The organism is Mycobacterium sp. 852002-51057_SCH5723018, assembly GCF_001667035.1.
Lineage (GTDB): Bacteria > Actinomycetota > Actinomycetes > Mycobacteriales > Mycobacteriaceae > Mycobacterium.
The window spans coordinates 1-94,970 of record NZ_LZIR01000006.1; the positions used below are offsets into that span (position 1 = coordinate 1).

Genomic DNA, 94,970 nt, shown 5'->3' on the forward strand with positions numbered 1-94,970 from the left:
ACGAATTGCGCACCCCGCTCGCCGCGATCCGCGGCTACACCGAACTCACCCAGCGGATGGGCGACGACCGCGAGGCGGTGGCGCACGCGATGAGCCGGGTGGCGTCGGAGACCCAGCGGATCACGCGCCTCGTCGAAGACCTGCTGCTGCTGGCCCGCCTGGACTCCGGCCGGCCGCTGGAACGCGAACCGGTGGACCTGTCTCGCCTCGCGGTCGTCGCCCATCCGCTGGGTGAGTTCGGTGTAGCCGCGGATCGCGGCGAGCGGGGTGCGCAATTCGTGGCTGGCGTCGGCGACGAACTGGCGGACGCGGGTCTCGCTGGCCTGCCGCGCCGACAGCGCGGCCGCGATGTGATCGAGCATCCGGTTGAGCGCCGACCCGAGCTGGCCGACCTCGGTGGACGGGTTCGCGTCGGTTTCGGGCACCCGCACCGGCAGCTCGACCTCTCCGCGGTCCAGCGGCAATCCGACTACCTGGCTCGCGGTTTGGGCGACGCGGCGCAGGGGCGCCAGCGCGCGCCTGATGATGACGATGCCGGCGCTGGTCGCGGCACCCAGCGCGATCACGGTGACGACCCCGAGGATGACCAGCATCCGGATCATCGTGGCGTCGACGTTGGCCATCGACAGGCCGGTGACGATGACGTCGCCACCGCTGCGGCTGGGGGCGGCGACCACCCGGTAGCGACCCAGGCCGTCGAGGTTCACCGTCTGCGGCGTGCGGCTGCCGGCGATCCGTTCCAGTTGATCCTGGGCGGTCGGCGTCAACGTCGCCCGGGAACCGGCGCTGGTGAGGTAGCCGGCGTCGACGGCCTTGCCATTGCTGATCACCGCGGCCACCATGCCCGCGGGCTGACCCGGTGCATCGAGGAAACGGGGACCGGGTCCCGGCCTGGGGTAGAAGTGCCCCTCGCGGTGCCAGCCCGGGCGTTTCGGCTCGGGGTACATCAGCGCCGAGCGATACGACGTGCCCGCGAGTTGCCCGTCGAGCTGCGCCACCAGGTGATGCAGCAGAGCCAGCTCGGTGGCCGCGGTTATCCCCACACACACGGCGGCCAGAACGACGATCTGCCCGACCAGCAGCCGCAGCCGAAGAGACCAGACTCGCCGTTTCTTAGCGGGCTGGCTTGAGGACATAGCCCGCGCCGCGCAGCGTATGAATCATGGGTTCCCGACCGTTGTCGATCTTCTTGCGCAGGTAGGAAATGTAGAGCTCGACGATGTTGGATCGGCCGCCGAAGTCATAGCTCCACACCCGGTCCAGGATCTGGGCCTTGCTCAGCACCCGCTTGGAGTTGCGCATCATGAACCGCAGCAGCTCAAACTCGGTGGAGGTCAACGAGATCGGTTCGCCGGCACGCGTCACCTCGTGGCTGTCCTCGTCGAGCACCAGGTCCCCGACCACCAGCTGCGCCCCGCTGTCCACCGTCGTCACCCCGGTGCGACGCAGCAACGCCCGCAACCGCAGCACCACCTCTTCGATGCTGAACGGCTTGGTCACATAGTCATCGCCACCGGCAGTCAACCCGGCGATGCGGTCTTCCACCGCATCCTTGGCCGTCAGCAGCAGCACCGGCAGCTGCGGGTTCTCCTCGCGCAACTTGTGCAGCACATCGAGGCCACTCATGTCGGGCAACATCACATCTAGAACGACCACGTCCGGGCGCTGGGCGCGGGCCGTAGCGATCGCGGCCGCTCCGTCGCCGGCGGTCGAGATGTTCCAGCCCTCGTACCTCAGTGCCATGGACACCATTTCGGCCAACACGGCTTCGTCATCGACGACGAGCACGTTGATCGGGTTGCCGTCGGCACGGCACATCACAACGCGCTCGACCGAGGCTCGGGACTGCGTCACAGATTCCAGTATCGCCAGCCGACTGAGCCGACGCTATGCCATTGCTTTGCGTGTCCTGTGAAAAGATCGCGTGACTGCTCGGCAGTCACGCGATCCCGTTTCGGCTGCTGCCTAATACCAGTACCGCCTGCCCGCTACCGGACGGCCCACCGAGCCCATGATCCACAGCACCGCGCCGATGACGAGCAAGATGATGCCGAGCACCCACAACAAGTGAATGCCGAAGATAAATCCAAGAACAAGTAGGACAATTCCTAAGATGATCATTTCGATTTCCTTTGTGTGAGGGGTTAGAGGTTGATCGCCTGCATTGAGCTGGGCTGCGGAACGTGGCAATCCCCGACTTTGGGATTAACCCCCGCATAGTTCAACGGTCCCGCGATCACTGTCAACGCAATGTTTCCCGCGGTGACACAACTTTGTGACCCACCCTTGAAGTAGTCGCGCTGGTAGGCCGCGAAAACTCCGATGAGCAACCACACCAGGACAACCGCGCCGATCACTCCGCGACCACGCATGGTGACCTCCATTGTGTTCGAGAAAATTTCCCGTGCGCCTAGCGTTACCCCTTCGACTCGTGTCTAAACACTCTAAACACGTTGATGCCCGCCAACGCGTGCCCGTTTGAATAGCGCACGACGCTAGGAATGGTCGGCGAGCCACTTCTCGGCGCGCCTCTTCGACGCGCGCGACAACCACGCGTCCTGGATCAGCTCGGTCAATTCCGTGGTGGTGATCTCCGACAGTCGGCTGGCCCGCACCAACACCGAAGGATGCCCGTCGAAGTGGCTCGTGGTGAAGAACGGTGACCCGGGATCCTGGATGAGCGCCAGCTTGTCGCTTTCCGATTCCACCCAGAGCATGATCACGTCCGCGTAGCGCTCGCCGGTGTCCGGATCGGTTGCGTCGGGCTGCGGAGTGCGGAAGAACACGAAGGACTTTCCGCCCACCTGATAAATCGCGTTGCCCTTCGGACCTTCCAGACGCGTGACGTGCGGCATGGACGCTGCGATCCGATGCACGTCAGTTACCCGGGCCGGCCGATCAGCCATGATCGCGACCTTACCGCGTTGCCGATGCCCTGGGGCTGTCAGCCCGAATGGGTAGCATGGCGAGTGACGTTGCGGTAAAGGGGGATTGAAGCGGTGACCGACACCCTGTTCGCCGACGTCTCCGAATTCCAAGTGCCCGTGGATGATTCGTACCCGTACCAGGTGCTTTCCATCCGAGTCTGCGACGGGACCTATCAAGATCACAACTTTGCGGCCAACTACGCGTGGATGCGCCGCGCCTTGGGCAGCGGACGATTGGCGTTCGGCATCGTGTACACCTACGTACGTCCGAACTGGTTGGCGAACGCCAATACCGTGCGCTCGATGATCGACGCCGGTGGCGGACTCCACCCGCGGGTGGCGCTGATGCTCGACGTCGAATCGGGCGGCAACCCGCCCGGCGACGGGTCGAGCTGGATCAACAGCCTGTACTGGAACCTGGCCGACTACGCCGGCTCGCCCGCGCGAATCATCGGATATGCCAACGCCTATGACTTCTTCACCGTGTGGCGGACGCGGCCGGACGGCTTACGGGTCATCGGGGCGGGGTACGGATGCAATCCGAATCTTCCCGGCCAGGTCGCGCACCAGTACACCGACGGGACGGGTTACAGCTCTAGCCTGCCGCAGGGGTGTCCACCGTTCGGCAGGTGCGACATGAATTCGGCCGACGGGCTGACACCGCAAGAATTCGCCGCCGCCTGCGGCATCACGACGAACGGGGGATGGTTGATGGCGCTCACCGACGACGAGCAAGCCGAACTGCTGAGCAAGGTCCGCGACATCTGGGACCAGCTGCGCGGGCCGGACGGTGCCGGCTGGCCGCAACTCGGCCAGAACAGCCAGGGGCAAAACCTCACCCCCGTCGACGCGATGGCGGCGATCAAGAACGACGTCGAAAGCCTGCGAGCGCCGGCCGGAAGCTAGTCGACCGCCCGCCGCAGGGTCGAAATCCCGAGCGGCGGTTGCCCGTTGGCTTAATCGCCCCGACGCTGCGCGGACACGTACAGGGTGGGCGGCATCGCGGCGTCGGCGCCGTGCGGAATGCGGCGGTCGTAGCGGGTCATCAGCTCCGTAAACGTCGCCGTCGACACCTCCCAGCCGTGGTCGCGCAGCCAGTCGTCGACCGCCCTGCGTTCCTCCGGATACCAGAGGTCCTCGAAGTCGGTGATCTCCGCGTCGACCAGCTTGGCGGCGGCGGCCCGCATCCGCTGCATGTCCTCACGCTGGCGCCGCACCAGGTCGGGATCGGTGAAGCCCTCGCCGGGCACGTTGGAGGCCACCCAACTACCCGGCGCGCTGAGCGCGTGGATGCGCTCGAACAGCAGGTCTTGGGCCTGCGCAGGCAGGTAACGCACCAGCCCCTCGGCCGACCAGACCGCCGGTTGTGATGCGTCAAACCCCGCTTCCTGCAGCGCCTTCGGCCAATCCTGGCGCAGATCGATCGGCACGTTCACCAGCCGCGCCCGGGGTTCGGCGCCGTGCTGGCGCAAGGTGTCAGATTTGAATTCCAGCACCTTGGGCTGGTCCAGCTCGTAGACGACCGTGCCTTCGGGCCATGGCAGCCGCCAGGTGCGCGCGTCCAGCCCGGCGGCCAGGATCACCACCTGGCGAACGCCGGCCTCGGCGGCGCCGAGGAAGAACTCGTCGAAAAACGCTGTGCGCGTCGCCATGAAGTCGATCATCAGCTGCAAACGGTCCCGCACGCCCGGTTCCAGCTCGACTACCTTGGCCAGCAACTCGGGGTCGGCGTAGATGCTCCACATCCCCTCGCCGGCGGCGTCGACGAACACCCGGGCGAAGGGGTCGTTGATGAGCGGATTCGCGCTCTCGGTCTCAGCGGCGCGCGCCGCGGCGACACCCAACGCGGTGGCTCCCACGCTTTGGGTGATCTCCCAGGAATCGTTGTCGGTACGCGGCATCGCCATTTCCTCCCAGCCCGATAGTCAGTTAGTTACGCACACTATTGTTCCACCCTCCCGACGGCCCCGGCAGCTCGCCGTCGGTGACTACGCTTTTTCCCAGAACGCCCACAGGGGTTCCGAAGGAGTGCCATGACACGTACACCGCAGGAAGTATTCGCCCAGCACGTGAAGGCCGTGGTCGAGGGCGACCTCGACGCGATCGTTGCCGACTACACCGATGATTCCGTGGTGATCACTCCGGCCGGCGCCTTTCATGGCAGGGACGCCATACGCGCGGCCTTCGTCGCGTTGCTCGACGACCTGCCCAACGCGGCCTGGGACATCAAAACGCAGATCTTCGACGGTGACCTGCTGCTCCTCGAGTGGGCCGCGGAGGCGGCGGTCAACCGGGCTGACGACGGTGTGGACACGTTCGTGTTTCGTGACGGCATGATCTGGGCGCAAACGTTCCGGTACACCCTGAAACCCAAGCGATGACCGTGGAACCCGTCACCCTCGAGGCCGTCGCGGAATGGATGTCTGGCCGAGGCCTGGGCGAAGGGCCGCTGGAGGACATATCCGCCGTCACCGGCGGAACGCAGAACGTCATGCTGCGCTTCACCCGGTCCGGCCGACCGTATGTGCTGCGGCGCGGGCCCCGGCATCTGCGACCGCGCAGCAACAACGTGATCCTGCGGGAGACCAAAGTCCTTGCGGCCCTGGCCGGCTCGGATGTGCCACACCCGCACCTGATCGCGACCTGCGATGACCCCGGTGTGCTCGGCGACGCCGTGTTCTACCTGATGGAGCCGGTCGACGGGTTCAACGCCGGCGAGGGGCTGCCGCCCTTGCACGCCGGCGACGCGGGCGTGCGGTTCCAGATGGGGCTGTCGATGGCGGACGCGCTCGCCAAGCTGGGCGCGGTCGACCACGTCGCCGTGGGCCTGGCCGACTTCGGCAAGCCGGACGGCTTCCTGGAACGCCAAGTGCCGCGCTGGCTTTCCGAGCTGGATTCCTACCGGCAGTACGAGAACTACCCCGGTCCCGACATCCCCGGAATCGACAAGGTCGCGGCCTGGCTGGAGCGCCGCCGGCCGAGGATGTGGAAGCCGGGCATCATGCACGGTGACTACCACGCCGCCAACGTCATGTTCTCCCGCACCGGGCCCGAAGTGGTCGCGATCGTCGACTGGGAGATGTGCACGATCGGGGACCCGCTGCTGGACCTGGGCTGGCTGCTCGCCACGTGGCGCCAGCCCGACGGGTCCGCTGTTTTCAGCCACGCCCTGGGCGGCCAGGACGGACTGGCCAGCACCGACGACCTGTTCCAGCGGTACGCCGCCAACACCACCCGCGACCTGTCGCACATCACCTGGTACACCGTGCTGGCCTGCTTCAAGCTCGGCATCGTGATCGAGGGCACGCTGGCAAGGGCGTGCGCGGGCAAGGCCGAGAGAGCGGTCGGCGACCTGCTGCACGCGGCCACGGTGCACCTGTTCGAGCGGGCGCTCGGACTGATCTGTGCGCAGCCATGACCGGCCCAATTAGCTTGGCACCTCGGCAAATCCCGGTTGTCCCGCGTCGACCACGGAGTTGAATCGGTAGCGGGTTTCCAGGCGCTCGTTGATCTCCTGGATTGCGCTGTCGGGCAACGCGGTGATGTCGAAGTTCTCGCTGATGCGAGCCGGCTTCACCGACGAGGTCAGGACCGCGGTGCCGCGCTGGATGCCCCAGGCCAACAGCACCTGAGCGGGGGTCTTTTCAAAGCGGCGCGCCAACGAGACAACCAGTGGGTCGTCGAGCAGGCGCGGTTCGAGCGCGTGGCCCAGCGACGCGAATGCCAGCAGGACGATGCCTTCCTTTTCGCACAATTCGTGCAGGTCCCATTGCGGGTGATAGGGGTGGGCCTCGACCTCGACGACCGACGGCTTGATGCGGGCAGTGTCGACGACCTGACGGGTGCCTTCGGCATCGATGTCGGACAGGCCGATCGACCGGGTGAGTCCCGCGTCGACCAGGGCCTCCATCGCGGCCCACGTTTCGGTCAGGGTGACGCCGTCGTCGTAGATGACGGCGCCGTGCGGGTCGCGGGGATCCTGGTCGTCGCCGGGCCGGAACGCGAACGGCGTGTGCACGAGATACAGATCCACCGCCTCCAGCCCGAGTCTGTCCAGGCTGGCCTGCAGCGCGGGCCCGACCCGTTCGGGTCGATGGTTGTTGTTCCAGAGCTTGGTGGTGACGAATAGGTCCTCGCGCCGGACCGCGCCCTCGGCGAACAACTCTTTGAGCGCCGCGCCTACCTCGGCTTCGTTGCGGTAACGCTCGGCGGCGTCGAGGTGGCGGAACCCGACCTCCACCGCGGCCTTGACGGCAGTGCTCGTCTTGAGGCGATCCGACAACGACGTCCCGAACCCCAGCGCCGGAATGTCACCGCTGCCGTCGTTCAAGGCAAACCTGTGCTGATACAGCTTCTCGTTCGACGTCATGATGTTCGGCCTCCCTACTCGTGGATCTACTTGTCAGCCACCCTGTTTGAGCAGGGCGACGGCCTCGGCGGTGGTCCACACCGCACTGGCGAGGAACCGGAAGTTGACCAGCGCGGCCAGGTAGCCATCGCCTTCGGGCAGGCGCGGGCCCGCCGTGGCGTCCTGGACATCGGCGACCTCGAAGCCCTGCTCGATGAGTTCGCGCAGGTGGCCCACGACGCACAGGTTGGCGGCCATCCCTGCGAGGACGACCTGGTTCACACCCCGCTTGCGCAACTGCAGCACGAGGTCGTTGGACTCGGGGCCGACGATCTTGTGCGGCGACGCTGCCCGTCGCGGATTCTCGTTGGTTCGGTAATAGATGACCGGTCGTCTGTTTAACGAGTCTGCGGCGTGCCGCATTCCTTACCCACCAGAATTCAGCGGAGAAGCGCCGGGACGGTGACCGCTTCGAATCGGTCGTAGGGGAAGCGATCGCGGGTCACTTTCCCGCGCAGGGCCGCGCCCTCCCACGCTTCGATCAGCAGCGAAGCGAGCTCCCCGGCATCGAGGTCCGTCCGGATACCCCCGTCGGCGTCCTGGCCGGAACGCACGCACGCGGTGAGGGCGGCGTTCCAGATGTCGAGGATGCGGACCAGTTCGGCGCGCACCGGTTCACTCGAACCGCCGAGCTCGAGTGACAGTTTTCCGATCAAGCAGCCGAGCAGGAAGTCGCCGGCCTCGTGTTCGTTGGCGAGCGCATGGAAGAAGCGGGTGATTCGGTCCTGCGGCGATCCCTGCGCGTCGAGGAGGGGCAGAAGTCGCGTCTCGATGTCGGACCAATAGTGTTCGAGAATCGCCGCGGCGAGGGCCTCTTTGCTGGGGAAATACGCGTAGAAGGACCCTTTGGGCACGCCGGCCGCGTCGGTGATGTCTTTGACGCCACTGGCGGCGAACCCGCGGGCGTGCACGAGTTGAAGCCCGGCTTCGAGCAGGCGGCGGCGCACGTCCGGATTCGGGGGGCGGGGCATGTGTCGATAATAGTCGACCGGTCGCTTATCGAAGAGGGCCAGCCCTATACGGCCGCCCCATAGAAACCACAACTAACATCTGCCCTCGTGCCGCCCTACCCCGAGAACCCCGACTTCTACTCCGAGCCCACCCAGGCCGCATACGGCGGATATGGGTATGAGTCGTATGAGGCTGCGCCGGAGCCGCCGGAACCACCGGAACCACCGGAACCACCGACGCCGTGGTACCGCCGGCCGGTCGCGCTCGTTGCGGCCGGCGCGCTCGGAGTGATCCTGCTCGCTCTCGCGGCCTACGCGGTGGTCAAGCTGGTCTCGGGTTCGCCGTCGCCGGCCCCCACACCCACCACCACAACGACGACCACGCCCGCTCCGACCACCACGGTGACGACCACGGCAGCGGCGCCGCCCCGGCACCACGGCGGCGGAGGTGGCGGGCAGCCGACCCAGACGGTGACTGAAACGGTCCCGCCGCCAAGCACCGACACTCCCACGACGACGGTCCCGCCGAGCACCGACACTCCCACGACGACCGTCCCGCCGAGCACCGAAACCAGCACGGTCACCCAGACCGTGACGATTCCCCCACGCCGGCCCTTCGAACCACGCCCGTAGCAACGCGTGGGCGGATAGCCTTCCTGCGTGGATGTCGGGGATTCGGTCAGGCGCTCACTCGATCTGTGGGAACGGCGTGAGTGGGACTCGGCCATGGTGCACGCCTGCAACGCCGTGGAGGGGACCGCCCGAAAGCGGTATCCGCAGCTCGGGGTCGCGACTCGGTTCAAACGCACGATCCGAGACTCGCTGGACATCTTCCGTGTGATGGCAGCCCCCGGCATCGACTTTGAGCAGAGCCGCTTCCCCGTCGCGGTCAGGTCGGACTCGCCCGACAGCCGTCCGGACATCGCCGACGTCCTCTACGGCATACACCGGTGGAGCCACGGCCACGACGACGAGCTGCCCGTGGGATTCGAGCTCACTCCGCACAGCGATCGCCCCGCCGGGGTGCACATCTGGCGAAGCGGCAAGATTCAGCTTCCCGCCTCGGTGGTGATCGGCCTGCTGGCCGTGGCGGTGTTTTCTCCGGAGAACAAGGGCGAAGTCATACCGGACGGCTATCAGCTCAGCTGGTACCAGCACGTCTTTCACATCTGCATGTGGTGGGGCTGGCAGGATCACTTTCGCGAGATCATCGGCACCGCCCAAATCCCGCAAGTGACCCTCGATTTCGCCGAGACCTGGGACGACTGGACGCCGGTTTAACCGAACCACGCGCCCACGGCGTCACTCGGGCGCTGCGGGGCTTTGGCGGCGGCGCGGCCCGACCGGATAGCCACCCCGTTCGGCCAGCGACCGCAACTGCCGCAACGCGAACCTGCGCCGGCGCCCCGACTCCGGGATCACCACGCCGGCCCACAGCCCCTGAGCGGCCGGCGTTTGGCAGGCCTCGCGCGCGCACTGCCAGCGCCGAGGACAGGCCCGGCACAGCGCGACGGCCTCCGCGTCGGGCTCGGTGGTCGTCCACCGATCCGGTTCGCCAGTGCAGGCCGGGGCATGCTCCTGCTCCGCTTCCGAGCGCCGCACCGCCCATGCAGTCATCGCTTTCCTCCCACCTCAGGCACAGAGCGTCACGAATGCAACGACTGTAACCGCAGCGGTAGGCATAGCGCAACGATTAACTCGTCGCGCTATGCATGAGCTAGGCGTTCTTCGCTGGTATGCGACGCCTTGACGGCGCGGGAAAGATGTAGCATCTGGACGGAAGGCGCTCGCGGAATGCTGTAGCAGAGAACAGGTCAGAGCCCGGAGGAGGGTCCGAGGTGACACCCGAACAAGCCGGATCGGCGCCCCGCCTGGCGGTCCGGGTCGGGCAGCGCTCCTACACCCTGGACCCGGCGGCCGGCGTGGCCGTCATCGGTAGGGATACCGCGGCCGCCGTGCATCTCACCGACGACCGCATCTCGCGCTGGCACGTCCGCCTCGAGCCGCGTCACGACGGCTGGCAGGCCATCGATACCAGCACCAACGGCGTGTTCGTCGACGGTGTGCGCCGCAGCTCGGTATTGATCACCGGCGCGACCCCACTTCACCTCGGGGCCCCCGACGGGATTCCGGTCCACCTCACCCCGGTGGATCCGATCGAAACGACAGGGCACGTCAGCGGTGTCGGCCACCTGGCCGAACCCGACGCGGAGCAATGGTGGGACGGCGAGATGGATCCCGGCGTCGTGCGGGCGGGACGTGCGGTGGCCGCCCGTCGCAATCAATTGGATCTCACCCAGCGCAGCCTGGCCCGCGACAAGATCATCAATGCCGGCACCCTGATCGCCTTCGAGAAGGGCCGCAGTTGGCCGCGCCGTGCCACGCTGACCAAGCTGGAAAGGGCGCTGAACTGGCCGCCGGGCACCATCACCCGCATCCGCAACGGGGCCCCCGGCACCCCAGGGATGACCGACGGTGTGACCGGGGGGGCCGCCGCCGTCGCCGCCGGCCCCACCGAGGAAGCCACCGAGGTGCTCACCGACACCGTCCAGGCGCCGCTGATGGCCGAGGCGGTCGAACTAGCCATGCACGCCATCACCACAGCCATGACCGACCTGCCCGATCCGACCAACCCCGACTTCACACCCAAGGCCAGCGGCATCCTGGCCGACCTGCGCAAACTCGAAAGGCTGGCGGCCAGCGCCGCCCGCAACGCCAAGGGCAGCCCCTCGGTCGTCCTGGCGTTGAGCACCGTGCGCCGCACCTACAACGACTTGATGATGCGTGCCGCGCGCTCGCCGGCGGCCACCCTGGGTCAGCGACTCCATGCGGCGCGCCACCGCGCCGAACTGAGCCTCGAGGAGGCCGCCAACGGCGCTGGGCTACCGATTGCCGTCCTCGAAGACGCCGAGGCCGAGCGGCCCATTGCGCCCGACGCCGTGGCGGCCGTCGAAAACCTCATCGCGCAGCTGGCGATGACCCCGACCAACTAGCTGCGCGCTAGTCATAGCGCTACGGATTACTTGTTGCGTCCGCCGCAGCGGTGTGCTTTTATTGCAGCACCTGCAGCTCGATCACCCGGAGGACCCGCAGCATGTCCGTTCAACCGCACGCCCGAATCGGCTACCCGTCCGCCCCGCCGGTTCCGCCTGGGCCGTCACAGCCCTGGGCGGCACCGCCGCCCCTCGCACCCGACGCGGCCACCATCGCGGCGCCCACTCCAGCGCCGTTTGGTCTGCCTCCGGTTCCGCACCAGCCGCCGAGGCCCGGCCTGTATTACCCGCCGGTCGGGTGGGTCCCCGCGCCGTACCCGCCGGCCCCGCGGCGCACCGCGCGCACCTGGGCGCTAGTGGGTGCCGCCACGGCGGCGGTGCTGGCCATCACCGCCACCGGCGCGGCACTTGCGTCAGATGATGCGCCACATCCCTCGGCCGGCAGCTCCACCACCGACGCGACCCAAATGGCTATCACCGCACCACCCCCGCCGCTGCCCACCACGACGGCCCCGGCTCCGGTCGTGCCCGTCAGCGCCCTGCCCGGAATGCTGGCCGACCCCGCCGCCGTCGCCGCGGCCGTGGGCACCCCGGCGATGGTCGTCCTGCCCGACTCGCACCCCGATGCGATGTGGAACGCCCACGTCGACAATCCGAACTGCCTTGGCGTTTACCACCCGGCAGAACAGGCCGTCTACCAGGGGAGCGGCTGGACGGCCGTCCAAGCGCAGGTTCTGCGCGAGCCTGGGGACAGGCCCCGCAACAGCGTCATCCAGGCGGTCGTCAGTTTCCCCACCGCCGAGGCCGCGACCGACTTCGCGTCCGAACAACGGCGTGGCTGGGCCAGATGCGTCGGGAAGTCCATCATCGCCACGTATAACGACGGTTCGGAAACCTTCGGTGTCAGCACCGTCAGCAACGGCAGCGGCGTCCTCAAAGCGCGGCTCATTCAGCAAGACGGCAGTGGATGGAGCTGCCAACGCGCCTTGAACACGCGCAACAACGTGGTCATCGATGTCGCGGCGTGCAGCTTCGTTCCCGGCGACCAGGCAGTAACGATCGCCACCGAAATCGCCGGTCGCGGAACATGACAGCGCTGCCGGGGGCGCCCAGTACTGTGATCCGCATGCCCTCATCCCCGGCGCGACGGTGAGCCCGCGATGCCGCTTCCCGCTGGAACCGTCGTGGCCGGCTACCGCATCGAGCGCACCCTGGGCGCCGGTGGCATGGGCACCGTCTACCTCGCGCATCACCCGTCGTTGCCGCGCTTCGATGCCCTGAAAATCCTGTCCAGCGAGCTGTCCCACGACCCGCAATTCCGCACCCGATTCCTACGCGAAGCCGACCTGGCCGCGACCCTGGATCACCCCAACATCGTCACGGTCTATGACCGCGGCGAAACGCCCGACGGGCAGCTGTGGATCGCCATGCAGTTCGTCGACGGCACCGACGCCGGCGCGGAGCTCGACGACGGCAGGATGAACGTCCCGCGGGCGCTGCACATCGTCACCGAGGTCGCCAAGGCGCTCGACTACGCCCACTCCCGCAAACTGCTGCACCGCGACGTCAAGCCGGCCAACTTCTTGCTGGCCGGGCCCGTCGGCTACCAGGAGCGGGTCTTGCTGGCCGACTTCGGCATCGCCCGCGCCCTCGACGATGCCGCGCACTTGACCGCGACCGGCCTCGTGGTCGCCACCGCGAGCTATGCCGCCCCGGAGACGATCGAAGGGAACCGGGTGGACCACCGCGCCGACGTGTACTCGTTGGGTTGCACGCTGTTTCGGCTGCTCACCGGCCGCACACCGTACGCGGAGTTCAGCGGGATGTCGGCGACCTTGATGGCCCACATGCTGCAGCCGATCCCCCGGGCCACCCAGACAGCGCCGTGGCTGCCGCCGAGCGTCGACGAGCTTTTCTTCCACGCCCTGGCCAAGGATCCCGACCGGCGCTTTCAAAGCGCCGGCGCGCTGGCGGCCGCCGCCGGTGCCGTGCTCGCCGGCCAGCAACCGGCGCCGGTCCCGGGCCGCGCCATCGCCACCAGGAGTTGGCAGATTCAGTCGCCGGCTCACTCAACTCCCCCGCCGCGGCACCCGTCGCTCGCCGGGCCTCCAGCGACGACACCCCCACCGTTGCCGCCGCCAGGGTGGGCGGGCCCGCCGCCCCGGCGCCGAAACCGGCGGCTGCGCTGGGGCGTGATCGCGGGCATCACCGCGGTCGCCGTGGTGGTGGCGGCGGCCATCGCGGTCCGGTTTGCCACCACCAGCGCCGAGAACCACCGCGCCGCCGCCCCGACCACCAGCACCACCACCGCGGCGGCCCCGGTGGCTGCGATGAGCGCCAACGACACCGGCGCCGTCGGCATCGTCACCGAAGATCCCACCTGCGTCGCGTGGCGGTCGGCGTCAGAACCGTGGTCCGAAAAGGGGCCGCTCAGCAAGTGGGACCCGAACAGCCCAGACAGCCCCATCAACATTCCGGCCAGCGCCTGGACCCCGGAACAACGGGATGCGATGGAAAAAAGCGGAACCACCCTGCGCGACATCGCCACCAAGACCGTGCCGTTGGCCCGGGCCACCCCGCACCGGGTGATGCGAGAGCTCTACGAGCAGTTCATCGCCTACGCCCGCGCGTACTCCGACAGCCTAAGCAACTATTTCCCCCAGCTGGACGTCAAACTCGGCGTGGCCGCCGAAGGCTCGCTCAACGCGCTGATCTCGACGTGTAACGCCGTCGTCGACGGTGCGGCGGTAGCCCGGTCGGTGCTGGTGGCGCCCGAACCCGCGCCATCGCAACTCGCGCCTCCGCAGGACCCCGCCAACCCACACCGTTTCATCAGCACCTCCGACAAGACCACGTGCGGCGAATGGTCGGCGGTCAACCAAAAGTTCGACGACAACCCCGCCGTCAAGGACTGGAAGAAATTCGACGGCAAGGTCCCCATCGGCCAGTGGAGCCCCCAGCAAAAGGCGGTCGCCGACGCCGTCGCACCGCTGGCACTGACTAACGCCGACGATGTCGTGCGCACCGCCGGGCGCAGCAGCAACCCGACCATTCAAGACTTCGCCGCCTTCGCCGCCGTTTACGAGCGAGCCTTCGGCAAAGCGCTGCCCACATACGGCGCCCACGACGGGCAGCTGGGCACGGTCGCCGGTTCGGTGCGCTCGATGATCACCGCCGCGTGCGGGGCGGTGGGTGTCTAGCGGCCGACTCACGCTGCGCCCGACTTGTACGATCCGTGACATGCCGCTGCGCGACGGCGCAAGTTTCGCCGGATTTGCCATCGTTCGCCTGCTGGGGGCGGGCGGCACGGGGGAAGTGTATTTGGTGCGACATCCCCGGCTGCCGCGACTGCAGGCGCTGCGGATACTGTCCGCCCCGCTGTCGGCGGACCCTGACTTCCGCGACCGCTTCCACCGCGAAGCCGATCTGGCCGCCTCGCTGTCGCACCCGAACATCGTCGGGGTGCACGACCGAGGGGAACACGAGGGGCGGCTATGGGTCTTGATGGGGTACGTCGACGGCATCACCGCCGCGCGTCTCGTGCATGACCACTATCCGCGCGGGCTTCCCCGTGCTGAGGCCCTGCCTATCATCGGCGCAGTGGCCGAAGCCCTCGACTTCGCCCACGAACGCGGCCTGATGCACCGCAACGTCAAACCGGCCAACATCATGCTCGCCAACGCGGGCACCGCCCATCGCCGAGTCTTGCTGGCGGACTTGGGGATTCCTCGGCGCAGCATAGACATCAACGGCGTGGCCGCGGCCAACCTGTGCTGCACCGCGCCAGAACAACTGCTGGACGGGGCTTTTGAGGGTCGGGCCGACCAATACGCACTCGCCGCCACCGCCTACCACCTGCTCAGCGGTGCCGCGCCCTTTGACCACCCGAATCCCGCGGTGGTCATCAGCCGCCACCTCAACGCTCCGCCGCCCAGGCTCGCCGACACCCGGCCGGAGCTGGCCGACCTGGACGCCCCGCTGATCCGCGCGCTGGCCAAAGACCCCGGTGCGCGGTTCAATCGCTGCCAAGACTTCGCCGCCGCCCTGGGCGTCGATACCCACACGCGGCCGGTGGCCGCGTCGGCGCCGCCCGCACCCCCGCCTCCGCCACGGCCTCCAGGCATAGCATCCGGCCCGTATCCCGGACCGTGGCCGCAACCCGGTCCCTGGGCCCCGCCGCCCGGCTGGGTGCCGCCACGGGCGCGTCGCACGCGGCGCTGGTGGGCCCTGGGCGCCGCCGCGCTGGTGGTGGTAGCGGCCACCGTTGCGGGTGTGGCGCTGTGGGCGGCGCACCCCAGCGGCCGGTCGGACACCTCGCCAAGCACCACCAGCACCGGTCCCTCGGCCGCGCCGGTGGCCAGCGCCAATGACACCGGGCCCGCCGGCATCATCACCGAGGAGCCGACCTGCTCGACGTGGGAACCGATCGGCCACACCTGGCTGGTTAGCTCGCCCGTCGAGCACTGGGACACAACGCATCCCGGACAGCAAATTCCGCTGACGATCGCCGGCGCCGCGTGGAACCCGGACCAACGCGCCGCCATGCAAACCACCGCCAGCGCCACCCGCCTGGCCGCCACGAAGACGCTGGCGCTGGCCAAGACCACTCCCCACCGGGTGACCCGTGAGCTCTACGAGCAATTCATCATCTACGGACGCGCCTTCGCCGACAGCATCGACAGCAACAACTACCTCCCGGCCCAAGGCTCCTTGGGGGCCACCGCGGAAAGCTCGTTCAACGCATTGGTCTCGCTGTGCCAGACCATCGACAACGGGGTCGCCGCGGCCCGGGCGCCCCTGGTAAGCGCCCTCGACGCGCCGCCGCATCCCGGCCCGCCACAAGACCTCGCCCATCCGCGGCGCTTCCTCACCACCTCCGACCTCACCGCCTGCGGCGAATTCGTGTCCACCAGCCGCAAGTACACCGACGACCCCGCCGTCAAAGACTGGGACAAAGGCGACCACCTGACGCCCGCCAACATGTGGACTCCCGACCAAAAAGCGCTCAATGATGCCGTGGCGCCACTTATGGTCAACCTCGCCGACGACATGCAGCGCGTCGTTGCGCGCGGCAACAACCCGGTCATGCAAGATCTCGGCAACATGGCGGCGCAATACCAGCGCGTCTTCGCCAAGGCGCTGCCCGGCCACACCATCTTCGACAACGAGCTCAACGGCGTCGCCGAATATGTGCGCTACGTCGTCAGAGACGCGTGCGACGCGATCGGCGTGTGAGCCAAGATGGCGCGCCCGAAGGGATTCGAACCCCCAACCTTCTGATCCGTAGTCAGATGCTCTATCCGTTGAGCTACGGGCGCCTGTCTTTAATTGTCGTGCCAAAACTACTCAGCGGAGGCGAGAGGATTTGAACCTCCGGTCCCCTTTGAGGGGGACAACTCATTAGCAGTGAGCCCCATTCGGCCGCTCTGGCACGCCTCCATTGGACTTTCTGAGGGTACCCGAACCCGTCTAACTGTCCCGGAACCGCCGGAGGCATAGCGTACACAGCCCCGACATATGCTGTCGAAGTGACCGCCCGCCTGCGCCCCGAGCTGGACGGGCTTCCGGTTTACGTTCCCGGCAAGACGGTTCCGGGCGCGATCAAACTGGCCAGCAACGAGACGGTGTTCGGGCCGCTGCCCAGCGTGCGCGCGGTCATCGAGCGGGCCACCGACACGATCAACCGCTACCCCGACAGCGCCTGCGTGCAACTCAAGGCGGCGCTGGCCAAGCACCTCAGTTCGGTGAGCTCCGCGGACTTCGCTCCCGAGCAGGTCGCGGTCGGTTGCGGCTCGGTCACCCTGTGCCAGCAGCTGGTGCAGATCACCGCGGCGGCGGGCGACGAGGTGATCTTCGGGTGGCGCAGCTTCGAGCTTTATCCGCCGCAGGTCCAGATCGCCGGCGCGGTCGCCGTCAAGGTGCCGCTGGCCGACCACACCTTCGATCTCTACGCGATGCTCGCCGCGATCACCGACCGCACGCGGCTGATCTTCGTCTGCAACCCCAACAATCCGACCTCCACGGTCGTCGACCCCGAGGCGCTGGCCCGCTTCGTCGAGGCGGTGCCGCCGCACATCCTGATCGCCATCGACGAGGCCTACGTCGAATACATCCGCGACGGCATGTTGCCCGACAGCTTGGAGATGGCCCGCGCCCGCACCAATGTCGTTGTGCTGCGGACCTTTTCGAAGGCATACGGGCTGGCGGGGCTGCGCGTCGGTTACGCCGTCGGCCACCCCGACCTGATCACCGCGCTGGAGAAGGTCTACGTGCCGTTTTCGGTGACGAGCGTGTCGCAGGCCGCCGCCATCGCCTCGCTGAACGCCGCCGACGAGTTACTGGCCCGCACCGACGCCGTAGTCGCCGAGCGCTCCCGGGTGGTCGCCGGTTTGCGGGAAGCCGGGTTCGCGCTGCCGCCGACGCAAGCCAACTTCGTCTGGCTGCCGCTGGGCCCTCGCACGCTCGACTTCGTGGCACAGGCCGCCGGCGCGCGCATCGTCGTCCGCCCGTACGGCAACGACGGTGTGCGGGTCACCATCGGGGCCCCGGAGGAAAACGACGCCCTGCTGCGGTTTGCCCGCGGCTGGATCGCCCGCAGCGACCGCAAGGAGAGCCAATGAGCTTGGCCCGCAAGAAGTTCACCGAGTTCAAGGAGCAGCAGCCGGCGACCATCCAGGGCATGCTCGGTGAGTGGAGGGGTGCGAGTTTTTCACTCGCCACAAGATGAGCGGCCGGTATTTCTACTTCTACCTCGAGCGGGTAATCGACGCGCGGCGTTGAGCCGTCGAGTGTGAATTGACGGCTTCCAGTGTGCATCCAGGGAGGCGACACGCCCCGCGAGCCCGCCGAGGCTTCACACCCAACGCCAAGGCTTCACACCCAATGCCGGGGCTCGCACTCGACGGCCGAGGCCTAACGGCGCGGGTTGCGGCCGGTGAACGCGACCAGCCGCTCCAAGGCGCCCGCGTCCTGGGGCACGTCGACGGGGTCGTCGAACCTGCCGCCGCCACGTAGCTCCGGCCTGATGACCTGGTGCGCAAGCCCCAGCACGTATTCCGACAGCGGCTCCGGCGCATCGATCTCATGTCCGACGGCGGCGGCGTAATCCCAAGCGTGGACCAGGAATTCGAGCGACAGGATGGCGCACGCGTTCTTGGCAGGCACCTCGCCGTTGCCGAACGGCACGGTGCCGTCCAGGCCGTGGCGGTGCCAGGCGTCCAACGCCGGCCTCGCCGCGGCGACGACTTGCCGTTCCACCGAATCGCTGTCGTCGCGCTCCGGAATTTCCGCGCCGACCATGCCGCCGAGCGCGGTGATCGAGTTCAGCAGGTGCCCGGTCAGCTGCGTCACGTCGAACTCCCTGCACGGCGTCTGCCGGGACAGGTCGTCGGCAGCGATGGGGTGCAGCACCCGCTGCAACACCCCCAGCGTGTCCTCGGCGCTGTGCAGTTCATCGGTCGGTGTGGAATGCGGGCCGGGGCGCAGATCAGGAGCCATATTTGCCACGCTACGGTCTGCACATGGGCGAAACATACGAATCCGTCACGATCGACACGAAAGATCACGTTGCGCAGGTGACGCTGATCGGGCCGGGCAAGGGCAACGCGATGGGGCCCGCGTTCTGGTCGGAGATGCCGGACGTGTTCGCGACGCTGGACGCCGACCGCGACGTGCGGGCCATCGTGATCACCGGATCGGGCAAGAACTTCAGCTACGGCCTCGACGTGCCCGCGATGGGCGGCATGTTCGCGCCGCTGATGGCCGAGGGTGCGCTGGCCCGCGCGCGCACCGACTTTCACGCCGAGCTGCTGCGGATGCAGAAGGCGATCAACGCCGTCGCCGACTGCCGCACCCCGACCATCGCGTCGGTGCAGGGCTGGTGCATCGGCGGCGCCGTCGACCTGATCTCTGCGGTCGACATCCGCTACGCCAGCGCCGACGCCAAGTTCTCGGTCCGCGAAGTCAGGCTGGCCATCGTCGCCGACATGGGCAGCCTGGCCCGGCTGCCGCTGATCCTCAATGACGGGCACCTGCGCGAGCTGGCGCTGACGGGAAAAGATATCGACGCGGCGCGGGCGGAGAAGATCGGGTTGGTCAACGACGTGTTCGAAGACGCCGACAAGACGCTGGCGGCGGCCCATGCCACGGCCGCCGAGATCGCGGCCAATCCCCCGCTGGCGGTCTACGGCGTCAAGGACGTCCTGGACCAGCAACGCACCTCGGCCGTCTCGGAGAACCTGCGCTACGTCGCCGCCTGGAACGCCGCCTTCGCGCCGTCGAAGGACCTGACCGAAGGAATCTCGGCGACGTTCGCCAAGCGCCCGCCGCAGTTCACCGGCGAGTAGCGCGGAGCCACGTACCCTCGCTGACGTGACGACACCAGACGGCAGAATCCGCGTGCCGGCCGACCTGGACTCGGTGACGGCGATCGGCGACGAGGACCACTCCGAGATCGACAGCGCCACCGTCGAACGGATCTGGCAGGCCGCGCGGCACTGGTACCGGGCCGGGTTCCACCCCGCGATCCAGCTGTGCATCCGGCATCGCGGCCGGGTGGTGCTCAATCGCGCGATCGGCCACGGCTGGGGCAACGCCCCCACCGATGAGCCCGACGCCGAGAAGGTCCCCGTCACGACCGACACGCCGTTCTGCGTGTACTCGGCGGCCAAGGGCATCACCGCGACCGTGGTGCACATGCTCGTCGAGCAGGGACACTTCTCACTCGACGATCGAGTCTGCGAATACATCCCCAGCTACACCAGCCACGGCAAACACCGCACCACCATCCGGCACGTCCTGACCCACAGCGCGGGTGTCCCCTTCCCCACCGGGCCCAAGCCGGACCTGCGCCGCGCGGACGACCACGAGTACGCGCAGGAGCAGCTCGGCAAGCTGAGGCCGCTGTACCGGCCGGGATTGATACACATCTATCACGCGCTGACGTGGGGTCCGCTGATGCGCGAAATCGTTTACGCCGCCACCGGCAAGGACATTCGCGAAATCCTGGCCGCCGAGATCCTCGACCCGCTGGGCTTCCGGTGGACCAACTTCGGCGTCGCCAAGCAAGACATCCCGCTGGTTGCTCCCAGCCACGCCACCGGCCGGCCGCTTCCGGCGGTCGTGGCCGCGATCTTCCGCAAGGCGATCGGCGGCACGGTGCACGAGATCATCCCCTACACGAACACCCCCGCATTCCTGTCCACCGTTGTTCCCTCGTCGAACACGATCTCGACCGCCAACGAGTTGTCGCGCTTCGCCGAAATCTGGCGGCGCGGAGGCGAACTCGACGGCGTACGGATCATCAGCCCGGAACGGATGTATGGCGCCGTGCAGGAATGCCGGCGGCTGCGCCCGGACTTCGCGGTGGGCCTGCAGCCGGCCCGCTGGGGTACCGGATACATGCTGGGGACGAAGCGCTTCGGGCCGTTCGGGCGCAACGCTCCAGCGGCATTCGGTAACCTCGGCCTGGCCAACATCGCGATCTGGGCCGACCCGGCGCGCGGGCTGGCCGCCGGCGTGATCAGCAGCGGCAAGCCCGGCCGCGATCCCGAAATTCGCCGCTACACCGCCCTGATGGACACGATCGCCGCCGAGATTCCGATCGGTTGACAACGTAGGGCGGTGGGAACACTGCGGGCATGGCTACATACCGAGTGCTCAACCCGAAGGGCGAGGTCGTCGCGACCAAGGACATCGAAAGCGCCGACGACGCACACGCGTGGTTCGTCGACAACAAGGCCGACAACAGCGAGCTCGGCTGGCGCATGGAGGTCGAGCACGACGGCGAATGGCACTTTTTCGACGACACCGAGGGCGATCGAAGCTGACAGGGTTTGTGTCCCGGCAGCCCTGGCAACCAGAAAGACATGGAATCTGAACGCTTCCGAAAGCTGCTACACGCACCGGGCCCGTTCGCCTCGGTGTACTTCGACGACTCGCATGACACGCACGACGCCGAGACTCAGCTCGAACTCAAGGCGCGCGCGGTCAAAGAAGAGCTCGAAAAGCGGGGCGCTGACCGTGCCGTCGTCGACGCGGTCGGCAACGCGATCACCGACCTGCGCGCGCCGATCGGCCGCAGCGGCCGCGCCGTGGTGGCCAGCGCCGACGGAGTCGTGCTCAACGAGCACCTGACGACACCCACCGCCGAGACGGTTGTGCGCGTCTCCGAGCTGCCCTACTTGCTGCCCATCGTCCGGTACGGCTTCGACCATCAGGACTATGTGCTGGTGGAGGTCGATCACACCGGCGCCGATATCACCACCCACATCAACGGCGCGCTGCACACGGAAACAGTCCACGGGGGCGGCTACCCCGTGCACAAGGCGGCGGGCGCCGAGACGGCCGGCTACGGCGACCCGCAGCCGCGCACCGACGAAGCCGCCCGCAAGAACGTGCGAGCCGTCGCCGACCGCGTCGCAGAGCTCGCCGACGATAAGGCGGTCGAGGTGATTTTCGTGGTGGGCGAGGTGCGGTCCCGGTCGGATCTGCTCACCGCGCTGCCGGAACGGCTGCGCGAGCGGGCGATCCCGCTCGAGGTCGGCGCGCGCCACAGCGGACACGACGACAACGAGGTTCAGCGCGCCATCGAAGCCGAGTTCGGCAAGCGGCGGATGCAAGTGATCGACAATGCGGCACAGCGCTTTTCCGCCGAGGTCGGACGGCACTCGGGGCTGGCCGCCGAGGGGCTCGGCGCGGTCTGCTCGGCCCTGCGCCAGGGCGCGGTCGAGACGCTGATCGTCACCGACGACATCGGTGAGGCCACCGTGGTTGCCGACGCAGGCCTGACGACCGTGGCCCCGAATGCCGAGGTGCTGTCCGAGCAGGGCGCCTCGCCCGACAGGACGCTGCGGGCCGACGAGGCGCTGCCACAGTTCGCGATCTCGGTCGGGGCGTCCCTGCTGCACGCCGAGGAGCGAATCGCCCCGGCCGACGGGGTTGCCGCTCTGCTTCGCTACGCGCCGACGCTGCACTGAGCGCGCGGTGGCGGAGGTGTGTGGTTTCAGGACATACGAATAGCGTGTCTCACGACATCGGAATGGGTTGATGGGCCGACGTTGGGCGGGTGTCGAAGGCTCGCCTGGTTATCACCGCTGTCATTGTCGAGGGCCGTAGCCAATCCGAGGTCGCCCGGCAGTACGGGGTTTCTCAGGGTTGGATCTCGCGTCTGGTCACGCGCTTCCGACTCGAGGGGGACGCCGCTTTCGAGCCACGCTCGCGTCGCCCACACACCAATCCCACCCGGCTTGCGCAGTCCAGCATCGACTTGGTCGTCGAACTACGCGAGAAACTCGCCGGCAACGGGCTCGACCACGGCCCCCACACCATCGCCTGGCACCTGCAACACCATCACGGGCTGACCGTGTCGCCGGTGTCAATTCACCGGCACCTGCGTGCGGCCGGGCTGATCATTCCCACCCCGCAAAAGCGCCCCAAATCCTCATACCTGCGCTTTGCCGCTGAGCAGCCCAACGAACGCTGGCAAGCCGACTTCACCCACTGGTGGCTAGCCAAGGGCGCCCATGTGGAGATCCTCAACTGGATCGACGACCACGCCCGCTACGCCATCTCGGTCACCGCCCACCAGCGCGTCACCGGCCCCATCGTGGTGTCCACCTTCCGCAAAGCCTGTGCTATCCACGGGATTCCGGCATCCACCCTGACCGACAACGGCATGGTGTTCACCACCCGCCTGTCTGGCGGCAAAGGCGGACGCAACCACATCGAGCACGAACTACACCGCCTCGGGGTCACCCAGATCAACTCCACCCCCGGGCATCCGACCACCTGCGGCAAGGTCGAGCGCTTCCACCAGACCCTCAAAAAATGGCTCACCGGCCAACCCCGCGCCACCACCATCACCGACCTGCAGACCCAACTCGACGCCTTCGTCGAGATCTACAACTGCCACCGCCCACACCGCGAACTACCCCAGCGCGCCACCCCGGCCACCGCCTACACCGCCCGCCCCAAAGCCGCCCCCGGCAAACGCCTCGACACCCACGACCGGGTCCGCACCGACCGCATCGACCAATTCGGAAAACTCACCCTGCGCCACGCCGGGCGCCTCCACCACATCGGCATCGGCCGAACCCACGCCCGCACCCGCGTCCTGCTACTCGTCCAAGACCTCAACATCCAGATCATCCACGCGGCCACCGGCGAGCTCCTCCGCCAACTAACCCTCGACCCCACCAGCGACTACCAACCCCGCGGCACCCCCACCGGCCGCCCAAAAAAGAAGCCCGAACCCTAAACGAGGGTTCGGACCTATTCCGATGTCTTGAGACATCACACGCGCGGTGGCGGAGGGATTTGAACCCCCGGACGGTGTTAGCCGTCTCTCGCTTTCAAGGCGAGTGCATTAGGCCGCTCTGCCACGCCACCGCTGATAAGGGTAACGGGGGTCGGTAGCGTTGGCCCCATGCGCGCCATCGTCGCCGAATCCCCCGACCAACTCTCCTGGCAGGAAGTACCCGACGCGACCGCCGGCCCCGGCGAGGTGCTGATCAGGGTCGCCGCGGCCGGCGTCAACCGCGCCGACCTGCTGCAGGCCGCCGGGAAATATCCGCCCCCGCCGGGAGCGAGCGAGATCATCGGCATGGAAGTGTCCGGCGTCGTCGCCGACACGGGCGAAGGTGTCGCCGAATGGGCTGCGGGACAACAGGTTTGCGCGCTGCTGGCTGGCGGTGGATACGCCGAATATGTCGCCGTTCCCGCCGGCCAGGTGATGCCGATTCCGGACGGTGTCGATCTCGTCGACGCTGCCGGGTTGCCGGAAGTGGCGTGCACGGTGTGGTCGAACCTGGTGCTGACCGCTCAACTGAGCGAGGGACAGCTGCTGCTGATGCACGGCGGGGCCAGCGGCATCGGCACCCACGCCATCCAGATCGCGCGAGCGCTGGGCGCGCGGGTGGCCGTCACCGCCGGGTCGGCGGACAAGCTGGACTTCTGCCGCGAGTTGGGCGCCGAGATCACCATCAACTACCGCGACGAGGACTTCGTGGCGCGACTGCGCGACGAGACCGACGGCGCCGACGTGATTTTCGACATCATGGGTGCCTCGTATCTGGACCGCAATATCGACGCCCTGGCCTCAGACGGGCAGCTGGTCATCATCGGGATGCAGGGCGGGGTGAAGGGCGAGCTCAACATCGGCAAGCTCTTGGTCAAGCGGGCGCGCGTCATCGGCACCACGCTGCGGGGCCGCCCCACGAGCGGGCCGCACAGCAAGAGCGAGATCGTGCAGGCGGTGAGCGCGTCGGTGTGGCCGATGATCACCGACGGCCGGGTGCGGCCGATCATCGGGGCGCGCATGCCGATTCAGCAGGCCGCTGATGCGCACCAGCAGCTGGCGGCGGGCAAGGTCACCGGGAAGATCGTGCTGACGGTCTAGTGGCGCGCTCGCGGCCGTAACGCTGTGGCGGATTTTCGGCGAGATTTACACCGTGGCGTTACGCCCGCGGCCTGACCCATCAGCCCAAGGACGCCAGGGCGCGCACCAACTGGTCGACCTCGGCGGTCGTCGAGTAGTGCGCCAGGCCGACGGTCACGGCGCCGCCGACGTCGTTGACGCCCAGCACGTCGAGCGCGCGCGAGGTCTCGTTGGCGATGGCCAGGATTCCGTTGTCGGCGAGCCGCTGCACCACCCGCTCGGCGGGCACCTCGTGCAGGGCGAAACTCACCACCGGGATCCGCGCCTCCGGGCGGCCGATCACCATGACCAACGGCAGCGACCGCAGGGACACCATCAGGTAGTCGAACACGCGGTTCATATACGAAGTCGCGGATTGCATTGACACCGATAGCCGTTCGCGCCGGCCGCCGCGCGCGGTTTCGTCCAGCGCCGCAAGGTACTCGATGCTGGCCACGACGCCGGCCAGCAGGCCGAACTGATGCGCCCCGACCTCCAGGCGCGCCGGGCCGGCGGCGTGCGGGTCGGTCGCGATCGAGCTGAACGTGCTGATCAACGCCGGGTCGCGAAACACCAGCGCCCCGATCGGCGGGCCACCCCAGGCGAGCGCGTTCACCGCGACCACGTCCGCGTCGGTCTCTTTGATGTCGAGCAATCGGTACGGCGCGGCCGCGGAGTGGTCGACCACCACCAACCCGCCGACGTCGTGCACGAGCTTGGTCGCCGCCCGCAGGTCCGTGACGGTGCCCAGCGTCGCCGACGCCGACGCGACGGCCACCAGGCGGCTCGACTTGCCGATCAGGTTCTCCCACTGCCACGTCGGCAGCTCACCGGTCTCGATGTCGATCTCGGCCCACTTCACCTTGGCGCCGTAGCGGTGCGCCGCCCGCAGCCACGGAGCGATGTTGGCCTCGTCGTCGAGGCGGCTGACGATCACCTCGTAGCCCAGACCCGCCCGCGAGGACGACGCCTCGGCCAGCGACGACAGCAGGATGGCACGATCTGCGCCCAGCACGACCCCCGCCGGGTCGGCGTTGAAGAGGTCGGCCACGGCGGCGCGCGCGGCGTCGAGCACGGCGGCGCTGCGCCGCGCCGACGGGTGCGCGCCCCCCGTGGTGGCGGCGGACCGGCGGAAGGCCGTCGACACCGTCGTGGCCACCGAATCGGGGATCAGCATGCCTGCCGGCGCATCGAAGTGGACCCACCCGTCGCCCAGCGACGGATGCAGTCCGCGCACCCGGGCGACGTCGAAAGCCATGCCAGCCACCTTAAAGCTTCCGCAATTCCGCCAAATCGTGGCGGTAGCGGGTGCCCTATCGGCGTTCCCCCCGCACGGAGGCTTCGCGAGCCAGGTCACCCGGCCAGCCATACTAGTCCAGTGGGGCTCTGGATCGGAACGCTCATCGCACTGTTCTTGCTGATAGCCCCCGGGGCCATCGTCGCGCGAATTACCCAGCTAACCTGGCCGCTCGCTGTCGCGGTCGGCCCGGCGCTAACCTACGGCGTGGTGGCGCTGGCCATCATCCCGTTCGGTGCGCTCGGAATCCCTTGGAACGGTTGGACTGCGCTGGCGACGCTCGCTGTGGTGTGCGCGGTCGCGACGGGTCTGCAGCTGCTGCTCGCCCGCTACCGCGACACCGAGGCCGAAGCCCGCGGCATCGGTCGCGGGCCGGGGGTGGTGGTGGCGGCCGGCGTGCTGCTGGGCGCCGCGCTGATCATGTGGGCGGGCTATCGCGGCCTGACGCATTGGCAGTCGATTCCCAGCACCTGGGACGCGGTCTGGCATGCCAACACCGTGCGCTACATCCTCGACACGGGTCAGGCGTCGTCCACGCACATGGGCGAACTCCGCAACGTCGAGACCCACCAGCCGCTGTATTACCCGTCGGTGTTCCATGCCCTGACTTCCATCTTCTGCCAGGTCACCGACGCCGCACCCACCACCGGCTACACGCTGTGTTCGCTGGCCGCGTCGGTGTGGTTGTTTCCGTCCAGCGCCGCGACCCTCACCTGGTTCCTGTTGCGCCCGATCAGCACCCCGTGGCGCGCCGCCGGCGTGTCAGCCACCGCCGCCGCGCTGTCGGCGTCGTTCACCTCGGTGCCCTACGTCGAGTTCGGCGTCGCCGCCATGCCCAACCTGGCCGCCTACGGCGTCGCGATCCCGACGTTCGTCCTGATCGCGTCGACGTTGCGGCACCGCGACCGCATCCCGGTCGCCGTGCTGGCGTTGGTCGGTGTCCTGTCGATGCACCTCACCGGCGGATTCATCGTCATCCTGTTCCTGCTGGGCTGGTGGTTTTTGGACGCGGCGTGGCGTCCTGTGCACGGTCGCCTTGCCGACGCGCTGACGCTGGCCGCGGTGGCGGTGCCCACGGCTGCGATCCTGGCGCCGCAGTTCATCGGGGTGCTCAGGCAGGCCGACATCATCGCTGGGCACGCATTCCCCAGCTTCAAGAGCGTCAAGCAGGGGATCATCGATGCGCTCCTGCTGCACACCCGCCACCTCAACGACTTCCCGACGCAGTACGGCCTGCTCGTGCTGCTGTACATCGGCATGGCGATCCTGCTGTACAAGAGGATCTGGTGGCCACCGGCCGTCTGGCTGGTGCTGACCATCGCGACCATCTATTCCGGGGCGCCGTTTCGCAACCCCCTCGGCCGCGCCATCGAAGGATTCAGCCAGTTCTTCTACAACGATCCCCGGCGGCTCAGCGCGGTGGTGACGATGCTGGCGACGCCGATGGCAGCCATCGCCTTGTTCGCGTTGGTCACGGTCGCGGTCGCGGCGGCCAAAAGACTCGCCGACCGGTTCACCCGGCTGCCGGCCCCGGTCTGGCCCGCGGCCACGGCGGTCCTGCTGGTAGTGGCCCTCGTGTTTTCCGGCCGGCACTACCTGTACCGGCACCTGGTGTTGTTCGGCGACAAGTACGACTCGGTGATGATCGACCAGCGGGACCTGATGGCGATGGCCTACCTGGCCAAGCTGCCCGGTGCCCGCGACACCGTGATCGGCGACTCCAACATCGACGGGACCGCGTGGATGTACGCGGTGGCCGACCTGCACCCGCTGTGGACCCACTACGACTACCCGCAGCAGACCGGACCGGGTTACTACCGCTACATCTTCTGGACCTCGGCACGCAAAGGCGATTCCGATCCGAAGGTGGTCGAGGCGATCAAGGCGCTCAATATCAGGTACATCCTGACCAGCGCGCCCAACGTGAGAGGGTTTGCTACACCCGACGGACTAATGTCGCTGGAGAAATCGAAGTCGTGGGCGCTGGTCTACGACAACGGTGGGGCCAAGATCTACGAGTGGCGCGGCAACGCCCCGGCGACCCACCCCTAGACACACGAGGATGGTGAATGGATTGAGCAACGGCAGTGACAGCCCAGACGGCCCAGACGACGAGGGCATCGAGGTCATCGGCGGCGTCGATCCGCGGATCATGGCGCTCCGCGGCTCGGACGAGGGCGACGATTCGGACGGGCGTTCCCTGACAGATCTGGTCGAACAGCCCGCCAAGGTGATGCGGATCGGCACCATGATCAAGCAACTGCTCGAGGAGGTGCGCGCCGCGCCGCTCGACGAGGCCAGCCGCAACCGGCTGCGCGAAATTCACGCCACCAGCATCCGCGAGCTCGAAGAAGGCCTGGCGCCGGAGCTGCGGGAGGAGCTCGACCGCCTCACCCTGCCGTTCAACGAGGGCGTGGCGCCGTCCGACGCCGAGCTGCGCATCGCCCAGGCCCAGCTGGTCGGCTGGCTGGAGGGGTTGTTCCACGGCATCCAGACCGCGCTGTTCGCGCAGCAGATGGCGGCACGGGCGCAGCTGGAGCAGATGCGCCATGGCGCGCTGCCTCCGGGGATCAGCCGGTCGGGGCACGGCTCGGGCACCGGGCAGTACCTCTAAGCGACGTACGGTGCCAGGTCCTCACATTGAGACGCGTGACGCGTGGGTGGAGTTTCCCATCTTCGACGCCAAGGCGCGGTCCCTGAAAAAGGCCGTCCTGGGCAGGGCGGGCGGGACGATCGGTCGCAACAACTCCAATGTCGTCGTCGTCGAGGCGTTGCGCGATATCACCATGTCGCTCGAGTTGGGCGATCGGGTGGGCCTGGTCGGCCACAACGGGGCCGGGAAATCGACTCTGCTGCGCCTACTTTCGGGCATCTACGAGCCCACCCGTGGCTGGGCGAAAGTCACCGGCCGGGTGGCGCCCATCTTCGATCTGGGGATCGGGATGGACCCCGAGATCTCGGGCTACGAAAACATCATCATTCGCGGGCTGTTCTTGGGGCAGACCCGAAAGCAGATGATGGCCAAGGTCGACGAGATCGCCGAGTTCACCGAGCTGGGCGACTACCTGTCGATGCCGCTGCGCACCTACTCCACCGGGATGCGGGTGCGGCTGGCCATGGGCGTGGTCACCAGCATCGACCCCGAGATCCTGTTGCTCGACGAGGGTCTCGGCGCGGTGGACGCCGACTTTATGAAGAAGGCGCAGTCACGTTTGCAGGGCCTGGTGGAGCGGTCCGGAATCCTGGTGTTCGCCAGCCATTCCAACGAATTCCTGGCGCGGCTGTGCAAGACCGCGATGTGGATCGACCACGGAGTGATCCGGATGTCGGGAAGCATCGAGGATGTGGTGCGCAGCTACGAGGGCGAGGACGCGGCCCGGCACGTGCGCGAGGTGCTGGCCGAAACTGCGGCCGAAACGCCGCTGGCACAAAGCGCTTCCGGGGATGAGTGAAACGATCTTCGCCGTCGTGGTCACCCACCGGCGTCCCGACCAGCTCGCCAAGTCGCTGGACGTGCTGAGCACACAAACCCGGTTGCTGGACCATCTGATCGTAGTCGACAACGACGACGACAGCCGGGTGCGGGATCTCGTTGCCGGCCAGCCGATTTCGACCACGTACTTGGGATCGCGCCGAAACCTCGGTGGCGCAGGTGGTTTCGCGATCGGCATGTTGCACGCCCTGACGCAGGGCGCCGACTGGGTGTGGCTGGCCGACGACGACGGGCGCCCCCAGGACTCTCACGTCCTGGCGACGCTGCTGGCCTGCGCCGAAAAGTACGGCCTGGCAGAAGTATCGCCGATGGTCTGCAACATGGACGACCCCGAGCGGCTGGCGTTTCCGTTGCGGCGCGGCCTGGTTTGGCGCAGGCGCACAAGCGAACTGCGCACCGCGGATAGGCAGGACCTGCTGCCCGGCATAGCGTCGCTGTTCAACGGCGCGCTGTTCCGGGCGTCCACGCTGGAGGCGATCGGCGTCCCCGATCTGCGGCTGTTCATCCGCGGCGACGAGGTGGAAATGCACCGCCGGCTGGTGCGCTCCGGCCTGCCCTTTGGCACCTGCCTGGACACGATTTACCTGCATCCCTGCGGATCCGACGAGTTCAAGCCGATCCTTGGCGGCCGGATGCACACCCAGTATCCCGACGACCCCACCAAGCGGTTCTTCACTTATCGCAACCGCGGCTATGTGTTGTCGCAGCCGGGCCTGCGCAAGCTGTTGTTCCAGGAGTGGGTGCGGTTCGGCTGGTTCTTCCTGGTGACGCGGCGCGACCCCAAGGGCCTGCGGGAGTGGATTCGGTTGCGCCGGTTGGGGCGTCGCGAGCAGTTCGGCAAGCCGGGCCCGGGAGGATCTTCATGACGTTTATTGACGCGGCGGCACAGTCGCGGACGTTCACCCGCGCCAGGGGCGACCTGGTCGACGGCTTCCGCCGTCACGAGCTGTGGCTGCACCTGGGTTGGCAGGACATCAAGCAGCGCTACCGCCGCTCGGTGCTGGGACCCTTCTGGATCACCATCGCGACCGGGACGACGGCAGTCGCTATGGGCGGTTTGTATTCCAAGCTGTTCCACCTCGATCTGGCCGTGCACCTGCCCTACGTCACGCTCGGGCTGATCATCTGGAACCTGATCAACGCCGCCATCCTCGAGGGCGCCGACGTGTTCGTCGCCAACGAGGGGCTGATCAAGCAGTTGCCGACGCCGCTGTCCGTGCACGTCTACCGGCTGGTGTGGCGGCAGATGATCTTGTTCGCGCACAACATCGTCATCTATGTCGTCGTGGCGATCATCTTCCCCAAGCCGTGGTCGTGGGCCGACCTCTCGGTCATTCCCGCGCTGATGCTGATCGTGCTCAATTGCATATGGGTGTCACTGTGTTTCGGCATCCTGGCGACCCGCTACCGCGACATCGGCCCGTTGCTGTTTTCGGTGGTGCAGCTGCTGTTCTTCATGACGCCGATCATCTGGAACGACGACACGCTGCGGCAGCAGGGCGCCGGCCGCTGGTCGAAGATCGTCGAGCTCAACCCGCTGCTGCACTATCTCGACATCGTGCGGGCGCCGCTGCTGGGCGCACATCAGGAACTGCGGCATTGGGTCGTCGTGGTGGTGCTGACGGTCATCGGCTGGACGCTGGCAGCGTTCGGGATGCGGCAGTACCGGGCGCGGGTTCCGTACTGGGTATGAGCCGGTGCGTGGACTTTTCGGGCAAGCTGCCAACTATATTTCGCAGAGTTTCCAGTATGCCTCGGACGCGGAGGTTCGCAATTCTTCATCATCCAAACCGCCTGCCCTTCGGCGCAAGTCCGGCTCGGAGGTGTATTCATCGACATCGGTGAACAGCTGATCAAGTACATCAAACTCTCGGCTATGAACTTGATCTTTGTCGCTCTTGAATAACTCGAGATACCTGGATTCGAACTCCTGAGCTGAAGCCGGCGGCCGACGAAGCTAGAAATCAGTGGCAGATACTTGGCGCACATTCTCTCCACCGCAGCACGATGACGACGTCAGCCACATACCAATCCGGTGCGCTTCGGAGTACCTCACCGGCTGATCGGCCACACCTCAAGGAGGGACTCGATCGCCCGTTCAACCGCCAATCCGTGTTCGTTCGGGGTGTAATCGGACCCCAAGCTCTTAATCACCGCGGTGGCAAGCACATGCTCGACGGCCTGAAGCTGCGTTGCCGTCGGCTCTTGGACCTCGCCGACTTCAGCGAGAAGCCCAGCATCCCGGTGTGCGAGCTCCTCCACAATCACCGCGCGGTGTTGTGGCGGGATGGCGTCGAGAAATTTACCCACTAGTGTCTCCATCCATCACGGCCTCGTGCCCAGGCGGTGACCACTTGACCGTCCTTGTTCAAAATCACTGTTGCGTCTTTGCCGTAGTACAGCCAAGCCCCGCGTCCTGCTTCGTCTGTCTCGTATAGGGGCGCCATAGTTGGGTGATCAACGGCATCCTGTAGGGCTCGGTCGTTGACGCCATGACCATCCCGATTGTTTATCTGCTCTCTTCCATGGTCTGTAAATCCGTTGATTCCCTGCGGTGGGGATGGTTCCGGCGCAGGAGATGGTGGTTCGGCCGGTTCACCCTTCGGCGGTTCGGTTCCGGCCCTGGGTGGTTCAGGGCCGCCGCCTTTGAGTCCCCCGCCCGGAGTGCCGCCACCTGTTGTCGAGCCGCCGCCCCCGCGACCGGGATTGCCGCCCCCGCCGAAGCCTCCTCCACCACCGCTGAAAGCTCCGCCAGGCGGACCGCCCTCAAATTGTTCGATCCCGCCTTCTCCGCCTTCGCCGGTGCCGGTTGGGTCTCGCATTTCGTTCAGCGGTGTGGCGGGCACGTCAGTCACGCCGCTTGGCGGTAGAGCTGGTGGCGACGCCGGCGGTGGCGATGTCGGTGAACGTGGCGGCGGCGGCGGGAGGTTCAGAGTGTGGGCGGTGTCGCCGAGGTCTAGCTGGCGTGGTGGCGATGGCGTGGAGGAGACGGTGGGACGTGGTGGTTCGGGGTGGACGTAGGCCAGCGGCTGAGCAGCCGTCGAGCCGGTAGTAGTCAGAGGGGCGGTAGTGACCGGGCCACGCAGCTCGGCGGCGTTGAGCATGCCGGGGCGCGCGCTGCTGGCCTGCTCGGCGGGTGGCGGAGTGAAACCGTCGCCGGTCGGCCGAACATAGCTGGTGAATCCCGCGCCCGGATAACCGCTGGCGACACCACCTGGCCCCGGTGCCGATCCGGTTGGCGGGGTTAGGGTTTCGGCCCGCGAGATCAATGCCTGGTCAACCTGGGATGAGGCTAACCCCTGGCCGCCGGGTGTGGCCGCTGTCGGCGCGGCAACCGCCCCGGCCTGCGGGAGCCTGGTGAACATTCCGGTTGGCGCTTGCGAGGCGCCGGTCACCGTCCGGGCAGGGGTTTGTGTAGCCGCCAACGGGGCCGCCTCCCGCATCGCGGCTGCACCCGTCTGCGTTGCTGCTGCGGCCGGCGTTATCGCCGCTTGCAGGGCTTGCTCGCTGGCCTGCATCGTCGCCCCGGCCGCGCTCATGGCCGCGTTTTCGGCCAACGCCGCCGCAGCAACAGCCGGCGCTACTGGCGACGCCCCAGCCACTGCTGGCGGAAACGGAAGCATGATCGCCGCGGTACTCGCGCGCAACGCCACCCCATAGGCTGCGCCCGCGGCGGCATTGCGCGGCCACATATGGCCGTAGTACTGCAGGTTCAACGCCGCGATCCGCGGGGTCAACGCACCCAACGTGATCAGGTTGATCTGCTCCGCAGCGTGCTCCCCTATCCGATTAGCCAGCGCCTGCTCGGCAGTCACCATCGACGCTAACGCCGTCTGGTGCGCAGCGGCCGCCGCCGCCACATGCGGCGCCTTCTCCAACAACGCCGCGATCAGCAGTTCATGCTGGGTGTCCAGCGCAGTCTGCGTGGTGGCCGAGGCCGCGGCAGAAGCCCCCTGCCAATTGGCGCCATAGGTTGCCGTGCCGGTCGCTGCGGAGGCCGCTACCACCGTTTGCAAGTTCGCGGCGTGGGCACCCAACGTCTCGGCATAGGCCAACGTTGAAGCCGGACCAGCCCCCGACATCAACGCCGTGTAGTTGGCCTCCGGACTAAACGTCGGCCACGGATGCGCCACGAGGTCCCCTCAACTGCTACAGCGACATGGCCGCCGCGCGCATCGCCTCACTGGCCACCGTGATCGCTCCAGCTGACGACTGGGCGTCAGAAAACAATTCCCGCGCCGCCGCATGCTCGCCCGCAGTCACCATATACGCCGCACCCACCGCCGCCAGCGCCGCGGCGAAGGCCGCCGAATCAGCGTCCGCGCCCATCGGCATGGCTCCCATCAACGTCGCCGCGCCCGCGGCCGCACCCGCACCCGTCTGCGCGGCCAATGCCGCCTGGTCAGCCGCGGAAGCCGCCACCGCAGCTGGCTCCATCGCAAATACCATCGCCAATTACCTTCCTAAAGCACCCACCCGCATTACGCCCCGCCGACCACTGAGTGATCGTAGGCTCGCGACCACCAGCGCCGCACTTCAATAAATGGATTTCAATGAGGCGCATCTCCGCCAAATGTCAGCAGTATTCCCCGTTCGGGATATGCCAATGCAGGGCGCCTTTTCGTAGCCGGTTATCCCGCCTCGAGCGGTCGTCGCGTGTCGGCGGGCGCCATTAGAATCGAACACATGTTCGATGGATTGGCCGATGCGCTCGTGGTGGACGCCATCACCGATGCCGGCCGCGCACAAAACATGTCGTGCGCCCGCGAGCTGGCGGCCATCGGTGAGCTGTATGCACGCCGAGCGCCGGACGATGATGCCGAGCGGTTCAGTTGGGCCGTCGACGGGCATGAGAACGTCGTCGCCGAGGTCGCCGCGGCGCTACGAATCAGCCGTGGTCGAGCCCGCGGGCGGTTGCGGCACGCGATCGCCTTACGTGAGCGGCTGCCGCGCGTGGCGGAGGTGTTTGCCCGCGGCGATATTGACTTCCGCCTTGTGGCGGCACTGGTGACTCGCACCGAAAACGTCGACGATGACGAGTTAATCGCCAGGATCGATGCCGCGGTGGCTCGCCATGCCGCGAAGTGGATGCGGTTGTCGGGACCCAAGGCCGCCGAGCGTATTGACATGTGGGTCGCGCGCTTCGACCCAACTGGTGTGCGGGTACCGGGCCCCCGCAACGAGAATCGGTACGTCGAAATCGGGTGCACCGATGCGGGACTGGCCGGGGTGTGGGCGCAGCTGCATGCCACCGACGGGGCCGCCCTCGAGCACAAGCTCGATGCGCTGGCCGCCACGGTGTGCCAGGAGGATCCGCGTACCAAAGCCCAGCGTCGCGCGGATGCCCTGGGTGCGCTGGCTTTCGGGGCCGAGGTGCTGGGGTGCCAGTGCACCAGATCGGAATGTGCTGCGCCACAACGCCCGCAGAGCACTAACTTCGTGATCCACGTGCTCGCCGAGCAGGCCGCCGTCAACGGCGATTCACAAGCTCCCGGCTATCTATCCGGATATGGCCCATTGCCCGCAGCATTAGTCCGTGAGCTGACCGCGCTGGCCAAGACCAAGCCCCTGTGGATCCCACCGGGCGTAGCGGAATCTGGCTACCGGCCGTCGACGCCGCTGACCGAATTCGTCCGGTTTCGCGATCTGACGTGCCGCTTCCCCGGGTGCGACGAGCCGGCCGAGCACTGCGACATCGACCACACCGTGCCGTTTCCGCTGGGCCCCACCCATCCGTCGAATCTCAAACTGCTCTGCCGCTACCACCATCTGCTCAAGACCTTCTACGTCGGCTCAGATGGGTGGCGGGATCGTCAGGAACCCGACGGCACCGTGTTGTGGACGTCACCCTCGGGACGTCAATACGTTACGAAACCTGGTGGGTGCCTGTTGTTTCCAGTACTAGCCGCCCCTACGGGAGCACTGGTGCTGCCCACCGACCCGCCGCCGGGAGAAAACCGCGGACTCATGATGCCGGTCCGTCGACGAACTCGAGCCCAAGAGCGCGCCGCCCGGATCAGCTGGGAGCGCGGCATCAACGAAGAGCGCATCGCCGCAGAGGCGGCACGGCGTGCCGAGCGCATCGCCGCCAGCTACGAGCCACCGCCCTTCTAGCGGCGCCAAGAATCCTTCAAGGATCCGTCAAGGCGCCGCCGCGACGCTGCACTCATGAATGACACAGCTTTCGACGACGACGTCTACTTCGCCACCATGCACCGCGCGGACGCACCGAGCGGCCGCACGGCAAGGTTCCACGCGCGCAAGCTCTTCGAGAACCTGCCATGCTGCCATCGCTCCTGGTCCAATCCCGGCAAGCGCTTCTTCCTGCACGGCTGCGAGCGCACGTTCGAGATCGAATTCGCTTGCGCGGACGCCGAACCCGACTCCGGCTCGGTGGTGGACAGCGCCGCGCTCGACGAGGTCCGGGCGGCGCTGCGCTACCAGTTCGACCACACCACGCTGATCGCCGAAGACGACCCGCAGCGTGACCTGTTCGAACTGCTGGCCGAGCGCGGGGTCGTCGACCTGCGGATCATGGACAGCACCAGCATGGACGGGTCGGCGGCCTGGGTGTTCGAGACCGCCGAGCACATCGTTGCGCTGGCCACCGGCGGCCGGGTGTGGGTGTCGCGGATCGAGGCAAGCGAGAGCCGCAACAACGTGGTCACCCTCACCGCGGGACCGGTAACGGCCACGGGCTGGGCATAGCGCACAAACCTCCGATGGAGGAGTATGCGATCGTGAGCGACGCCTCGGCCATCGGCTGCGTTGGAACCCTGACCGTGGCAACCCGCGGGGACCGAGGGGCCGGCGAGGTATTGGTGACGGTGCGGGGGTCGAAGGAGGCCTTCCTGGCTTGGTCCGACGAACCCTTGCCGAAGGGCGCCCAGGTGCTGGTTGTCGAGGTTCGGAGCGCCCGGACGGTGGTGGTCGAGCCGTGGTAGGGCCTCGTTCGACCTGAATTGACGACCGAATTCCCCCGGTATAGAACCGGCGAAACCCTAAGGAGTCCAACATGCTCGGTTATAAGGTGCCTGCCCCGGATGAAGCGATGCTGATCTCCGGCGCCCGGGCCAAAGGAAGTGCCCCGTTCCGCGTCGTGACCGGGCATGGCGCCTTCATCATGCCGTTTTTCCGCAAGGTTCGGTTCCTGACGCTCGCCATGTGCGAGGCCGAGGTCGCCGAAAAGTGCGTCACCCAGCAGGGCATCACCCTCAACGTGCGCGCGGTGATCGCGTTCAAGGTCGGCAACGACACCGAAAGCATCATCAGTGCCGGGCAACGGTTCCTGTCCGAGCAGGACCAGATGTCGGTGCTGACCGGACGAATCTTCGCCGGCCACCTGCGCTCGATCATCGGCTCGATGACCGTCGAGCAGATCATCCGGGAACGCCAGAAGCTGGCGACCGAGGTCCTCGACGGTTCCAAGGAGGAGATGGCCCGGATCGGGCTCAACGTCGACGCCCTGCAAATCCAGTCCATCGACGACGACGGGCTCGGCTACATCAACGCGATGTCGGCACCGCACAACGCGGCCATCCAGCAGCAAGCGCAGATCGCCCAGGCGAGGGCGAACCAGGCCGCCGCCGAAGCCGAGCAGGAATCACAGCGCAAGCAAGCCGAATTCGCCCGTGAGACCGCGATTGTCAAGGCGCAATACAAGGCCGAGGTCGACAAGGCTCAGGCGCAAGCCGCTCAGTCCGGACCGCTGGCGGAGGCACAGTCCCAGCGCGAGGTGCTGCAGATGAGGACCGAACTAGCCCAGCGCGCAGCCGAGCTGCGCCAGCAGGAGCTGGTCGCCGAGGTGGTCAAGCCCTCCGAGGCCGAGGCCGAACGCGTCCGGATCATGGCCGTCGCCGACGCCGAGAAGATGAAGATCCAGGCCGAGGCGGCAGCGTCGCACAATCGGGTGGCCTTGGACAAGATGCTCATCGACCAGCTGCCGCAAATCGTCGAGAAGGCCGCGCGGGGCCTCTCCGGCTCCAACCTGACCATCCTCAACGGCGCCGAGGGGCTCAGCCAGGTGGCCACCGGGCTGGTCGCGCAGGGCAAGGCCATCTTCGACGCGCTGCGAAGCGACGACGCGTATTACGACGACGAAGAAGCCGCCGGCCCGCTCGCCACCAACTCCAACTCGGGCCAGCACGGCCGCTGACCGCGCCAGCAAACGAGGATAAAATCGCCGCCCTCGGGGTATGCACGTGTACAACAACGAGGCTGGCCGCGGATATGGTGGCGGCTGCCTCGCCGTGGTGCAACACTGAAGCGCTACAAAGCACAGTTGCGGCAGACAGGGTCGAAGGACGTGAGCAAAAAAGCCCAATCACCGGTAGACGCGGCGCGGGAGAACCTCGCCGCGGAGCTGGACCGGCTACGGCAGCGACGGGATCGCCTGGAGGTCGAGGTCAAAAACGACCGCGGCATGATCGGCGATCACGGCGACGCCGCCGAGGCCATCCAGCGCGCTGACGAACTGGCCGTCCTCGCCGACCGGATCAACGAACTGGACCGGCGGTTGCGGTCCGGCCCGTCGCCCGACGAGGACTCCGAAGCGCTGCCGGGCGGCACCGAGGTGACCCTGCGATTCCCCGACGGCGAAGTCGTCACGATGCACGTCATCTCCATCGTCGAAGAAACTCCCGCCGGCCGGGAGGCCGAGACGCTGACCGCACGCAGCCCGCTGGCGCAGGCGCTTGCCGGCCACAAGGCTGGCGACACGGTGACCTACTCGACGCCCCAAGGCGAGAACCAGGTCGAGCTGATCTCGGTGAAGCCGCCCCGCTGACGCACCCGGGGCCCCGTCGACCCCGTTAGAATGGCCCCGCCATGTCTCAAGCCGCGTCGTCGCGCCCCCCACTGAGTCTGACGACGCAGGTGTGGCGTTTCGTCGTCACCGGCGGCATGGCCGGCATCGTCGACTTCGGCCTATATGTGGTGCTCTACAAATTGGTGGGCGTGCAGGTCGACCTGTCGAAGGCGACCAGCTTCGTGGTCGGCACGATCACGGCCTACTTGATCAATCGCCGATGGACGTTTCAGGCGCCACCGAGCACCGCCCGGTTCATCGCGGTCATGGTTCTCTACGGCGTGACATTCGCCGTGCAGGTCGGCCTCAACCACCTGTGCCTCGCGCTTTTGCACTACCGCGGGTGGGCGATACCGGTCGCGTTCGTGATCGCGCAGGGCACCGCGACGGTAATCAACTTCATCGTGCAGCGAGCGGTAATCTTCCGCATCCGCTAAGCCCACCCGGGCAGGCGGTACCCTCGTCACGATGTTCACCACCAAACGGCTCACCGGCTGGGGCCGCACCGCGCCCTCCGTGGCGACGGTGCTTTCCACCCCGGACCCCGACCAAATCGCCAAGGCAGTGGCCAACGCCGGCGGGCGGGGCGTGATCGCGCGCGGGCTGGGCCGTTCGTATGGGGACAACGCGCAAAACGGCGGCGGCCTGGTGATCGACATGACGCCGCTCAACCGCATCCACTCCATCAGCGCCGAGACCAAGCTGGCCGACCTCGACGCGGGAGTCAACCTCGACCAGCTGATGAAGGCGGCGTTGCCGTTCGGGCTGTGGGTGCCGGTGCTGCCGGGCACCCGCCAGGTCACCATCGGCGGCGCGATCGCGTGCGACATACACGGCAAAAACCATCACAGCGCGGGCAGCTTCGGAAACCACGTGCGCAGCATGGATCTGCTGACCGCCGACGGCCAGATCCACCACCTCACCCCGGCCGGCGAGGACTCCGAGCTGTTTTGGGCCACGGTCGGCGGCAACGGCCTGACCGGGATCATCCTGCGCGCCACCATCGAGATGACGCCTACGGAGACGGCGTATTTCATCGCCGACGGCGACGTCACCGCAAGCCTCGACGAAACCATCGCCTTTCACAGCGACGGCAGCGAAGCCGACTACACCTATTCCAGCGCCTGGTTCGATGCGATCAGCGCGCCGCCCAAACTGGGCCGCGCGGCGATATCGCGCGGCTCGCTGGCGACCGTCGACCAGCTGCCGAAGAAGCTGCAGCGCAATCCCCTGAAATTCGAGGCGCCGCAAGTGCTTACGCTTCCCGACATCTTTCCGAACGGGCTGGCCAACAAGTACACCTTCGCGCCCATCGGGGAGCTCTGGTACCGCAAATCCGGAACGTATCGCGGCAAGGTCCAGAACCTGACGCAGTTCTACCACCCGCTGGACATGCTCGGCGAGTGGAACCGCGCCTACGGCTCGGCCGGTTTCGGCCAGTACCAATTCGTCGTGCCTACCACCGCCGTCGAGGAGTTCAAAGGCATCATCCGCGACATCCAGAAATCCGGGCACTACTCGTTTCTCAACGTGTTCAAGCTGTTCGGGCCGGGCAACCAGGCGCCGCTGAGCTTTCCGATTCCGGGCTGGAACGTCTGTGTGGACTTCCCCGTCAAGCCGGGACTCAACGAGTTCCTCAACGAACTCGACCGCCGGGTACTGGAATTCGGGGGGCGGGTCTACACCGCCAAGGACTCGCGCACCAGCGCCGAGACCTTCCACGCCATGTACCCGCGCATCGACGAGTGGATCGCCGTGCGCCGCAACGTCGACCCTTTGGGGGTGTTCGTCTCCGACATGGCCCGACGACTGGAGCTGCTCTAAATGGTGCTCGACGCCGTGGGAAACCCGCAGACCATCCTGCTGCTCGGCGGCACGTCCGAGATCGGGCTGGCCATCTGCGAGCGCTATCTGCAAAACGCGCACGCGCGGATCCTGTTGGCCGCCATGCCCGATGACCCGGGTCGCGACGACGCCGTAGCCCAGATGAAGGCCGCCGGCGCACGCTCGGTTGAGCTGATCGACTTCGAAGCCCTCGACACCGACAGCCACCCGAAGATGATCGACGAGGCGTTCAATGCCGGGGGTGCCAGCAACGACATTGACGTGGCCATCGTCGCCTTCGGCATCCTCGGGGACGCCGAAGAGCTGTGGCAAAACCAGCGCAAAGCCGTGATGGCCGCCGAAATCAATTACACCGCAGCGGTTTCAGTGGGAGTGCTCTTGGCGGAGAAGATGCGAGCGCAGGGCTTTGGTCAGATCATCGCGATGAGCACGGTGGCCGGTGAGCGGGTGCGGCGGTCCAACTTCGTCTACGGCTCCACTAAAGCCGGCCTGGACGGGTTCTACCTCGGTTTGGGAGAAGCGTTGCGCGAGTCCGGAGTTCGCGTCCTGGTCATCCGGCCCGGCCAGGTGCGTACCCGGATGAGCGCGCACATCAAGGAGGCTCCCCTCACCGTCGACAAGGAGTACGTCGCCAACCTCGCGGTGACCGCGTCCGCAAAAGGTAAGGAATTGGTTTGGGCGCCAGCAGCATTCCGTTATGTGATGATGGTGTTGCGACACATCCCGCGGAGCATCTTCCGCAAGCTGCCAATCTGAACATGCGTAACGCACTGGCCACACTGGGCCAGATGGTCGCGGCGGTGGCGGTGGCCATCGTCGTCGCGGCGGTGTCGCTGATCGCGATCGCCGGCGTGCAATGGCCGGCCTTCCCGTCGTCCAACCAGCTGCACGCACTGACCACCGTCGGGCAGGTCGCCTGCCTGGCCGGGCTGGTGGCCGTTGGGTGGCTGTGGCGCAGGAGCCGGGAACGGGGCCGCCGCCGGATCCTGGCGCAGCTGGGCGGGCTGGTCTTCGTCTCCGCCTTCGCCGTCGTGACGCTGGGCATGCCGCTGGGTGCCACCAAGCTCTACCTGTTCGGCATCTCCGTCGACCAACAGTTCCGCACCGAATACGTGACCCGGCTCGCCGACAGCCCGGCCCTGCACGACATGACCTACCTCGGGCTGCCATCGTTCTACCCGCCCGGCTGGTTTTGGATCGGCGGTCGCGTCGCGGCGCTGACCGGAACACCGGCCTGGGAGATCTACAAGCCGTGGGCCATCACCTCGATCACCATCGCGGTCGCCGTCGCGCTGGTGCTGTGGTGGCGGATGATCCGCTTCGAGTACGCGCTGATCGTCACCACCGCGACGGCCGCCGCGATGCTGGCCTACAGCTCACCCGAGCCCTACTCCGCGATGATCACCGTGCTGTTGCCGCCGGTGCTCGTGCTGACCTGGTCGGGACTGCGCGGGGGCGAACGTCGCGGTTGGGCCGCGGTGATCGGTGGCGGGCTGTTCCTCGGCTTCGCGGCCACCTGGTACACGCTGCTGTTCGGCTTCACCGCGTTCACCATGGCAGTGATGGCGCTGCTGTTAGCCGGTTCACGGTGGCGGCGCGACGGGTTCAAGGCCGCTTTGGATCCGCTGCGCCGGCTGGCCGTCATCGCCGTCATCGCCGCGGCCATCGCGAGCACCACCTGGCTGCCGTTCGTGTTGCGTGTGGCGAGCAGTCCGGTCAGCAACAGTGGTAGCGCCTTTCACTACCTGCCCGCGGACGGCGCCGAGCTGACGTTCCCGATGCTGCAGTTCTCCCTGCTGGGCGCGATCTGCCTGCTGGGCACCCTGTGGCTGGTGCTCCGCGCGACGTCGTCGGTGCGAGCCGGCGCCCTGGCCATCGGCGTGCTGTCCGTCTACCTGTGGTCGCTGCTGTCGATGCTGACCACGCTGGCACGCACCACGCTGCTGTCGTTCCGGCTGCAGCCGACGCTGACCGTGCTGCTGGTGACCGCCGGCGCGTTCGGCTTCATCGAGGCCACCCAAGCGCTGGCCGCGCGTGGCCGCGCAATAGCCCCGGTGGCCGGCGCCCTCGGGCTGGCCGCGGCGATCGCGTTCAGCCAAGACATTCCCGACGTGCTGCGGCCGGATCTCACCATCGCCTACACCGACACCGACGGCCATGGCCAGCGCGGCGACCGCCGGCCGCCCAGCTCGGAGAAGTTCTACCCCGTCATCGACGCCGCCATCCTGCACGTGACCGGCAAGCCGCGCGATCAGATCGTGGTGATGACCGCCGACTACAGCTTCCTGTCCTACTACCCCTACTGGGGATTTCAGGGGCTGACGTCGCACTACGCCAACCCGCTGGCCCAGTTCGACCTGCGCGCCGCCCAGATCGAGAAGTGGTCCAAGCTCAAGACCGCCGACGAGCTCATCCATGCGCTGGACGCCTCGCCCTGGCCGCCGCCGACCGTATTTCTCATGCGCCGCGGCGCGAACAGCAACTACACGCTGCGATTGGCCCAGGACGTCTACCCCAATCAGCCCAACGTTCGCCGCTACACCGTGGAGCTGCCGGCCGCGCTGTTCGACGATCCCCGTTTCGCCGTCGACACCATCGGCCCCTTCGTGCTGGCCATCCGCAAGCCGGGGGGCGCCCGCTGATGGCCACCGAAACCTCGGCTGACTTGGTCGAAGAACTACCATCTACCCCCGTGAACGACGCGGGAGGCAACTACCGGATCGCTCGGGTGGTTGCTATCGTCGCCGGTCTGCTCGGCGCCCTGCTGGCGATCGCCACGCCGGTGCTACCGGTCAACCAGAGCACGGCCCAATTGAACTGGCCGCAGAACGCCACGTTCGGCAGCGTCGACGCGCCGCTGATCGGGTATGTGGCCACCGATCTGAACATCAGCGTGCCTTGCCAGGCTGCCGCCGGGCTGGCCGGACCGCAGAACTCCGGCAAGACAGTCCTGCTGTCGACGGTGCCCAAGCAGGCCCCGAAGGCCGTCGACCGCGGGCTGCTCATCCAGCGCGCCAACGACTACCTGGTCCTGGTCGTGCGCAATGTCGCGGTGGTGACCGCCCCGCTGAGCGAGGTGCTCAGCCCGGCATGTCAGCGGTTGACCTTCACCGCGCACGCCGACCGCGTGACCGCAGAATTCGTCGGACTGACACAGGGACCCAACGCCGAGCATCCCGGCGCGCCGCTGCGCGGCGAGAAGAGCGGCTACGATTTCCGGCCACAGATCGTCGGCGTGTTCACGGACCTGTCGGGTCCTGCGCCGCCGGGGTTGAGCTTCTCGGCGACCGTCGACACTCGCTACAGCAGCAGCCCCACGCCGCTGAAGATGGCCGCGATGATCCTCGGGGTGGTGCTGACCGCCGCCGCCCTGGTCGCGCTGCACATCCTCGACACCGCCGACCGCACCCGGCACCGCCGCTTCCTGCCGTCGCGGTGGTGGTCGGTCGGAGCCCTGGACGCCCTCGTCATCGCGGTGCTGGTGTGGTGGCATTTCGTCGGCGCCAACACCTCCGACGACGGCTACATCCTGACCATGGCGCGGGTGTCCGAGCACGCCGGCTACATGGCCAACTACTACCGCTGGTTCGGCACGCCCGAGGCCCCGTTCGGCTGGTACTACGACCTGCTGGCGGTGTGGGCGCACGTCAGCACCACCAGCATCTGGATGCGGCTGCCCACCCTGGTGATGGCGCTGACGTGCTGGTGGGTGATCAGCCGGGAAGTCATGCCGCGCCTGGGTCACGCCGTCAAGCGCAGCCGCGCCGCGGCCTGGACCGCGGCGGGCATGTTCCTGGCCGTGTGGCTGCCGCTGGACAACGGCCTGCGGCCCGAGCCGATCATCGCGCTGGGCATCCTGCTCACCTGGTGTTCGGTGGAACGCGCGGTAGCCACCAGCCGGCTGCTGCCGGTGGCGATCGCCTGCATCATCGGCGCGCTGACGCTGTTCTCCGGGCCGACGGGCATCGCCTCGATCGGTGCGCTGCTGGTCGCGGTCGGGCCGTTGCGGACCATCCTGCACCGCCGCTCCAAACAGTTCGGCGCGCTGCCACTGGTCGCGCCCATGTTGGCCGCGGCCACCGTCACAGCCATCCTGATCTTCCGCGACCAGACCCTGGCCGGTGAGGCCCAAGCCAGCATGCTCAAGCGCGCCGTCGGGCCCAGCCTGAGCTGGTTCGACGAACACACCCGCTACGAGCGGCTGTTCATGGCCAGCCCCGACGGGTCGGTCGCCCGCCGCTTCGCCGTGCTGGCGCTGCTGCTGGCTCTCGGGATAACGGTCGCAATGTCGTTGCGCAAGGGCCGGATTCCGGGCACGGCAGCCGGACCCAGCCGCCGCATCGTCGGGATCACCATCATCTCGTTCCTCGCGATGATGTGGACTCCCACCAAGTGGACCCACCACTTCGGGGTGTTCGCCGGGCTGGCCGGATCACTCGGCGCGCTGGCCGCGGTCGCGGTGACCTCCGTGGCGATGCGGTCGAGACGCAACCGAACCATGTTCGCCGCGGTGGTGCTGTTCCTGGTGGCGTTGTCGTTCGCCAGCGTCAACGGCTGGTGGTACGTGTCGAATTTCGGTGTGCCATGGTCGAATTCATTCCCACAGTGGCACTACGGCTTCGCCACCGCGCTGCTGGGGCTGACCGTGGTGGTGCTGCTGCTGGCGGCGTGGTTCCACTTCGTCTCGACGGATAACGGGCCGCCCAGGACCCTCTATGGCGCGCGGGCTGCCGGAATAGTGCAGTCCCCCTTGGCGATTGCGGCGTGGGCGCTGGTCGTTTTCGAGGTGGCATCGTTGACCCTGGCGATGACGGACCAGTACCCGGCGTGGTCGGTGGGCCGGTCCAACCTCGAGGCTATGCCCCTTTTGGGGACCGGGAAGACCTGCGGGCTCGCCGAGGACGTGCTCGTGGAGCCAGACCCCAATGCCGGCCTGCTGTCGCCGGTCAGCGGTTCGGTGGGCGACGCGCTGGGGGCGGGATTGTCGGAAGCCTTCACGCCCAACGGGATTCCCGCCGACGTCCGCGCCGACCCGGTGATGGAACGTCCGGGCGACCGAAGCTTCGTCAATGAAGATAGGTTGACCACCGGCGCCGAGGCCGGCACCGAGGGAGGCACCACCCCGGCTCCGGGAATCAACGGTTCGGCCGCCCAGCTGCCCTACAACCTCGATCCGGCCCGCACACCAGTGCTCGGCAGCTGGCGATCCGGCATCCAGGTGCCCGCCCATCTGCGGTCGGGCTGGTACCGATTGCCGTCGCGAGACAAGGCGAAGCCGCTGCTGGTCGTGAGCGCCGCAGGGCGCTTCGACCCCCGCGAGGTTCAGGTGCAGTGGGCCACCGACGACGAGGCGGCCGCCGGACACCCCGGCGGGTCGTTCCAGCTGGCCGATGTCGGCGCCTCGCCGGCGTGGCGCAACCTGCGGTTGCCGCTGTCGGCCATCCCCAGCTCCGCCACCCAGATCCGCTTGGTCGCCGACGACGAGGATCTGGCGCCGCAGCACTGGATCGCGTTGACACCCCCCCGAATTCCGCAGCTGCGCACCCTGCAGGACTTGGTCGGCTCCAGGGACCCGGTGTTCCTGGACTGGCTGGTCGGCTTGGCGTTCCCGTGCCAGCGCCCGTTCGGGCATCAGAACGGCGTCGACGAGACACCGAAGTGGCGCATCCTGCCCGACCGATTCGGCGCCGAAGCGAACTCACCGGTGATGGACAACAATGGCGGCGGCCCACTGGGTGTCACCGAGTTGCTGGTGAAGGCGACCACCATGGCGACGTATCTGAAGGACGACTGGTCCCGCGACTGGGGCTCGCTGCAACGCTTGACCCCGTACTACGCCGACGCGCAGCCCGCCCGCCTGCAGTTGGGAACCGCAAGACGCAGCGGTCTTTGGAACCCGGCGCCGCTGCGTAAGGGTTAGCACGCCCTCAGCCAGCTGTACGGGCGCTCCGCCGAGCGCTCCGTCGGTCGACGACCTTGACGTAGTGAGCGGATCTGTTTACATACACCTTCGATTCAATATAGGGTCCACATAATAATTAACAGGGGTATCGTCTTAATCTGAAAGGTTGTCTCCATGCCGTCAGCACAGGGCCCGTCCGGCCTCTTCGCCCGCCTGGCCGAAACCACCGGAAGCGAGATACTCGAGGTCTTCGGGCCCACCTTCGAGTTCCTGACCAACGCCGACGAGGATGGCGACGTATGCGTGATGCGGGCGGTGGTGCCGCCGGGGGTGGCGGTGCCGCTGCACAGCCACGACGATTACGAAGGTTTTTTCATCCTGTCGGGCACTCAGCAGGTTCTTTTGCAGGATGCGCAAGGGCCGACATGGGTCGATGTCTGCGCCGGGGACTACGTGCAGATACCGGGCGGGATGCCACACGCACACCGCAACGTCGCCGCCGAGCCTGCCGTCGACCTCATCGTCACCACGGCTCGACTGGGGCAGTTTTTTCGGGAGGTTGGGCGCCCCGTCGCCGATGCGGTCAATCCACCGAGCGCGCAGGAACTGGCACGGTTCGTCGAGATTGCCGCGAGGTATGGCTACTGGCTCGGCAGCCCCGAGGAAAACGCGGCCGTCGGGATCGACTTGCCCGTGTTCGCCGGCTAGCGATAACGCGATGCCCGGAAACCGCAGTGGCGCAACGAATCAACCACGGCCGTATCGCTCGAGCGTGCGGGCTCAGGCGGCGGCCGACACGCGCCGAACGATCCTCGACACCGCCATGCGGTTATTCGTTGAGCGTGGCTACGGCCAGGTCACCGTCGCCGATATCGCCGACGGGGCATCGGTGGCGTTGCCTACCGTCTATGCCAGCACGGGCGGCAAGGCCGCGATCCTCTCCACGTTGATCGACGAGGCGATGGGCGACCCCGTCGTCGAACAAACGCTAAACGCGATGGCCGCGAGCCGCTCCGGCGAAGAGGTCATCGAGTTGACGGCTCAAGGCGTGCGCACCGACAACGAGCGGTACCACGCCATCGTGCAGATTATGAAAACCGCTGCCGCAGTGGATGCAACCGCCACCCAGATTCTTGTGCGGTCCGACGACGTGTACAGGGAAGCGCTGGGACAGGTCACCCGCCGGCTGGGATCGCTAGGCCGGCTCAAAGCCGGCGTGACCGAATGGCAGGCGACCGACATTCTCTGGTTCTACCTCGGTCGTGAGGCATGGCACATCCTTGTCGCGGACCGCCGATGGTCCTGGGACGACGCCGCACAATGGCTGACCCAGCAGGTTTCCGCCGCGCTGCTCGACCCGCCGGAACCTCCGACGGCAGACGCGCCGCCGCGAAGCTAGATTCGGGCGTTGATTAGCGCGCTCGAGACCTGTCAAAGCCGGGCGGCGTCGTGCTGATCGAGTGCGTGGGGGCGCACAGCGGCCGCAGCGCTGCCGCTCTCGAGGTAGCGCTGCACGACGAAGCCGCCAACGGTGCAGAGCTGCAGAAAAGTCGACGAAGTTGTTCAACACCACGCGCCACACCATGCGCCGTGGACGAAAACTATTGGTACGGGGTGCGCGCGGCTGCATGACCCCTTGTCGATCACCTCGATCATCGGCTCATCGCCTGTTTCCATGACAGCAGTCAAAGTCAGTCTTTCAACGCCTGCTGTGTTTGGATGGCACGGCTGGACCTGGCGGAGGCGGCTCCGCTCACTAAATGATCGGATGCTACGGTCCGCGGGCGGACTTCTCGCGTCCTGCGGTTTCTGCTCTCGACGAGTGCGCCTGACCGGCAATCATCAATCACCTATTGGATTCGGATTCGGCACTCCCGTGAAGATCGTTTGCAGTGAATTGGCGATGGCTATGAGTTCGAAACCGCCTCCGATCGTGGCCAATCCAACGTCTGCTGCGATTGGATTGCCGATCGCATTGATCAGTCCTTGAATCGGTTGGCCGTTGACCGCTTGGGTGATGCCGCTCAAAAACAGGTTTACGTCATAAGACGGGATTGACACCGCGACAGCAGTCGCGATATCCGCGGTCGGGAGCAACGTCGAGTAGGCGGTCGCGACTGTGTTGACCAGCCCCCCGGCGATGGTGCTGTTCGCCGCCTGGATGCCCGAGATGATTCCGGTGACCGTGGACGGAATGGAAGCGGGACTCGGCAGGGTCAGCGGGCCGGATGACCCCCCACCGGTCAGCGCGTCGATGATGCTCGATAGCGACACCGCGGGTGGCGACGGAAGTCCTTGACTGAACATGTCGCTGGCGAAGGCACTGATGCCTTGCTGGGCCCCGCTGATCAAATCAGGTCCCAACGCGGTGGTCGCGCTCAGCGGCGGCAAGAAGCCAAACGGGGTCGTCACATCGGCCGGCCCGGTCGAATAGCCGAAGGCGGGGTTGCCGTAGCCCCAGTTGACCAGATACCTCAGGTCCGGCTGGACCAGGTCTGCGAGCGGGTTGCCGATGAACGGGATCGCCCGCAGCGGTTCCAGCAGCGGCAGGTTCTGGGTGGGAATTAGTTCGTAGGTCGTCATCGACGGCGCTCCCGACTGCGGCAACGTTATTGCTGAAGCTAGCTGTCCGGCAGTGAGAAAGGGATAGTTTCCGTGGACGAATAGGATGCCGGCGAGCGCGTTCAGATCAGAGAACACATCGATCGGATACTGCGGGAAGTCGGCGAAGCCGTCGTATTCCAGGGTGAAAATGGTGGTCGCGAAGTCATTGCTTGGAGTCGCGATGCCGGCCGTTAAGCCCAGACTCGGCAGGCTCAGGCCGGGGAAACGCGCGAGCAGGCCGCCGTTGGGGTTGCTCGGGTCGCCGAGCAGAGTGAAGAAGACTTGCCCTGGGTTGTAGCCCTCGACAAGGAGTTTCGGCATTTCCAGCGATGCGATGATCGCGCTCTGCGAGTAGCCCAACACCGCGATCGAACCAGTGCCCCCGGGGGAGATGGCCTGCATGATGGCGTTATTCAGTTGCGTGACACCGCGGGCCAGCGATATGTCCAGCGTCAGGTCTTTGACACCGGTGAACGGGTAAAGGCCCTCGGGCGTCGACACCGGAGTCAACCCGGTAGCGCTGACGAAGTTCGACAAATAGCGGCTGAAGACATCCTGCAGGTAGGCCTGCTGCGGCGTCGGGAAGCCGCTTGAGCTCATGATCAAAATGGCGTCGACAGCCTGACCGGCCGCTTTCGTTCCTGCCGAGTTCACTGCGGTGCTCACCGCACCGCCGGTCACCGCGCTCCCGGCCGGGGTGGTCAGCCCTAGCGCGGCTGCAGCATCGGCCTCGGCGTGCGAGTAGGTGCTGCCGGCCGCGGCCATCAGCTGAGCGAATTCCTGATGAAATGCGCCGGCGTGCTGCAGGAGCAGCTGAAAGTCCTGGGCGTAGGAGCTGAACAGCGCCGCGGTCATCGCCGACACTTCGTCTTGGGCCGCGGCCGCCAGACCGGTAGTTGCCCGCGCCGCGCTGGTGCTGGCCGAGCTGATCGTCGAACCAATTTCTGCTACCTGCCCGGCCGCAGCGGTCGTCGCCTCGGGCAGCGTCAGCACATGCGTCATCAACTCAGCCTTCCGATTACCACCGCTCCGTTCGGCGAGAGCGTCGCGCGCTTGAGCTGGTTTTCGATATTGCGCTCGACGCCCGGGGACTATGTCCTCTTGCCCGGCAGGACGCGACTTCGACTACAGTACAGGATATTTCGCCGACCCGGCATGGTGAACTGCCCCACAGTCATAGCTTGTGGGCATGCGGAGGCGGGCGCGGAGATACTGGCCAAAGGGTGGACTCGCAGTCGCGGGTTAGCGATCGATGCAAGGCCTTATAGCAAATGCGTCCGCACTCAACGGCGTCGGCAGAAGCGACGGCCCGAACCCTAACTTCAAGAATTTGACCCGCCACGTGGTCCAAAGTACCCAACTCAGCGCAACTACGGAACCTGCGTCAACTCGTGTGCCGCTCGAAATACTCTTGGCAACAACCGATGTCAACACGCCCCAGCGGCGGGAGGCCAGCGAGCGGTACCTCGCGGAGTTCGACACGCTGCTCTCCGTGTGGGATTGTGGTGCGTCGCCGCGCAAAGAGCGAGGAGCCATCGGTCGATGATCCTGGCCGCGTCGCTACCAGGAGGCGTGGGGCTGTTTTGACCGGTTCGCCTCAAGCAATGTTGTTGGTAGGCAACGCTAGAAATGACCGTCAAGAGGATCCTTGTGCAGATCGCCATCGCCACTCTCACTGTCTTGTTGGCGTTGATGTTCCTAGGCGCCGGCGCCGTCAAGCTCGTCGCCGCCCCTCGGTCATTGCACATGCGAGAGCAATTGCGCTCGACGGGCGGTTATGGTCTTCGATCGGATTGCTCGAAGTGACCGCGTGCCTCGGGCTTGCCGCCGGACTAGCGGTGCCAGCCCTCGGACTTGCGGTGTCAATCGGTCTGGTGCTGTTGATGATTGGCTCAATCGTCGCCCACATTCGAGTTGGTGACGTTGGCGGCGCCGCCCCGGCTGCGCTGCTCGTCGTGTTGGTCGTGACCCTGATCATCCTGCGAGCCACAACTGGCCACTAGGCACAGACGCGATGCAGCAATAGTCCATTAATGGAGTCAACTTAGCGGCCTCGGTCGCCAGTCGGAAGGAGTCCGTGTGATCCGTACAAACGACGACAGCTGGGACCTCAGCAGGAGCGTCGGCGCAACCGCCACAATGGTAGCCACCGCGCGCGCCATCGCTAGCCGCGGGCCCGACCCGCTGATCAACGACACACTTGCGGAAGAGTTGGTCCGGGCGGTCGGGCTGAAGCTATTCACGCAAATAGTCGACGGTGTAACCAGTTTCGCCGACCTCGGAGCTGATTGGGTTCCGAGGTATTTCGGTATTCGCGGAAAAGCGTTCGATGAGTTCACCGGCGAAGCATGCCGGCTAGGCATTCGACAAGCTGTGATCCCGGCCTCGGGACTGGATTGCCGTGCGTACCGCCTCGAGTGGCCTCCCTCCATGACGATCTACGAAGTAGATCAACCCGCAGTAATCGAATGGAAGCAGCGCACCTTGGCTGACCGTGGTTGTAGCTCTACGGCTCGCCACCGCTGCGTAGGCATTGATCTCCGCCACGATTGGCCCACTGCGCTCCGGGATGCGGGGTTTGACGAGACTGAGCCGACGGTGTGGATTGTGGAGGGTCTCCTCGTCGGCTATCTATCGGCAAAAGTGCAAGACGCAATCCTCGACGAAATCTCAGAACTCAGCGCGCCCGGCAGCCGGATCGTGGCCGATCATGTCGACATCCGGCTGCCCGGCGCAGTTGGTGGAGTGCTTAACGACTTTCATGACTCGTGGTCCAAGCACGATCCCGACCTCGATCTGCGCGGCCTGACATTTGACGACTTACGCCACGATCCGGCGGTGTATCTGGCGGAGCGTGGATGGATAACGCGGAACAACACCATCGCTGATCTTTTCCGCATCGTCGGCCGGCCCACGCCAGCCGCAGATGATTTCCCGGATGACGTGCGATACATGCTGTACCTGAACGGGATTCGCAACTAGGCAGGCTAGAAATGCCTGGGCATGCGTCCGACAGGCAAGGGGTTCCTCGTTCTAACGTCGCAGAAGCGGCCAGCTAACGTCGAACACCAACAACGTGCTTGACACCGTCGCAACCGGTTCACCACTGCCATCGATCACCACGCCGGTGGTGAAACCAATGCGCGAACCTGCCTTGACCACAGTGCCTTCCGCACGCAGGAGGCCTCTGCCGGGATGGATCGCCTTGAGCGAATTGACTTTTATCTCCACCGACATCAGGCCTTTGCGCTGTGGCAGCACGCAAGCAGCGCAAAACTAGCCGCGGCATCAAGCAGAGCGCAGACGATACCGCCGAGCACCACACCGATCGCGTTGTACATCGATCGGGTTGGACCGACGAACAGGCTATTGAGTTCAAGTCCGCCGGCAATGCCGATGTCTTGTGCCGTAATGTATCCGGCGCTCTCGCTGACGGGGAAAGGCGACCAAGCTTGCAACTTCGCCGGGTTCACCAAATCGTCGGGTGGGTATTGCTTCTCGGATGCGGTCCTGATCGTGCTCGGCCAGCGTCAGTACCTTAGGCGTGGCGATCATGCCGGGTGAGCCGGTCCGCCCCCGCGTGCTCGCGATCGCGACCACGCGTCCGAAGCGACGCTCCCGCATGCCCGGCAAGCATGCCTGGATGGCGTGAAATGAGCCGGTGAGATTGATGTCGATGTCACGGGACCACTTCTCGGACGACATGGAATGCGCCGGGGCGAAGGTATCGACGACTCCCGCCACACAGACACATATGTCGGCATCGGCGACGGCGTCCGGCGGAATGGGGTCGGCCGCCAGGTCCACGGCAAAGTCGGGCGAACCGACCACGTCAATAGCGCGCACTAACAACCCATCTGCGAGGAGGCGATTGCAAATCACCGATCCGATTCCGCCGGTGGCGCCGGTCACCAACGCCGTCCGGTTCGTCAAAGCGACCTCTGCGGTCACCGACTGAGCACCGATCCGTGCCGGCCCGAATGGTCGGCGGTGATCATTTGTGCGGCGCGTTCACCGATGATCACGCTGGGAGCCATGGTGTTGCCGGTTGTAATACGCGGCATGATCGACGCGTCGGCGACGCGGAGGTTCTCTGTCCCATAGACGCGCAGTGATGCGTCGACGACCGAGGCCGCGTCTCGTCCCATCTTGGCGGTTCCGCTTTGGTGCCAGTAGCTGGTGGCTGCGTCGCGGACATAGTTCTCGAGGTCGGGGCCTTTCAGGTCGCCGGGCATCACCTCGCGGCTCACGAATGGTCGAAGCGCTGGTGCGTTGCCGATTTCGCGGCAGAGCTCCACCGCGGCGATCGCCGTCTTGAGGTCGGCGGGATCGGCGAAGGTGTTGGCGTCGATGTGAATCGGGTCGTTGGGGTTGGGCCCGGTCAAACGCAGACTGCCGCGGCTATTGGGGCGGGCGATGGCGGCATTGAGTGTCCATCCGGTTGGCGGTAGTCCGAATCGGGTGATGGTCTCCTCGGTGCCGATGGGGACCTCGGCTTGGCAGATGAACACGTCGGGGGTGTCGCAGTCAGATGTCGTCCAGTACATGGTGGATTCGGCCATGTTGTTGCGCGGCGGCAACGGCACCCGGTCCTGCCACACGCAGTACAGCGACACGTGGTCCTGAAAGTTGCGACCCACCCCGGGAAGGTGCTCGCGTACCGGTATTCCCACGCTCCGCAGCTCCGCCTCGTCCCCGATGCCCGAATGCATCAGCACCTTGGGTGTGTGGATCGCTCCCAAGGAAAGCACGACCTCGGCCCCGGCGCCGATGACCAGAGTGGAGCCGCGGTAGGAGATTTCCACGCCGGTGGCGCGGTTGGCGGCGAAGTTGACCCGCGTCACCAGCGCGCCGGTGAGCACCGTGAGGTTGGGTCGGTCCATGAGGGGATAGGTGTATGAGCGAAATATCGTTTGCCGCTTGCCGTTTCGCACGCGGAGATCGGCGATCGCTGCTCCGCCCGGCCCTTCCATCATCCGCCCGTTCTGATTTTCGAATGTCGGTATTCCGATGGAACGCGCCGCCGTTACGGTGGCCGGTGCCAACGGGCTGGGTTCGGGAGCCGGTTGGACGAAGACCGGTCCGCCGGTTCCCCGATAGGCGGGGTCGGCGGGACCGTGCCAGTCTTCGATGCGGCGGTAGATGTCCAGCACCGCGTCGTAACCCCAGTTCGGGTCTCCGGCTTCGTCGGCCCAAAACTGCCAGTCGGCGCGGTGGCCACGAGCCCAGCACATGACGTTGATGGCCGATCCACCGCCGAGCACTTTGCCCATCGACATGGGTATGGATCGCCCGTTGACCAGCGGGTTCGGTGCCGCACGAAAACACCAGTCACGTTCGCTGCCAAGGTTGATCGGCCACTGGTCGGCCTCGGTGACCGCCGGCAGGTCGTCGCAGCCGCCGGCCTCCAGCAACAGCACGCTGGCGTCCGGGTCCTCGGCCAGCCGCGCGGCGACCACGGAGCCGGACGAGCCGGCGCCGCAGACGATGAAGTCGTAGCGCGGCCGCAGGGCGGACCTGAGGCGGTCTTGGTTGTCGCGGACACGTTCAGAAAATTCCTGTGTGACTGACGAAAAGCTGGTCATTGTCCAAAGGCTCCTTTGAGCGTCGGTATCTGACACCCAGCGTCTCGTGTGTGAGAGCTAGCATCCAGGCCGACGTTTTACTGGTACCAGCGCAGTCAGTCAGCACGAGCACCGGAAGCGAAGGTAGTGCAGTGCCGTAATTTAACGGGCGACTGCTTATGCGGGCGGCTGGGCGAGGCTGGAAAGCAAACGCAGCCGCTCCTCCGACGGTGTGCCGGGCTCCGCGTAGTAGGTGACCAGTGCCTGAGACGTTTCGGGAAGCCGAAATACGCGGTAGCGCAAGTCAAGCCGGCCCACCTGGGGGTGGTTGAACAGGGCCGGTCCGCTGGTCTTCTGCTTGACGCCCTGGCGCGCCCACAAGGTGCTAAATCGTTGGCTCGCGATGCTGAGCTCACCGATCAGCGACTGCAGTTCGGGGTCATCAGGGCTCTGTTCGGCGATGTTGTACCGCAGCCATGACACCAAGACGTCGGTGACCTGGTCCCAGTTGGGCACCCACGCGCGCAACTCGGGCTCCAAAAACACGAACCGCAGCTGGTTGAGCCCGGGGGCGAAGTACGGCATGAGCGCGCGAGCCATCGCGTTGGCGACCAGGATCGTCATACGCCGGCCCGCCACGTACGCCGGGGTCAGGTGCCAAGTGTCGATCAGTGTCTGCAGACCGGGATCGGCTTTCTCGACCGAGGCCGCGCCGCGTCGACGGCGGCGCGGAGCGGGGCGGGCCAGGTTGCGCATGTATTCGGTGGCGTCGTCGTTGAGATGTAGCGCGCCGGCAAGGGCCTCGAGTACCTGATCAGAAGGCTGCCGTTCGCGGCCTTGCTCGAGCCGCAGGTAGTACTCGGAGCTGATACCGGCCAGCAGCGCGACTTCCTCGCGGCGCAGGCCGGCCACCCGTCGGCGCTCGCCCTCGGCAAGCCCCACATCGGCGGGCTTCAGCAGATCGCGACGGGCCCGAAGAAACGTCGCCAGCGATTGCTGATCAGGCATTACACGACCATAACGCCGTCGCGCCCGGCGCGGGTGGCCCTGGCACTACCTGGAACAGGTCGGTCAGGACGCGCGACTTGATGCCCGCAGGTGTAAGGCGCCGACCGTCGGTTCAAGCAGGTTGCCGCGCAAGGCTATTTGGCGAGCATCCGCGCAAGCACCTGACCTGGCGGTGGTAGCGAACGCGTACTGATGTGTCGATTAGAGTCCGGGCAGGCAGTTCACGAACGGGATGCACGGCGGCGACGGCGGCCGCGGCGGCGGAAACCCTTCGATGATCGTCGAGTTCGTCACGGGACTGTTCTTGTCGAAATACCAAGGGTGACAGACGCTTTTGTCCCAGTCGGGCATGTTCTTCAAGACCGGCGAGCCCGGACACCATTGATAGGTGCAGCTGTTCGTCGGGCTTGGCGGCGAGCTCGGGTCCTGGCACACCATCGGGGCGGGCTGGGCCCGGGCTATTCCGCCGGCCTGCCCCACGCCGGCGCCGGCGACGGCGCCACAGAGCACCGCCCCAGACAGGATCCGCTTCAGCTGGCTATTCATGATTCCTCCTAAGTCCTCGGCGGGTTGCCGACAACGGAATAGTGGCGCGGAGGGCTTGCCGCGGCTTTGCGAGACGCTTGCGAATTCCTTGCGTGCGCCGGCGGCTTAGCCGACGGCCTGGTCGCGTGGCTCGGGCCGCATCTCGCGGGCCGACCTGGGTGTGGGGTGGGGACGCCGCGGTTCGCGAACCCCCGCGCCGCCGTCGCCCTTGAGCCACAGCCGGACCGCCGATCCCGACCTCACCCGCGCGCCGGACTCGGGGCTTTGGTCGGTCACGATCCAGCCCCGCTCGCCCGGCGTGGTCGGGACGTCGGGTTCCGCGCTGATGGCGACCAGTCCCTCGGCGGTGAGCGCGTCGCGGGCGGCAATCCATTCGAGCCCAACGACATTCGGCACCGTCACTCTCGCGCTCCAGGGCGCCTCCCGGAAGCGGATCTGCACGAGCTCGGCGGCGGCGTCACCAACCGTGGCCGATTCGGCGCCGGGGGAATGGTCCAGGTCTCGCCACCGTTCCCACGCGGATTGCCGCGTGACGCCCAGGTGGGTGGCGATCTCGGCCCAAGACTTGCCGAGCTGTCGGGCGGCCCGCACCGCCTCCAACTCCGCCTGGTCCAGCATCCGGCGCACGGTGCCGATGTCGGACAGTGCGTCAAGCCCGTCCTCGCTGGGACGTCCGGCGCGGGCGGCGAGCCGTCGCCATGCCTCTTGCGCCTGCTCCCAGGCCCCGGAAAGACCCACGATGTCAGGGTAGCCTGACGCGCCGGCGTCACCAAGGGGATTGTGGCTCGCCAACGGTAAGCCTAGACTTACGGTTCGTGGTCACTTACCAAGACCGCCGACCCGGCGATGCCTGGCTGGCCCTGGCGGACGGGACGCGCCGGGCCATCGTCGAGCGTCTCGCGCACGGTCCGGCGGCCGTCGGTGAACTGGCCCGCGGGCTGCCGGTCAGCAGGCCGGCGGTTTCGCAGCACCTCAAAGTTCTCAAGTCCGCCGGGCTGGTTCGGGATCGCGCCGCCGGAACGCGTCGCGTCTATCAGCTCGACCCGACCGGGCTCGAAACGTTGCGCGCCGACCTCGACCGGTTCTGGACCCAAGCGCTGGCCGGCTACGCGCAGACCGTTGAACAGTTGAGCAGAGATGGAACAGACGAGCAGAGATGACAGGAGAACCCTCATGACCGAGCAACGAAGAGTCGCGCATCAGGTCGTGGTCGACGCCCCGATCGAGCGCGCGTTCGCCGTCTTCACCGAGCGGTTCGGCGACTTCAAGCCTCGCGAGCACAACCTGCTTGGCGTCCCGATCGCCGAGACCGTGTTCGAGCCCCGGGTCGGAGGGCACATCTACGACCGCGGCGTCGACGGCAGCGAATGCCGGTGGGCGCGCATTCTCGCCTACGACCCGCCCCACCGCGTTGTGTTCAGCTGGGACATCGGTCCGACCTGGCAGGTTGAGGCCGACAAAGGCAAGACCAGCGAGGTCGAAGTCCGCTTCACCGCAGAGTCCGGCGACCGCACGCGCGTCGACCTCGAACACCGCCACATCGACCGCCACGGTGCCGGCTGGGAGTCGGTGGCCGAGGGCGTCGACGGCGATGCGGGCTGGCCGCTTTATCTGGATCGCTACGCCCGCCTGTTCGGCGTGGAGACGGGCACGTGACGGACACCCTGATGGCCATGGCCCGCGCCGAGCGGGCCGACCTCGCGGAATTCCTGGCCACGTTGGCGCCGCAGGACTGGGAGGCGCCCAGCCTCTGTGCCAAGTGGAGCGTCAAAGACGTTGTGGCGCATGTGATCAGTTACGAAGAGCTCGGCGCGGCCGGATTGCTGAGGCGCTTCGCCAAGGGCTGGATCGTGCGGGCCAACCAGGTGGGCGTCGACGAGTTCGCGGCCCTGACACCCCCGCAGCTGCTCGAATTCCTCCGCAGCCACCTCGCACCCCAGGGGCTGACCGCTCGGTTCGGCGGCATGATCGCGCTCGTCGACGGCACCGTCCACCACCAGGACATCCGCCGCGCCCTTGGCCGGCCGCGCAACATCCCGGCCGACCGGCTCACGCGGGTGCTCGGGCTGGTGCCGGGAAACCCCCGGCTCGGCGCCGGACGCCGAATCAGGGGACTGCGGCTGCGCGCCACCGACGTCGACTGGGCGCACGGCCGCGGACCCGAGGTCACCGGTCCGGGCGAGGCGCTCCTGATGGCAATGACCGGTCGCCCCGCGGCACTTCCGGAGCTCGGCGGCCCTGGCCAACGCGCGCTGGCCGAACGGCTGGGTGCATAGATCGTCAGCCGGGGCGGATCTCGAAGGTGAACTCGTGGCCGCCGATGCAGATGCGGTCGCCGTCGGCCAGCGTGGCGCTGCCGCGGATGCGCTGGCCCTGCACCTCGACGCCGTTGGTAGAACGCAAGTCGGTCATCATGAAACCCGTTCCGGTGTCGGTGATCACGGCGTGGTGGCGGCTGACCTCGGTGTCGTCGAGAACGATGTCGTTGTCCGTGAACCGCCCGATCCGGGTGATCGCACCCATCAGCGGATGCAGCCCCCCGCCCTTGTCACGCAGCCTGGCGACGGCTGTCTCCGCCACCGCCGGCTCCTGGTAGACCCCGCGCTTGTGGGTGGTCAGGGTCGCGCGCGCCACGCCCAGCGGCTCCTGGCGCAGGATCCGCTCATGCAGCGCGCTGACCGTGCGGCCCGGATCGATGCCTAGCCCCTCGGCCAGCGCCGACTTGAGTCGCCGGTAGGCGCCCAGCGCATCGGACTGACGCTCGGTGACGTAATAGGCGGTGATCAGCTGCGCCCACAGCGGTTCACGGTAGGGATGTTCGCCGACGAGCGTCTCGAGCTCGCCGATCACCGCACCGGCGCGGCCGCAGGCAATCTCGGCCTCGGCGCGCGCGGTGTGCGTCGCCACCTTTTCTTCCGTCAGCGCGGTGGCGAAGGCGTCCACGAAGGCGAAGTCGCGCAGGTCGTCGAGCACCGGCCCCCGCCATTCGCCCAGCGCCAGCGAAAAGTGGCCGCTGGCATCCTCGAAGCGCCCCGCGGCGGCGGCCTGGGTTCCCGCCATCCGCTCGGCGCTGAAGCGTCCCAGGTCGCAGTCCGTGTCGGCGACGCTGAGTTGATATCCCGGCGGAGCGCTGGCCAGCACCTGGTACGCGTCGACCCCGGCGTCGCGCAGCAGCCGGCGCAGGTTGGACACGTGGGCCTGGATGCTGGTCCGCGCCGCGGGCACCGGCTCGTCACCCCATACCGCATTTATCAACGAGTCGACGGACACCGGGCGGTTGCGGTTGATCAAGAGCATGGCCAGCACCGCGCGCTGCTTCGGCGCGCCCACCGGCACCCGGACGCCGTGGCTGGTCATCAGTAATGGTCCCAAGCCGCCAAACCCGAGACCTGCGTTCGTCATCGCGCTGCCAGCCTCCCGGGTCGTTGACGGCCTCAGCAAACCATTTTGATCGCATGCGAGGCCACCAGGGTGGATTTGGCGTTTCAGCGCCACACGTCAGCCCCGCTTCACGGCCCTGCATCGCCACCGCACAAAGAAGTGTCCCTTACCATCGAGCCTCGTGCCCCACGACGATGAGCGATCGCCACGCATCCCCCGGTTGATCGCCGTCGTCGCCGGAATCGCGGGCCTGCTGTTGTGCGCGCTCGTTCCGTTGCTCCCGGTGAAGCAGACCACGGCGACGGTGCTGTGGCCGCAGGGCACCACGGACGGGCACGTCACCCAGATCACCGCCCCGCTGGTGTCGGGGGCGCCGCGGGCGCTGGACATCTCCATCCCGTGCCCGGCGATGGCCACATTGCCGCCCGACGGCGGACTGGTGGTCTCGACGCTGCCGGCCGGTGGGGTCGACACCGGCAAGAACGGGCTCTTCGTGCGGGCCGACAAGGACGTCATCGTCGTGGCGTTCCGCGACACCGTGGCCGCGGTGGCGCAGCGCTCGGCGGTCGCCGCCGGCGCCTGCAGCGTGCTGCACGTCTGGTCTGACGTCGGCGCGGCCGGTGCGGATTTCGTCGGCATCCCCGGCGCCTCGGGCATCTTGCCGTCGGAGAAGAAGCCTCAGGTGGGCGGGATCTTCACTGATTTAAAGGTGCCGCAGCAGCCGGGGCTGTCGGCCCGCATCCACGTCGACACCCGGTTCATCACCGCTCCCACCGCGCTGAAGAAGATCGTGATGGCGCTGGGCGCCCTGTCGGTCCTGGTCGCCATCCTGGCGATGGCGGCCCTGGATCGGCGCAGCCGCGGTTCCGATTCCTTGGTCAACTGGCGCTCTCCGATCGCTTGGCTGGCCCGGTACCGCCCGCGCGTGCATCCGGCCTCCTGGTGGCGCGTCGGCGCGGCGACGTGGCTCGCCGACGTCGCCGTGATCGGAACGCTGCTGGTCTGGCACGTCATCGGCGCGACGTCGTCGGATGACGGCTACAACCTGACCATCGCCCGGGTCGCGCCGAAGGCCGGCTACATCGCCAACTACTACCGCTACTTCGGCACCACCGAGGCGCCGTTCGACTGGTATCTCGCGGTGCTCTCCAAGTTCGCGGCGGTGAGCACGGCCGGAGTGTGGATGCGGATACCGGCCACGCTGGCGGGGATCGTGTGCTGGCTCATCATCGGCCATTGCATGCTGCGCAGGCTCGGTCCCGGCAGGGGTGGCCTGGGGGCCAACGGGGTGGCCGTGCTGACCGCGGGGGCCGTGTTCGTGGCCGCGTGGCTGCCGTTCAACAACGGGCTGCGACCCGAGCCGCTGATCGCGCTCGGCGTGCTCGTCACCTGGATGCTGGTGGAACGCGCGATCGCGCTGCGGCGCATCGCGCCGGCCGCCGTCGCGATCATCGTCGCGATGCTCACCGCGGCCCTGGCGCCGCAAGGGTTGATCGCCGTCGCCGCGCTGCTGACCGGGGCGCGCGCCGTCGCCCAGGCGATCCGGCGGCGCCGGGTGACCGACGGGCTCCTCGCACCGCTGGCGGTGCTGGCCGCGTCGCTCGCGCTGATCCTCGTGGTGGTGTTCCGCAGCGAGACGCTGGCCACGGTCGCGGAGTCGGCACGCATCAAATACAAGGTCGGCCCGACGATCGCCTGGTACCAGGACTTCCTGCGCTACTACTTCCTCACGGTGGAATCCAACCCCGACGGGTCGATGTCGCGGCGCTTCGCCGTGCTGGTGCTGCTCTTGTGCCTGTTCGGGATGCTGGTCGTGCTGCTGCGGCGCGGCGGGGTGCCCGGATTGGCCACCGGCCCGGCGTGGCGGTTGATCGGCACGGCCGCGGTGGGCCTCCTGTTGCTGACCTTCACGCCGACGAAGTGGGCCGTGCAGTTCGGCGCATTCGCCGGGCTGGCCGGCGCCCTGGGCGCGGTCACCGCGTTCGCCTTCGCCCGGATCGGCCTGCACAGCCGCCGCAACTTGACGCTGTACGTAACCGCGCTGCTGTTCGTGCTGGCGTGGGCGACCTCGGGAATCAACGGCTGGTTCTACGTCGGCAACTACGGCGTGCCCTGGTACGACATTCAACCCGTCATCGCCAGCCATCCGGTGACGTCGATGTTCTTGACGTTGTCGATCCTGACCGGGCTGCTCGCCGGCTGGCAGCACTTCCGCATGGACTACACCGGGCACACCGAGGTCAAGGACAACCGGCGCAACCGCGTGCTGGCCTCCACCCCGCTGCTGGTGGTCGCGACGATCATGGTCCTCGGCGAGGTCGGCTCGCTGGCCAAGGGCGCCGTCTTCCGCTACCCGCTCTACACCACCGCCAAGGCCAACCTGGCCGCGATCACTGCGGATATTGCGGGGAGTTCCCCGCAAAGCTGCGCGATGGGCGACGACGTGCTGGCCGAACCTGATCCCAATGCTGGTCTGCTGCAACCGATTCCGGGCCAGCCATTCGGGCCCGCCGGCCCGCTTGGGGGAACCAACCCTGTCGGGTTCAAACCCGAAGGGGTGGGCGATGACCTGAGGTCCTACCCGGTGGTGACCAAACCGGGCGTGGTGAATTCCGACGCGTCACCCAACAAGCCCAACGCCACCATGAGTGACTCCGCGGGCACGGCCGGTGGGAAGGGCCCGGGCGGGGTGAACGGGTCGCACGTGGCGCTACCGTTCGGCCTGGACCCGGCCCGCACGCCCGTGATGGGCAGTTACGGCGAAATTTCGCTGGCCGCCACCGCGACGTCGGCCTGGTACCAGCTGCCGCCACGCAGCCCGGACCGGCCGCTGGTGGTGGTTTCCGCCGCCGGTGCCATCTGGTCGTACAAAGAGGACGGCACCTTCACCTACGGGCAGTCGCTGAAGTTGCAGTGGGGCGTCGCTCGCCCCGACGGCACCACCCAGCCGCTCGCGGAGGTGCAGCCGATCGACATCGGGCCGGAGCCGGCGTGGCGCAACCTGCGGTTCCCGCTGACCTGGGCGCCCCCGGAGGCCAACGTGGCCCGCATCGTCGCCTACGACCCGAACCTGAGTTCCGAGCAGTGGTTCGCGTTCACGCCGCCGCGCGTCCCGGTACTGCAGACCCTGCAGCAACTGATCGGATCGCACACACCGGTGCTGATGGACGTCGCCACCGCCGCCAACTTCCCGTGCCAGCGGCCCTTCTCCGAACACCTTGGCGTTGCCGAACTTCCGCAATACCGCATCCTGCCCGACCACAAACAGACGGCGGCGTCGTCGAACGGGTGGCAGGCCAGCGAGGCCGGCGGTCCGTTCCTGTTCACCCAGACGATGCTGCGCACCTCGACGATCTCGACGTACCTGCGCGGCGACTGGTACCGCGACTGGGGATCGGTCGAGGAGTACTTCCCGTTGGTGCCGGCCGATCAGGCGCCGGCCGCCGTTGTCGAACAGGGTGTGATCACAGTGCGCGGCTGGAGCCGGCAGGGACCCATCAGGGCACTGCCATGAGCGTCATCAACCACGACCAGGAAGCGGCCACCGCGCCACGCGGCACCCGTGACAATGTGCGCGTGACGCGCTGGGTCGCAACGATCGCGGGGCTCGTCGGCTTCGTGTTATCGGTCGCGACACCGCTGTTGCCCGTCGTGCAGACCACGGCACAGCTGAACTGGCCGCAAAACGGCCAATTGAATAGCGTTACCGCGCCGTTGATCTCGCTGACGCCGGTCGACGTGACGGCAACCGTGCCGTGCTCTGTGGTGGGTGGCCTGCCGCCCGACGGTGGGGTCGTGCTGAGTACGGCACCCAAGAAGGGCAAGGACGCTGCGCTCAACGCGTTGTTCGTCGTCGCCAGCAGCCAGCGCGTCGACGTCACCGACCGCAACGTGGTGATCGCAAGCGTGTCGCGTGCCCAGGCGGCGTCCCCGCAATGCCAACGCATCGAGATCACCTCCACCCGCGCCGGCACCTTCGCCACCTTCGTCGGGTTGACCGATCCTTCGGGCAAGCCGGTGGGCGGGGGGTTCTCGGACCCCAACCTGCGCCCGCAGATCGTCGGGGTGTTCACCGACCTGACCGGTCCGGCCCCGCCCGGGCTGCGCTTCTCGGCGACCATCGACACCCGGTTCTCCACCACGCCGACGACGCTGAAACTGTCCGCGATGGTGCTGGCGATCCTGGCCACGATCGTCGCGCTGGTCGCGCTGTGGCGGCTGGATCAGCTGGACGGCCGGCGCATGCACCGCTGGATACCGAAGAGCTGGCGCAAGTTCACGCTGGTGGACGCCGCAGTGATATTTGGCTTCCTGTTGTGGCACCTGATCGGCGCTAACTCCTCTGACGACGGCTACATCCTCGGCATGGCCCGGGTCGCCGACCACGCGGGCTACATGTCGAACTACTTCCGCTGGTTCGGCAGCCCGGAAGACCCGTTCGGGTGGTACTACAACCTGCTGGCACTGATGACCCACGTCAGCGACCACAGCCTGTGGATGCGACTGCCCGACCTGTTGGCCGGGCTGGTGTGCTGGCTGCTGCTGTCGCGTGAGGTGCTGCCCCGGCTGGGGCCGGCGGTGACGTCCAGCGCTGCCGCTAACTGGGCGGCCGGCATGATCCTGCTCACCGCCTGGATGCCGTTCAACAACGGGCTTCGCCCCGAGCCCATCATCGCGCTCGGTTCGCTGGTCACGTACGTGCTGATCGAGCGGTCGATGCGGTACAGCCGCATGACCCCGGCGGCGCTGGCGGTCATCACTGCGGCATTCACTTTGGCTGTGCAGCCCACGGGCCTGATCGCGGTGGCCGCGTTGATCGCCGGTGGCCGTCCGATCCTGCGGATCTTGGTCCATCGTCATCGCCTGGTCGGCACGTGGCCGCTGGTCGCCCCGATGCTGGCTGCCGGTTTCGTGGTACTCACCGTCGTCTTCGCCGACCAGACGCTGTCAACGGTGTTGGAAGCCACCAGGATTCGCACCGCGATCGGTCCGAGCCAAGCGTGGTACACGGAGAACCTGCGCTACTACTACCTCTTCCTGCCCACCGTCGACGGTGCAATGTCGCGGCGATTCGGCTTCCTGATCACCGGGCTCTGCCTTTTCACGGCCGTATTCATCATGTTGCGCCGCAAGCGAATCCCCGGTGTGGCACGCGGGCCGGCGTGGCGGCTGATGGGTGTCATCTTCGGCACCATGTTCTTCTTGATGTTCACGCCGACGAAGTGGGTGCACCACTTCGGGCTTTTCGCCGCGGTGGGCGCGGCGATGGCAGCGCTGACCACGGTGCTGGTGTCACACGAGGTGCTGCGCTGGTCGCGCAACCGCATGGCGTTCGCGGCGGCGGTGTTGTTCGTGTTGGCGCTGTGTTTCGCCACCTTCAACGGCTGGTGGTATGTATCCAGTTACGGCGTGCCGTTCAACAGCGCAATGCCGAAGCTCGCCGGAATCACTGTCAGCACAGTCTTTTTCGCCTTGTTCGCGATCGCGGCGCTCTGGGCGACATGGCTGCACTTCGCGTCGCGGGATCGGGGTGAGGGCCGGCTGGCGCGGGCGGTGACGGCGGCGCCGGTGCCGATCGCGGCCGGATTCATGGCGCTGGTGTTCGTCGCGTCCATGGTGGCCGGGATCGTGCGCCAGTATCCCACCTACTCCAATGGCTGGTCCAACTTGCGCGAATTCGCCGGTGGCTGTGCCCTCGCCGACGACGTGCTCGTCGAGCCCGACAGCAACGCCGGCTTCATGGCGCCCCTACCCGACAATTACGGCCCGCTGGGCCCGCTGGGTGGTGTCAGCCCAATGGGATTCTCCCCCAACGGGATACCGGAACGCACCCTGGCCGAGGCCGTTCGGGAAACGGCGGTGCCGCAGCCGGGCACCGACTACGACTGGTATGGACCGACCAAGCTGACGGCACCCGGCATCAATGGATCCCTGGCACCGCTGCCCTACGGCCTCAACCCGGATCAGGTTCCCGTGGCCGGCAGCTACACCACCGGCCCTCAACAGCAGAGCAGGCTGACATCGGCGTGGTACCAGCTGCCCAAGCCGGACGACGGGCATCCCCTGGTGGTTGTGACCGCCGCGGGCACGATCGCGGGCAACAGCGTGCTGCACGGCCACACCTCCGGGCAGACCGTCGTCCTCGAATACGGCAGGCCCGGTCCCGGCGGTGATGTGCTGCCGGCCGGGCGGATAGCGCCCTACGACCTGTACGGCGAACAGCCGAAGGTGTGGCGCAACCTGCGCTTCGCGCGGTCCCAGATGCCCGCCGACGCGGTTGCGGTCCGGGTCGTGGCCGAGGATCTCTCCCTGACGCCGGACGACTGGATCGCGGTGACGCCGCCGCGAGTGCCTGAACTGCGCTCCGTGCAGGAGTACGTCGGGTCGTCGCAGCCCGTGCTGCTGGACTGGGCGGTCGGCCTGGCCTTCCCGTGCCAGCAGCCGATGCTGCACGTCAACGGCGTCACCGACATCCCGAAATTCCGCATCACGCCGGACTACAACGCCAAGAAGCAGGACACCGACACCTGGGAAGACGGCGTCAACGGGGGGCTGCTGGGCATCACCGACCTGCTGTTGCGGGCCCACGTGATGTCCACCTATCTCTCCCGTGACTGGGGCCGCGACTGGGGCTCGCTGCGCAGGTTCGACACCGTCGCGGACGCCCACCCCGCCCAGCTCGACCTGGGTACCGCGACGCGCAGCGGCTGGTGGTCGCCGGGACAGATCCGGATCAAACCCTAATACGCAACGGGCGGAATTAAATTCATACGTCGCCCAATTCGCCATTAGTCGAATAGCACGGAAATTGACGCTTGGGTAATTCTTGGTCCGACGTTTAATTTCGACGGCAGCCGGTCAATACCTATTTTCCCTGTGAGGTAGCTCACAAATAGGAAAAAGGTGGCCTCATGCACACGCTGGCACGATTCGGGACATATGCGGCGACGCTCACCGTGGCGATCTCTTCGGCGGCGACGTTTGACATCGCGGCGGCAACCGCCGGGAGCGGCACCACCGTCGCTCTGGACAGCAAGCTCAGGCGCTGCGATTTCAGCCTGATCAGCGAGGCAGCCATGGTGCAGTTTCCCGCCCTCGGCACCGGATCCGCGCTCATCCGGACCACGGGATCGACGGCGGTGGCAGAGGTGCACGTGGTAATACCGAATCGTCCGGGAACCCACTACGACGTCGGCCTGATCCAGGAACCACGGCCATCCTCGGCCACCTGCGGGCCCGGCGATCCTGGCACCGCCTATACCGGATTGGACACCGATGGGGCTGGCGCCGCCACGGTGACCATTCAAGACGGAATTCGATCCGGCACGACTGGCGTCTGGGTGATCGTGGAACGCCCGGACCCGCACTCACAAAACCCCGCCGAGTTCTACACGTCCGAATTCCTGGCGCCGGTATAAACCCTTTGCGGGTCAGTTTCCGACCCGATGCCGTGCCCGGTCGTCGGCCTGCTGCTGTTCGGCCGCGCTGACGACGAGCGCGTCCGAGCCCGGAAACACCGTCGCCACATGGCCGCTGGTAAGCCAGCGCACCACGTAGGGCGGGGCACCGTCCGTCCCGCGCACTTCGGTGATCTCACCCCGCTGATCAGCTAACTCCGTTGTCGTGCCCTTGATTACGAGCCAATCTCCCACGTCGGCTTTCATCATCGACTCCCTTTGATAACTAGCCTTGAAATCTAGCCACCGACCCGATCATCCGCCGCTGCCGGCCGCAAGGGAAGACCGTGCGGTGAGCGTCTTTCACTTGGGGTTTCGGCTGTAATACCGTCGCGTCATGAGCGACTACGGCCTAGAGGCCTTCGAAAGGCCGCGCAGGCTGCCCTTCTCCACCCCGGAGAAGTCACGGCGCTACCGAACCGACGACTACCGCGGGGCGGTGGGTCTCAATTGGTACCTCACCGACCCCACCCTGCGGTTCACCATGGCCTACTACCTGGCGCCCGACGAATTGGCCGTGGTGGAGCCACATTTGGCGCGCATGGGCGAACTGATGGGCGGGCCGGTGGCGCGCTGGGCCGAGGAAACCGACGCCAACCCGCCGCGGCTGGAACGCTACGACCGGTGGGGACACGACATCAGCCAGGTCGTCATGCCGGCGTCGTTCACGCAGTCCAAGCGCGCCGTGCTGGACGCCCAGCAGGCGCTGCGCGACGACGCGCGCAACGCCAAGGCGAGCTCGGGGCTGGCGCTGTTCGCGTCCAACTATCTGCTCAACCAGGCCGACATCGGGATGGGCTGCGCGCTCGGCACCGGCGGCGGCATGGTGCAGGCGTTGGTGGCGGCCTATGCGCCGGCCGACGTGCGCGAGCACGTGCTGGCCAAGTTCGCCTCCGGGGAGTGGGCCGGCGAGACGGCGCAACTGCTCACCGAGCGCACCGGCGGTTCGGACCTGGGCGCGCTCGAGACCACCGCGACCCGGTGCGGAGACGCGTGGTTGTTGAACGGGTTCAAGTGGTTTGCGTCCAACTGCGCCGGCGAGGCGTTCGTCGTACTGGCCAAGCCCGAGGGCGCCCCCGACTCGACCCGCGGCGTCGCCAACTTCCTGGTGCTGCGGACCCGCCGCGACGGTTCGCGCAACGGCGTGCGGGTGCGCCGGCTGAAGGACAAGCTCGGCACCCGCTCCGTGGCCTCCGGCGAGGTCGAGTTCGTCGACGCCGAGGCGTTCCTGCTGTCCGGCGAGCCGAGCGAGCAGGCGGGCCCCTCCGACGGCAGGGGGCTCGGCCGCATGATGGAGCTGACCAACGCCGCGCGGCTCGGCATCGCGTTGTTCGGGCTCGGCAACGCGCGCCGAGCCCTGGTCGAATCGCTGTGTTACGCCCGGCAGCGGCACGCCTTCGGCGGCGCGCTCATCGACAAGCCGCTGATGCGGCGCAAGCTCGCCGAGATGATCGTCGACGTCGAGGCCGCGCAAGCGCTGGTTTTCGACGGGACCGGCGCCGCCAATCATCGCCAGCCGCGCGCCATGCGGCAGCGCATCGCGGTGCCCGTCACCAAGCTCAAGGTCTGTCGACTCGGCATCACCGCGGCGTCCGACGCGATCGAAATCCACGGCGGCAACGGCTATATCGAGACCTGGCCGGTGGCCCGGCTGCTGCGCGACGCCCAGGTCAACACCATCTGGGAAGGCCCCGACAACATCCTGTGCCTCGATGTGCGGCGCGGCATCGAGAAGGCCCGCGCGCACGAGGCGCTGCTGGCGCGGCTGCGTGACGCGATCTCGGTGTCGGACGACGACCAGACGACCCGCCAGGTGGCGCGCCGCGTCGAAGACCTCGACGCGGCGACCACGGCCTGGGGCAAGCTGGACGGCGGCGTGGCCGAGGCGCGGCTGTTCCCGCTGGCACAGTTCATGGGCGATGTCTACGCCGGCGCGCTGCTTACCGAGCAGGCCGCCTGGGAGCGGGAAACGCGCGGCGGCGACCGCAAGGCGTTGGTCGCCAGGCTCTACGCGCAGCGCTACCTCGCCGATCGCGGGCCGCTGCGCGGCATCGACGCCGACGCTGACGAGGCGCTGGAGCGGTTCGACGAGCTGGCGGGCGGCGCTTTCACCGCCGAGCGGTGAAAACTAGACCGGGATCAGCCCGTGCTTGCGTCCGACGCGGAACCACAGTTGCTTGTCCCGCAGCAGCCGCATCGACTTGCGGATCAGCAGCCGGGTCTCGTGCGGGTCGATGACGGCGTCGATGAACCCGCGCTCGGCGGCGGTCCACGGAATCGCCATGTTGAGGTTGTAGCCCTCGATGAAGTCCTTCTTTATCTGCTGCGCCTCGGGCGTGGTCGGGTCGGGGAACCGCTTCATCAGCAATTGGGCGGCCCCCTCGGCGCCGATCACCGCGATCCGCGCGGTGGGCCAGGCAAAGTTGAAGTCGGCGGTCAACTGCCGGGACCCCATCACGGCATAGGCGCCGCCGTAGGACTTGCGGATCGTGATGGTCACCTTCGGCACGTCGGCCTCCACCACGGAGTAGAGGAACCGCCCGCCGCGCTTGATGATGCCCCTCTTCTCCTCCTCGGCCCCGGGCAGGAAACCGGGCGTATCCACCACGAAGACCAGGGCGATGTTGAACGCGTCGCAGAACCGGATGAACCGCGCCGCCTTGTCCGAGGCCTCGTTGTCGATCGCGCCGGACAGGTGCATCGGCTGGTTCGCCACCACGCCGACCGGATGCCCGTCGACGCGGGCGAACCCGGTGATGATCGCCGGCCCGTGCTGCGCGCCGACGTCGAGGAAGTCGCCGTCGTCGAAGATCCGCAGCAGGATTTCGTGCATGTCGTAGGCCGCATTGTCGGAGTCCGGCACGATCGCGTCGAGCTCCAGGTCGGTCGGGGTGATCTCCGGCTCCAGCCCCGGGTTGACGATCGGCGGCTTGTCGAAGCAGTTGGACGGCAGGAACGACAGGTAGTCGCGCACGTACTGGAACGCCTCGGCCTCGGACTCGACCACCTGGTGGATGTTGCCGTAGCGGGCCTGCGCGTCGGAGCCGCCGAGCTCGTCGAGGGTGACCTCCTCGCCGGTGACCTCACGGATCACGTCGGGACCGGTGACAAAGAAGTAGCCCTGGTCGCGCACCGAGACGAGCAGGTCGTCCTGGATCGGCGAATACACCGCTCCCCCAGCGCATTTGCCGAAGATGAGGGAGATCTGCGGCACGAGCCCGGACAGCGCCTCGTGGCGACGGCCCAGCTCGGCGTACCACGCCAGCGAGGTGACCGCGTCCTGAATCCGGGCGCCGCCGGAGTCCTGGATCCCGATGATCGGGCAGCCGACCATCGCGCACCACTCCATCAGCCGGGCCACCTTGCGGCCGAACATCTCGCCGACCGTGCCCTGGAACACCGTCTGGTCATGGGAGAACACCCCGACCGGGCGGCCGTTGATCATGCCGTGCCCGGTGACGCAACCGTCACCATAGAGCGCGTTGGGGTCGTTCGGGGTCTTGGCCAACGCCCCGACCTCGAAGAAAGTGCCGGTATCCAGCAGCGCGTGGACGCGGGCGCGGGCGCTCGGGATGCCCTTCTTGTCGCGCTTGGCGGCGGCCTTCTCGCCGCCGGGCTCCTTGGCCAGCTCCAGCCGAGCGTGTAGCTCGGCCAGCTTTTCCGCCGTGGTGTGGACGACCGGAGCTTGCGCTGGAGCTGGCACGGTGTCTGTCACTGCTGGCCTACCTACCTTGTCCTGACTTGGCCTGCTGCCGTTCTGCCTCGATCTTGTTGAGCGCCTGGGTCATGTGTGCGCCCACCTTGGCGATGATCGGCTCGTCGATGGCCTGGATGTGCTCGCCACCGATCGGCACGACCTCGAGGTCGGAAACCCACTCACCCCAGCCGCCATCCGGTTTGCGGATGGCGTACCGCGGCTCGAACATGATCGCGTCGTCATGGTAGCGATCGGCCAGGTAGAGGGTGACGTGGCCGTCGTACGGCTGGATCTGGGCGGTGTCGATGGCCCGGTTGTCCAGGTACGACGTGCGCTGGTGCTCGATGATCCCGGCCGGAATCTGCACCCCGCTCTCCTTGACCGCGTCGAGCACCAAGCGGACCTGTCCCTCGTCGTCGAGCTGCTCGAGCTGCTCGTAGGGGATCTCGGGGATGGTGACGTTGAACGTCTTCTCGGCGAACCGGGCGTAGCGGTCCCAGCGCTTGCGGATCTCTTCCTTGGTCTGCGGGATCTCCTCGCCGGCGCGCACGGCGTCGATCAGGCCGACCCACTCCACGTCCTTGCCCATCCGCTTGAGCCCGATCGCGCACGCGTAGGCGAGCACCCCGCCCAGCGACCAGCCGGCCAGTATGTAGGGCCCGTCGCCCTGCATCTCGATCAGCTTCGGAACATACTGTGCCGCACGCTCTTCGATGGTGCCCTCGACCCGCTCGAAGCCGTACATCGGGACGTCGGCGGGCAGCCGGTTCAGCAGCGGCTCGTAGACCACCGTCGACCCGCCGGCCGGGTGGAACACGAACACCGGCGTCTTCGCGCTGCCCTCGGGGCGCGCCCGCAGGGTGCGGACGAACCCGTCGACCACGCCGGCCTCGAAGTATTCGCGCACCTTGTCGGCCAGCGCCTCGATGTTCTCCGACGTCAGCACGTCCTCGGCGGTGATGGGACCCTCGGCGCGCTCCGCAAGCCGTTGCGCCATCTTGGCGGCCGTGTCGGCGTCCAGCTTGGGCAGCCGGTTGAAGATGCCGCCCGGCGACTTGCCCGTGACGATCGCCCAGGTGGCGTACGTGACCCGCTCGGCCGCGTCACGCGGCGGCACGTCGGAGTCGAGGACCTTGGCGACCGCCTGCTGGTTGAGCGCCTCGGCCGCCCCGGCGAGGTTGGGCTGTCCGCCGTTAGCCGAAGGGCCGGACGGGTCCGTCGGCGGCGGCGGAAGGGGAGCCTCAGAAACCGGCGGTGCTTGCGTCTCCGGCTCGGCCTGCGGGTCGGGCGCCGGAACGATCACGCTGCTGGGCGTCGCGCCGCTGACCAATTCCGCTTGGGCCCTGGCGATTTCCTCGGCCGTCTGCGTCTTTTGGTACTCGTGCAGCTGCTCGACCTCGTCGCGGTGCTCGATCGCGTACTCGATCAGCTTCTCGACGTTGTAGAGGTTGGCGTCACGCACCGCCGCCAACTGGATCGGCGGCAGGTCGAAGTCGTATTCGACCCGGTTCTTGATGCGCACCGCCATCAACGAGTCCAGGCCGAGCTCGATCAGCGGCACCTCCCACGGCAGGTCCTCGGGCTCATAGCCCATCGCCGCCCCGACGATCGCACCCAGTCGCTCGCCGATGGTCTCGCCGGAATCCGGTGACCACTTGGTGAAGCCGCTCGGCATGTAGCGGTTGGTCAGGCTGTCCGACAGCGTTCCACCGTCCGGCTCTTCCTCAGGCGATTCCGGCGTGACCGCCGCCGCCTCAGCGACAGCCGCGCCGGCGCCGACCGCCGCCGGCAACACCGCTTCGGCGCCGCCCCGCGTCACCAGCGCGTCGTACACCAGCGTGAAGGACTCGTCGATGCGCGCGTGCACCTGCACCGAGGCGCCGCCGGGATGGCGGGTCAGCGTCGTCACCAGCCGGGCACCCTCGCCCGGCAGCGCACGCTGCTCGGCCGCGGCCAGTTGCGCGTCCGGAAGGACTTGTGCCGCAGCGGCTTTCACCAACCCGGGCAGGTCGGTCAGCCCCCGCGGCGCGTACTCCCACACGTGGCGGCCATCGGGCAGCGCCACGTGGTTGCCCGGCATGATCGCCGCGCCGCTGCCGCCGGCGGCGACGTGCACGTCCAGCCAGTGTTCCTTGCGCTTGAACCGGGTCGGCGGGATGTTCGCGTAGTCGGCTGGGCCCGCAGCACGGGTGAACAGGCTCCAGATGTCCAGGTCATGGCCGTACACGTAGAGCTGCGCCATCGCCGAGACCATCGACTCGACCTCGTCCTGCTTGCGGGCCAGCGTCGGGATCAGCTGGGCATCATGCAGACCAGCGCTGGCCGTCGTTAAGCCCACCTGCATCAGTGCCACCGGGTTGGGTGCCAGCTCCAGGAAGGTGGTGTGCCCGCTGTCGACGGCGTTGCGGATGCCGTGGGTGAAGTAGACGCTGTGGCGCAGCCCCTTCCGCCAGTAGTCCACGTCGTGGATCGGCTCGCCGCCGGGCTTGATGTAGCTGCCCTCGTGCACCGTCGAGAAGATCCCGACCGTCGGGCTCATCGGCCGGATGCCCTGCAGCTCGGCGGCCAGCTCACCCAGCAGCGGATCCATCTGCGAGGTGTGGCTGGCGCCCTTGGTCTGGAACTTGCGGGCGAACTTGCCCTCGGACTCCGCGCGGGCGATGATCGCGTCCACCTGCTCGGGCGGACCGCCGATAACCGTCTGGGTGGGTGCGGCGTAGACGCACACCTCCAGCTCGGGGAAGTCGGAGAACACCGTCTTGATCTCGTCGGCGGAATACTCGACCAGCGCCATCAGCCGGATGTACTCGCCGAACAGCATGGCCTCGCCCTCGCCCATCAGGTGCGAACGTGAGCAGATGGCCCGGGTGGCGTCGCGCAGCGACAGGCCACCGGCGAAGTAGGCCGACGCGGCCTCGCCCAGCGATTGGCCGACCACCGCGGCGGGCTTGGCGCCGTGGTGCTTGAGCAGCTCACCCAGCGCGATCTGGATCGCGAAGATGGTGACCTGGGTGGTCTCGATGCCGTAGTCCTGCGAGTCGTCCAGGATCAGCTCGAGCACCGAGTAACCCAGCTCGTCCTGGACCAGCGCGTCGACCTTCTCGATCCACTCGGCGAAGACCTCGTTGCGCAGGTACAGGCTCTTGCCCATCTTGCGGTGCTGCGCGCCGAACCCGGCCAGCACCCACACCGGGCCGTTGGTCACCGGCCCGTCAACGCTGAACACGCCCGGCCGCTGCTTGCCCTCCGCGACCGCGCGCAGGCCCTTGATGGCCTCCTCGTGGTTGTGGGCAAGCACCACCGAGCGCGAGCGGCCGTGGTTGCGCCGCGACAGCGACCGGCCGATCGATTCCAGCGATGACGCCTGGCCCTCGGGGCTTTCCATCCAGTCCGCCAGCTCGGCGGCCGCGGCCTTCTTGCGGGAGGTCAGGAACGCCGACACCGCGAGCGGGATCACCGGCGGCGGAAGTTCTTGGGTCGCAAGCTCTTCCAGCGCGGCCTGCTTGAGCTGCAGCGCCTCTTCGGTGACGCCCGGCAGCTCGGATTCTTCCTCGTCCGCCGCCCCGTCGCTGAGGAGTTCGCCGTATTCGTCGAACCGCAGCGAGTGGCCTTCAAACGTTCCCGAGGGGGGCGCCTCGGTCGCGGCGGCCGCTTGGGGTTCGGGCTCGGGTTCCGGCTCCTCTTTTTCTACGACGTCGCGCGGCAGCACCTCGCGCACCACCAGGTGCGAGTTGGCGCCGCCGAACCCGAAGCTCGACACCCCGGCCAGCGCGTAGCCGCCGTAGCGCGGCCAATCGGTGGCCTGGTCGACCACCTTCAAGTGCATGCCGTCGAAGTCGATGTAGGGGCTGGGCCCGGCGAAGTTGATCGACGCCGGCAGCTTGTCGTGCTGCAGCGCCAGCACCACCTTGGCCATGCTGGCCACGCCGGCCGCCGACTCCATGTGGCCGACGTTGGTCTTGATCGCGCCCAGCAGCGCGGGGCGATCGGCGGGGCGTCCCCGGCCGACGATGCGGCCGAGCGCCTCGGCCTCGATCGGGTCACCGAGGACGGTGCCGGTGCCGTGTGCCTCGATGTAGTCGACGGTGCGGGGGTCGATGCCGGCGTCCTTGTAGGCGCGGCGCAGCACGTCGGCCTGCGCGTCCTGGTTGGGCGCGATCAGGCCGTTGGACCGGCCGTCGTGGTTGACCGCGCTGCCGGCGATCACCGCCAGGATCTGATCGCCGTCGCGGCGGGCGTCGTCGACCCGCTTGAGCACCAGCATGCCGCCGCCCTCGGAGCGGGTGTAGCCGTCGGCGTCCGACGAGAACGACTTGATCCGGCCGTCGGGGGCCAGCACTGCGCCGATCTCGTCGAAACCGAGCGTGACCGCCGGCGTGAGCAACGCGTTGACGCCGCCGGCGACCGCGACATCGGCTTCGCGGTTGCGCAGGGCCTGCACGGCCTGGTGGATGGCCACCAGCGAGCTCGAGCAGGCGGTGTCGACGGCGACCGAAGGCCCGCGGAAGTCGTAGAAGTAGGACACCCGGTTGGGAATGATCGACGTCGCGTTGCCGGTGATCGCGTAGGGGTGGGCGACCGTCGGGTCGGACACGGCAAGGAAGCTGTAGTCGTTGTTGGACACGCCGACGTAGACGCCGACGGGCTTGCCGCGCAGGCTCGACGCGGGGATGCGGGCGTGCTCGAGCGCCTCCCAGGTCAGCTCCAGCGCCATCCGCTGCTGCGGGTCGATGTTGTCGGCCTCGGTCTTGGCGACGGCGAAGAACTCGGAGTCGAAGCCCTTGATGTCCTTGAGGTAGCCGCCACGGGTGCGCGCCTTGGCGACCCGCTCGGCCAGCCGCGGCTCTTCGAGGAATTCCGACCAGCGGCCCTCGGGCAGGTCGGTGATGGCGTCGCGGCCCTCCATCAGCGCCCGCCAGGTTTCGTCGGGGGTGTTCATGTCGCCGGGCAGCCGGGTGGACAACCCCACCACCGCGATGTCGACGCGCTCGGCCGGGCCGTTGCGCGACCAGTCGGTGTTGTCGTCGCCGGTGGTGTCCGCTTCGGGCTCGCCCTCGATGATGCGGGTCGCCAGCGACTCGATGGTCGGGTGCTGGAACGCCACGGCGACCGACAGCGTCACCCCGGTCAGGTCCTCGATGTCGGCGGCCATCGCCACGGCGTCGCGCGACGACAGCCCCAGCTCCACCATCGGCACCGACTCGTCGATGTTGTCGGGCGACTGCCCGGTGCACTTGGCCACGTAATTGCGCAGCCACTGGCGCATCTCGGCGACGGTTGTTATGCGCCGCTCCTCAGCATCGCTTCGCTCTGCATCGTCGCCGGCGCGTGTTATGCGCCGCTCCTCAGCATCGCTTCGCTCTGCATCGTCGCCGGCGCGTGTTATGCCCCGCTCCTCAGCATCGCTTCGCTCTGCATCGTCGCCGGCGCGCATGTCGGTGTTCGCCGGTGAACGCGTCACGCCGACGGTCTCGGGGGCGGAGTTCTCGGGTGCGGAGTTTTGTCCTGAATCAGTCTCTGTGTCAGCCATGCTCGTCTAAGGGTTAGTTGCCGGTGGCGAATACGGTCGGTGAGCCGATGCCGCTGCGCAGGCTGCCGTCGAGGTAGGCGGCGCGGCAGGCGCGGCGGCCGATCTTGCCGCTGGAGGTGCGCGGAATCAGCCCGGCCTGCACCAGCAGCAGGTCGCGGACGGTCACGCCGTGCCGGACCGCGATGGCGGCCCGGATGTCGTCGGCGATGGGCTGGTAGTCCAGCTTGTGCGCACCGGCGGCGCGCTCGGCGACGACGACCAGCTGCTCGGAGGTGTTCTCCGGGTCGTAGCTGATGCCGGCGTGCGGGTTGTCGAACACTTCCTGGGGCAGCTGGTTGGCCGGCACCGAGAACGCGGCCACGTAGCCGGTGCGCAACGCCTTGTTGGCCTCCTGGGCCGAGTACTCCAGGTCCTGCGGGTAGTGATTGCGGCCGTCGATGATGACCAGGTCCTTGATCCGGCCGGTGATGTAGAGGTTGCCCTTGTAATAGGTGCCGTAGTCGCCGGTGCGGACCCACATCCCGTCGTCGGGCGCCCCCTCCGCGTGCGAGGGGTTGGTGCGCGACTTGAGGATGTTGCGGAACGTTTCCTGGGTCTCTTGTTCCTTGTTCCAGTAACCCAGGCCCATGTTGTTGCCGTGCAGCCAGATCTCGCCGATCTGCCCGTCGGGCAGCTCGGTGGCCGTGTCGGTGTCGACGATCACCGCCCACTCGTCGACGCCGATCACGCCGGCGGACACCTGCGCGACGGCGTTCGGCGTGTCGGCGTCCACCTCGACGAACCGGTGCTCGTTGAGGGCGTCGCGGTCGACGTGGATCACCAGCGGCGCCTCGTCCATCGGGGTGGTGGAGACGAACAGCGTCGCCTCCGCCAGCCCGTAGGACGGCTTGATCGCCGACTCGCGCAGCCCGTAGGGCTCGAATGCCTCGTAGAACTTGCGCATCGACGCCGGGGACACCGGCTCGCTGCCGTTGAGGATCCCGCTGACGTTGCTCAGGTCCAGCGGCGGCTCCCCGTCCTTGGGCGCACCGCGCAGCGCGGCATGCTCGAACGCGAAGTTCGGCGCCACCGAGTAGACCTCGCCGTCCTCGTCGTCGGTGCGCGCCATGGCGCGGATCCAGCGGCTCGGCCGGCGCACGAATGCGGCCGGCGTCATGAAGGTCATGTGGTGGCCGAACACCGGCGACAACATGACCGTGATCAGGCCCATGTCGTGGAAGAACGGCAACCAGCTCACCCCACGGTCGGTTTCCCGACCCTTCATGGACAGCGCGTTCAGCACCTGGACCACGTTGGTTGGCAGGTTCAGGTGGCTGATCTTGACGCCGGTCGGCGTCCGGGTGGAGCCGGAGGTGTACTGCAGGTAGGCGATGGTCTCGGGGTTCGACGTCGGTTCCTGCCAGGTGGAGGCCACCTCGTCGGGCACCGCGTCGACGGCGACGACCCGTGGCCGCTCCTTGGCCGGGCGGCTGCGGAAGAACTTCCGCACGCCCTCGGCGGAGTCGGTCGTGGTCAGGATCGTCGACGGGCTGCAGTCGTCGAGCACCGCGTGCAGCCGCCCGACGTGACCCGGCTCGCCCGGGTCGAACAACGGCACCGCGATCCGGCCGGCGTAGATGGTGCCGAAAAACGACGTCAGGTAGTCGAGGTTCTGCGGGCACAGGATGGCGATGCGGTCACCGGGCTGGGTGACCTGCTGCAGGCGCGCCGCGACGGCGCGGTTGCGCTGGCTGAAGTGACGCCACGAGATGTCGCGGGCGACGCCGTCCCGTTCGGTGGAGAAGTCCAGGAAGCGGTAGATCAGCTTGTCCCCGCGCACCGACGCCCACCGTTCGATGTGACGGGCCAGGTTGAGGTTGTCGGGAAACCTGATCTTCCCGTTCACGATGAACGGGTTGTGGTACGCCATACCGCTCTCCTGTCGCAATCATCCGGTCGGTCTGGCCGACGGTCACATTCCGGCGTCGGCTGCCCGACGAATACCTCTATACACAAGCCGGTCCTTGCACGGCACACGCGCACAAAGCGCGGCTCTGTGCCAGTCCCAGCCAGCTTCGACCCGAGCGGGTCCGCAACAAGGTGCTTATTGCTCTTAAATTTCTCTTAATGTTAAGGGTCGCCTCGCGGCAGACCAAATCACAAGGTACCGCTGATGCCGTTTTGCAACCGGTTAGGTAGGGCTGTGTCCACCACCCGGTTTGCCACGCGCCGCCTAACCATGCTTGGGATGGGGCGCGTTTTCGATGAGCCCGCGGGCCCAGTTCAACGTCCAGTCGGTCGCGGGCGCCCCGTCCAGATTCCAGAACTGGGTCGTGGCGTACAAGGCGTGCACCGGCTGGCCGGCGCTCCCGGCGAGCGTGTTCAGCGTGTTCGGCAGGTTCGCCACGCTGAACGCCTCGTCGGGGGAGGCGCAGATGAGGTCGCCCGGGGCGCAGATCTCGTTTGTCTTGGCGTTCAGGGCGCCGAAGCCGCCGGGCCGCGGACCGGTCATGCTCAGGCCCAGCCCGGACAGCACCGGCACCTCGTGCAGGGTGACCTCGGCGCCTTGGCCCGGCGGATTGGGCCCGATGTCGTTGCCGACGCCCTGCTGGCGGCGGCCGTCGGCGATCACTGTCACACCGAGGACCAGGTCGTCGTCGACGGGTCCGCGGCCGTTGCCGATGTCGCTGGCGATGTCGCCGACGATCACCGCGCCCTGGGAAAAGCCCATCAGCACGTAGCTGGTCAGCGGGCACTTGTTGTTCATGTCGGTCATCGCCTGGACCGTCGCGCGGGTGCCTTCGGCGCGGCTCTCGTTGTAGGACATCTGCGTGTCACCGCTCAACGGGTTGTGGAACTGCGCGGTGTACGGGGTCGTGTAGGCCTGCACCCGGGAGGACGGGAACTGCCCCGAGATCTCCGCGGTCACCCTGTGCAGCAACGCGTTCGGGAATTGCATCGGGCTTTGCGGGTCGTCCTGGGGGGCGGACTCCCAGGTGCCCGGGACGTTGATCAACTGCACATCGGGGCACGACGCGTCCTGAGATGCGGGTCGCGGCTTGTGCGGATGGGTGGTCGTCGACGGCGGAGGCAGCACGCCGGGCGGCACCGCGCTGGGCGGCACTTCGTGGCTGCGCAGCAGGGTCACCACGGCCAGGAGGACCAACAACACGACGCCGGCCACCGAAAGGGCGGCAATCCAGGCGAGGATCCGGTGGCGCTTGCGCCGGGCGTTGGTGGTCATGTTCTCCTGCTGGCAGGGTCGGTAGGCCTCGGTAGGCGCTAAGCGTCAAGCACCCGCCACTACACGGTACCGGGACCCCGCGGGGCACCGTCCGGGCCGCGAGGCGGCGCGGACTTGGCCTGCGGCGGCCGAACTAGCGGATCGCGCCGACGATGTCGCCCGACATGGCGCCCAGCTGGCCCGACCACGAGCCCCAGCCGTTGTCGCCGCCGCCCGGGAAGTCGAAGTGGCCGTTGTGCCCGCCGACGTTGCGGTACTGCTGATAGAACTCCCGGGAGCTGCCCATCGCCGCGCCCGCCTGGCCGATCATGGCGGCGTCGTCGCCGCCCATGTTCGTCGGGCTGTAGACCCACACGCGGGTGTTGTTCTGCGCCAGCAGCGAGGCGTGCACCCAGGGGTCGTGCCACTTCCACCGGCCCAGCTGCGGGGCGCCCCACATCCCGTTGCCGTCAATGCCGCCGAACTGCTGCAGGCCGGCCAGGATCGCGCCGTTGTAGTTGGTGCTCGACGGATACAGGAACCCCGACAGCGAACCGGCGAAGCCGAAGCGGTCGGGATGGAACGCGGCCAGCGCCATCGCGCCATAACCACCTTGCGAGGCACCGACGGCGGCGTGGCCGCCGGGTGCCAGACCCTTGTTGGCGGCCAGCCAGTTGGGCAGCTCGCTGGACAAGAAGGTGTCCCACTGCTTGCTGCCGTCCTGCTCCCAGTTGGTGTACATGCTCCAAGCGCCGCCGGCGGGCGCCACCACCGAGATGCCCTTGCCGCCCAGCGTGTTCATCGCATTGCCCGCGGTGACCCAGTTGCTCACGTCCGGGGCGGCGTTGAAGGCATCCAGCAGGTAGACCGCGTGCGGACCACCGGCCAGGAAGGCCACCGGGATGTCCCGGCCCATCGCGGCCGACGGGACCATCAGGCTCTCGTAACCGGCGGCCCTGGCCTTCACCGTGGACTCTGCCGTGACGGCCACACCCAGCCCGACCGACAGTGCGGCGACGCAGAACACCCGCAGAACCGCTGACAGACCCCGTACGACCCTCATGTCCACCCTCCATCGTCTAGTCGCTGTGTGCACATTAACCAGCGCCGCCCGACACCCGGCCCGCAGGGTAGTGAAGTAGACCACACCGCGGCGTGGCTAAACAGACCAACGGCGGCGACCCCGAGGGATCGCCGCCGTCAGTAGTGTTGCTTGGGGTTTAGCCGCCCTGGTTGCCCGCGTTGCTGGCGGTGGCCGGGCCGGCGCCCGGCGTTGCACCCAGCGTCGCCTGCAGGTCAGGCTTCATTGCCTGGACCTGCGCACCCCAGTACGGCCAGTCGTGCGTGCCGTTGGCGTCGAAGTGGAACACCGCGTTGTGGCCGCCGGCCTGGTTGTACGCGTCCTGGAACTTCAGGTTGCTGGTCCGCACGAAGCCCTCGAGGAACTTGGCGGGCAGGTTGTTACCGCCGAGGTCCGACGGCGTGCCGTTGCCGCAGTAGATCCAGATGCGGGTGTTGTTGGCGACCAGCTTGCCGACCTGCAGCGACGGGTCATTGCGCTGCCAGGCAGGGTCACTCGACGGCCCCCACATGTCGTCCTTCTTGTAGCCGCCGGCGTCGCCCATGGCGAGGCCGATCAGCGACGGGCCCATGCCCTGCGAGGGGTCGAGCAGCGCCGACAAGGAGCCGGCGTAGATGAACTGGTCCGGGTGGTATGCGGCCAGGATCAGCGCCGACGAGCCGGCCATCGACAGACCGACGGCGGCGCTGCCGGTCGGCTTGACCTGCTTGTTGGCCGACAGGTACGCCGGCAGCTCGCTGGTCAGGAAGGTTTCCCACTTGTAGGTGGTGCAGCCGGCCTTACCGCAGGCGGGCTTGTACCAGTCGGAGTAGAAGCTGGACTGGCCGCCGACCGGCATGACCACCGCGAGGCCCGACTGGTTGTACCACTCGAACGCCGGGGTGTTGATGTCCCAGCCATTGAAGTCGTCCTGCGCCCGCATGCCGTCGAGCAGGTAGAGCGCGGGAGCGTTGGCGCCGCCGCTTTGGAACTGAATCTTGATGTCGCGGCCCATGCCGGCCGAGGGCACCTGCAGGTATTCCACCGGCAGACCCGGGCGCGAGAACGCCCCAGCGGTCGCCGAGCCCCCCACGGCGCCAATCAGACCCGATAGCAGGGCCGCGCCAACGGCCCCCACCACGAGCCGGCGCGGCATGCGAGCCACGGCGCTCCGAAACCTGTCGACAAGCGTCATCCTTGCTTCCTCATCCTTCTTGCGGCCGTTCGGCACACTCTTCCGATTGGCGCATCCTCGAAATTGGTCGGACTGCATGCGCCTAATCCGATTGCCCGGCTCCTCCACGGGCCTCCCGACCCGCATCGTCGCCGCGCTATGCGCAGCAGTGCTCGTGTAGTCAACCACACCATCGGTCTCCCCCTCTCATCGAGACCGCCAGGCAAACCCTCGTTGGCCCGTCTAACCCACGGATTTTCGGGCCACAAACGGGCCCGGCAAGCCGCGTTTCCGCATGTGCCGGGCGGTCGTTGCGCACTGGTCGGAGCGCAGATGTGAAGTTGCTGGCAATGTGAACGGACCGACCGGCGCTGCCACGCTCGAGGCGCGGCGAAAATATTTCGCCGTCAGCGCCTCACTCGCGCGGAGGCGGCGGAGAAGGCTGCGGGATGGGAAGCCCGCACCTGGCGAGCTCGTACAGCGGGACGCGATCGATCCGGTACTTGGTGAACTCGTAGGAGTGCAGGACGTTGGAGACGAAGCGGTGCAAGGTCATTGGGGCGCGCACCGAGCTCAGCACCGCCTGGGTCTCGGGGCACTTCAGGGCCGCCACCGCCTCGGCGACCCAGTTCTCGTCCAAATAGCCCGGAATTCCCGGGTGCAGCTTCACCCACGGGCCGTCGGCGATCACCCAGTCCGGAAAAAGGTTCTTGTCATGCCCGATCCGGCCGTGCTTCAACCGCTCCGTATGCTGCGCAAGCGGGTTTGCCAAGCCGATCTGGTCGATCACCCTGACATCGAGTCCCACGTTCATGCCGACCATTCCCAGGTTGGTGAAGAACACTGTGTGCTGCGGCTTCTGGGGGCCGCCGGAGTCCGGGGCCGCTCCCGGCGCCGGCTGCAACATCGGGACCAGGTCCCATTGGATGTAGTTGCCAGATGGGAGTAACAGCGCCCCCTCCGGGGTGTTGTCGAGCGCGGTCAACACGGCGGCCATCCGCGGGTAGTCGAGGTAATCCGCGGCGGTCAGGGGGTGTGCGTGCCCGGTGGCCTGCGCATAGAAGCGGCGCTCGTCGACGATCCCGGAGTAGGTGACGTGGGTGGCGTCGTCACCCATGCCGGGCGAGTTTGCTGCCCACAGCGACCAGCCCGCGATGCCCAGCCACAGCGCGCTGGCCACACCGGCTACCCAATAGCCCGTCTCCCGCGAATAGTCCACGCCGTCGGGCAGCATCACCGGGATGACCGCGACCGGCGCCAGCAAACAAAATAAAGGCGCCAGCAACACCCGGCCGTGCATGAAATCGCCGCCCTGCCGGATCCAGTAGAGCGCCTGCAGCAGCCCGCTGAAGAGGACGAATGCCACCGCCGCGGGTGGGCTTTGGACCGCCCGGGCCAGCCTGCCGTAGCCGGGCGCCGCGAGCGGGCGAAGGAAGGCCGGGCGGCGGCGAGCGGCCACCAAGAGCACTCCCAGCGGCACCAGCAGCGCCACCGGTATCCACACCGCGTAGGGCGCGTTGAAGTTAGCGAGATAGATCATTCCTTGGGACCACTTGTCCCCGGCCGCGTCCTTGGCCAACGCGGTCCCCGGCACCAGCAGGCCGTAGTAACCCATCCGGAAGAGCTGGTAGGCGACCGGCAGGAATCCGCCCGCCGCCACGATCAGCACGCGCCGGCGCCAGGCGCGGGCGGCGATGAGCATCATGATCAGCGCCAGCCCGCCCATCAGCGCGAGCTCTGGGCGCACCAGGACACTGAACCCCGCGACGAAGGCCAACGCCGCGATGAATGCCGGGCCGTCCGAGCGGCCTCGCACCGGCTGCGACCAACACACCATCATCCACCACAACAGCCCGAGGTAGGCCAGCGTCAGGCCGCTCTCCAAACCGGAGGTGGCAAAGTCCCGCGCCGGCGGCAGGGCGATGTAGACCAACGCCCCGGCGGGCAGCATGATCGCCCTGCGGCCGCGCAGGCTGGGCGCGTACAACCGGCCGGCGCCCAGCATCAGCAGCGCCACGCCCAGCACCGACAGCGCCAGAGCCAGCGCCAGCGCCACGTATTCCATGCGCATGAACCCGCCGACCCAGCTGCCCGCGTACATCAGGTAGGTCCACGCCGTGGAGGTGTTCGCCTCCACCCGCTCGCCCTGGTTGAAGACCGGACCGTTACCGGCCAGCAAATTGCGCACCGTGCGTAGCACGATCAGTCCGTCGTCGGCGATCCAGCGTCGCTGCCAGGCCCCCCAGGCGAACAGGGCGGCAACCACGGTCACGCTGAGCCACAGGCTCACCCGCGCCGCCGTGGTGTAGGGGAACAGCGCCCGACCGGCCCGCCTGATTGTGGGCCGGCGGCGCAGCACAGTGCCGTTCAGCGCCTTCAGGCCTTTGAGTCGGGGGCTAGCCGAAGGCAACGGCGGCCCCAACCGTCGCGATCCAGGCCAAGAACAGCAGCTGCAACACCCGGTCGCGGAGCGCGATGTCCTCGGGCTCCCCGGCCAGCCCGCCGTCGACATCGACCGCGTAGCGCAGGATCGCGATGGTGAACGGGACCATCGACACCGCATACCAGGACCCCGAGTGGTGGTCGCGCTCGAAAGCCCACAGTCCGTAGCACATCACCACCGCGGTGGCCGACATCGTCCAGACGAATCGCAGATAGGTGCTGGTATAGCTTTCCAGCGACTTGCGGATCACGGCGCCGGTGCGCTCGGCGACCTGAAGCTCGGCGTAGCGCTTGCCGGCCACCATGAACAGCGAGGCGAACGCCGCCGACAGCAAGAACCACTGCGACAGCGGAATGTCGGTGGCGACACCCCCGGCGATGGCGCGTAGCAAATACGCCGACGACACGATGCAGATATCCATCACCGCTTGGTGTTTGAGGCCGAAGCAGTACCCCAGCTGCATGGCGATGTAGACGGCCATCACCAGCGCCAGGTTCGGTGTCAACCACCACGCTATGGCCAGGGAGGCGACGCCCAGAACCGCGGCCAGAACGTAGGCCAGCCACTCGGGCACCACGCCGGCCGCGATCGGCCGGAACCGCTTGGTGGGGTGCTCGCGGTCGGCGTCGATGTCGCGCACGTCGTTGACCAGGTATATCGATGAGGCCGCCAGGCTGAAGACCACAAACGCCACGCCGACCTGGATCGCCAGTTGGACATAGTTGTAGCGGACCCCGCTGCCCAGCCCCGCGACCGGCGCGGCTAGCACCAGGATGTTCTTCACCCATTGGCGCGGGCGGATCGCCTTGACGACGCCGATAATCAGGTTCGACGGCGGTCGGGTCACCACGTCTTCACTCATTCGGCGCACCTCTTTCGGAACCTCGCGTCGCTCCGGCCCGCGATGCCCGCGACGGCGGCACCGAGGGCGACGCCGAAGGCCACATCGCTGGGATAGTGCACGCCCAGCAGTATCCGCGACAGCGCCATCGGCGGTATCAGGACCGCCGGGAGCGGCAGTCCGGTGGCCCGGCTCATCAGGATCGCCGCGGCCGTGGTGGACGTGGCATGCGCGGACGGAAAGCTCAGCTGGCTGGGCGTGCCGACGTTGACGGCGACGGCCGGGTGGTGCGGCCGGCTGCGCCGCACCAGCCGCTTGACCAACACGGCGGTGGCGTGCGCGACAAACGCTCCGGCCCCGGCGGCCAGCCAGTCTCCGCGCCGTGTCGGCATCAGGACCGCACCGACCAGCGCGACCGCCAACCAGCCGATGCTGTGCTCCCCGAAGTGGGAAAGTCCCCGCGCCGCCAGGAGCACGCCCGGCCGGTCCGCCAGCGCCGACTGGATGGCCACCAGCGCGGCCACCTCGCCGCGCGGCGCTTCCGATGCAGCGGCGTCAGCCATGTGCAGGCTCGGCCGCCGGCAATAACGCCGTCTCCCACTTCTGCTTGCTCGAGAGCACGGGCAGCGCGTCCCGGTACACCCGGCGCATCTCGTCGAACCGGCTCAGCAGCTGACGCTGACGGCGCAGCGACTGCAGCAGCAGGGTGACCATCTTGCGCCGGTCGCGCTGCCGGTAGACCACGCCGCACCCGTCGGCGGTCGTCACCGTGACGCCGTCGACCGTGCAGAGCCGGAACCAGCGCGCGTCCTGGGTGGGCACGTTGTACTCGGGGCGCAGGTGGGCTTCCGGATCGGCCTTGGTCATGTTGTGCGCAATCCCGCGGGCCAGCCGGTAGCCGATCGACACCGGGTTCACCGGCGGCTTCATCGCCTTGGTCTTGTTTTGTGGCGCCGGCAGTTCGCTGGCCGCCGGCAGCACCACCGCGTCCGGGTATTCCTTGCGCAGGCGGTGCACTTCTGGCAGCGCGCTTTCCAGGATCGAGAAGATGTGCTCGGGACCGGCCAGGAAGTCGTCGATGGCCCTGTTCTGGATGGCAACCGTCGAATACTCAAGGCACGCAAGGTGTTTCAGCGTCGCCTTCAGGTGACTGCGGACCAATCCGGTGACGTCACCATCCCAATGCATCGCGGCGACCACCAGCCGGTTGCGCAGATGGAAGTAGGCCTGCCAGTCGATGGCGTCGTCCTTGTCGCTCCAGGCCATGTGCCAGATGGCCGCGCCGGGCAGCGTGACCGTCGGGTACCCGCGCTCGGCGGCCCGCAGGCCATAATCGGCGTCGTCCCACTTGATGAACAGCGGTAACGGCTGCCCCAGCTCCTCGGCGACCTGTCGCGGGATCATGCACGTCCACCAGCCGTTGTAGTCGACGTCGATGCGGCGGTGCAGCAGCTTGCTTCGGGCGTTGTTGTCGTTCAACGGATATTCGGCGAAGTCGTGGTCGTATTCCGCGTGCGGCGCGGCGGTCCACATGAAGTTCGCGCGGTCCACGACCTCACCCATGATGTGCAGGTGCGACGGCTCCTGCAGGTTGAGCATCTGGCCGCCCACCAGCATTGGACTTCGCGCGAAGCGGTGCATCGCCAACACGCGCAGGATCGAGTCGGGCTCGATGCGGATGTCATCGTCCATGAACAGGATCTGTTGGCAGTCGGTGTTTTTCAGCGCCTCGTACATCACCCGGCTGTAGCCGCCGGAACCGCCGAGGTTCGGCTGGTCGTGGATGGACAGCCGATCGCCCAGCCGGGCCGCCGCGGCGGGGAAGTTCGGGTGGTCGCGCACCTTGCGCACGCCCTGGTCGGGCACGATCACCGCGCCAATCACCTCGTCCACCAAGGGATCTGCGGTGAGCTCGGCCAGTGCGTTGGCGCAGTCGGCGGGGCGGTTGAACGTCGGGATGCCGACGGCGACGTTGGCCGTGACCGGGGCAGCCTCGGCCGCATACCAGCCGCCGCTGAGCAGCGTGACCTTGCTGTCGGTGGTGATGTCGAACCAGATCCAGCCGCCATCCTCGAAAGGCTTCAGCGGGACCTCGATTTCGAGCACCTGCGGCACGTCCTCGGTGCCGGTGAACTGGCGTCCCTCGACGAAGATCCGGGCGCCGGTGGCTTTGGTGCGGTAGACGTCGACGCGTCCGGTGCCGGTCACATCCACCCGCAGCACCACCGACTTGCAGATGGTCCAGCGCCGCCAGTAGCTCGCCGGGAAAGCGTTGAAGTACGTCGCGAACGAGACCTCGGACTCCGCGCCGATCTGCAGCGAGGTGCGCGTAATCGCGTGCGCGCGCCTGGCGTTGGTGGTGGACTCTTCCAGGTACAGCTTGCGCACGTCGAGGGGTTCACCCGGACGCGGCAGAATGATTCTGGAAAGCAGGCTTACAGCGGTCATGCGCGCGCGCCTTCCTCTTGTAGCAGGTTGGCGCCGTCACGCAGGTGCGGCGCCAGGATGTTGTCGTACATGTTCAGTGCGCTGGCAATCGCCATGTGCATATCCAGATATTGGTAGGTGCCCAGCCGCCCGCCGAAAAGCACCTTCGATGAAGCGGTTTCGGCCCTCGCCCGCGCCCGGTACGCGGCGAGCAGGGCGCGGTCGGCCTCGGTGTTGATCGGATAGTAGGGCTCGTCGTCGTCTTCGGCGAACCGCGAGAACTCCCGCATGATCACCGTCTTGTCGGTCGGGTAGTCGCGCTCGGGGTGGAAGTGGCGGAACTCGTGGATGCGTGTGTAGGGCGGGTCAGGATCGTTGTAGTTCATCACCGGGGTGCCCTGGAAATCACCGATCGGCAGCACGTCGACCTCGAAATCCAGTGTGCGCCAGCCCAACCGGCCACCGGCGTAGTCGAAGTAGCGGTCCAGCGGGCCGGTGTACACCACCGGGGCCGCCGGGCTGTCCGTCCGCAGTTGGTCGCGGACGTCGAACCAGTCGGTGTCCAGCCGGACCTCGATCCGGTCGTCGGCGGCCATGTTCTGCAGCCACGCCGTGTACCCGTCGACCGGCAGGCCCTCGTAGGTGTCGCTGAAGTACCGGTTGTCGAACGTGTAGCGCACCGGGAGCCGGGTGATGTTGGACGCGGGCAGTTCCTTGGGGTCGGTCTGCCACTGCTTGGCGGTGTAGTTCTTGAGGAACGCCTCGTAGAGCGGCCGGCCGACCAGGGAGATGGCCTTCTCCTCGAAGTTCTGCGCGTCCTCGGTTTTGATCTCGGCGGCCTGCTCGGCGATGAGCCGGCGCGCTTGGTCGGGGGTGAAGTATCTGCCGAAGAACTGCGACACCAGGCCCAGGCCCATCGGGAACTGGTAGGCCTGCCCGTTGTGCATCGCGAACACCCGGTGCCGGTAGTCGGTGAAGTCGGTGAACTGCCGCACATAGTCCCAGACCCTCTTGTTAGAGGTGTGGAACAGGTGGGCGCCGTACTTGTGGACCTCGATGCCGGTCTGCGCCTCGGCCTCCGAATAGGCGTTGCCGCCGATGTGCGGGCGCCGTTCCACGACGAGCACGCGCTTCCCGAGTTGGGTAGCCACGCGCTCGGCAATGGTCAGGCCGAAGAATCCGGAGCCGACGACGAGGAGGTCGAAACGAGAAGTCATCGGTTGCTTAGGGTATCCGACCGCGCGGGCCTAACCCATTTGGCGACGCCAGGGCGTCGGGGTTCATCCTGATAACCACCGCCGCGGCGATCCAAATCGGCGATCACGGTCGGAGTCGCAATTGCCTCACGATTCAATATCAGCACTCCAGTCACACCATCCTCACTCGTACCATCAACTCTGTGTGCTTCATGCCGGACAGGACGGGCAGGACACGCCGACACAACCGCAGTTCGATTTAAGTTGTCCAGATATTGAGGAGACTTCCGTGCCGAACCGACGCCGACGCAAGCTTTCGACAGCCATGAGCGCGGTCGCCGCCCTGGCAGTGGCGAGTCCTTGCGCGTACTTCCTTGTTTACGAATCGACCGCCGGCAGCAAGCCACCCGAGCACCACGAGTTCAAGCAGGCGGCGGTAATGTCCGACCTGCCCAACGAGCTGATGGGCGCGCTGTCGCAGGGCCTTTCGCAGTTCGGGATCAACTTGCCGCCAGTGCCCGCGTTGGGTGGCGGCGGTGCCGCCAGCCCGGGCCTGACCAGTCCTGGCTTGACGAGCCCGGGGTTGACCAGCCCAGGGCTGACGAGTCCGGGCCTCACTAGCCCAGGCCTGGCGAGCCCCGGTCTGACCAGCCCGGGCCTGACGAGTCCGGGGCTGACGAGCCCGGGTCTGGCCAGCCCCTCGCTGGCGACCCCGGGGCTGCCGCCGACCACGCCTGGCGCTGCCACGCCGGGTGCGGTGGCGACCACGCCGGCCGCGGGGCTCAACCCCGCGTTGTCCAACCCCGGTTTGACCAGCCCGACGGGCGCGCTACCAGGCGTGGGCAGTCCCACACTCGCACCCAGCGAAGTGCCGATCGACTCACAGACCGGCCTGGACCCGGGTGCCGGCGGGACCTATCCGATCCTCGGTGACCCGTCCACGCTGGGCGGCGCTTCGCCGGTCGCGTCCGGCGGGGGTGCAACCGGGGGCGGCTCGGGCGGCGGCGGCGGGCTCGTCAACGACGTGATGCAGGCCGCCAACCAGTTGGGCGCCAGCCAGGCCATCGACCTGCTCAAGGGGCTGGTGATGCCGGCCATCATGCAGAGCGTGCAGCAGGGTGGGCCGGGTGCCGCGGGTGCCCTGCCGGGCGCGGCCGGCGCGCTGCCCGGCGCGGCGGGTGCCCTGCCGGGCGCGGCGGGTGCGCTGCCGGGTGCGGCGGGTGCCCTGCCGGGTGCGGCGGGTGCGCTGCCGGGTGCGGCTAAGGCCCTGCCGGGTGCCGCTGGTGCCCTGCCAGGTGCCGCCGCGGGTGCGCTTCCGGCTGCCGCCGGTGCGCTTCCGGGTGCCGCCGGTGCGCTGCCCGGTGCGGCCGGGGCCCTGCCGGGTGCCGCGGGCGCCCTCCCGGGCGCCGCCGCGGGCGCCCTGCCCGCTGCCGCCGGTGCCGCCGCGCCCGTCGCGGGCGCGCTGCCTCACTAGACCCTCGAGGAACCTGTTACCTGACGGCACCGCAGAGACTGCCGGGGCTCGGGACGAGCAACCCGCCCGGCTACCCCACCTCTGCGGTGCCGTCGAACAGGTTTTCGTGGACTTTCGCGGCCCCTCGGGCCGTGTCGCCTCATTAATAACACCAGAAACACGAGTAACATCAGCTGGTGTCCCGCAATCGCGCGCCGACGATGTTGCTCACCGCCATCGCGGCGACCGTCGTCATCGTCTCGTGGGTGGGCGACGCGATCCACGGCGGCGGCGCGCCCACCCGGCCGCGGGCCGGCGACACCCAGCTCGCCGAGCAGCCGCTGATCGGGCTCGGCGGCGGCGTCACGGTCCGGGAGCTCAGCCAGGCCACACCGTTTTCGTTGGTCGCGCTGACCGGCAACCTCGCCGGCACCTCCATCCGCGTGCGCGCAAAGCGCAGCGACGGCTCCTGGGGACCCTGGTATCAGACCGAGTACGAAACCGCGGCGCCCGACGGCGGTCCGGCGGGTACCGAAGGCCTTGCGGCCGGGCCAAGCGAGGGGCCCCGCAGCACGGATCCGGTGTTCGTCGGGACCACCACGACGGTGCAGATCGCGGTTACCCGTCCGATCGACGCGCCGGTGACTCAGCCGCCTCCAGCACCGTCGAGCGTGTCCGCGGACAACGGCGGTCTGGGGTACAAGCCGGCGTCCAAGGAACAGCCCTACGCGCAGAACATCTCCGCGATCCTCATCTCCCCGCCCCAAGCACCGGCTAAGACGCACTGGACACCGCCGGCCGGTGTCCTGATGCCCGGCCAGGCGCCCGCCATCATCAGCCGCGCGGAGTGGGGCGCCGACGAGTCGCTGCGCTGCGGTAGTCCCCAGTACGACAACGGGGTTCGTGCCGCGGTCGTCCACCACACCGCCGGCAGCAACGACTACTCCCCGCTCGAATCGGCCGGGATCGTCAAGGCGATCTACACCTACCACAGCAAGACGCTGGGCTGGTGCGACATCGCCTACAACGCGCTCATCGACAAGTACGGGCAGGTGTTCGAGGGCAGCGCCGGCGGTCTCACCAAGGCCGTCGAGGCGTTCCACACCGGCGGATTCAACCGCAACACCTGGGGCGTGGCGATGATCGGCAACTTCAACGACGTCCCGCCGACGCCGATCCAGCTGCGAACCGTGGGCCGGCTGCTTGGCTGGCGGCTGGGCCTGGACGGCGTCGACCCCAAGGGCACCGTGGCGCTGGAGTCAGCCGGCAGCCACTACACCACCTTCCCGGCCGGGGCTATCGCGACCCTGCCCACCATCTTCACCCATCGCGACGTCGGAAACACTGACTGCCCGGGCAATGCCGCCTACGCGCTGATGGACGAGATCCGGGACATTGCTTCGCATTTCAACGATCCGCCCGAGGAGTTGATCAAGGCGCTCGAGGGCGGCGCGATCTACGAGCACTGGCTGGCGATCGGCGGCATGAACAGCGTGCTGGGCGCGCCCACGTCGCCCGAAGACAGCGCCGAAGGCGACGCCCGATACGTCACCTTTGCCAAGGGCGCGATGTACTGGTCGCCCGAGACCGGGGCACAGCCGATCACCGGCGCGATCTACGACGCCTGGGCGTCACTGAGCTACGAGCGGGGCCCACTCGGCCTGCCGACCAGCGCGGAAATCCAAGAGCCGCTGCAGATCACGCAGAACTTCCAGCATGGAACCCTGAACTTCGAGCGGCTCACCGGAAATGTCACCGACGTGGTGGACGGGATCACCACCCCCCTGTCGACGCAATCGCCGAGCGGGCCGACGGTGCCGCCCGAGCACTTCTCGCTGCCCTCCCACCCGGCCGCCACCTAGGCGGCTTAGGGCGTTTTAGGGGCGGTTTTTTGGAGCGGAACGCCCGATTTCCCAGCGGATGTGCGTTTCGTCACAGTACGCTCGGCTTGGCCGGGGACTAGCGCTGATTGTGGGGATCGAGTCGAGGGGAGACGGCCGTGTCTTTCGTGATGACCGCGCCGGACATGGTTGCGGACGCGGCGGGAAATTTAGCGGGTATCGGCTCGGGCCTTCAGGAGGCGACGGCGGCCGCCGCAGCTCGAACCACCGGTGTGGCGGCCGCGGCCGCCGATGAGGTGTCGGTCGCGATCTCCGAGCTGTTCGGCACGTACGGGCAGAAATTCCAGGCGCTCAGCGCCGAGGCGGCGGCATTTCACGACGAGTTCGTGAGCTTGCTCAACGGCGGCGCGGCGGCATATGTCAGCACCGAGATCGCCAACGCCCAGCAGGGCCTGCTCAGCGCGGTGAATGCCCCCGCCGCCGCGATCACGCTCTACCCCGGCGGCGCGTACGGGCAGCTCATCGCCAACACGACCGCCAACCTGGGCTCCCTCTTCGGCACCTGGTCCGCCGACCCGTTCCCGTTCTTGCGCCAGGTCCTGGCCAACCAGACGGGCTACTGGCAGCAGATCGCCACCGCGCTCACCTTTACCGCCGAGAACTTCCCCGCGGTGCTGGCCAACCTGCCGGCGGCCATCCAGGGCGGCATCCAGCAACTTTTGGCGTTCAACCCGGCGTTTTACATCCAGCAGTTCATCACCACGCAGCTCGGCTTCGCCCAGAGCTTCTTCACGAACTTCAGCAGCGCGGTAACCGGAATCGTCAACGGCCTGCCCGCTTTCGGCGCCGAGCTACAGGTGGCTCTGCAAGCCGTCCTGGCCGGCAACTACTTCGGCGCGGTGCAAGACGTGGCGCAGGCCTTCGCCAATCTCTTGGTGACCGGGGCCAATCCCGGCACCATCGCGATCACCGTCAGTGGAGGAAGCCTCTTTCCCTTTGTGCTTCCCACTTTGACTGCCACGACCAACCCCACGCTGCTCGGCCCGCTGGGCAACTTCTTCGCCATGGCAAACATCCCCGGACAAGAGGCGCAGTACTTCACCAACCTGATGCCTCCGTCCATCCCCAGGCAGATGGCGCAAAACCTCACCAACGTGCTCGATGTCCTTACGATTCCGAGCATTTCGGCGACGGCGACACTGCCGCTGTCCAATCCCACCACCGGATCGCTGAGCGCCTTCTTCGGGTTGCCGTTGGTGCTCACGTACGCGGTGGCCGGCGCCCCGATCGCGACACTGAACGGGTTGGCAACCAGCGCGACGGCGGTTCAGCAGGCTCTGCTGGCCGGCAACGGCCTGGGGGCGGTCAACGCGCTCATCGATGCGCCGGCCGTCGTCGCAAACGGCTTCCTCAACAGCGACATCCTCGTGGACTTCACAGTCCCGGTGCCGATAAGCGTGCCGCTGCCGCCGCCTTTTCCTTCCATCAACGCCACTGTGCCGATCGTCTTGCACCTGCCCTTTGACGGCATTCTCGTTCCGCCGCACCCGGTTACGGCGACCATCGACCTGACTGGGCTTGGGTTCCCACCGACGCTGGTGACCATCTTTGGCACGCCCTTCATGGGACTCGCCCCGCTGCTCGTCAACTACATACCCGAACAGCTCGCGGCGGCGATCGCGCCCGCGGGGTAACGCTTCAGAGCCACCAGCGTTCCAGCACCCGTCCCACACCGTCGTCGTTGTTGGGCGCGGTGACCTCGTCGGCGGCGGCGAGCACCTCGGGATCCGCGTTGCCCATGGCCACGCCATGGCCGGCCCACCGCAGCATCGGCAGGTCGTTGGGCATGTCGCCGAAGGCCACCACCTCGTCGCTGGCGATCCCCAGCGGTTTGGCGATCTCCTCCACGCCGCTGGCCTTGCTGATTCCCAGCGGCACGATCTCGACCAGCCCGTTGTTGGTGGAGTAGGTGATGTCCCCCTCGATGCCGACATACTTGGCCAGTTCGGCCGCCATGTCGGCGCTGCGGGCCCCGCTCTTGCGGATCAACAGCTTGATCGCCGGGGCGCTGAGCAGGTCCTGGATCGACACCTCGGTGTTGTCCGGGTTGAGCCAGGCATGCTCGTAGCCCGGCGAGCTGATGAACTGCGGGGTGGCGGTGTCATGGGCGCGTTCGCCGATCCGCTCGACGGCCAGCCCCGCGCCCGGGATGACGCGGGTGGCGAGTTCGGCCAACTCGGCCAGCGTGTCGACGGGCAGGGTGCGTGCCGACAGCACCCGGTCGGTTTCGGGGTCGTAGATGACGGCGCCGTTGGCGCACACCGCGGTCGGCGCGAACCCGAGCGCGTCGACGACGGGACGTATCCAGCGCGGCGGGCGGCCCGTTGCCACCAAGAATCGCGCCCCGGCAGCGACCGCGGCCCGTACCGCGTCGCGGGTGCGCGGGGTGATGGTTTCGTTTTCGTCGAACAATGTGCCGTCGACGTCACAGGCGATCAGCCTCGGCAAGGTCATCGAGACGGTCCGCCTTCGCGGTCGGCCAGTGCCGTCAACGCAATCCGTCTTGGTTCTGCCCGGGGCGCGTCACCCCGTCGCTGCCGTACCGCCGGGCCCGCTCCTGCAACTCGGACAACCGGATCGCCCGGGAATCGTCCTGGGTCGGCGCGGCTCCACCCAGCCGCCGCGGTACCCAGAACTCTCCCTCCGGGTGCGGATACTCCTCCTGCACCCGGTACAGCAACGCATTCAGCGCCTGGCGCAGCGCGGTGTTGAGCTGGTCGGGGGTGCCCATCGGCGCCAGCGGGCGGCCGGCGGCCACCGTGATCGGAACCTTGTTGCGGAACACCTTCTTCGGGTGATCCTTGGGCCAGATCCGGTGGGCGCCCCAGACGACGATCGGAATCAACGGCACCTGCGCCTCCAGGGCCATCCGCGCCGCGCCGGTCTTGAATTCCCTGAGTTCGTAGCTGCGGCTGATGGTGGCCTCGGGGTGCATGCCGATGAGCTCGCCCGCGCGCAGCCGTTCCACGGCCACGTCGAAGGAGTCGTGTCCCGCCCTGCGGTCCACCGGGATGAGCCGGGCGTGCTTGATCACGTAGTTGACCGCCTTCACGTCGGCCATTTCGGCCTTGATCATGAAGTGCGCGCGGCGGCCACGCTCCTTGACGGCCAGCAACGTCGGGAGCCAGTCGAGGTAGCTGGTGTGGTTCTGCGCGAGCAGGGCACCGCCGCGCGACGGAATGTTCTCCAGGCCCTGGAAGGTGAACTTCGTTCCCTGCATCGACACGACCGGTGGAACGACCCACTCGCAGAACCGGTAAAACCCCTCTGCCATTTCCCTCTCCTTCGCCCCTATCGCGACCGATGCGGGGTACGGTTCGCGGCCCGGGCCGCGGGGGGGGGGGGGGGGGGGGGGGGGGGGGGGGGGGGGGGGGCGGGCCGCGGCCCGCCGCGCGCGCGGCGAGCGGGGGCGGGCGGGCGGGGGGCGGGGGGGGGGGGGCGGGGGCGGGGG

General features: G+C 67.5%; 80 protein-coding genes, 3 tRNA genes and 6 pseudogenes. 47 read left to right on the plus strand and 42 right to left on the minus strand.

Annotated elements, in window-relative coordinates; translation table 11 throughout:
- Positions 1–56 precede the first annotated feature (56 nt).
- A pseudogene (locus tag A5764_RS29945) lies at positions 57–110 on the plus strand (hypothetical protein); the annotation flags it as partial.
- 93 nt (positions 111–203) lie between these two features.
- Here A5764_RS29945 and A5764_RS01855 read toward each other — a convergent pair.
- The 5 genes and pseudogenes from A5764_RS01855 to A5764_RS01870 all read right to left on the minus strand — a co-directional run.
- Positions 204–1,136, minus strand: a pseudogene (locus A5764_RS01855) (histidine kinase dimerization/phospho-acceptor domain-containing protein); the annotation flags it as partial.
- Entirely contained in the window at positions 1,114–1,818 is a 705-nt protein-coding gene (locus A5764_RS01860; protein ID WP_067107672.1) for a response regulator transcription factor, read from the minus strand. The pseudogene A5764_RS01855 and the gene A5764_RS01860, both read right to left, overlap by 23 nt.
- 147 nt (positions 1,819–1,965) lie before the next feature.
- Positions 1,966–2,121 carry a DUF6131 family protein gene (locus tag A5764_RS28705; RefSeq protein ID WP_197501170.1) on the minus strand — a complete coding sequence of 52 codons (156 nt, stop codon included), beginning with the start codon at positions 2,119–2,121 and terminating at the stop codon, positions 1,966–1,968.
- A gap of 23 nt (positions 2,122–2,144) precedes the next feature.
- A complete protein-coding gene (locus A5764_RS01865; RefSeq protein WP_067107675.1) occupies positions 2,145–2,384 on the minus strand; it encodes a hypothetical protein in 240 nt (79 codons plus the stop codon).
- A gap of 111 nt (positions 2,385–2,495) precedes the next feature.
- Entirely contained in the window at positions 2,496–2,906 is a 411-nt protein-coding gene (locus tag A5764_RS01870) for an MmcQ/YjbR family DNA-binding protein (RefSeq protein ID WP_067107678.1), read from the minus strand.
- A 93-nt stretch (positions 2,907–2,999) separates the two neighbouring features.
- Here A5764_RS01870 and A5764_RS01875 point away from each other — a divergent pair, with 93 nt between their 5' ends.
- Positions 3,000–3,833, plus strand: coding sequence for a hypothetical protein (locus A5764_RS01875; protein WP_067107681.1), 834 nt, complete (start codon positions 3,000–3,002; stop codon positions 3,831–3,833).
- Positions 3,834–3,883: 50 nt separating this feature from the next.
- Here A5764_RS01875 and A5764_RS01880 read toward each other — a convergent pair whose 3' ends face one another.
- Complete coding sequence (locus A5764_RS01880; RefSeq protein ID WP_067107876.1) at positions 3,884–4,828, minus strand: class I SAM-dependent methyltransferase; 945 nt, start codon at positions 4,826–4,828, stop codon at positions 3,884–3,886.
- A 132-nt stretch (positions 4,829–4,960) separates the two neighbouring features.
- On the opposite strand from A5764_RS01880, the gene A5764_RS01885 reads away from it, so the two are divergent.
- Positions 4,961–5,308 (plus strand): nuclear transport factor 2 family protein, encoded by a 348-nt coding sequence (locus A5764_RS01885; RefSeq protein WP_067107683.1) that lies wholly within the window; start codon positions 4,961–4,963, stop codon positions 5,306–5,308.
- Positions 5,305–6,345: a phosphotransferase family protein gene (locus tag A5764_RS01890; protein WP_231989575.1), complete on the plus strand. Its 1,041-nt coding sequence runs from the start codon at positions 5,305–5,307 to the stop codon at positions 6,343–6,345. The genes A5764_RS01885 and A5764_RS01890 overlap by 4 nt, the downstream gene beginning before the upstream one ends.
- Positions 6,346–6,354: 9 nt before the next feature.
- Here A5764_RS01890 and A5764_RS01895 read toward each other — a convergent pair whose 3' ends face one another.
- Genes A5764_RS01895 through A5764_RS01905 form a run of 3 tightly spaced genes read right to left on the minus strand, consistent with a single transcriptional unit; the run spans position 6,355 to position 8,306 of the window.
- Complete coding sequence (locus A5764_RS01895) at positions 6,355–7,296, minus strand: aldo/keto reductase (protein WP_067107689.1); 942 nt, start codon at positions 7,294–7,296, stop codon at positions 6,355–6,357.
- A gap of 33 nt (positions 7,297–7,329) precedes the next feature.
- Positions 7,330–7,698, minus strand: coding sequence for an isochorismatase family protein (locus tag A5764_RS01900; RefSeq protein WP_082951407.1), 369 nt, complete (start codon positions 7,696–7,698; stop codon positions 7,330–7,332).
- A 17-nt stretch (positions 7,699–7,715) separates the two neighbouring features.
- Positions 7,716–8,306, minus strand: a complete 591-nt coding sequence (locus tag A5764_RS01905; RefSeq protein ID WP_067107692.1) for a TetR/AcrR family transcriptional regulator — start codon at positions 8,304–8,306, stop codon at positions 7,716–7,718.
- An 87-nt stretch (positions 8,307–8,393) separates the two neighbouring features.
- Here A5764_RS01905 and A5764_RS27065 point away from each other — a divergent pair, with 87 nt between their 5' ends.
- Positions 8,394–8,918 (plus strand): hypothetical protein, encoded by a 525-nt coding sequence (locus tag A5764_RS27065; RefSeq protein WP_082951408.1) that lies wholly within the window; start codon positions 8,394–8,396, stop codon positions 8,916–8,918.
- A 27-nt stretch (positions 8,919–8,945) separates the two neighbouring features.
- Positions 8,946–9,566, plus strand: a complete 621-nt coding sequence (locus A5764_RS01915; RefSeq protein WP_067107704.1) for a hypothetical protein — start codon at positions 8,946–8,948, stop codon at positions 9,564–9,566.
- A 21-nt stretch (positions 9,567–9,587) separates the two neighbouring features.
- Here the strand turns inward: A5764_RS01915 and A5764_RS01920 are convergent, their stop codons facing one another.
- Positions 9,588–9,902 (minus strand): WhiB family transcriptional regulator, encoded by a 315-nt coding sequence (locus tag A5764_RS01920; RefSeq protein ID WP_067107707.1) that lies wholly within the window; start codon positions 9,900–9,902, stop codon positions 9,588–9,590.
- A gap of 221 nt (positions 9,903–10,123) precedes the next feature.
- Between A5764_RS01920 and A5764_RS01925 the strand changes: the two genes are divergently transcribed.
- The 4 genes from A5764_RS01925 (at position 10,124) to A5764_RS01945 (ending at position 16,513) form a co-directional block, all read left to right on the plus strand.
- Positions 10,124–11,278 (plus strand): FHA domain-containing protein, encoded by a 1,155-nt coding sequence (locus tag A5764_RS01925; protein WP_156664452.1) that lies wholly within the window; start codon positions 10,124–10,126, stop codon positions 11,276–11,278.
- A gap of 101 nt (positions 11,279–11,379) precedes the next feature.
- Positions 11,380–12,369, plus strand: a complete 990-nt coding sequence (locus tag A5764_RS27070) for a sensor domain-containing protein (protein ID WP_082951410.1) — start codon at positions 11,380–11,382, stop codon at positions 12,367–12,369.
- 69 nt (positions 12,370–12,438) lie between these two features.
- Positions 12,439–14,478, plus strand: a complete 2,040-nt coding sequence (locus A5764_RS01940) for a serine/threonine-protein kinase (RefSeq protein WP_067107717.1) — start codon at positions 12,439–12,441, stop codon at positions 14,476–14,478.
- A 40-nt stretch (positions 14,479–14,518) separates the two neighbouring features.
- A complete protein-coding gene (locus A5764_RS01945) occupies positions 14,519–16,513 on the plus strand; it encodes a serine/threonine-protein kinase (RefSeq protein WP_067107719.1) in 1,995 nt (664 codons plus the stop codon).
- A 7-nt stretch (positions 16,514–16,520) separates the two neighbouring features.
- Here A5764_RS01945 and A5764_RS01950 read toward each other — a convergent pair.
- Both A5764_RS01950 and A5764_RS01955 read right to left on the minus strand, forming a co-directional pair.
- Positions 16,521–16,596: transfer RNA gene (locus A5764_RS01950), tRNA-Arg, on the minus strand.
- 32 nt (positions 16,597–16,628) lie between these two features.
- Positions 16,629–16,717 (minus strand) — tRNA-Ser (locus tag A5764_RS01955).
- Positions 16,718–16,806: 89 nt separating this feature from the next.
- Between A5764_RS01955 and A5764_RS01960 the strand changes: the two genes are divergently transcribed.
- Both A5764_RS01960 and A5764_RS29950 read left to right on the plus strand, forming a co-directional pair.
- The gene (locus A5764_RS01960; RefSeq protein ID WP_067107722.1) at positions 16,807–17,898 is read left to right on the plus strand and encodes a pyridoxal phosphate-dependent aminotransferase; all 1,092 of its coding nucleotides are present in this window, start codon (positions 16,807–16,809) and stop codon (positions 17,896–17,898) included.
- Positions 17,895–18,013: pseudogene (locus A5764_RS29950) on the plus strand (GXWXG domain-containing protein); the annotation flags it as partial. The gene A5764_RS01960 and the pseudogene A5764_RS29950, both read left to right, overlap by 4 nt.
- A gap of 177 nt (positions 18,014–18,190) precedes the next feature.
- Here the strand turns inward: A5764_RS29950 and A5764_RS01965 are convergent.
- Positions 18,191–18,775, minus strand: a complete 585-nt coding sequence (locus A5764_RS01965; protein WP_197501171.1) for a TIGR03086 family metal-binding protein — start codon at positions 18,773–18,775, stop codon at positions 18,191–18,193.
- 23 nt (positions 18,776–18,798) lie between these two features.
- Between A5764_RS01965 and A5764_RS01970 the strand changes: the two genes are divergently transcribed.
- The 5 genes from A5764_RS01970 (at position 18,799) to A5764_RS01990 (ending at position 23,534) form a co-directional block, all read left to right on the plus strand.
- Positions 18,799–19,623, plus strand: coding sequence for a crotonase/enoyl-CoA hydratase family protein (locus tag A5764_RS01970; protein WP_067107727.1), 825 nt, complete (start codon positions 18,799–18,801; stop codon positions 19,621–19,623).
- A 25-nt stretch (positions 19,624–19,648) separates the two neighbouring features.
- Complete coding sequence (lipE, locus tag A5764_RS01975; protein WP_067107730.1) at positions 19,649–20,887, plus strand: lipase LipE; 1,239 nt, start codon at positions 19,649–19,651, stop codon at positions 20,885–20,887.
- Between the two features lie 29 nt (positions 20,888–20,916).
- Positions 20,917–21,105, plus strand: coding sequence for a hypothetical protein (locus tag A5764_RS01980; protein WP_067107733.1), 189 nt, complete (start codon positions 20,917–20,919; stop codon positions 21,103–21,105).
- 39 nt (positions 21,106–21,144) lie between these two features.
- Complete coding sequence (locus A5764_RS01985) at positions 21,145–22,254, plus strand: hypothetical protein (RefSeq protein ID WP_067107736.1); 1,110 nt, start codon at positions 21,145–21,147, stop codon at positions 22,252–22,254.
- Between the two features lie 89 nt (positions 22,255–22,343).
- Positions 22,344–23,534, plus strand: a complete 1,191-nt coding sequence (locus A5764_RS01990) for an integrase core domain-containing protein (protein ID WP_067107739.1) — start codon at positions 22,344–22,346, stop codon at positions 23,532–23,534.
- 44 nt (positions 23,535–23,578) lie between these two features.
- Here the strand turns inward: A5764_RS01990 and A5764_RS01995 are convergent.
- A tRNA-Ser gene (locus tag A5764_RS01995) sits at positions 23,579–23,665 on the minus strand.
- A gap of 37 nt (positions 23,666–23,702) precedes the next feature.
- Here A5764_RS01995 and A5764_RS02000 point away from each other — a divergent pair.
- Positions 23,703–24,674 carry an NAD(P)H-quinone oxidoreductase gene (locus tag A5764_RS02000; RefSeq protein ID WP_067107742.1) on the plus strand — a complete coding sequence of 324 codons (972 nt, stop codon included), beginning with the start codon at positions 23,703–23,705 and terminating at the stop codon, positions 24,672–24,674.
- Between the two features lie 79 nt (positions 24,675–24,753).
- Here A5764_RS02000 and A5764_RS02005 read toward each other — a convergent pair whose 3' ends face one another.
- On the minus strand, positions 24,754–25,950 hold the full coding sequence (locus A5764_RS02005; protein WP_067107745.1) for a cysteine desulfurase-like protein: 1,197 nt from the start codon (positions 25,948–25,950) through the stop codon (positions 24,754–24,756).
- Between the two features lie 120 nt (positions 25,951–26,070).
- Between A5764_RS02005 and A5764_RS02010 the strand changes: the two genes are divergently transcribed.
- From A5764_RS02010 to A5764_RS02030, 5 genes are read left to right on the plus strand one after another with little or no spacing between them, the layout of a single operon-like run.
- Positions 26,071–28,041: a DUF6541 family protein gene (locus A5764_RS02010; protein ID WP_067107748.1), complete on the plus strand. Its 1,971-nt coding sequence runs from the start codon at positions 26,071–26,073 to the stop codon at positions 28,039–28,041.
- Positions 28,042–28,051: 10 nt separating this feature from the next.
- Positions 28,052–28,603 (plus strand): bacterial proteasome activator family protein, encoded by a 552-nt coding sequence (locus A5764_RS02015; protein ID WP_067107751.1) that lies wholly within the window; start codon positions 28,052–28,054, stop codon positions 28,601–28,603.
- Positions 28,604–28,613: 10 nt separating this feature from the next.
- On the plus strand, positions 28,614–29,441 hold the full coding sequence (locus A5764_RS02020; protein WP_067107753.1) for an ABC transporter ATP-binding protein: 828 nt from the start codon (positions 28,614–28,616) through the stop codon (positions 29,439–29,441).
- The gene (locus A5764_RS02025; protein ID WP_067107756.1) at positions 29,434–30,348 is read left to right on the plus strand and encodes a glycosyltransferase; all 915 of its coding nucleotides are present in this window, start codon (positions 29,434–29,436) and stop codon (positions 30,346–30,348) included. Before A5764_RS02020 ends, A5764_RS02025 begins: the two co-directional genes overlap by 8 nt.
- Complete coding sequence (locus A5764_RS02030; protein WP_067107759.1) at positions 30,345–31,175, plus strand: ABC transporter permease; 831 nt, start codon at positions 30,345–30,347, stop codon at positions 31,173–31,175. Before A5764_RS02025 ends, A5764_RS02030 begins: the two co-directional genes overlap by 4 nt.
- 33 nt (positions 31,176–31,208) lie before the next feature.
- On the opposite strand, the pseudogene A5764_RS29955 reads toward A5764_RS02030, so the two are convergent.
- The 4 genes and pseudogenes from A5764_RS29955 to A5764_RS02040 form a co-directional block, all read right to left on the minus strand.
- Positions 31,209–31,409: pseudogene (locus A5764_RS29955) on the minus strand (colicin immunity domain-containing protein); the annotation flags it as partial.
- A gap of 125 nt (positions 31,410–31,534) precedes the next feature.
- Positions 31,535–31,804: a hypothetical protein gene (locus tag A5764_RS02035; protein WP_067107762.1), complete on the minus strand. Its 270-nt coding sequence runs from the start codon at positions 31,802–31,804 to the stop codon at positions 31,535–31,537.
- Positions 31,792–33,615 carry a PPE domain-containing protein gene (locus tag A5764_RS29795; protein ID WP_082951413.1) on the minus strand — a complete coding sequence of 608 codons (1,824 nt, stop codon included), beginning with the start codon at positions 33,613–33,615 and terminating at the stop codon, positions 31,792–31,794. The genes A5764_RS02035 and A5764_RS29795 overlap by 13 nt, the downstream gene beginning before the upstream one ends.
- 16 nt (positions 33,616–33,631) lie before the next feature.
- On the minus strand, positions 33,632–33,931 hold the full coding sequence (locus tag A5764_RS02040) for a PE domain-containing protein (RefSeq protein ID WP_067107765.1): 300 nt from the start codon (positions 33,929–33,931) through the stop codon (positions 33,632–33,634).
- 237 nt (positions 33,932–34,168) lie between these two features.
- Between A5764_RS02040 and A5764_RS02045 the strand changes: the two genes are divergently transcribed.
- The 12 genes from A5764_RS02045 (at position 34,169) to A5764_RS02100 (ending at position 47,434) form a co-directional block, all read left to right on the plus strand.
- The gene (locus A5764_RS02045) at positions 34,169–35,596 is read left to right on the plus strand and encodes an HNH endonuclease signature motif containing protein (protein ID WP_067107768.1); all 1,428 of its coding nucleotides are present in this window, start codon (positions 34,169–34,171) and stop codon (positions 35,594–35,596) included.
- A gap of 54 nt (positions 35,597–35,650) precedes the next feature.
- Complete coding sequence (locus A5764_RS02050; RefSeq protein ID WP_082951414.1) at positions 35,651–36,190, plus strand: 6-carboxytetrahydropterin synthase; 540 nt, start codon at positions 35,651–35,653, stop codon at positions 36,188–36,190.
- A gap of 32 nt (positions 36,191–36,222) precedes the next feature.
- Complete coding sequence (locus tag A5764_RS02055) at positions 36,223–36,426, plus strand: hypothetical protein (protein ID WP_082951422.1); 204 nt, start codon at positions 36,223–36,225, stop codon at positions 36,424–36,426.
- 71 nt (positions 36,427–36,497) lie between these two features.
- The gene (locus tag A5764_RS02060; protein WP_067107774.1) at positions 36,498–37,637 is read left to right on the plus strand and encodes a flotillin family protein; all 1,140 of its coding nucleotides are present in this window, start codon (positions 36,498–36,500) and stop codon (positions 37,635–37,637) included.
- Positions 37,638–37,787: 150 nt separating this feature from the next.
- Positions 37,788–38,267, plus strand: coding sequence for a GreA/GreB family elongation factor (locus A5764_RS02065; RefSeq protein ID WP_067107777.1), 480 nt, complete (start codon positions 37,788–37,790; stop codon positions 38,265–38,267).
- 41 nt (positions 38,268–38,308) lie between these two features.
- Positions 38,309–38,725: a GtrA family protein gene (locus tag A5764_RS02070; protein WP_067107780.1), complete on the plus strand. Its 417-nt coding sequence runs from the start codon at positions 38,309–38,311 to the stop codon at positions 38,723–38,725.
- A gap of 31 nt (positions 38,726–38,756) precedes the next feature.
- Positions 38,757–40,112, plus strand: coding sequence for an FAD-binding oxidoreductase (locus A5764_RS02075; protein ID WP_067107782.1), 1,356 nt, complete (start codon positions 38,757–38,759; stop codon positions 40,110–40,112).
- Positions 40,113–40,889 (plus strand): decaprenylphospho-beta-D-erythro-pentofuranosid-2-ulose 2-reductase, encoded by a 777-nt coding sequence (locus A5764_RS02080; RefSeq protein WP_067107786.1) that lies wholly within the window; start codon positions 40,113–40,115, stop codon positions 40,887–40,889.
- A gap of 2 nt (positions 40,890–40,891) precedes the next feature.
- Positions 40,892–42,775: a galactan 5-O-arabinofuranosyltransferase gene (locus A5764_RS02085; protein ID WP_067107788.1), complete on the plus strand. Its 1,884-nt coding sequence runs from the start codon at positions 40,892–40,894 to the stop codon at positions 42,773–42,775.
- Positions 42,775–46,053 (plus strand): arabinosyltransferase domain-containing protein, encoded by a 3,279-nt coding sequence (locus A5764_RS02090; RefSeq protein WP_067107791.1) that lies wholly within the window; start codon positions 42,775–42,777, stop codon positions 46,051–46,053. The genes A5764_RS02085 and A5764_RS02090 overlap by 1 nt, the downstream gene beginning before the upstream one ends.
- Before the next feature lie 156 nt (positions 46,054–46,209).
- A complete protein-coding gene (locus tag A5764_RS02095) occupies positions 46,210–46,743 on the plus strand; it encodes a cupin domain-containing protein (protein WP_067107793.1) in 534 nt (177 codons plus the stop codon).
- Positions 46,744–46,807: 64 nt separating this feature from the next.
- Positions 46,808–47,434, plus strand: coding sequence for a TetR/AcrR family transcriptional regulator (locus tag A5764_RS02100; protein WP_197501172.1), 627 nt, complete (start codon positions 46,808–46,810; stop codon positions 47,432–47,434).
- Positions 47,435–47,601: 167 nt separating this feature from the next.
- Here the strand turns inward: A5764_RS02100 and A5764_RS29155 are convergent.
- Positions 47,602–47,691: pseudogene (locus A5764_RS29155) on the minus strand (alpha/beta hydrolase); the annotation flags it as partial.
- Between the two features lie 186 nt (positions 47,692–47,877).
- Positions 47,878–49,641 carry a PE-PPE domain-containing protein gene (locus tag A5764_RS02105; protein ID WP_067107798.1) on the minus strand — a complete coding sequence of 588 codons (1,764 nt, stop codon included), beginning with the start codon at positions 49,639–49,641 and terminating at the stop codon, positions 47,878–47,880.
- Positions 49,642–50,243: 602 nt separating this feature from the next.
- Here A5764_RS02105 and A5764_RS29960 point away from each other — a divergent pair.
- A complete protein-coding gene (locus A5764_RS29960) occupies positions 50,244–50,642 on the plus strand; it encodes a DoxX family protein (protein WP_156664453.1) in 399 nt (132 codons plus the stop codon).
- Between the two features lie 76 nt (positions 50,643–50,718).
- Entirely contained in the window at positions 50,719–51,621 is a 903-nt protein-coding gene (locus tag A5764_RS02115; RefSeq protein WP_067107801.1) for an SAM-dependent methyltransferase, read from the plus strand.
- A 51-nt stretch (positions 51,622–51,672) separates the two neighbouring features.
- Here the strand turns inward: A5764_RS02115 and A5764_RS02120 are convergent, their stop codons facing one another.
- From A5764_RS02120 to A5764_RS27090, 6 genes are all read right to left on the minus strand, one after another.
- Positions 51,673–51,900: a PaaI family thioesterase gene (locus A5764_RS02120; RefSeq protein WP_067107804.1), complete on the minus strand. Its 228-nt coding sequence runs from the start codon at positions 51,898–51,900 to the stop codon at positions 51,673–51,675.
- Between the two features lie 114 nt (positions 51,901–52,014).
- Positions 52,015–52,590: an SDR family NAD(P)-dependent oxidoreductase gene (locus tag A5764_RS02125; protein ID WP_197501173.1), complete on the minus strand. Its 576-nt coding sequence runs from the start codon at positions 52,588–52,590 to the stop codon at positions 52,015–52,017.
- Positions 52,587–54,224 carry a GMC family oxidoreductase gene (locus tag A5764_RS02130; protein WP_082951418.1) on the minus strand — a complete coding sequence of 546 codons (1,638 nt, stop codon included), beginning with the start codon at positions 54,222–54,224 and terminating at the stop codon, positions 52,587–52,589. The genes A5764_RS02125 and A5764_RS02130 overlap by 4 nt, the downstream gene beginning before the upstream one ends.
- A 156-nt stretch (positions 54,225–54,380) precedes the next feature.
- Complete coding sequence (locus A5764_RS02135; protein WP_067107810.1) at positions 54,381–55,211, minus strand: helix-turn-helix domain-containing protein; 831 nt, start codon at positions 55,209–55,211, stop codon at positions 54,381–54,383.
- Between the two features lie 201 nt (positions 55,212–55,412).
- Positions 55,413–55,757, minus strand: coding sequence for a hypothetical protein (locus A5764_RS28015; protein WP_156664454.1), 345 nt, complete (start codon positions 55,755–55,757; stop codon positions 55,413–55,415).
- A 105-nt stretch (positions 55,758–55,862) separates the two neighbouring features.
- Positions 55,863–56,495 (minus strand): PASTA domain-containing protein, encoded by a 633-nt coding sequence (locus A5764_RS27090; protein WP_082951419.1) that lies wholly within the window; start codon positions 56,493–56,495, stop codon positions 55,863–55,865.
- Positions 56,496–56,572: 77 nt separating this feature from the next.
- On the opposite strand from A5764_RS27090, the gene A5764_RS02145 reads away from it, so the two are divergent.
- From A5764_RS02145 to A5764_RS02155, 3 genes are read left to right on the plus strand one after another with little or no spacing between them, the layout of a single operon-like run.
- Positions 56,573–56,917, plus strand: a complete 345-nt coding sequence (locus tag A5764_RS02145) for a helix-turn-helix transcriptional regulator (protein WP_067107812.1) — start codon at positions 56,573–56,575, stop codon at positions 56,915–56,917.
- 13 nt (positions 56,918–56,930) lie between these two features.
- A complete protein-coding gene (locus A5764_RS02150; protein ID WP_067107814.1) occupies positions 56,931–57,413 on the plus strand; it encodes an SRPBCC family protein in 483 nt (160 codons plus the stop codon).
- On the plus strand, positions 57,410–58,033 hold the full coding sequence (locus A5764_RS02155) for a maleylpyruvate isomerase family mycothiol-dependent enzyme (protein ID WP_067107817.1): 624 nt from the start codon (positions 57,410–57,412) through the stop codon (positions 58,031–58,033). The genes A5764_RS02150 and A5764_RS02155 overlap by 4 nt, the downstream gene beginning before the upstream one ends.
- Positions 58,034–58,037: 4 nt before the next feature.
- On the opposite strand, the gene A5764_RS02160 is transcribed toward A5764_RS02155, so the two are convergent.
- Entirely contained in the window at positions 58,038–59,159 is a 1,122-nt protein-coding gene (locus A5764_RS02160; RefSeq protein ID WP_067107820.1) for a BTAD domain-containing putative transcriptional regulator, read from the minus strand.
- Positions 59,160–59,319: 160 nt separating this feature from the next.
- On the opposite strand from A5764_RS02160, the gene A5764_RS02165 reads away from it, so the two are divergent.
- The 3 genes from A5764_RS02165 to A5764_RS02175 all read left to right on the plus strand — a co-directional run bounded on the left by A5764_RS02165 (position 59,320) and on the right by A5764_RS02175 (position 66,556).
- Positions 59,320–62,652 carry an arabinosyltransferase domain-containing protein gene (locus A5764_RS02165; protein WP_067107823.1) on the plus strand — a complete coding sequence of 1,111 codons (3,333 nt, stop codon included), beginning with the start codon at positions 59,320–59,322 and terminating at the stop codon, positions 62,650–62,652.
- The gene (locus A5764_RS02170; RefSeq protein ID WP_067107825.1) at positions 62,649–65,882 is read left to right on the plus strand and encodes an arabinosyltransferase domain-containing protein; all 3,234 of its coding nucleotides are present in this window, start codon (positions 62,649–62,651) and stop codon (positions 65,880–65,882) included. Before A5764_RS02165 ends, A5764_RS02170 begins: the two co-directional genes overlap by 4 nt.
- 167 nt (positions 65,883–66,049) lie before the next feature.
- Positions 66,050–66,556 (plus strand): hypothetical protein, encoded by a 507-nt coding sequence (locus tag A5764_RS02175; RefSeq protein ID WP_067107828.1) that lies wholly within the window; start codon positions 66,050–66,052, stop codon positions 66,554–66,556.
- A 12-nt stretch (positions 66,557–66,568) separates the two neighbouring features.
- Here the strand turns inward: A5764_RS02175 and A5764_RS02180 are convergent, their stop codons facing one another.
- Positions 66,569–66,802, minus strand: coding sequence for a DUF1918 domain-containing protein (locus A5764_RS02180; RefSeq protein ID WP_067107831.1), 234 nt, complete (start codon positions 66,800–66,802; stop codon positions 66,569–66,571).
- A gap of 130 nt (positions 66,803–66,932) precedes the next feature.
- Between A5764_RS02180 and A5764_RS02185 the strand changes: the two genes are divergently transcribed.
- On the plus strand, positions 66,933–68,720 hold the full coding sequence (locus A5764_RS02185; protein WP_067107833.1) for an acyl-CoA dehydrogenase family protein: 1,788 nt from the start codon (positions 66,933–66,935) through the stop codon (positions 68,718–68,720).
- A 3-nt stretch (positions 68,721–68,723) separates the two neighbouring features.
- Here the strand turns inward: A5764_RS02185 and A5764_RS02190 are convergent, their stop codons facing one another.
- The 11 genes from A5764_RS02190 to glf all read right to left on the minus strand — a co-directional run bounded on the left by A5764_RS02190 (position 68,724) and on the right by glf (position 88,186).
- Positions 68,724–70,298 (minus strand): acyl-CoA carboxylase subunit beta, encoded by a 1,575-nt coding sequence (locus A5764_RS02190; RefSeq protein WP_369807264.1) that lies wholly within the window; start codon positions 70,296–70,298, stop codon positions 68,724–68,726.
- Between the two features lie 19 nt (positions 70,299–70,317).
- A complete protein-coding gene (gene pks13, locus A5764_RS02195) occupies positions 70,318–75,726 on the minus strand; it encodes a polyketide synthase Pks13 (RefSeq protein ID WP_082951423.1) in 5,409 nt (1,802 codons plus the stop codon).
- 109 nt (positions 75,727–75,835) lie between these two features.
- Entirely contained in the window at positions 75,836–77,731 is a 1,896-nt protein-coding gene (fadD32, locus tag A5764_RS02200) for a long-chain-fatty-acid--AMP ligase FadD32 (protein ID WP_067107839.1), read from the minus strand.
- 303 nt (positions 77,732–78,034) lie between these two features.
- Positions 78,035–79,045, minus strand: coding sequence for a cutinase family protein (locus A5764_RS02205; RefSeq protein ID WP_067107842.1), 1,011 nt, complete (start codon positions 79,043–79,045; stop codon positions 78,035–78,037).
- A gap of 133 nt (positions 79,046–79,178) precedes the next feature.
- Positions 79,179–80,087, minus strand: coding sequence for an esterase family protein (locus tag A5764_RS02210; RefSeq protein ID WP_067107845.1), 909 nt, complete (start codon positions 80,085–80,087; stop codon positions 79,179–79,181).
- Positions 80,088–80,244: 157 nt separating this feature from the next.
- Complete coding sequence (gene ag85A, locus A5764_RS02215) at positions 80,245–81,279, minus strand: diacylglycerol acyltransferase/mycolyltransferase Ag85A (RefSeq protein WP_067107848.1); 1,035 nt, start codon at positions 81,277–81,279, stop codon at positions 80,245–80,247.
- Between the two features lie 394 nt (positions 81,280–81,673).
- On the minus strand, positions 81,674–83,668 hold the full coding sequence (aftB, locus tag A5764_RS02220) for a terminal beta-(1->2)-arabinofuranosyltransferase (RefSeq protein WP_304441314.1): 1,995 nt from the start codon (positions 83,666–83,668) through the stop codon (positions 81,674–81,676).
- Complete coding sequence (locus A5764_RS02225) at positions 83,655–84,563, minus strand: decaprenyl-phosphate phosphoribosyltransferase (RefSeq protein ID WP_067107855.1); 909 nt, start codon at positions 84,561–84,563, stop codon at positions 83,655–83,657. Before A5764_RS02225 ends, aftB begins: the two co-directional genes overlap by 14 nt.
- On the minus strand, positions 84,560–85,105 hold the full coding sequence (locus A5764_RS02230) for a phosphatase PAP2 family protein (RefSeq protein WP_067107858.1): 546 nt from the start codon (positions 85,103–85,105) through the stop codon (positions 84,560–84,562). Before A5764_RS02230 ends, A5764_RS02225 begins: the two co-directional genes overlap by 4 nt.
- The gene (locus A5764_RS02235) at positions 85,098–86,990 is read right to left on the minus strand and encodes a glycosyltransferase (protein ID WP_067107861.1); all 1,893 of its coding nucleotides are present in this window, start codon (positions 86,988–86,990) and stop codon (positions 85,098–85,100) included. The genes A5764_RS02230 and A5764_RS02235 overlap by 8 nt, the downstream gene beginning before the upstream one ends.
- Positions 86,987–88,186 carry a UDP-galactopyranose mutase gene (gene glf, locus A5764_RS02240; RefSeq protein WP_067107864.1) on the minus strand — a complete coding sequence of 400 codons (1,200 nt, stop codon included), beginning with the start codon at positions 88,184–88,186 and terminating at the stop codon, positions 86,987–86,989. Before glf ends, A5764_RS02235 begins: the two co-directional genes overlap by 4 nt.
- Positions 88,187–88,454: 268 nt before the next feature.
- Between glf and A5764_RS02245 the strand changes: the two are divergent.
- The 3 genes and pseudogenes from A5764_RS02245 to A5764_RS02255 form a co-directional block, all read left to right on the plus strand.
- Positions 88,455–89,354: pseudogene (locus A5764_RS02245) on the plus strand (PirG); the annotation flags it as partial.
- Between the two features lie 458 nt (positions 89,355–89,812).
- A complete protein-coding gene (locus A5764_RS02250) occupies positions 89,813–91,480 on the plus strand; it encodes an LGFP repeat-containing protein (RefSeq protein ID WP_197501174.1) in 1,668 nt (555 codons plus the stop codon).
- Positions 91,481–91,617: 137 nt separating this feature from the next.
- Positions 91,618–93,153, plus strand: a complete 1,536-nt coding sequence (locus A5764_RS02255; protein ID WP_067107867.1) for a PE family protein — start codon at positions 91,618–91,620, stop codon at positions 93,151–93,153.
- Between the two features lie 4 nt (positions 93,154–93,157).
- On the opposite strand, the gene A5764_RS02260 is transcribed toward A5764_RS02255, so the two are convergent.
- Together A5764_RS02260 and A5764_RS02265 are read right to left on the minus strand one after the other, a co-directional pair.
- Entirely contained in the window at positions 93,158–93,973 is an 816-nt protein-coding gene (locus tag A5764_RS02260; RefSeq protein ID WP_067107870.1) for a Cof-type HAD-IIB family hydrolase, read from the minus strand.
- Positions 93,974–94,007: 34 nt separating this feature from the next.
- Positions 94,008–94,793 carry a 1-acyl-sn-glycerol-3-phosphate acyltransferase gene (locus A5764_RS02265; protein ID WP_067107873.1) on the minus strand — a complete coding sequence of 262 codons (786 nt, stop codon included), beginning with the start codon at positions 94,791–94,793 and terminating at the stop codon, positions 94,008–94,010.
- Between the last annotated feature and the right edge of the window lie 177 nt (positions 94,794–94,970).

What these genes read in the sequence shown, in the direction of transcription:
- A5764_RS01860 (WP_067107672.1), bottom strand. Translation starts at nt 1,818, where the DNA reads ATGTGCCGTGCCGACGGCAACCCGATCAACGTGCTCGTCGTCGATGAC.
- A5764_RS28705 (WP_197501170.1), bottom strand. Translation starts at nt 2,121, where the DNA reads ATGATCATCTTAGGAATTGTCCTACTTGTTCTTGGATTTATCTTCGGC.
- A5764_RS01865 (WP_067107675.1), bottom strand. Translation starts at nt 2,384, where the DNA reads ATGGAGGTCACCATGCGTGGTCGCGGAGTGATCGGCGCGGTTGTCCTG.
- A5764_RS01870 (WP_067107678.1), bottom strand. Translation starts at nt 2,906, where the DNA reads ATGGCTGATCGGCCGGCCCGGGTAACTGACGTGCATCGGATCGCAGCG.
- A5764_RS01880 (WP_067107876.1), bottom strand. Translation starts at nt 4,828, where the DNA reads ATGCCGCGTACCGACAACGATTCCTGGGAGATCACCCAAAGCGTGGGA.
- A5764_RS01885 (WP_067107683.1), top strand. Translation starts at nt 4,961, where the DNA reads ATGACACGTACACCGCAGGAAGTATTCGCCCAGCACGTGAAGGCCGTG.
- A5764_RS01890 (WP_231989575.1), top strand. Translation starts at nt 5,305, where the DNA reads ATGACCGTGGAACCCGTCACCCTCGAGGCCGTCGCGGAATGGATGTCT.
- A5764_RS01895 (WP_067107689.1), bottom strand. Translation starts at nt 7,296, where the DNA reads ATGACGTCGAACGAGAAGCTGTATCAGCACAGGTTTGCCTTGAACGAC.
- A5764_RS01900 (WP_082951407.1), bottom strand. Translation starts at nt 7,698, where the DNA reads ATGCGGCACGCCGCAGACTCGTTAAACAGACGACCGGTCATCTATTAC.
- A5764_RS01905 (WP_067107692.1), bottom strand. Translation starts at nt 8,306, where the DNA reads ATGCCCCGCCCCCCGAATCCGGACGTGCGCCGCCGCCTGCTCGAAGCC.
- A5764_RS01920 (WP_067107707.1), bottom strand. Translation starts at nt 9,902, where the DNA reads ATGACTGCATGGGCGGTGCGGCGCTCGGAAGCGGAGCAGGAGCATGCC.
- A5764_RS27070 (WP_082951410.1), top strand. Translation starts at nt 11,380, where the DNA reads ATGTCCGTTCAACCGCACGCCCGAATCGGCTACCCGTCCGCCCCGCCG.
- A5764_RS01940 (WP_067107717.1), top strand. Translation starts at nt 12,439, where the DNA reads ATGCCGCTTCCCGCTGGAACCGTCGTGGCCGGCTACCGCATCGAGCGC.
- A5764_RS01945 (WP_067107719.1), top strand. Translation starts at nt 14,519, where the DNA reads ATGCCGCTGCGCGACGGCGCAAGTTTCGCCGGATTTGCCATCGTTCGC.
- A5764_RS01965 (WP_197501171.1), bottom strand. Translation starts at nt 18,775, where the DNA reads ATGGCTCCTGATCTGCGCCCCGGCCCGCATTCCACACCGACCGATGAA.
- A5764_RS01970 (WP_067107727.1), top strand. Translation starts at nt 18,799, where the DNA reads ATGGGCGAAACATACGAATCCGTCACGATCGACACGAAAGATCACGTT.
- A5764_RS01980 (WP_067107733.1), top strand. Translation starts at nt 20,917, where the DNA reads ATGGCTACATACCGAGTGCTCAACCCGAAGGGCGAGGTCGTCGCGACC.
- A5764_RS01985 (WP_067107736.1), top strand. Translation starts at nt 21,145, where the DNA reads ATGGAATCTGAACGCTTCCGAAAGCTGCTACACGCACCGGGCCCGTTC.
- A5764_RS02000 (WP_067107742.1), top strand. Translation starts at nt 23,703, where the DNA reads ATGCGCGCCATCGTCGCCGAATCCCCCGACCAACTCTCCTGGCAGGAA.
- A5764_RS02005 (WP_067107745.1), bottom strand. Translation starts at nt 25,950, where the DNA reads ATGGCTTTCGACGTCGCCCGGGTGCGCGGACTGCATCCGTCGCTGGGC.
- A5764_RS02015 (WP_067107751.1), top strand. Translation starts at nt 28,052, where the DNA reads ATGGTGAATGGATTGAGCAACGGCAGTGACAGCCCAGACGGCCCAGAC.
- A5764_RS02025 (WP_067107756.1), top strand. Translation starts at nt 29,434, where the DNA reads ATGAGTGAAACGATCTTCGCCGTCGTGGTCACCCACCGGCGTCCCGAC.
- A5764_RS02030 (WP_067107759.1), top strand. Translation starts at nt 30,345, where the DNA reads ATGACGTTTATTGACGCGGCGGCACAGTCGCGGACGTTCACCCGCGCC.
- A5764_RS02035 (WP_067107762.1), bottom strand. Translation starts at nt 31,804, where the DNA reads ATGGAGACACTAGTGGGTAAATTTCTCGACGCCATCCCGCCACAACAC.
- A5764_RS02040 (WP_067107765.1), bottom strand. Translation starts at nt 33,931, where the DNA reads ATGGTATTTGCGATGGAGCCAGCTGCGGTGGCGGCTTCCGCGGCTGAC.
- A5764_RS02045 (WP_067107768.1), top strand. Translation starts at nt 34,169, where the DNA reads ATGTTCGATGGATTGGCCGATGCGCTCGTGGTGGACGCCATCACCGAT.
- A5764_RS02050 (WP_082951414.1), top strand. Translation starts at nt 35,651, where the DNA reads ATGAATGACACAGCTTTCGACGACGACGTCTACTTCGCCACCATGCAC.
- A5764_RS02060 (WP_067107774.1), top strand. Translation starts at nt 36,498, where the DNA reads ATGCTCGGTTATAAGGTGCCTGCCCCGGATGAAGCGATGCTGATCTCC.
- A5764_RS02070 (WP_067107780.1), top strand. Translation starts at nt 38,309, where the DNA reads ATGTCTCAAGCCGCGTCGTCGCGCCCCCCACTGAGTCTGACGACGCAG.
- A5764_RS02075 (WP_067107782.1), top strand. Translation starts at nt 38,757, where the DNA reads ATGTTCACCACCAAACGGCTCACCGGCTGGGGCCGCACCGCGCCCTCC.
- A5764_RS02080 (WP_067107786.1), top strand. Translation starts at nt 40,113, where the DNA reads ATGGTGCTCGACGCCGTGGGAAACCCGCAGACCATCCTGCTGCTCGGC.
- A5764_RS02085 (WP_067107788.1), top strand. Translation starts at nt 40,892, where the DNA reads ATGCGTAACGCACTGGCCACACTGGGCCAGATGGTCGCGGCGGTGGCG.
- A5764_RS02090 (WP_067107791.1), top strand. Translation starts at nt 42,775, where the DNA reads ATGGCCACCGAAACCTCGGCTGACTTGGTCGAAGAACTACCATCTACC.
- A5764_RS02095 (WP_067107793.1), top strand. Translation starts at nt 46,210, where the DNA reads ATGCCGTCAGCACAGGGCCCGTCCGGCCTCTTCGCCCGCCTGGCCGAA.
- A5764_RS02105 (WP_067107798.1), bottom strand. Translation starts at nt 49,641, where the DNA reads ATGACGCATGTGCTGACGCTGCCCGAGGCGACGACCGCTGCGGCCGGG.
- A5764_RS29960 (WP_156664453.1), top strand. Translation starts at nt 50,244, where the DNA reads ATGTTGTTGGTAGGCAACGCTAGAAATGACCGTCAAGAGGATCCTTGT.
- A5764_RS02130 (WP_082951418.1), bottom strand. Translation starts at nt 54,224, where the DNA reads ATGACCAGCTTTTCGTCAGTCACACAGGAATTTTCTGAACGTGTCCGC.
- A5764_RS02135 (WP_067107810.1), bottom strand. Translation starts at nt 55,211, where the DNA reads ATGCCTGATCAGCAATCGCTGGCGACGTTTCTTCGGGCCCGTCGCGAT.
- A5764_RS28015 (WP_156664454.1), bottom strand. Translation starts at nt 55,757, where the DNA reads ATGAATAGCCAGCTGAAGCGGATCCTGTCTGGGGCGGTGCTCTGTGGC.
- A5764_RS02150 (WP_067107814.1), top strand. Translation starts at nt 56,931, where the DNA reads ATGACCGAGCAACGAAGAGTCGCGCATCAGGTCGTGGTCGACGCCCCG.
- A5764_RS02160 (WP_067107820.1), bottom strand. Translation starts at nt 59,159, where the DNA reads ATGACGAACGCAGGTCTCGGGTTTGGCGGCTTGGGACCATTACTGATG.
- A5764_RS02170 (WP_067107825.1), top strand. Translation starts at nt 62,649, where the DNA reads ATGAGCGTCATCAACCACGACCAGGAAGCGGCCACCGCGCCACGCGGC.
- A5764_RS02175 (WP_067107828.1), top strand. Translation starts at nt 66,050, where the DNA reads ATGCACACGCTGGCACGATTCGGGACATATGCGGCGACGCTCACCGTG.
- A5764_RS02180 (WP_067107831.1), bottom strand. Translation starts at nt 66,802, where the DNA reads ATGAAAGCCGACGTGGGAGATTGGCTCGTAATCAAGGGCACGACAACG.
- A5764_RS02185 (WP_067107833.1), top strand. Translation starts at nt 66,933, where the DNA reads ATGAGCGACTACGGCCTAGAGGCCTTCGAAAGGCCGCGCAGGCTGCCC.
- pks13 (WP_082951423.1), bottom strand. Translation starts at nt 75,726, where the DNA reads ATGCGCGCCGGCGACGATGCAGAGCGAAGCGATGCTGAGGAGCGGGGC.
- fadD32 (WP_067107839.1), bottom strand. Translation starts at nt 77,731, where the DNA reads ATGGCGTACCACAACCCGTTCATCGTGAACGGGAAGATCAGGTTTCCC.
- A5764_RS02205 (WP_067107842.1), bottom strand. Translation starts at nt 79,045, where the DNA reads ATGACCACCAACGCCCGGCGCAAGCGCCACCGGATCCTCGCCTGGATT.
- A5764_RS02210 (WP_067107845.1), bottom strand. Translation starts at nt 80,087, where the DNA reads ATGAGGGTCGTACGGGGTCTGTCAGCGGTTCTGCGGGTGTTCTGCGTC.
- ag85A (WP_067107848.1), bottom strand. Translation starts at nt 81,279, where the DNA reads ATGACGCTTGTCGACAGGTTTCGGAGCGCCGTGGCTCGCATGCCGCGC.
- A5764_RS02225 (WP_067107855.1), bottom strand. Translation starts at nt 84,563, where the DNA reads ATGAGTGAAGACGTGGTGACCCGACCGCCGTCGAACCTGATTATCGGC.
- A5764_RS02230 (WP_067107858.1), bottom strand. Translation starts at nt 85,105, where the DNA reads ATGGCTGACGCCGCTGCATCGGAAGCGCCGCGCGGCGAGGTGGCCGCG.
- A5764_RS02235 (WP_067107861.1), bottom strand. Translation starts at nt 86,990, where the DNA reads ATGACCGCTGTAAGCCTGCTTTCCAGAATCATTCTGCCGCGTCCGGGT.
- glf (WP_067107864.1), bottom strand. Translation starts at nt 88,186, where the DNA reads ATGACTTCTCGTTTCGACCTCCTCGTCGTCGGCTCCGGATTCTTCGGC.
- A5764_RS02260 (WP_067107870.1), bottom strand. Translation starts at nt 93,973, where the DNA reads ATGACCTTGCCGAGGCTGATCGCCTGTGACGTCGACGGCACATTGTTC.
- A5764_RS02265 (WP_067107873.1), bottom strand. Translation starts at nt 94,793, where the DNA reads ATGGCAGAGGGGTTTTACCGGTTCTGCGAGTGGGTCGTTCCACCGGTC.